The 112,141-nt window shown below is 66.5% G+C and carries 112 protein-coding genes (2 of these 112 running past the window's edge); 69 read left to right on the forward strand and 43 right to left on the reverse strand.

Translation table 11 applies throughout. The annotated features are described in order from the left end of the window. Positions 1-866, reverse strand: partial view of a cyclic di-GMP phosphodiesterase gene (gene pdeR, locus FBY20_RS00745; RefSeq protein ID WP_142049347.1) — the start only. The gene continues 1,132 nt to the left of window position 1, outside the view; only the first 866 of its 1,998 coding nucleotides appear in the window; it begins with the start codon at positions 864-866; the stop codon falls past the left edge of the window. Positions 867-1,155: 289 nt separating this feature from the next. After that, positions 1,156-2,151, reverse strand: a complete 996-nt coding sequence (locus tag FBY20_RS00750; RefSeq protein WP_142049350.1) for a tripartite tricarboxylate transporter substrate binding protein — start codon at positions 2,149-2,151, stop codon at positions 1,156-1,158. A gap of 222 nt (positions 2,152-2,373) precedes the next feature. Between FBY20_RS00750 and FBY20_RS00755 the strand changes: the two genes are divergently transcribed. Then, positions 2,374-4,149 carry an IlvD/Edd family dehydratase gene (locus FBY20_RS00755; RefSeq protein ID WP_056316248.1) on the forward strand — a complete coding sequence of 592 codons (1,776 nt, stop codon included), beginning with the start codon at positions 2,374-2,376 and terminating at the stop codon, positions 4,147-4,149. A 16-nt stretch (positions 4,150-4,165) separates the two neighbouring features. Beyond that, entirely contained in the window at positions 4,166-4,882 is a 717-nt protein-coding gene (locus tag FBY20_RS00760; RefSeq protein ID WP_056316245.1) for a GntR family transcriptional regulator, read from the forward strand. Between the two features lie 47 nt (positions 4,883-4,929). On the opposite strand, the gene FBY20_RS00765 is transcribed toward FBY20_RS00760, so the two are convergent. Continuing rightward, positions 4,930-5,859 carry a LysR substrate-binding domain-containing protein gene (locus tag FBY20_RS00765; protein ID WP_056316242.1) on the reverse strand — a complete coding sequence of 310 codons (930 nt, stop codon included), beginning with the start codon at positions 5,857-5,859 and terminating at the stop codon, positions 4,930-4,932. 116 nt (positions 5,860-5,975) lie between these two features. On the opposite strand from FBY20_RS00765, the gene FBY20_RS00770 reads away from it, so the two are divergent. The 10 genes from FBY20_RS00770 (at position 5,976) to FBY20_RS00815 (ending at position 17,057) form a co-directional block, all read left to right on the forward strand. Further along, entirely contained in the window at positions 5,976-7,256 is a 1,281-nt protein-coding gene (locus FBY20_RS00770) for an amidase (protein ID WP_255452195.1), read from the forward strand. Positions 7,257-7,294: 38 nt separating this feature from the next. Continuing rightward, the gene (locus FBY20_RS00775) at positions 7,295-8,461 is read left to right on the forward strand and encodes an ABC transporter substrate-binding protein (RefSeq protein WP_082586176.1); all 1,167 of its coding nucleotides are present in this window, start codon (positions 7,295-7,297) and stop codon (positions 8,459-8,461) included. 25 nt (positions 8,462-8,486) lie between these two features. Further along, positions 8,487-9,356, forward strand: coding sequence for a branched-chain amino acid ABC transporter permease (locus tag FBY20_RS00780; protein ID WP_160144393.1), 870 nt, complete (start codon positions 8,487-8,489; stop codon positions 9,354-9,356). Positions 9,357-9,369: 13 nt separating this feature from the next. Beyond that, entirely contained in the window at positions 9,370-10,356 is a 987-nt protein-coding gene (locus FBY20_RS00785) for a branched-chain amino acid ABC transporter permease (protein ID WP_142049356.1), read from the forward strand. After that, on the forward strand, positions 10,353-11,135 hold the full coding sequence (locus FBY20_RS00790) for an ABC transporter ATP-binding protein (protein WP_142049359.1): 783 nt from the start codon (positions 10,353-10,355) through the stop codon (positions 11,133-11,135). Before FBY20_RS00785 ends, FBY20_RS00790 begins: the two co-directional genes overlap by 4 nt. Continuing rightward, entirely contained in the window at positions 11,113-11,823 is a 711-nt protein-coding gene (locus FBY20_RS00795) for an ABC transporter ATP-binding protein (RefSeq protein ID WP_142049362.1), read from the forward strand. The genes FBY20_RS00790 and FBY20_RS00795 overlap by 23 nt, the downstream gene beginning before the upstream one ends. A gap of 15 nt (positions 11,824-11,838) precedes the next feature. After that, positions 11,839-12,735 carry a polysaccharide deacetylase family protein gene (locus FBY20_RS00800; protein WP_142049365.1) on the forward strand — a complete coding sequence of 299 codons (897 nt, stop codon included), beginning with the start codon at positions 11,839-11,841 and terminating at the stop codon, positions 12,733-12,735. A 233-nt stretch (positions 12,736-12,968) separates the two neighbouring features. Next, complete coding sequence (locus FBY20_RS00805) at positions 12,969-13,490, forward strand: sigma-70 family RNA polymerase sigma factor (protein WP_128828040.1); 522 nt, start codon at positions 12,969-12,971, stop codon at positions 13,488-13,490. A gap of 8 nt (positions 13,491-13,498) precedes the next feature. After that, positions 13,499-14,551, forward strand: a complete 1,053-nt coding sequence (locus tag FBY20_RS00810; protein WP_056316218.1) for a FecR family protein — start codon at positions 13,499-13,501, stop codon at positions 14,549-14,551. Between the two features lie 70 nt (positions 14,552-14,621). Continuing rightward, complete coding sequence (locus tag FBY20_RS00815; RefSeq protein WP_174245381.1) at positions 14,622-17,057, forward strand: TonB-dependent receptor; 2,436 nt, start codon at positions 14,622-14,624, stop codon at positions 17,055-17,057. An 87-nt stretch (positions 17,058-17,144) separates the two neighbouring features. Here FBY20_RS00815 and FBY20_RS00820 read toward each other — a convergent pair whose 3' ends face one another. Then, complete coding sequence (locus FBY20_RS00820) at positions 17,145-18,053, reverse strand: LysR family transcriptional regulator (RefSeq protein ID WP_142049368.1); 909 nt, start codon at positions 18,051-18,053, stop codon at positions 17,145-17,147. 123 nt (positions 18,054-18,176) lie between these two features. Between FBY20_RS00820 and FBY20_RS00825 the strand changes: the two genes are divergently transcribed. The 16 genes from FBY20_RS00825 to ccmI all read left to right on the forward strand — a co-directional run bounded on the left by FBY20_RS00825 (position 18,177) and on the right by ccmI (position 31,553). Then, positions 18,177-19,139 carry a 3-hydroxyacyl-CoA dehydrogenase family protein gene (locus FBY20_RS00825; RefSeq protein ID WP_142049371.1) on the forward strand — a complete coding sequence of 321 codons (963 nt, stop codon included), beginning with the start codon at positions 18,177-18,179 and terminating at the stop codon, positions 19,137-19,139. Beyond that, positions 19,136-19,996, forward strand: a complete 861-nt coding sequence (locus tag FBY20_RS00830; protein WP_142049374.1) for a 3-keto-5-aminohexanoate cleavage protein — start codon at positions 19,136-19,138, stop codon at positions 19,994-19,996. Before FBY20_RS00825 ends, FBY20_RS00830 begins: the two co-directional genes overlap by 4 nt. 236 nt (positions 19,997-20,232) lie before the next feature. Then, on the forward strand, positions 20,233-20,391 hold the full coding sequence (napE, locus tag FBY20_RS00835; RefSeq protein ID WP_056316205.1) for a periplasmic nitrate reductase, NapE protein: 159 nt from the start codon (positions 20,233-20,235) through the stop codon (positions 20,389-20,391). Beyond that, positions 20,391-20,732: a chaperone NapD gene (locus tag FBY20_RS00840; protein ID WP_142049377.1), complete on the forward strand. Its 342-nt coding sequence runs from the start codon at positions 20,391-20,393 to the stop codon at positions 20,730-20,732. The genes napE and FBY20_RS00840 overlap by 1 nt, the downstream gene beginning before the upstream one ends. Further along, positions 20,716-23,211, forward strand: a complete 2,496-nt coding sequence (gene napA, locus FBY20_RS00845; protein ID WP_056316199.1) for a periplasmic nitrate reductase subunit alpha — start codon at positions 20,716-20,718, stop codon at positions 23,209-23,211. Before FBY20_RS00840 ends, napA begins: the two co-directional genes overlap by 17 nt. 18 nt (positions 23,212-23,229) lie before the next feature. Continuing rightward, positions 23,230-23,706 (forward strand): nitrate reductase cytochrome c-type subunit, encoded by a 477-nt coding sequence (locus tag FBY20_RS00850; RefSeq protein ID WP_056316196.1) that lies wholly within the window; start codon positions 23,230-23,232, stop codon positions 23,704-23,706. Positions 23,707-23,722: 16 nt separating this feature from the next. Next, on the forward strand, positions 23,723-24,361 hold the full coding sequence (locus FBY20_RS00855; protein ID WP_056316193.1) for a cytochrome c3 family protein: 639 nt from the start codon (positions 23,723-23,725) through the stop codon (positions 24,359-24,361). Continuing rightward, positions 24,348-25,031 carry a heme ABC exporter ATP-binding protein CcmA gene (gene ccmA / locus FBY20_RS00860; protein WP_056316190.1) on the forward strand — a complete coding sequence of 228 codons (684 nt, stop codon included), beginning with the start codon at positions 24,348-24,350 and terminating at the stop codon, positions 25,029-25,031. The genes FBY20_RS00855 and ccmA overlap by 14 nt, the downstream gene beginning before the upstream one ends. After that, positions 24,997-25,662 (forward strand): heme exporter protein CcmB, encoded by a 666-nt coding sequence (gene ccmB / locus FBY20_RS00865; RefSeq protein ID WP_056316187.1) that lies wholly within the window; start codon positions 24,997-24,999, stop codon positions 25,660-25,662. The genes ccmA and ccmB overlap by 35 nt, the downstream gene beginning before the upstream one ends. Positions 25,663-25,670: 8 nt before the next feature. Then, complete coding sequence (gene ccmC / locus FBY20_RS00870; RefSeq protein WP_254595391.1) at positions 25,671-26,507, forward strand: heme ABC transporter permease CcmC; 837 nt, start codon at positions 25,671-25,673, stop codon at positions 26,505-26,507. Further along, a complete protein-coding gene (gene ccmD / locus FBY20_RS00875; protein WP_056316183.1) occupies positions 26,504-26,653 on the forward strand; it encodes a heme exporter protein CcmD in 150 nt (49 codons plus the stop codon). Before ccmC ends, ccmD begins: the two co-directional genes overlap by 4 nt. Further along, on the forward strand, positions 26,650-27,171 hold the full coding sequence (gene ccmE / locus FBY20_RS00880; RefSeq protein ID WP_255452196.1) for a cytochrome c maturation protein CcmE: 522 nt from the start codon (positions 26,650-26,652) through the stop codon (positions 27,169-27,171). Before ccmD ends, ccmE begins: the two co-directional genes overlap by 4 nt. Further along, a complete protein-coding gene (locus FBY20_RS00885) occupies positions 27,168-29,192 on the forward strand; it encodes a heme lyase CcmF/NrfE family subunit (RefSeq protein WP_142049380.1) in 2,025 nt (674 codons plus the stop codon). Before ccmE ends, FBY20_RS00885 begins: the two co-directional genes overlap by 4 nt. Next, the gene (locus tag FBY20_RS00890) at positions 29,192-29,713 is read left to right on the forward strand and encodes a DsbE family thiol:disulfide interchange protein (protein WP_142049383.1); all 522 of its coding nucleotides are present in this window, start codon (positions 29,192-29,194) and stop codon (positions 29,711-29,713) included. The genes FBY20_RS00885 and FBY20_RS00890 overlap by 1 nt, the downstream gene beginning before the upstream one ends. Positions 29,714-29,838: 125 nt before the next feature. Continuing rightward, a complete protein-coding gene (locus FBY20_RS00895; RefSeq protein WP_370458360.1) occupies positions 29,839-30,285 on the forward strand; it encodes a cytochrome c-type biogenesis protein in 447 nt (148 codons plus the stop codon). Then, positions 30,282-31,553, forward strand: coding sequence for a c-type cytochrome biogenesis protein CcmI (gene ccmI / locus FBY20_RS00900; RefSeq protein ID WP_142049386.1), 1,272 nt, complete (start codon positions 30,282-30,284; stop codon positions 31,551-31,553). The genes FBY20_RS00895 and ccmI overlap by 4 nt, the downstream gene beginning before the upstream one ends. A gap of 37 nt (positions 31,554-31,590) precedes the next feature. Here the strand turns inward: ccmI and FBY20_RS00905 are convergent, their stop codons facing one another. The 4 genes from FBY20_RS00905 to FBY20_RS00920 form a co-directional block, all read right to left on the reverse strand. Beyond that, the gene (locus FBY20_RS00905; RefSeq protein ID WP_370458361.1) at positions 31,591-34,791 is read right to left on the reverse strand and encodes a tetrathionate reductase subunit A; all 3,201 of its coding nucleotides are present in this window, start codon (positions 34,789-34,791) and stop codon (positions 31,591-31,593) included. A 37-nt stretch (positions 34,792-34,828) separates the two neighbouring features. Then, positions 34,829-35,863: an NrfD/PsrC family molybdoenzyme membrane anchor subunit gene (nrfD, locus tag FBY20_RS00910; protein WP_142049389.1), complete on the reverse strand. Its 1,035-nt coding sequence runs from the start codon at positions 35,861-35,863 to the stop codon at positions 34,829-34,831. Positions 35,864-35,882: 19 nt separating this feature from the next. After that, positions 35,883-36,656 carry a sulfate reduction electron transfer complex DsrMKJOP subunit DsrO gene (gene dsrO / locus FBY20_RS00915; RefSeq protein WP_142049391.1) on the reverse strand — a complete coding sequence of 258 codons (774 nt, stop codon included), beginning with the start codon at positions 36,654-36,656 and terminating at the stop codon, positions 35,883-35,885. A 127-nt stretch (positions 36,657-36,783) separates the two neighbouring features. Beyond that, positions 36,784-37,335: a DNA-deoxyinosine glycosylase gene (locus tag FBY20_RS00920; RefSeq protein WP_142049394.1), complete on the reverse strand. Its 552-nt coding sequence runs from the start codon at positions 37,333-37,335 to the stop codon at positions 36,784-36,786. A gap of 172 nt (positions 37,336-37,507) precedes the next feature. On the opposite strand from FBY20_RS00920, the gene FBY20_RS00925 reads away from it, so the two are divergent. Then, positions 37,508-38,371: a pirin family protein gene (locus FBY20_RS00925; protein ID WP_142049397.1), complete on the forward strand. Its 864-nt coding sequence runs from the start codon at positions 37,508-37,510 to the stop codon at positions 38,369-38,371. Positions 38,372-39,096: 725 nt separating this feature from the next. Beyond that, positions 39,097-39,522 carry a hypothetical protein gene (locus tag FBY20_RS00930; protein WP_142049400.1) on the forward strand — a complete coding sequence of 142 codons (426 nt, stop codon included), beginning with the start codon at positions 39,097-39,099 and terminating at the stop codon, positions 39,520-39,522. Between the two features lie 646 nt (positions 39,523-40,168). On the opposite strand, the gene FBY20_RS00935 is transcribed toward FBY20_RS00930, so the two are convergent. The 6 genes from FBY20_RS00935 to FBY20_RS00960 form a co-directional block, all read right to left on the reverse strand. Beyond that, positions 40,169-40,636: a hypothetical protein gene (locus FBY20_RS00935; protein WP_142049403.1), complete on the reverse strand. Its 468-nt coding sequence runs from the start codon at positions 40,634-40,636 to the stop codon at positions 40,169-40,171. After that, a complete protein-coding gene (locus FBY20_RS00940) occupies positions 40,620-41,171 on the reverse strand; it encodes a hypothetical protein (protein ID WP_142049406.1) in 552 nt (183 codons plus the stop codon). Before FBY20_RS00940 ends, FBY20_RS00935 begins: the two co-directional genes overlap by 17 nt. 114 nt (positions 41,172-41,285) lie before the next feature. After that, entirely contained in the window at positions 41,286-41,822 is a 537-nt protein-coding gene (locus tag FBY20_RS00945) for a hypothetical protein (RefSeq protein ID WP_142049409.1), read from the reverse strand. A gap of 175 nt (positions 41,823-41,997) precedes the next feature. Continuing rightward, a complete protein-coding gene (locus tag FBY20_RS00950; protein WP_142049412.1) occupies positions 41,998-42,558 on the reverse strand; it encodes a hypothetical protein in 561 nt (186 codons plus the stop codon). An 80-nt stretch (positions 42,559-42,638) separates the two neighbouring features. Then, on the reverse strand, positions 42,639-42,887 hold the full coding sequence (locus tag FBY20_RS00955; protein WP_142049415.1) for a hypothetical protein: 249 nt from the start codon (positions 42,885-42,887) through the stop codon (positions 42,639-42,641). Between the two features lie 319 nt (positions 42,888-43,206). Then, complete coding sequence (locus FBY20_RS00960; protein ID WP_142049418.1) at positions 43,207-43,749, reverse strand: hypothetical protein; 543 nt, start codon at positions 43,747-43,749, stop codon at positions 43,207-43,209. 233 nt (positions 43,750-43,982) lie between these two features. Here FBY20_RS00960 and FBY20_RS00965 point away from each other — a divergent pair. Together FBY20_RS00965 and FBY20_RS00970 are read left to right on the forward strand one after the other, a co-directional pair. After that, positions 43,983-45,100 (forward strand): IS3 family transposase gene (locus tag FBY20_RS00965; RefSeq protein WP_255452197.1). Its coding sequence is split into 2 segments (ribosomal slippage): positions 43,983-44,244 and positions 44,244-45,100, totalling 1,119 coding nucleotides; the frame shifts between segments, so codons are not numbered across the junction. 103 nt (positions 45,101-45,203) lie between these two features. Then, positions 45,204-46,484, forward strand: a complete 1,281-nt coding sequence (locus FBY20_RS00970; protein WP_142049424.1) for an IS256 family transposase — start codon at positions 45,204-45,206, stop codon at positions 46,482-46,484. 176 nt (positions 46,485-46,660) lie between these two features. On the opposite strand, the gene FBY20_RS00975 is transcribed toward FBY20_RS00970, so the two are convergent. Then, on the reverse strand, positions 46,661-47,869 hold the full coding sequence (locus tag FBY20_RS00975) for a GGDEF domain-containing protein (protein ID WP_142049427.1): 1,209 nt from the start codon (positions 47,867-47,869) through the stop codon (positions 46,661-46,663). 250 nt (positions 47,870-48,119) lie between these two features. On the opposite strand from FBY20_RS00975, the gene FBY20_RS00980 reads away from it, so the two are divergent. After that, on the forward strand, positions 48,120-48,638 hold the full coding sequence (locus FBY20_RS00980) for an O-acetyl-ADP-ribose deacetylase (protein WP_142049430.1): 519 nt from the start codon (positions 48,120-48,122) through the stop codon (positions 48,636-48,638). Between the two features lie 36 nt (positions 48,639-48,674). Here FBY20_RS00980 and FBY20_RS00985 read toward each other — a convergent pair whose 3' ends face one another. Then, entirely contained in the window at positions 48,675-49,304 is a 630-nt protein-coding gene (locus FBY20_RS00985) for a class I SAM-dependent methyltransferase (protein ID WP_142055760.1), read from the reverse strand. 50 nt (positions 49,305-49,354) lie between these two features. Then, complete coding sequence (locus tag FBY20_RS00990) at positions 49,355-50,260, reverse strand: LysR family transcriptional regulator (protein WP_142049432.1); 906 nt, start codon at positions 50,258-50,260, stop codon at positions 49,355-49,357. 107 nt (positions 50,261-50,367) lie between these two features. On the opposite strand from FBY20_RS00990, the gene FBY20_RS00995 reads away from it, so the two are divergent. Continuing rightward, positions 50,368-51,246 (forward strand): aldo/keto reductase family oxidoreductase, encoded by an 879-nt coding sequence (locus FBY20_RS00995; RefSeq protein ID WP_142049435.1) that lies wholly within the window; start codon positions 50,368-50,370, stop codon positions 51,244-51,246. Positions 51,247-51,330: 84 nt separating this feature from the next. Here FBY20_RS00995 and FBY20_RS01000 read toward each other — a convergent pair whose 3' ends face one another. Continuing rightward, on the reverse strand, positions 51,331-53,187 hold the full coding sequence (locus tag FBY20_RS01000) for a phosphoenolpyruvate carboxykinase (GTP) (RefSeq protein WP_056316142.1): 1,857 nt from the start codon (positions 53,185-53,187) through the stop codon (positions 51,331-51,333). A gap of 141 nt (positions 53,188-53,328) precedes the next feature. Further along, the gene (locus FBY20_RS01005; RefSeq protein ID WP_056316139.1) at positions 53,329-54,975 is read right to left on the reverse strand and encodes an acyl-CoA synthetase; all 1,647 of its coding nucleotides are present in this window, start codon (positions 54,973-54,975) and stop codon (positions 53,329-53,331) included. A gap of 151 nt (positions 54,976-55,126) precedes the next feature. On the opposite strand from FBY20_RS01005, the gene FBY20_RS01010 reads away from it, so the two are divergent. Then, entirely contained in the window at positions 55,127-55,852 is a 726-nt protein-coding gene (locus FBY20_RS01010; protein ID WP_142049438.1) for a TetR/AcrR family transcriptional regulator, read from the forward strand. Here the strand turns inward: FBY20_RS01010 and FBY20_RS01015 are convergent. After that, positions 55,816-56,727 carry an SDR family oxidoreductase gene (locus FBY20_RS01015; protein ID WP_056316132.1) on the reverse strand — a complete coding sequence of 304 codons (912 nt, stop codon included), beginning with the start codon at positions 56,725-56,727 and terminating at the stop codon, positions 55,816-55,818. The two genes, FBY20_RS01010 and FBY20_RS01015, sit on opposite strands and share 37 nt — an antisense overlap. A 138-nt stretch (positions 56,728-56,865) precedes the next feature. On the opposite strand from FBY20_RS01015, the gene FBY20_RS01020 reads away from it, so the two are divergent. The 5 genes from FBY20_RS01020 to FBY20_RS01040 all read left to right on the forward strand — a co-directional run bounded on the left by FBY20_RS01020 (position 56,866) and on the right by FBY20_RS01040 (position 61,830). After that, positions 56,866-57,660, forward strand: a complete 795-nt coding sequence (locus FBY20_RS01020; protein ID WP_142049441.1) for an enoyl-CoA hydratase/isomerase family protein — start codon at positions 56,866-56,868, stop codon at positions 57,658-57,660. Positions 57,661-57,735: 75 nt separating this feature from the next. Next, positions 57,736-59,013, forward strand: coding sequence for a Zn-dependent hydrolase (locus FBY20_RS01025; protein WP_142049444.1), 1,278 nt, complete (start codon positions 57,736-57,738; stop codon positions 59,011-59,013). Positions 59,014-59,025: 12 nt separating this feature from the next. Continuing rightward, positions 59,026-59,361, forward strand: a complete 336-nt coding sequence (locus FBY20_RS01030) for a co-chaperone YbbN (protein WP_056316122.1) — start codon at positions 59,026-59,028, stop codon at positions 59,359-59,361. Positions 59,362-59,417: 56 nt separating this feature from the next. Beyond that, on the forward strand, positions 59,418-60,323 hold the full coding sequence (locus FBY20_RS01035) for a DMT family transporter (RefSeq protein WP_056318617.1): 906 nt from the start codon (positions 59,418-59,420) through the stop codon (positions 60,321-60,323). 136 nt (positions 60,324-60,459) lie between these two features. Further along, positions 60,460-61,830: a carotenoid oxygenase family protein gene (locus FBY20_RS01040; RefSeq protein ID WP_142049447.1), complete on the forward strand. Its 1,371-nt coding sequence runs from the start codon at positions 60,460-60,462 to the stop codon at positions 61,828-61,830. Here the strand turns inward: FBY20_RS01040 and FBY20_RS01045 are convergent. Both FBY20_RS01045 and FBY20_RS01050 read right to left on the reverse strand, forming a co-directional pair. Further along, positions 61,815-62,699 carry a DMT family transporter gene (locus FBY20_RS01045; RefSeq protein WP_056316119.1) on the reverse strand — a complete coding sequence of 295 codons (885 nt, stop codon included), beginning with the start codon at positions 62,697-62,699 and terminating at the stop codon, positions 61,815-61,817. The genes FBY20_RS01040 and FBY20_RS01045 overlap by 16 nt on opposite strands. Beyond that, the gene (locus FBY20_RS01050; RefSeq protein WP_142049450.1) at positions 62,690-63,478 is read right to left on the reverse strand and encodes a GNAT family N-acetyltransferase; all 789 of its coding nucleotides are present in this window, start codon (positions 63,476-63,478) and stop codon (positions 62,690-62,692) included. The genes FBY20_RS01045 and FBY20_RS01050 overlap by 10 nt, the downstream gene beginning before the upstream one ends. Positions 63,479-63,605: 127 nt before the next feature. Between FBY20_RS01050 and FBY20_RS01055 the strand changes: the two genes are divergently transcribed. Continuing rightward, positions 63,606-65,111, forward strand: a complete 1,506-nt coding sequence (locus FBY20_RS01055; RefSeq protein ID WP_142049452.1) for a PLP-dependent aminotransferase family protein — start codon at positions 63,606-63,608, stop codon at positions 65,109-65,111. On the opposite strand, the gene FBY20_RS01060 is transcribed toward FBY20_RS01055, so the two are convergent. Continuing rightward, positions 65,108-65,404 (reverse strand): hypothetical protein, encoded by a 297-nt coding sequence (locus tag FBY20_RS01060; RefSeq protein ID WP_056316115.1) that lies wholly within the window; start codon positions 65,402-65,404, stop codon positions 65,108-65,110. The genes FBY20_RS01055 and FBY20_RS01060 overlap by 4 nt on opposite strands. After that, the gene (locus FBY20_RS01065) at positions 65,404-66,036 is read right to left on the reverse strand and encodes a LysE family translocator (protein WP_056316112.1); all 633 of its coding nucleotides are present in this window, start codon (positions 66,034-66,036) and stop codon (positions 65,404-65,406) included. The genes FBY20_RS01060 and FBY20_RS01065 overlap by 1 nt, the downstream gene beginning before the upstream one ends. A 152-nt stretch (positions 66,037-66,188) precedes the next feature. Here FBY20_RS01065 and FBY20_RS01070 point away from each other — a divergent pair, with 152 nt between their 5' ends. Beyond that, positions 66,189-67,022: a DUF72 domain-containing protein gene (locus tag FBY20_RS01070; protein WP_142049455.1), complete on the forward strand. Its 834-nt coding sequence runs from the start codon at positions 66,189-66,191 to the stop codon at positions 67,020-67,022. Between the two features lie 19 nt (positions 67,023-67,041). Here FBY20_RS01070 and gorA read toward each other — a convergent pair whose 3' ends face one another. Continuing rightward, positions 67,042-68,400 (reverse strand): glutathione-disulfide reductase, encoded by a 1,359-nt coding sequence (gorA, locus tag FBY20_RS01075; RefSeq protein WP_108696703.1) that lies wholly within the window; start codon positions 68,398-68,400, stop codon positions 67,042-67,044. A gap of 182 nt (positions 68,401-68,582) precedes the next feature. On the opposite strand from gorA, the gene FBY20_RS01080 reads away from it, so the two are divergent. Next, the gene (locus FBY20_RS01080) at positions 68,583-69,206 is read left to right on the forward strand and encodes a LysE family translocator (RefSeq protein ID WP_108696702.1); all 624 of its coding nucleotides are present in this window, start codon (positions 68,583-68,585) and stop codon (positions 69,204-69,206) included. A 26-nt stretch (positions 69,207-69,232) separates the two neighbouring features. Here the strand turns inward: FBY20_RS01080 and FBY20_RS01085 are convergent, their stop codons facing one another. Beyond that, a complete protein-coding gene (locus tag FBY20_RS01085; protein ID WP_142049457.1) occupies positions 69,233-69,559 on the reverse strand; it encodes a cytochrome c5 family protein in 327 nt (108 codons plus the stop codon). A 71-nt stretch (positions 69,560-69,630) separates the two neighbouring features. Continuing rightward, the gene (nirK, locus tag FBY20_RS01090) at positions 69,631-70,713 is read right to left on the reverse strand and encodes a copper-containing nitrite reductase (protein ID WP_056316100.1); all 1,083 of its coding nucleotides are present in this window, start codon (positions 70,711-70,713) and stop codon (positions 69,631-69,633) included. Positions 70,714-70,904: 191 nt separating this feature from the next. Between nirK and FBY20_RS01095 the strand changes: the two genes are divergently transcribed. Continuing rightward, positions 70,905-71,663, forward strand: a complete 759-nt coding sequence (locus FBY20_RS01095; protein ID WP_056316097.1) for a Crp/Fnr family transcriptional regulator — start codon at positions 70,905-70,907, stop codon at positions 71,661-71,663. On the opposite strand, the gene FBY20_RS01100 is transcribed toward FBY20_RS01095, so the two are convergent. Then, positions 71,660-72,505, reverse strand: a complete 846-nt coding sequence (locus FBY20_RS01100) for an SUMF1/EgtB/PvdO family nonheme iron enzyme (protein ID WP_142049460.1) — start codon at positions 72,503-72,505, stop codon at positions 71,660-71,662. The genes FBY20_RS01095 and FBY20_RS01100 overlap by 4 nt on opposite strands. Positions 72,506-72,616: 111 nt before the next feature. Beyond that, complete coding sequence (locus tag FBY20_RS01105; protein ID WP_142055762.1) at positions 72,617-74,902, reverse strand: nitric-oxide reductase large subunit; 2,286 nt, start codon at positions 74,900-74,902, stop codon at positions 72,617-72,619. Between the two features lie 212 nt (positions 74,903-75,114). Here FBY20_RS01105 and FBY20_RS01110 point away from each other — a divergent pair, with 212 nt between their 5' ends. Further along, the gene (locus tag FBY20_RS01110; protein WP_142049463.1) at positions 75,115-75,825 is read left to right on the forward strand and encodes an aspartate/glutamate racemase family protein; all 711 of its coding nucleotides are present in this window, start codon (positions 75,115-75,117) and stop codon (positions 75,823-75,825) included. Between the two features lie 6 nt (positions 75,826-75,831). Here FBY20_RS01110 and FBY20_RS01115 read toward each other — a convergent pair whose 3' ends face one another. Further along, positions 75,832-76,542, reverse strand: a complete 711-nt coding sequence (locus FBY20_RS01115; protein WP_142049467.1) for a Crp/Fnr family transcriptional regulator — start codon at positions 76,540-76,542, stop codon at positions 75,832-75,834. Between the two features lie 160 nt (positions 76,543-76,702). Between FBY20_RS01115 and FBY20_RS01120 the strand changes: the two genes are divergently transcribed. Further along, positions 76,703-78,358 carry an acyl-CoA synthetase gene (locus FBY20_RS01120; RefSeq protein ID WP_142049470.1) on the forward strand — a complete coding sequence of 552 codons (1,656 nt, stop codon included), beginning with the start codon at positions 76,703-76,705 and terminating at the stop codon, positions 78,356-78,358. 35 nt (positions 78,359-78,393) lie between these two features. Further along, on the forward strand, positions 78,394-80,163 hold the full coding sequence (locus FBY20_RS01125; RefSeq protein WP_142049472.1) for an acyl-CoA dehydrogenase: 1,770 nt from the start codon (positions 78,394-78,396) through the stop codon (positions 80,161-80,163). Positions 80,164-80,195: 32 nt separating this feature from the next. Here FBY20_RS01125 and FBY20_RS01130 read toward each other — a convergent pair whose 3' ends face one another. After that, positions 80,196-81,092, reverse strand: a complete 897-nt coding sequence (locus FBY20_RS01130) for a LysR substrate-binding domain-containing protein (protein ID WP_056316078.1) — start codon at positions 81,090-81,092, stop codon at positions 80,196-80,198. 124 nt (positions 81,093-81,216) lie between these two features. Between FBY20_RS01130 and FBY20_RS01135 the strand changes: the two genes are divergently transcribed. The 6 genes from FBY20_RS01135 (at position 81,217) to FBY20_RS01160 (ending at position 86,771) form a co-directional block, all read left to right on the forward strand. Beyond that, positions 81,217-81,966, forward strand: coding sequence for an SDR family NAD(P)-dependent oxidoreductase (locus tag FBY20_RS01135; RefSeq protein ID WP_142049475.1), 750 nt, complete (start codon positions 81,217-81,219; stop codon positions 81,964-81,966). A 37-nt stretch (positions 81,967-82,003) separates the two neighbouring features. Then, the gene (locus FBY20_RS01140) at positions 82,004-82,993 is read left to right on the forward strand and encodes a TRAP transporter substrate-binding protein (protein ID WP_142049478.1); all 990 of its coding nucleotides are present in this window, start codon (positions 82,004-82,006) and stop codon (positions 82,991-82,993) included. A gap of 74 nt (positions 82,994-83,067) precedes the next feature. Further along, positions 83,068-83,598, forward strand: coding sequence for a TRAP transporter small permease (locus FBY20_RS01145; protein WP_056316068.1), 531 nt, complete (start codon positions 83,068-83,070; stop codon positions 83,596-83,598). Between the two features lie 13 nt (positions 83,599-83,611). Beyond that, positions 83,612-84,871 (forward strand): TRAP transporter large permease, encoded by a 1,260-nt coding sequence (locus FBY20_RS01150; protein ID WP_056316065.1) that lies wholly within the window; start codon positions 83,612-83,614, stop codon positions 84,869-84,871. Positions 84,872-84,900: 29 nt separating this feature from the next. Further along, complete coding sequence (locus FBY20_RS01155) at positions 84,901-85,764, forward strand: transketolase (RefSeq protein ID WP_056316062.1); 864 nt, start codon at positions 84,901-84,903, stop codon at positions 85,762-85,764. Beyond that, positions 85,761-86,771, forward strand: a complete 1,011-nt coding sequence (locus FBY20_RS01160; protein ID WP_142049481.1) for a transketolase family protein — start codon at positions 85,761-85,763, stop codon at positions 86,769-86,771. The genes FBY20_RS01155 and FBY20_RS01160 overlap by 4 nt, the downstream gene beginning before the upstream one ends. A gap of 23 nt (positions 86,772-86,794) precedes the next feature. Here FBY20_RS01160 and FBY20_RS01165 read toward each other — a convergent pair whose 3' ends face one another. Continuing rightward, positions 86,795-88,033 carry an MFS transporter gene (locus FBY20_RS01165; RefSeq protein WP_255452198.1) on the reverse strand — a complete coding sequence of 413 codons (1,239 nt, stop codon included), beginning with the start codon at positions 88,031-88,033 and terminating at the stop codon, positions 86,795-86,797. Positions 88,034-88,125: 92 nt separating this feature from the next. Here FBY20_RS01165 and FBY20_RS01170 point away from each other — a divergent pair, with 92 nt between their 5' ends. Beyond that, a complete protein-coding gene (locus tag FBY20_RS01170; protein ID WP_056316055.1) occupies positions 88,126-88,584 on the forward strand; it encodes a helix-turn-helix domain-containing protein in 459 nt (152 codons plus the stop codon). On the opposite strand, the gene FBY20_RS01175 is transcribed toward FBY20_RS01170, so the two are convergent. The 4 genes from FBY20_RS01175 to FBY20_RS01190 all read right to left on the reverse strand — a co-directional run bounded on the left by FBY20_RS01175 (position 88,581) and on the right by FBY20_RS01190 (position 92,267). Then, positions 88,581-89,552, reverse strand: coding sequence for a pyridoxamine 5'-phosphate oxidase family protein (locus tag FBY20_RS01175; RefSeq protein ID WP_056316054.1), 972 nt, complete (start codon positions 89,550-89,552; stop codon positions 88,581-88,583). The two genes, FBY20_RS01170 and FBY20_RS01175, sit on opposite strands and share 4 nt — an antisense overlap. A 30-nt stretch (positions 89,553-89,582) precedes the next feature. Then, on the reverse strand, positions 89,583-90,245 hold the full coding sequence (locus FBY20_RS01180; protein ID WP_056316051.1) for a glutathione S-transferase family protein: 663 nt from the start codon (positions 90,243-90,245) through the stop codon (positions 89,583-89,585). A 104-nt stretch (positions 90,246-90,349) separates the two neighbouring features. Further along, on the reverse strand, positions 90,350-91,255 hold the full coding sequence (locus FBY20_RS01185) for a LysR family transcriptional regulator (RefSeq protein WP_062842078.1): 906 nt from the start codon (positions 91,253-91,255) through the stop codon (positions 90,350-90,352). A 127-nt stretch (positions 91,256-91,382) separates the two neighbouring features. Further along, positions 91,383-92,267: a LysR substrate-binding domain-containing protein gene (locus FBY20_RS01190; protein WP_142049484.1), complete on the reverse strand. Its 885-nt coding sequence runs from the start codon at positions 92,265-92,267 to the stop codon at positions 91,383-91,385. Between the two features lie 122 nt (positions 92,268-92,389). Between FBY20_RS01190 and FBY20_RS01195 the strand changes: the two genes are divergently transcribed. Continuing rightward, entirely contained in the window at positions 92,390-93,064 is a 675-nt protein-coding gene (locus tag FBY20_RS01195) for a flavodoxin family protein (RefSeq protein ID WP_142049487.1), read from the forward strand. Here the strand turns inward: FBY20_RS01195 and FBY20_RS01200 are convergent. The 7 genes from FBY20_RS01200 to FBY20_RS01230 form a co-directional block, all read right to left on the reverse strand. Continuing rightward, positions 93,036-93,890, reverse strand: a complete 855-nt coding sequence (locus tag FBY20_RS01200) for an AraC family transcriptional regulator (RefSeq protein ID WP_255452199.1) — start codon at positions 93,888-93,890, stop codon at positions 93,036-93,038. The two genes, FBY20_RS01195 and FBY20_RS01200, sit on opposite strands and share 29 nt — an antisense overlap. A 20-nt stretch (positions 93,891-93,910) precedes the next feature. Then, on the reverse strand, positions 93,911-94,870 hold the full coding sequence (locus FBY20_RS01205; RefSeq protein ID WP_142049490.1) for a proline dehydrogenase family protein: 960 nt from the start codon (positions 94,868-94,870) through the stop codon (positions 93,911-93,913). Between the two features lie 73 nt (positions 94,871-94,943). Beyond that, positions 94,944-95,852, reverse strand: coding sequence for a DMT family transporter (locus tag FBY20_RS01210; RefSeq protein ID WP_062841835.1), 909 nt, complete (start codon positions 95,850-95,852; stop codon positions 94,944-94,946). A gap of 171 nt (positions 95,853-96,023) precedes the next feature. Further along, positions 96,024-97,271, reverse strand: a complete 1,248-nt coding sequence (locus FBY20_RS01215; protein ID WP_056316037.1) for a D-amino acid dehydrogenase — start codon at positions 97,269-97,271, stop codon at positions 96,024-96,026. A 106-nt stretch (positions 97,272-97,377) separates the two neighbouring features. Continuing rightward, positions 97,378-97,815: an Rrf2 family transcriptional regulator gene (locus FBY20_RS01220; RefSeq protein WP_056316034.1), complete on the reverse strand. Its 438-nt coding sequence runs from the start codon at positions 97,813-97,815 to the stop codon at positions 97,378-97,380. Positions 97,816-97,874: 59 nt separating this feature from the next. Further along, positions 97,875-99,092, reverse strand: a complete 1,218-nt coding sequence (gene hmpA, locus FBY20_RS01225) for an NO-inducible flavohemoprotein (RefSeq protein ID WP_142049495.1) — start codon at positions 99,090-99,092, stop codon at positions 97,875-97,877. A gap of 90 nt (positions 99,093-99,182) precedes the next feature. Continuing rightward, positions 99,183-99,848, reverse strand: coding sequence for a 4'-phosphopantetheinyl transferase superfamily protein (locus tag FBY20_RS01230; RefSeq protein WP_142049500.1), 666 nt, complete (start codon positions 99,846-99,848; stop codon positions 99,183-99,185). A 110-nt stretch (positions 99,849-99,958) separates the two neighbouring features. Here FBY20_RS01230 and FBY20_RS01235 point away from each other — a divergent pair, with 110 nt between their 5' ends. The 14 genes in view from FBY20_RS01235 to FBY20_RS01300 are tightly spaced (at most 40 nt apart) and all read left to right on the forward strand, a layout consistent with a single transcriptional unit that may run on beyond the window. Next, on the forward strand, positions 99,959-100,681 hold the full coding sequence (locus FBY20_RS01235) for a beta-ketoacyl synthase chain length factor (RefSeq protein WP_142049503.1): 723 nt from the start codon (positions 99,959-99,961) through the stop codon (positions 100,679-100,681). Beyond that, the gene (locus FBY20_RS01240) at positions 100,678-101,541 is read left to right on the forward strand and encodes a 1-acyl-sn-glycerol-3-phosphate acyltransferase (protein ID WP_142049506.1); all 864 of its coding nucleotides are present in this window, start codon (positions 100,678-100,680) and stop codon (positions 101,539-101,541) included. The genes FBY20_RS01235 and FBY20_RS01240 overlap by 4 nt, the downstream gene beginning before the upstream one ends. After that, positions 101,522-101,782: a phosphopantetheine-binding protein gene (locus FBY20_RS01245; protein ID WP_056316022.1), complete on the forward strand. Its 261-nt coding sequence runs from the start codon at positions 101,522-101,524 to the stop codon at positions 101,780-101,782. The genes FBY20_RS01240 and FBY20_RS01245 overlap by 20 nt, the downstream gene beginning before the upstream one ends. A gap of 16 nt (positions 101,783-101,798) precedes the next feature. Beyond that, positions 101,799-102,053, forward strand: a complete 255-nt coding sequence (locus tag FBY20_RS01250) for an acyl carrier protein (RefSeq protein WP_056316019.1) — start codon at positions 101,799-101,801, stop codon at positions 102,051-102,053. Continuing rightward, on the forward strand, positions 102,050-102,598 hold the full coding sequence (locus tag FBY20_RS01255; protein WP_142049508.1) for a hypothetical protein: 549 nt from the start codon (positions 102,050-102,052) through the stop codon (positions 102,596-102,598). The genes FBY20_RS01250 and FBY20_RS01255 overlap by 4 nt, the downstream gene beginning before the upstream one ends. A 4-nt stretch (positions 102,599-102,602) precedes the next feature. Next, on the forward strand, positions 102,603-104,306 hold the full coding sequence (locus FBY20_RS01260) for an AMP-binding protein (RefSeq protein WP_142049511.1): 1,704 nt from the start codon (positions 102,603-102,605) through the stop codon (positions 104,304-104,306). Next, positions 104,293-105,045 carry a glycosyltransferase family 2 protein gene (locus tag FBY20_RS01265; protein ID WP_142049514.1) on the forward strand — a complete coding sequence of 251 codons (753 nt, stop codon included), beginning with the start codon at positions 104,293-104,295 and terminating at the stop codon, positions 105,043-105,045. Before FBY20_RS01260 ends, FBY20_RS01265 begins: the two co-directional genes overlap by 14 nt. After that, positions 105,042-105,965 carry a glycosyl transferase gene (locus tag FBY20_RS01270; protein WP_142049517.1) on the forward strand — a complete coding sequence of 308 codons (924 nt, stop codon included), beginning with the start codon at positions 105,042-105,044 and terminating at the stop codon, positions 105,963-105,965. Before FBY20_RS01265 ends, FBY20_RS01270 begins: the two co-directional genes overlap by 4 nt. Beyond that, complete coding sequence (locus FBY20_RS01275) at positions 105,958-106,407, forward strand: thioesterase family protein (protein ID WP_142049520.1); 450 nt, start codon at positions 105,958-105,960, stop codon at positions 106,405-106,407. The genes FBY20_RS01270 and FBY20_RS01275 overlap by 8 nt, the downstream gene beginning before the upstream one ends. Continuing rightward, positions 106,398-107,036, forward strand: coding sequence for an outer membrane lipoprotein carrier protein LolA (locus tag FBY20_RS01280; RefSeq protein WP_142049523.1), 639 nt, complete (start codon positions 106,398-106,400; stop codon positions 107,034-107,036). The genes FBY20_RS01275 and FBY20_RS01280 overlap by 10 nt, the downstream gene beginning before the upstream one ends. Further along, entirely contained in the window at positions 107,020-109,347 is a 2,328-nt protein-coding gene (locus FBY20_RS01285) for an MMPL family transporter (protein WP_142049526.1), read from the forward strand. Before FBY20_RS01280 ends, FBY20_RS01285 begins: the two co-directional genes overlap by 17 nt. Positions 109,348-109,387: 40 nt before the next feature. Beyond that, positions 109,388-110,635: an NAD(P)/FAD-dependent oxidoreductase gene (locus FBY20_RS01290; protein ID WP_142049529.1), complete on the forward strand. Its 1,248-nt coding sequence runs from the start codon at positions 109,388-109,390 to the stop codon at positions 110,633-110,635. Positions 110,636-110,642: 7 nt separating this feature from the next. Continuing rightward, a complete protein-coding gene (locus FBY20_RS01295; protein WP_142049532.1) occupies positions 110,643-111,197 on the forward strand; it encodes a DUF3261 domain-containing protein in 555 nt (184 codons plus the stop codon). Continuing rightward, a protein-coding gene (locus tag FBY20_RS01300) for a beta-ketoacyl-[acyl-carrier-protein] synthase family protein (protein WP_142049535.1) crosses the window boundary here: on the forward strand, positions 111,194-112,141 show its 5' portion. Its footprint extends 252 nt past the window's final position; the window shows 948 of its 1,200 coding nt (coding positions 1-948); the start codon lies at positions 111,194-111,196; its stop codon lies beyond the right edge, outside the window. The genes FBY20_RS01295 and FBY20_RS01300 overlap by 4 nt, the downstream gene beginning before the upstream one ends.

The raw sequence follows: 112,141 nt of genomic DNA on the forward strand, positions 1-112,141 counted from the left end.
CCGAAGCCGTGGCCGTAGTGGTCGTTGATGCGCTTGAAGTTGTCCAGGTCCAGGAACAGCACCCCGCCCCGCCCTTCCCGGCCGGCTTCCAGCGCGGCCTTCAACCGCGACGTGATCGCGTGCCGGTTGGGCAGGTTGGTCAGCATGTCGGTGTTGGCAAGCACCCGCAGGCGTTCCTGCGCCTGACGCTCTTCCGTGATGTCCGTGCCCGAACAGATCAGGTAGACGCGCTTTTCGCCGCTGCCGCTGGTGACGAACTTGTTGCGGAACAGAAAGAGGCGCGGCCCCTTGACGGTGTTGATCGTGCGCTCGACCTCATACGACTGTCCGCGCTTGTAGAACTCGGCAATATTACGGCGCGAGGCGATGGCTTCTTCGCGCGTCATGAACATCTCGAAGACGCTGCGGCCCACGATGTCCTGTTCGCGCTTGCCGGTGTATTCCTCGCACAGCTTGTTGAAGCGCTGCACGCGGCCATTCTGGTCCACGATGGCGATGACCGAATTGGCTTCCGACACCACCGTCTCGGCGAACGACAGGCCTTCGACGAGGTCCTTGGCGACGGATTCGGTATCGGTGTGAGCCGATGCGGTGCCGGCCCATTCGTTGGCGTTGATCTTGCGGCCCACCAGGTGCAGGTGCAGCAGATCGCCATACAACGTGATGTCGATGCGCAAGCTGGACGTGATGCCGGTCAGGCTGCGCACGGCCTCGGCCTGATCCGGGCGCAAGGCCATGGCAATATTGGTCGCGCCCTTGACTGCGGCGAGTTCAATCGCATCGCTATCGGCGGACAACCGCCAATATGGGCTCTGCGTACCGAAATGCGTGTGCAGGATCGACTTTTCGTCCTGGTTCTCAGTCATTGGTATCCCCCCGCCGTCCTAAGGCCCGCGAAACACATTACGGGCTACTGAATTTGGGGTCAACCACCTTTGCGGCGGCGCAAACCTGTTTATTGCGGTTTATTGCACAGCCATTCCCGCAGCTTTGCAATTGTCTGAAATACAGGTGTTTTCCCGGCGCAGCCGGCGTGCAACGGGAATCGATTATTTCGCTTCCTTTCAATACCCGCAAAAACGACAACGCCGGAAACCCTTGGCGGATTTCCGGCGCATGGCGGAGATGGCGCGCAAGGCGCCCGCGGCAATGGGCTTATTCGCCCTTCACGCCCGCCTCATCGATGACCTTGGTCCAGCGCGCCACTTCGGCCGACACGCGCTTGCCGGCGTCGGCTGGCGTGGTCCACGTGGCGATCGCGCCCTGGTTCAGCAGCGACGCCTTCACTTCGGGCTTGGCCAGGATCTTCTTGAGCTCGGCATTCAGGCGTTCGATGACCGGCGCCGGCGTGTTGGCCGGCGCCACGATGCCGAACATCGAGCTGACCTCGAAGTCCTTCAGGCCGGCTTCGGCGGCGGTGGGCACGTCGGGCAGCGCATCCACGCGCTGCGGCGAGGTCACCGCCAGCGCGCGCAGCTTGCCCGCCTTGATGTTGGCCTGCGCCGCAGGCACCGTTTCGATCATGCTCAGCACCTGTCCGCCCATCAGGTCGGTCATGGCCGGGCCGCTGCCCTTGTAAGGCACGTGCAGGATGTCGGCGCCCGCCGCGCGCTTGAACATTTCGCCGGCCAGATGCTGGGGCGAGCCATTGCCGGCCGAGGCCATGGTCAGGTAGCCGGGCTTGGACTTGGCCAGCGCGATGAATTCGGGCAGCGTCTTGGCCTGCACCGACGGATTCACCACGAACACCAGCGGCACGGTGCCGACGATGGACACTGGCGCGAAGCTCTTTTCCACGTCGTAGGTGACGCGCCCGCGGTACAGCGCGGCATTGATCGAGTGACTGGTCAGCGCGCCCATCAGCAGCGTGTAGCCGTCGGGCTGGGCCTTGGCAACCTGGTCCGCGCCGATGTTGCCGGCAGCGCCCGCGCGGTTTTCCACCACCACGGTCTGGCCCAGCGCGCCCGTCAATTCCTGCGCAAGCACGCGGCCGATCACGTCGGTGGCGCCCCCGGGCGGGTAAGGCACGATCATGCGGATGGGCTTGTCCGGATAGGCGTCGGCGGCATGCGCCGGGGCGGAAACGCCGGCGCAAAGGGCCAGCAGGGAAAACAGCACGGCGCGGCGCGGCCGCAGACGCAGGTCTGACATAGGGTCTCTCCAAGCCGGGATGGGTATAGGAATGAACGGACGCCCGGTTCGTCAACCGAGCCAGTGTAGGGGGCCGTGCTTGATTGAAGAATCGCCATTTTTCTATCGACTGATCTTTATTTCAGATCAATAGAAGGCATCTGCACAAACCGCTTGCGGGCGTTGCAAGGGGCTGGATATGATGACGCCGCAGGATTATCAATAATATTATCGGGACTGAAAATGACGGACGAGACCAAGGGCGGCAAGCCCGGCAAGGGCCCCTTTGACAGCGACAGCGCCACCGCGCAAGGCGTCGCCCGCGGGCTGACCAATTACGGCGACAAGGGTTTTTCGCTGTTCCTGCGCAAGGCCTTCATCAAGGGCGCCGGCCTGTCGGACGATGCCCTGGCGCGTCCCATCATCGGTATCGTCAACACCGGCAGCAGCTACAACCCCTGCCACGGCAACGCCCCGCAGCTCATCGAGGCCGTCAAGCGCGGCGTCATGCTGGCCGGCGGCCTGCCGATGGACTTTCCCACCATCTCGGTGCACGAAAGCTTCTCGCAGCCCACCAGCATGTACCTGCGCAACCTCATGTCCATGGACACCGAGGAGATGATCCGCGCGCAGCCGATGGACGCCGTCGTGCTGATCGGCGGCTGCGACAAGACCGTGCCTGCGCAACTGATGGGCGCCGCCTCGGCAGGCGTACCCGCCATCCAGCTCGTCACCGGGTCGATGCTGACCGGCTCGCACCGCGGCGAGCGCGTGGGCGCCTGCACCGACTGCCGCCGCTACTGGGGCCGCTACCGCGCCGAGGAAATCGACGCTGTCGAGATCGCCGACGTGAACAACCAGCTCGTCGCCAGCGTGGGCACCTGTTCCGTCATGGGCACGGCCAGCACGATGGCCTGCATTACCGAAGCGCTGGGCATGATGGTGACCGGCGGCGCCTCGGCCCCGGCCGTCACCGCCGACCGCGTGCGCGTGGCCGAGCACACCGGCGCCACCGCCGTCGCCATGGCGGCTTCGCGCCTGACCCCGGACCGCATCCTGACCGGCAAGTCCATCGAAAACGCGCTGCGCGTGCTGCTCGCCATCGGCGGGTCGACCAACGGCATCGTCCATCTGACCGCCATCGCCGGCCGCCTGGGCATCGACATCGACCTGGCCGGCCTGGACCGCATCAGCCGCGAGACGCCCGTGCTGGTCGACCTGAAGCCGTCGGGCCAGCACTACATGGAAGACTTCCACGACGCGGGCGGCATGCCCGCCCTGCTGCGCGAGCTGCGCCCCTTCCTGCATCTGGACGCGCTCACCGTGTCCGGCCGCACGCTGGGCGAAGAACTGGACGACGCCCCCCCGCCCTTCAAGCAGGACGTCATCCGCACGGCCGCCGCGCCCATCTATCCGGTGGGCGGCCTGGCCGTGCTGCGCGGCAACCTGGCGCCCGGCGGCGCCATCATCAAGCAGTCGGCGGCCAATCCCCAACTGATGGAGCATGAAGGCCGCGCGGTGGTGTTCGAAGACGCCGAGGACATGGCGCGCCGCATCGACGACGACGCGCTGGATGTGACCGCCGACGACATCCTGGTGCTCAAGCGCATCGGCCCCACTGGCGCGCCGGGCATGCCCGAAGCTGGCTACATGCCCATTCCGAAGAAGCTCGCGCGCGCCGGCGTCAAGGACATGGTCCGGATCTCGGACGGCCGCATGAGCGGCACCGCGGCCGGCACCATCGTGCTGCACGTCACGCCGGAATCCGCCATCGGCGGTCCGCTGGCTTATGTGCAGAACGGCGACCGCATCCGCCTGTCGGTGGCCCGGCGCGAAATCGCGCTGCTGGTCGACGACGCGGAGCTGGCGCGCCGCGCCGCCGCCCAACCCATCACGCGGCCGGCCGCCGACCGCGGCTACCGCAAGCTCTTCCTGCAGTCCGTGACGCAGGCCGACCAGGGCGTCGACTTCGACTTCCTGCGCGCCGGCGTCACGCACGACACGGTGCCCAAGAAGTAAACCTACCCTCATCGCCATGAACGCCATCACGCCCGCCGCCTTGCAGGAACCCGCCCCCGACGCCGTACAGGCGGCGGTGGCCGCGCTGGAGGAAGACATCGTCTTCGGCCGGCTGCATCCGCGCGAACGCCTGACCGAGGACGAGCTGATGGCGCGTTTTGGCATGAAGCGGCACGCGGTGCGCCAGGTGCTGGTCGACCTGGAGCTTCTGGGCGTGGTCGAGAAAAAGCGCAACATCGGCGCGGTGGTGCGGGCGTTCTCGGTGCGCGAGGTCATGGAGCTGTACGCCTTGCGCGAGGTGCTGGAAGTGCACGCCGCCCGCCAGATGCCGCTGCCCGTGCCCGAAGCGCGGCTGGCCGCGCTGGTGGCCGTGCAGCGCGAGCACGACGCCGCGGTGGCCGCGGGCGACGCGCGCCGCGTGTTCCGCAGCAACCAGCACTTTCACCGTGAATTCGTCGGCCTGCTGGACAACGCCGTGCTGGGCCAGGCCATCGAGGAATACGCGCGCCGCACCCACCCGATCCGCTTCGGCTCGCTGGTGACAGCCGGCCACCGCGAACGGGCGCGTCAGGAGCACTGGACGATGATCCAGGCACTGCGCGACGGCGACCGCGACGCGCTGATGGCCGTGTGCCGCGACCACCTGATCCCGTCGCGCGATGCCTATCTGGCCTCGCAACAGGCGTATGCGCAGACGCAGGGCGCGTACCTGCCGCCTTCCGCTGCGATCTGACCGCTCGCTGGTGATGGCTTACTTGTCAACGCATCCATCAATCTCGGTCACTTCGTTTTAGCCTCGGAACCGGCGGGCAAGCCCTTCTTTGATCCGCGCAGAATCCGGGCGAAGGCCTCTGCCGTGGGGTTGACGTTGTCGGGGCGGCGAGCACAGTAAAGGTCCACATCGAAGGCATTTTGCTGCCCCGTCAGCGGCCGGTATTCGACGCCGTTAATGCGCAGCGTCGCCGCCGATTCCGGCACCAGGGCCACCCCCATTCCGCCTTCGACCAGCGCCAGCAAGGTCGGCAGAACGCTCTCGTACACGATATGCGGCCGCACATTGTGATCCCGGAACAATCGCGTCTGCACGGCATTGAAGTACGACGAGGCCTCACGTTTAAAGCCGACCACATCCAGACCGTCAAGACGCGCCATCGGCACGCGTTCATAACGTGTCAGCGGATGTCCCGGCGGCAAGGCCAGGATCATCTTCTCGCGGTGCACCCGCTCAAACACCAGATCGGGCTCGACCGCGCGCGGCAAACGGCGAAAGATCGCCAGGTCGATGGTATTGGCCATCAACTGTTCCGTCAGCTCGCTAGTTAGCGCATTTTCCAGCACCAATTCAACGTCCGGATACTCCGCGCGGTACTTCGCCAGCACACGCGGCAAGACCTGATAAGCCGCGGTGCTGACAAAACCCACCGCCAGCCGCCCGGCATCGCCGCTGCCGGCACGCCGCGCCGCATGCACGGCGGCCTCATCCTCGTCGAGCAAACGCCGCGCGCGCAGCAAGAGCACTTCGCCCGCCTTGGTCAACTTGACGGACCGGGTGGACCGCACGAACAGCTCGGTGCCGACCTGGGCCTCGAATTGGCGTATCAACTGGCTAAGCGGCGGCTGGCTGAGATTGAGCCTGACGGCCGCCCGGCCAAAGTGCAGCTCTTCGGCCACCACCACAAACGCGCGCAGCGCGCGTGAAACCAAGGACATGGCTTACCCCGAACATTAGGTCAGTTTTCATCTTAATTGCTGTTTTTTATTGTATTAGACATACCAATTGGCCAACCATAAAGTTCTCAGTGACGTAGCCCACAACGGATCTCACTGTGAAGCCTTTGAATCAATGGACGGCCTGCGAAATGGCCGCTGCCATCGCCCGCGGCGACACCACCCCCGAAGCGGTGGCGCGGGCCTGCCTGGACCGTATCGCCGAGCGCAACGACGAAATACAGGCCTTTGTGGCGCATGACCCCGAGCGCGTCTTGGCAGAAGCCCGGCGTGTCACGCCTTTGGCCGGGGCGCCGTTGCGTGGCGTGCCGTTCGCCGCCAAAGACATCTTCGATTCGGCCGACTATCCAACCGAGTACGGCTCACCCATCTATCAAGGCCATCGCCCGTCCACCGACGCCAGCTGCATCGCCATGGCCCGCCATCATGGCGCGATGCTTCTGGGCAAAGTCGCCACAGGCGAATTCGCCACGCAAACGCCCAGCCGCGCCGCCAATCCGCTGCGCGTGAGCCATACGCCTGGCGGTTCCTCCAGCGGGTCGGCCGCCGCAGTCGCGGATGGCATGGTGCCGGTTGCCTTCGGCACTCAGACCACCGCCTCCATTGTCCGGCCTGCCATTTACTGCGGCGTCGTGGGCTTCAAACCCAGCTTCGGCCTGATCGCCTCGGCTGGCATGAAGGCCTTGAGCCCCTCGCAAGACACGGTCGGGGTGATCGTTCGCGATGTGGCCGACGCGGCGTTCTTCACCCTGGGCCTGCATGCCGCGCGCGACGTCATGGCCGCGACTGGCGCACGCCCGCGCGTGGGGCTCTGCCTGTCCCGCCAATGGGACTATGCGCAAGCGGCAACACTGGCCGCCATCGAGCGCGCCGCCGCCGTATTGCAGGGCCAGGGCTGCACGGTTGAACGCTTCTGGCTGCCGGACGAGTTCGAAGCGCTGGAAGCGCTTCAGTTGCGCATCTTTGCCTTCGAGGCTCGCCTGTCCCTGGCGCAGGAACGCCTGCAACACGCAGATCGCCTGAGCCCGCGCCTGGTGGCCCGGCTCAGCACCGAAATCGGCCTGGACGAGTACACCCTCATGCTGCAACAGGCCGCGCGGCTGCGGGCGCGTGCGCGCCGGCTGTTCAGCGATTACGACGTGCTGCTGTATCCCGCCGCCGAAGGCGAAGCAGAAGCCGGCCACCAGTCGGCCGGCTCGCCCCGATATGGCGCGATCTGGACCTTGCTGCATTTGCCCTGCATCTCCTTTCCGCTGGAGATCGGCCCGGGCGGCCTGCCAGTGGGCGCGCAGCTCATTGGCCCCTATGGCCAGGACACGCGCCTGCTCGCCGCCGCCCGCTTTGTGACCGAGGCGCTGCAGCCGCCGCCTGCCTCGTGAATCCAGTCAACCGCAGTACGACTACAAGGGGAATACCAATGAAAGCAAAACATATCCTGGCCACACTGGCCTTGAGTGCATTGAGCCTGGGCGCCCACGCCCAGGAGACACTGAAGATCGGCGGTATCGGGCCACTGTCGGGTGGAGGCACCGCGTGGGGCCTGGCGGTGCAGCGCGGCGTGCAGATGGCGATCGACGAAGTCAACGCGCAAGGCGGCCTCAAGGTGGGCGGCAAGACCTATAAGCCCGAATTGCTGATGTATGACGACAAGTACAGCGCCACCGGCGGGCGCACGGCCGCCGAACGGCTGGTCAATTACGACAAGGTCAAGTTCATCGTCGGGCCCATCGGCACGCCGTCGGTCATGGCGGCAGTTCCCATCGTCAATCAGGGCCGCGTCATCATGCTGTCCAATGGCTATGCGCCGGACATCCTCAAGCAGAACGGCAAGGACGGCTACAACTTCCGCACCATGAACAGCAATGTCGAGTTCGGCCCGGCCATGGTGAAGTGGCTGAAGGAGAACCGTCCAAAAGCCAGGAAAGTGGCCCTGATCGTGCCCAATGACGCCACCGGGCAAGTCGTGATGCCCACGCTGGGCCAGGCCTATAAAGACGCCGGCTACAGCGTGTGGTCGGAAGGCTATGAGCGCGGCTCCAAAGAATTCACGCCGCTCTTGATGCGCATGATGGCCCAGGATGCCGATGTGCTGGACCTGAATTTGAACGCGCCAGGCGAGGCCGGCCTGCTGGTCAAACAGGCTCGCCAGATAGGCTACAAGGGCATCATCTGGCAGGTGGGCGGCCCTGGCATCGATGAGGTCGCCGATATCGCCGGCCCGCTGGCCGAGGGCTTCATGTCCTATGACGTGTTCGACTTCAACGAACCCGCCGCCAGGAAGTTCGTCGAAAACTACAAAAAGCGCTGGAGCGGCGTCATCAATGCCCAGACGCCCGGCTGGTACAACTCGGCGCGGATTCTCTTCAAGGCCATCGAAGAAGCGGGAACGGTCAGCGACACCGATAAGGTGCGCAAGGCGATGGAGAGCATCAGCGGCTTTGACGCCGGCATTTACGGCCCGGTGGTCTGGGGCGGCGAACGCGCTTATGGCGTCAACCATCAATTGCTGAACAAGTTCTGGATCACCGAGATCAAGAACGGCAAGCCGCATGCCCTGACTTCCCTGGTTCCGGTCAAGGAATAAGCCCGTCCCGTTTCGAGGAATGCTCATGTTCTCCGCACCTGTGCTGATGCAGGTGCTGATCAATGGCTTGAGCCTGAGTGCGATCTATGTGCTGATCGCGCTTGGCTTCACGCTGTTGTTCGGCATCATGAAAGTCGTCAACTTCGCGCATGGCAGTTTCGCCATGCTGGGCGGCTACGCCCTGTTCTACTACTTCGGCGAATTGAAGCTGCCATACGTGGTCGCCATCGTGCTGGCGGCACTGACAGTCGCCTCGCTAAGCCTGATCCTGGAATGGCTGGTGTACCGCCGTTTCTATCAAAAGATGTTCCAGAGCATGATTGGCCTGCTGGGATTGGACATCGCCATTGTGTACACCAGCGTGCTGGTCTGGGACGTCTATGAGCGTTCGGTGCCCGCAGCGCTCGACACCATGGTGCAACTGGGCCCGGTCATGATTCCCGCCGACAAGCTGATGGTGATAGGCATCGCCATCGCCGTACTGCTGGCGTTCTGGGCCTTCATGAGCAGCAGCCGCTACGGCCTGGCGGTGCGCGCCTCGGCCGAAGACATCGAGATCGCCGAAGCGCAGGGGGTGAACACGCGCCGCATCTACCAGCTGGCATTCTTTCTGGCCGTCTTCATGACCGCCATCGCGGGAGCCATCTACGCCCAGACCTATGCACTCTCGCCCTTCATGGGAGAGCGGCCTTTGATGGTTGCCTTCATCGTGGTCATTCTGGGCGGCATGGGCAGCATTCCCGGCGCGGCGCTCGGCGGTGTGATTTTCGGCTTTGCCGAGAGTTTCCTCGCCACGTTTTACGGCTCGGCCACCTCGACCTTTGTTTCCTTTGCGGTCGTCATCGCCCTGCTGGTGATACGCCCCTGGGGCCTGCTGGGCAAACCCGAACACTGAAGGACGCGCACTCATGACTCAACTATCCATGCCCCTGGCGCGACCCGCACGGCCCCGGCGCTCGCGCGGCCTGGCAGCCAGTCTGGCCGGCCTGCTGGTGCTGGCGCTGCTGGCCCTGGCGCCCCAGGTGTTCGACAACGCCTTCCTGCTCGCCATCGGCGCGCTGATTCTGCTCAACATCATCGGCGCCCTGAGCCTGCACCTCATCATCAGAACCGGCCATATTTCGCTATCGCACGCAGGCTTTATCGGCATCGGCGCCTATGGCTGCGCGCTGGCCGTCACGAAACTGCAACTGCCGCCCGCCATGGGCCTGGCCGTGGGTACTGCCGCAGCCGGCCTGCTCGCCCTGCTGGTCGGCCCGGTGCTACTTCGCCTGACCGGCAAGTATTTTGTGCTGGTGACCTTTTTGCTGGGCGAGATCATCCGTCTGGTGCTGGTCGAATGGGAAAGCCTGACGGGCGGCGCCAATGGGCTGTCCAATCTCCCACCGCTCAACCCGGCCTGGAGTTCACCGCTGGCCCAGTACTACGTGTCCCTGATCGCGGCGGCGCTATGCACCCTGCTGTGCGTGCGGTTGCTGATGTCGGAAACCGGCCGCGCCATCGATGCCGTGCGTGAGGCGCCGCGTCTGACCGAATGCTCGGGCGTGCGCGTGTTGCCGCTCAAGGTCGGCATTTTCGTGCTGGGCTGCGCGCTGGCAGGCCTGCAAGGCGGGCTGCTGGCTTTCTTCATGCGGTACATCGACCCGACCACGTTCGGCATGGTCGATTCGCTCAATCTGGTCGTGATGAATGTGCTGGGGGGCATGTACAACGCCATCGGCCCCATTATTGGCGCCGTCTTTCTGGTTGCCCTGCCCGAATTGCTGCGCGGCTACGTCGAAGTGCAGCGCATTCTGTTCGGCATCGCCCTTATCGTCGTGATGGCCGCCTTCCCTTCGGGCTTGGCAGGTCTGTTCAGCTGGCTGGCCACGCGCCGCCGTGGAGGCCAGGCATGAAAACCCTGCTTGAGGTGCAAGACATCGGTCGCAGCTTCGGCGGTCTGAAAGCGGTCGATGGCGTAAGTTTCGAAGTCTATGCTGGCGAAATTCTTGGCGTCATCGGCCCCAACGGCGCGGGCAAGACCACATTGGTCAACCTGATCAGCGGCGTCATCATGCCCTCACGCGGCACGGTCGTCTTCGATGGCGAAAAAGTGACCGGCTGGGCGCCATCCAGACTCAGCGGACGCGGACTGGTGCGCACCTTTCAGTCCACAGCCGTCTACAGCGCAGCCAGCGTGCGCGAAAACCTGGTGCGCGGCAGCTATCTGCTGCGCTATCCCGGCGCGCTGCCGGCGCTGTTCGGCATGGGCAGCAGCAGCCAGCGCCGGGCCGAGTCCGACGCGCTGGTCGAACAATTGCTCGGCAGCATGAATCTGCGCGCCGTGGCCGATGCCAGCGCCGGCAGTCTGCCCTACGGCTTACAGAAGATCCTCGGCATTGCCATTGCACTGGCGGCTCGGCCTCGGCTATTGATGCTGGATGAACCCGTTGCCGGCCTTAGCGCCGAGGAAACCGACCAGGTGCGCAAGGTCATCCAGCAAGTGCGCGAATCCGGGGTCACCGTCATGGTGATCGATCACAACATGCGCTTTATCGCCGGCCTGTGCGACCGCCTGCTGGTGGTTGCCGCCGGCCAGGAATTGACCCGAGGCAAACCGGCCGACGTGCTGCGCGACAGCCGGGTTGTCGAAGCTTATCTGGGGACGAGAAATGTCACTGCTGGAATTGCGTGATCTGGAAGTACGTTATGGCCAGGTGGTCGGCACGCGCCGGTTGTCGCTGACCATCGCCGCGGGTGAAACCGTCGCGCTCATCGGCGCCAACGGCGCCGGCAAAAGCAGCACCTTGCGCGCCATCTCCGGCCTGGCGCGGCAATATCAGGGCGAAATTCTCTGGGAAGGCCGCAGCATCAAGACACTGCCTGCCTCGGAAGTGGTCAAGCTGGGCATTGGGTTCTCGCCGGAGGGACGGCGCGTGTTTCCGTCGCTGACGGTGGCCGAAAACCTGAAGATGGGCGCGTTCGGCCGGGGCCGTGAATGCGCCACGCAGCGCATGACCGAGATTTACGGCTATTTCCCGCGCCTGAAGGAACGCGCCCGCCAGGCTGCGGGTAGCCTGTCCGGTGGCGAACAGCAAATGCTGGCCATCGGCCGTGCGCTGATGAGCGGACCAAGATTGTTCCTCCTGGATGAGCCCTCTTTGGGGCTGGCGCCTATTGTCGTCGAGCGCATTGGCGACATTCTGCTCGAGATCCAGGCTCGCGAAGGCCTGAGCTTTGTGCTGGCGGAACAGAACGCCAACTGGGCGATGCGCGTCGCCAGCCGGACCGCCATTCTGCAATTGGGCGAGAAGGTCTATGACGACGCTTCTGATGCCCTGCTCGAAGACCCCAAGGTACAGACTGCCTTTCTAGGCGTTTAAACACAGGACACCATCATGCTTCTTCCGTATCACGACCGCTATCCCTATAGCGCGATTCCAGAACGCAGCAACTACAACTGGCCGCAAGGCAAACGCCTGGCGGTTTACCTGGGCCTGAACATCGAGCATTTCGCCTTCGGCGCCGGCCGGGGACACAATCTTGGCGCCGAGCTGCCGCAGCCGGATGTACGCGCGTTCGCCTGGCGAGATTATGGGAACCGGGTCGGCGTCTGGCGCCTGCTGGATCTGTTCGATGAGCTTGAGCTGCCGGCCGCCCATTTGCTCAACACCGTGGTCTTTGACTACGCGCCGCAGATCGCCGAACGCCTGCTTGCGCGTGGCGATGAGATCATCGGCCATGGCCGGACCAATGCCGAAGCCCAAGGGCATCTCTGGCCGGCCGACGAACGCCGCCTGCTGCTGGAGGTGCGCGATGCCATCAAGACGCATACCGGCCAGGATGTTCGCGGCTGGATGGGACCATGGATGTCGCAAAGCCACCAGACACCGGAACTGCTGGTGGACACCGGCTACAAATTCGTCATGGATTGGCCGGCCGACGACCAACCGGTATGGATGAGCACGCAACAAGGCCCGTTGATGTCCGTGCCCTATCCGCTGGAGATCAATGACTCGCCGCAGATGCTGGTGCGCCGCCATTCCGCCGTGGAATTTGAACAGATGATCATCGATCAGTTCGACGAAATGCTGGCGCAATCGGCCAGGCAGCCTCTGGTCTGCGGCATTGCGCTGCACACCATGATCGTCGGCCAACCTTACCGCCTGCGGGCCTTGCGCCGTGCGCTGAAGTACATCGTCGAACACCCCGAGCGCGACAAGATCTGGTTCACCCGGCCGGGCGCCATCTACGATCACTGCGCGGCGCTCGGCCCCGGCACCATGCCGCAATAGCCCAGTGCCCCACCGGTTCTGAAACCGATTCCGCCACTCGCTTTCAGAACCACCTATCCGGCCGCTTATATCTGACGCCTGCCGGCAACGCCCGGCCACCCTCGCCCGGCAACAATTTGACAAGCCCTGCCTGGAATCGGTAATAATAACAATTACTATTTCCCGTAATTCGCATGAGCAGTTGTCCCGCCTCCGACTGCGAGGCGCCGGCGGCTTGATCAAAAGGTTGGATCTTGAGTACGCCGGGATGCGCCTTCCCCTCCTCCATCGAAACGCTTTATAGCGATCACCACTCCTGGCTGAGAGGATGGTTGCGCCGCCGCCTGGGCAACGCGGATCAAGCGGAAGACCTGGCTCACGACACCTTCATCCGCCTGCTTAGCAGCGATCGGATTCCGGCCACGCTCACCGAGCCGCGCGCGTTTCTTACCACGGTCGCCCAGCACCTGGTGTCCAACCACTGGCGCCGCGAGAAACTGGAGCGCGCGTATCTGGAAGCGCTGGCCCAGGCCCCGCAGGCGGTGCACTGGTCGCCCGAGGACCGGGCCATCGTGCTGGAAACGCTGCTGGAGCTGGACCGTCTGCTGGATGGGCTGCCCGCCATCGTGCGGCAGGCATTCCTGCTGTCGCAGCTGGACGGGCACACGCACGCCCAGGTGGCCGAGGCGCTGGGCATCTCGGTCCCCACGGTCAAGCGCTATCTCGTCAAGGCCTTGCAGCGCTGCTGCTTCGCCGATCTGTCTTTTACCGGATGAGCCGCCGCATGTCCGCCTCGCCGTGGTACGGCGCCACCCGCGATGCGGCTGCCGTATCGCCCGCCGTCGCGCAACGCGCGCTGGAATGGCTGGTGCAATTGCAAGACGACCCCGTTGCCCCCGAAACAGTGCGGGCATGGACCTCCTGGCGCGCCGCGCACCCCGACCACGAGCGCGCGTGGCTGCGCATCGAATCCGTGCAAGGCCGACTGCAGCCGCTGGCTGCCCCGGGAAGCTCGGCCATCGCGCAGGCAGCGCTGGCCGCCCCCGCCTGCGCCCAGCGCCGGCGCGCATTGAAGGCCGTGAGCGTCCTGGGTATCACCAGCGGCGCGGCCTGGGGCGTCGGGCAGAGCGCCCCGTGGCGCACTTGGACGTCAGACCATCGCACCGCCATCGGCGAACACCGCAGCCTGACGCTGCCGGACGGAACCCGTGTGGTGCTGAACACCGACAGCGCCATCGACGTGCGCTACAGCGCGGGTTTGCGGCGCGTGGCGCTCATCGCGGGCGAAATCCTGATCACCACTGCCCAAGAGACAGGCGTACCCCACCGGCCCTTTCTTGTCGAGACCGCGCACGGCACCGCGCGAGCGCTGGGCACCGAATACGCCGTGCGGCTGCTGGACACCTCGACCGAGGTCAGCGTGTTCGAAGGCGCCGTCCAGATCCGCCCGCGCGACGACGCCGCGCACGGACTGACGTTGCAGGCGGGACTGCGCGCCCATTACTCGTCGCGTGGCGTCGCGCAACCGGCCGCCGCCGAGACCAACCAGATCGCCTGGAAAGACGGCTTCATCGTGGCGCGCGGCATGCGCCTGGCCGATTTCATTGCCGAACTCGGCCGCTATAGCCGCGATACGCTGAGTTGCGATCCCGCCGTGGCGGACCGGCTGCTGTCCGGTTCCTTTCCCGTCAACAACGTGGACAAGGTGCTGGCCGCGCTCAGCGCCACGCTGGACATCCGCGTGGAAACCGAGACGCGGCGCTGGCGCGGCCGCCGTCTGCACCTCATCGCCGGCCCCGACACGGCGCGTCAGTCACCGTTGTTACAAAAAAGCTGATCCGTTTTTCGATCCCAAGGGTCAAGGAGGGTGAGCACACAGCAACCTCACCTCTCTGAAAGGCCAGTTCATGAATCACGTCCGGGCGCCCAAGCGCCAGTCCTCCCGCATCCTGCGCCGCGCAGCCACGGCGCGCCTGGCGGGCCGCATCGCCACCGCCACGCTGCTTGCGACGCCCGCACTGGCCGTCCCCACTGCCGCCCACGCGCAGGCCGCCGCCACGCGCAGCTACGACATTCCCGCGGGGACGCTTGAGGACGCGCTGGGCCGCTTCGGGCGTGAAGCCGGCATCGTGCTGTCGTTCCGGCCCGACGTGACGGCTGGCCTGCAAAGCAATGGGCTGCGCGGCACCTACGGCGTGCGCGGCGGGCTGGACACCCTGCTGGCCGGCACCGGCATCCGCGTGCTGCCGCAGTCCAATGGCAGCTATGTGCTGGACCGCCCGGCCGGCGCGGGCATCGCCACGACGCAACTGCCCGCCGTCACGGTCACCGCCTCGGCCGCCGATCCCACCCTGCCCGCGCCCTTTGCGGGCGGCCAGGTGGCGCGCGGCGGCGGCCTGGGCGTGCTGGGCACGGGCGACGTCATGGACGTGCCGTTCAGCACTACCAACTACACCGCGCAGATGATCGAGAACCAGCAGGCCCGCACGCTGGCCGACATCGTCATCAGCGAGTCCTCGGTGCGCACCACCACGTCCAGCGGCGGCTTCTCCGATGAATTCCAGATCCGCGGCTTTTCCGTCGCGGCAGGCGACGTGGGCCTGAACGGCCTGTACGGCCTGGCGTCCGCGAGCCGCATGCCCGCAGCCATGATGGAGCGCGTCGAAGTCCTGAAGGGCCCCGGCACGCTGATGAACGGCATCGGCCCCAGCGGCAGCATCGGCGGCGGCATCAACATCGTCACAAAGCGCGCGGGCGACGAACCCCTGACCCGCCTGACCACCACCTACCAGAGCAAATCGCAACTGGGCGGCCAGCTCGACATGGGCCGGCGCTTTGGCGAGAACAACGAATGGGGCATCCGCGTCAACGGCGTCTACAGCAACGGCGACACCAACATCGACGACGGCAAGCAGGAGCAAGGCGTGGGCGCGCTGGCGCTCGACTACCGCGGCACGAAGCTGCGCTGGTCGCTGGACGCCTACACCCAGCATGAAGACATCGACAATTTCCGTCCCCAGATCGGCTTCCAGTCGAACGTGACCTCGCTGCCGTCGCCGCCGTCCGGCCACCGCAACTTCTATCCCGGCACCAAGCTCAAGCTGAACGACTCGACCGTGGCCACCCGCCTCGAGTACGACATCAACGATCACCTGATGGTCTACGGCGCGACCGGCTACCGCTACGGCACCGCCGAGCAGACCTTCCCGTCCGGCCCCGCCGATGCGCTGGGCAATTTCACGGTATCCAACGCCTATTACGACTCGTATTCGCGCACCTGGACGGGCGACGTCGGCCTGCGCGCCCGCTTCGACACCTGGGGCGTCGGCCACACCGTCACCCTGTCGGCCACGCGCCTGGACCAGGAGTCCGGCAACGCCTACGTCACGTCCTCGGGCCCGGGCGTGCCGTCCAGCATCTACCGCCCCGCGCCGCTGCCCCCGGTCACGGCCTACCGTGGCGCGCCGCAAAAGGCGTCCAAGACCGAGTTGACCAGCTACACGCTGACCGACACCCTGTCCTTCGCCGACGACACCCTGCTGATCACCGGCGGCCTGCGCAACCAGCGCGTCGCGCTGGACAACTATTCCACCGCCACCGGCGCGCGCCTGAACGCCTATGACGAAAGCGCGATTTCCCCGGTCGCCGGCATCGTGTTCAAGCCGATTTCCAACGTCTCGCTGTATGGCAACTTCACCTCCGGCCTGACCCGCGGCGGCATCGCCCCCGCCACGGCCGCCAACGCCGGCCAGGTGTTTGCGCCCTACAAGTCCAAGCAATACGAAGCGGGCGTCAAGGTCGACTGGGGCAAGATCATCACCAGCGCCTCGGTGTTCCAGATCACGCGCCCCAACTCGATGACCGATCCCGACACGCGGATCTACAGCTTCGACGGCGAACAGCGCAACCGCGGCCTGGAACTGTCGGCCTTCGGCGAAGCCATGCCGGGCCTGCGCATGATGGCCAGCGCCACGTTCTACGACGCCACCCTCAAGCGCACCGCGGGCGGCGTGAACGACGGCAACGAAGCCAACGGCGTGCCGAAGAACACCTTCAACCTGGGCGTGGACTGGGACACCCCCTGGGTGCGCGGCCTGAGCCTGAACGCCCGCGTGATCCACACCTCGTCGATGTACTTCAACGCGGCCAACACGCTGACCCTGCCCTCGTGGACCCGCTACGACATCGGCGCGCGCTACAACACCGAAATCCTGGGCCGCTCCGTGGTGTTCCGCGCGAATATCGAAAACCTGTTCAACAAGGACTTCTGGCTGGCCAGCGGCTCGTACGCGACGGTGGCCGCGCCGCGCACGTTCTTGTTGTCGGCGCAGATTGATTTTTGATCCGTACGCCTGCAAGGATTCGCGGCCCCCGCGCCGCGAATCAACTGCCTGCCGCAAAGCCGGCCTCCGCAACGAGGCCGGCTTTTTTCATCGCGGCTGCGACGCCACGTACTCCCGAAGCGTCTGCACCAGCGCCACGGCGGCGGGTGACAGACTGCGGTTGCGCGCCGTCACCAAGCCAATTGAGCGCTCGGCCACCGGCGCCGTCAGGCGGCGCTGCACGATGCCGGTCTGCGCCACCGCGCCGGCGGCGATCTCTGGCAGCGCGGCCACGCCGAAGCCGCATTCCACCATGGCCACGATCGTGGTCAGGTGCTCGGCCTCGAACGCGGGCGCAAAGCGGATGCGGTTCTGCAGGAAGGCCCATTCCGTGTATTGGCGCACGCTGCTCGGGTGGACCATTGACACATGCTCCGCGCCGGCCGTGTCGGCCCAGCGCAGCGGACCCTTTGCGCGCGCAAGCGGATGCCCCTCGGGGATCAGCAGGATGAAGCTGTCGGACATCAGCGGCACGTAGTGCAGGTCGGCGTGCTGCGGGTCGGCGGCGGTCAGGGCAAAATCCACTTCGCCCGCACGCACCAGATCGAAGGCCGGGCCGGACAGCGTGTCGCGCACTTTCAGCGCGACATGCGGGTGTGCCTGGCGGTAGGTCATCAGCACCCGCGGCAGCAGCCGCGCCGCCAGCGACGGCAGCGCGGCGACCGACACCTGGCCCTCTTCCGCGCTGGAAATGCCGCTCACGGCAGCGATCGCGTCGCGAAACGCCGCCTGCAGGGTCGCGGCCTGCTGCAGAAAGACCTCGCCCGCGGCCGTCAGCCGCACGGTGCGCGTCGTGCGGTCGAACAGGCGCACGCCCAGCGCCTCCTCGATCCGCTGGATCTGCGTGGACAACGCCGACTGCGACAGATGCAGCTGCCCGGCGGCCTGCCGGAAATTGAGCGTGCGGCCCAGCACCAGCGTGGTGTCGATGTCGCGCATCGAGAGATTGATCTGCATGGTTTGTCCCCGGGCGTTATTGATCTGATTGACCGATCATTCTATTCAAAAATTCTGATTCATCAATCAACTGCGCTTCTCTACACTCGCCTCCAGACGGGTTTCCAGAATCAGGAGAACAGCATGCAAAAGGACGCGAAGGCGCTGCCCAATCCGGGCGCGGCGCATGCGGTGGTGGTGGGCGGCGGCACGATGGGCGCGGATGTGGCCGTCGTGCTGACGCGCGCGGCGTGCCGCACGACGGTGATCGAATCGAATGCCGAGCGCGCGGCCGGCGTGCCGGCGCGGGTGGCGGAGAACCTGAAGGTCATCGGGCGCGAGGCGAACGCCACGTTGCTGGCCACCGCGCCGTCGCTGGACGCGGTGGATTGGTCCACCGTGGATCTGGTCATCGAGTGCATTCCCGAGCGGCTGGACATCAAGCAGGCCCTGTTTGCGGACCTGGCGCGGCGCACGCGGCCGGACGCCATCCTGGCCAGCAACAGTTCCAGCTTTCCGATCAGTGCAATCAGCCAGGGGCTGGACACGCGCGGCCGCATGCTGGGCCTGCACTTTTTCATGCCCGCGCACCTGGTGCCGCTGGTGGAAGTGGTGCTGGGTGAGGCCAGCGACGAGGCCTGCGCCGACACGCTGATTGCGTTCATGCGGCGTTGCGGCAGCGTGCCGGTCAAGGTCAAGCAGGATCTGCCCGGATTTCTGGCCAACCGCCTGCAGCACGCCTTGTCGCGCGAAGCCTTTGACCTCATCGACCGCGGCATCGCGTCGCCCGAGGACGTGGACGCCGCCGTGCGCTTCGGCTTCGGCTTCCGGTTCCTGGCGGCGGGCCCCGTCATGCAGCGCGACCACGCCGGCATCGACGTTCACGCGGCGGCCGGCGCCACGATGTATCCCACCTTCTGCAACGCCGACCACCCGGCTCGCTGCCTGACCGAACGCGCCGCCGACGGGCGCCACGGCATGAAGGCCGGCGAAGGCTTCCATGTCTGGACGCCCGAGACCATCGCCGCCGAACGCGCGCGCTACGACAGACTGCTGCGCGCGGGCCTGGACCTGATTGCCCCCGAACTGCCGGAGATCCAGCCATGAGCGCCCCGGCCCCCGTCCTGCCGCGCGCCGCGCTGGCCGACTCGCCCGTCATCATCACCGTCGCGCCCAATGGCGCCTACAAGAAGGCCGCCGACCACCCTGCCGTACCGTTGACCGCGCAGGCCCTGGCCAGCGAGGCCCGGGCCTGCCTGGACGCCGGCGCCGCCATGATGCACATGCACGTGCGCAAACCCGATGGCAGCCACCTGCTGGATGCCCAGGCCTATCGCGACGCGCTTGCCGCGGTGCACAAGGCAGTCGGCGACGAACTGCTGGTGCAGGTGACCAGCGAAGCGGCGGGTGTGTACCAGGCCGCGGAACAGATCGCGATGGTGCGCGAATTGCAGCCCGAGGCCGTCTCCATCGGCCTGCGCGAAATTGCCGTGCCGGGCATTTCCGAAGCGGAACTGGCCGCCTTCCTGGCGTGGCTGGCCGAGCGCCGCATCATGACGCAGATCATCCTGTACGACGAGGCCGACGTGCGCCGCTGGCTGTCGCTGCGCGCGCGCGGGCTGGTGCCGCCCGGCGCGTGGTCGGTGCTGTTCGTGCTGGGGCGCTACAGCTCCGGGCAGACGTCGTCGGCGTACGACCTGCTGCCCTTTCTGGCCGCCTACGACCATTCGCTGCCGTGGGCCATCTGCGCCTTCGGCCCCGAGGAAAACGCCTGCGTCACGACGGCTGCCGCGTTTGGCGGGCACATGCGGGTGGGGTTTGAGAACAACCTGAAGCTGCGCGACGGGACGATCGCCCCGGACAACGCGGCATTGGTGGCGCAAGCCGCGCAAGGCGCGCAGGCATTGGGCCGGCCGCTGGCGAAGGCGGCGGACGCCCGGCGCATTTACGGCGCGATCGGCTGACGCAGCGGCGGGCGGCGCCGCGGTCGGCCGACGTGGCCGCACGCGGCTCCGCTGACATCTGCGCTGGCGTCTGCACGGACTGTCTTTCCCGTCATCGCAGCGTAAACAGTCCGCAGTACCTTCTCGAATATTTCGCTGTGTTGCAACATTGACGCGGCGCAAACTCATCTGCTACAAACTTTCGCATCAGTACGTTTGACGCAATACCCCTACAAGTTTTTGCAGCGAGGTGGTGTGTGCAAGACGAATCCGATGGCTACACAAAAGCCCAGGAATTCCGAAGTTTCCTGTTCCTGGCGGCAGTCATGGCTCCGGTGCTGGCAGTAGTCATCGTGGCCGGGTACGGTTTTGCGGTCTGGATTTACCAGATGTTTGCAGGCCCCCCGGGAAGCTGATGACAAGCGCCCTCCCCCCTTCCCTCGACAATCGGCCCGCCCCCACGTCCTGTAGCGCGGCGCCCGAGCTGCACATCGCCAGCATGGTGGTGCATGCCGCCCCGCGCCGGCTGGCCGATGTTCGCGGCGCGATCCTTGCGATCGACGGCGGCGAGATCCACGGCGCTTCCGAGACCGGCAAGCTGGTGGTCACGCTGGAAGCCCCCTCTACCGAAGACATGCTTGCGCGCATCGCGCAGATCCAGCGGCTGGATGGCGTACTGGCCTCGGCGTTGGTGTATCAGCATTCCGACACGCTTGCCGCGATGAATGAGGAGATTGACGATGTCCATGGCTCGTAGAGAGTTCATCAAGCAATCTGCCGCCGCCGCTGCCGCCACGGTAGCCGGCATCCCCATCGTGGGCTACACGCAGAACATCGTGACCGAATCGGAAGCCGCCAAGCTGAAGTGGTCGAAGGCGCCCTGTCGATTCTGCGGGACCGGCTGCGGCGTGAACGTCGCGGTGAAGGACAACCAGGTCGTGGCAACGCACGGCGACTTCAACGCGGAAGTCAATCGCGGCCTGAACTGCGTCAAGGGCTATTTCCTGTCCAAGATCATGTACGGCAACGACCGGCTGACGTCGCCGCTGTTGCGCATGAAGGACGGCAAGTACGCCAAGGATGGCGAACTGGCCCCGGTCTCGTGGGACCAGGCGTTTGACGTCATGGCCGAACAGTTCAAGCGCGTGCTCAAGGACAAAGGCCCCGAAGCCGTCGGCATGTTCGGCTCGGGCCAATGGACCATCTGGGAAGGCTACGCCGCGCTCAAGCTGATGAAGGCGGGGTTCCGCACCAACAACCTCGACCCGAACGCGCGCCACTGCATGGCGTCGGCGGCGGTGGGCTTCATCCGCACGTTTGGCGCCGACGAGCCCATGGGCTGTTATGACGACATTGAAAGCGCCGACGCCTTCGTGCTGTGGGGCGCCAACATGGCCGAAATGCACCCCATCCTGTGGACGCGGGTGACCGACAGGCGGCTGAGCAAGCCCAATACCAAGGTGGTGGTGCTGTCCACCTTCGAGAACCGGTCGTATGAGCTGGCCGACGTGTCGCTGACGTTCACGCCGCAGACCGACCTGGCGATCCTGAACTACATCGCCAACCACATCATCAAGACCAAGCGTGTCAACCGCGAGTTCGTCGACGAGCACACCCGGTTCCTGGAGGGCAATACCGACATCGGTTATGGCCTGCGTCCGGAGCACCCGCTGCAAAAGGCCGCCAAGAACGCCAACAATGCCGGCGGGTCGCGCCCGATCACCTTCGATGAGTACGCGAAGTTCGTCTCCAAGTACGACCTGGAATACACCGCCAAGCTGACTGGTGTGCCGGCGCGGAATCTGGAAGCGCTGGCCGAGCTGTACGCCGACCCGAAGATCCGGGTCATGTCGTTCTGGACCATGGGCTTTAACCAGCACACCCGCGGCGTGTGGGCGAACAACCTGGTCTACAACATCCATTTGCTGACGGGCAAGATCTCCACCCCGGGGAACAGCCCGTTTTCGCTGACGGGCCAGCCGTCCGCCTGTGGCACGGCGCGCGAGGTGGGCACGTTCTCGCACCGCCTGCCCGCGGATCTGGTCGTGACCAACCCCAAGCACCGGGCGCGCGCCGAAGAAGTCTGGGGGCTGCCCGACGGCACCATCCCCGAAAAGGTTGGCGCCCACGCGGTCTTGCAGAACCGGATGTTGAAGGACGGCACCATCAACGCCTACTGGGTGATGGTCAACAACAACATGCAGGCCGCGGCCAACATGTTGAACGAAGGCTACCCCGGCTACCGCAACCCCGCCAATTTCATCGTGGTGTCCGACGCCTACCCGACGGTCACCACGATCTCGGCCGATCTGGTTCTGCCCACCGCGATGTGGGTCGAAAAGGAAGGCGCCTACGGCAACGCCGAGCGGCGCACGCAGTTCTGGCACCAGTTGGTCAACGCGCCCAGCGGCGCGCGGTCGGATCTGTGGCAATTGATGGAGTTCTCCAAGCGCTTCACCACCGACGAGGTCTGGCCCGCGGACCTGCTGGCCAAAAAGCCCGAACTTCGAGGCAAGACGCTCTTTCAGGTGCTGTTCGAGAACGGCAAGGTCAACAAGTTTCCGAACACGGAGCTGGACCCGGAGTACGCCAACGACGAGGCCAAGGCGTTCGGCTTCTACGTGCAGAAGGGGCTCTTCGAGGAATACGCCGAGTTCGGCCGCGGCCATGGCCACGACCTGGCGCCCTTTGACACCTATCACCAGGTGCGCGGGCTGCGCTGGCCTGTCGTGGACGGGGTCGAGACACGCTGGCGGTACCGCGAGAAGGCGGACCCGTATGTGAAGGTCGGCTCCGGCTTCAATTTCTATGGCAACCCGGACGGCAAGGCCAACATCTATGCCCTGCCCTACGAGCCGCCGCCCGAGGTGCCGGACGAGGAATATCCCTTCTGGCTGTCCACCGGCCGCGTGCTGGAGCACTGGCACTCCGGCTCGATGACGCGGCGCGTGCCGGAGTTGTATCGCGCCTTCCCCGATGCGGTCTGCTTCATGCACCCGGATGACGCGCAGGCCATGGGGCTGCGGCGCGGCGTACTGGTGGAGATCGCGTCGCGGCGCGGCAAGATGCAGACCCGCGTGGAGACGCGCGGGCGCAACAAGCCGCCGCGCGGCCTGGTGTTCGTGCCCTGGTTCGACGCCGGCCAACTGATCAACAAGGTCACGCTCGACGCCACCGATCCGATCTCGTTCCAGACCGACTTCAAGAAGTGCGCGGTCAAGATCACCAAGGCTTGACGGCCGACGGAGACGCTCATGAACATTCGCGCCACTTCGATCGCCATCGCCTTTCTGATTGGTTCCAACGCGTGGGCCGCCCCGCCCGACCCGATGGTCGATCCGATGCGGGGGCCGACGCCGCTGACCGAATCGGCCACGCCGCCCCTGATGCCCCCGGTTGAAAACCGCGACGTGCGGCGCATGCGCACGTACTCGATGCAGCCGCCGACCATTCCGCACAAGATCGACGGCTACCAGATCGACAAGAACTTCAACCGCTGCCTGGCCTGTCACGCCCGTGTCAACACGGAGCAGACGCAGGCGGTGCCGCTGAGCGTGACGCACTACATGGACCGTGACAGCAACGTGCTGGCCGAAGTGTCGCCGCGCCGCTACTTCTGTCTGCAGTGCCACGTTCCGCAAACGGAGGCCAAGCCGCTGGTCCCCAACAACTTCCAGGACATCGACGTGATCCTCAAGCGCCTCTCCGCCCCGGCGCCCGACAAGAAGTGAGGGACAGGAGCCCGTCATGGTCAAGCTCATCAAGCGTTACTGGAACATCATCCGCCGGCCCAGCGTGCACTTCAGCCTGGGCTTTCTGACCGTGGGCGGATTCATCGGCGGCATCCTGTTCTGGGGCGCGTTCAACACGGCCATGGAGCTGACGAATACCGAGAAGTTCTGCACCGGCTGCCATGAAATGCGCGACAACGTGTACGCGGAACTGAAGGGCACGATCCACTTCACCAACCGCTCGGGCGTGCGGGCGCTGTGCTCGGATTGCCACGTGCCGCACAACTGGACCGACAAGATCGCCCGCAAGATGCAGGCGTCCAAGGAAGTCTGGGGCAAGATCTTCGGCACCATCGACACGCGCGAGAAGTTCGTGGACAAGCGGCTGGAGCTGGCGCAGCACGAGTGGGCGCGCTTCAAGGCCAACGACTCGCTGGAATGCCGCAACTGCCACAACTACGAGTACATGGATTTCACCCGCCAGAGCGTGCGCGCGCAAAACATGCACTCGACCTACCTGGCCGACCGCTCCAAGACCTGCATCGACTGCCACAAGGGCATCGCCCACACGCTGCCGCACATACCGCCTGGCCAGACCTCTGAAGCGACGCCGCCGGCCAGGGCGTCCAAAGAGGTCGCCAATGCGGCCCGCTGACGCGCCGCCGCCGATGCTGAGCGCGCGCGGGCTGGTCAGCCGGCGCGGATCTCCCGAAGGGTCCGCGCCGCTGGATTTCGACGTGCATGCCGGTCAGCTGCTGCATGTACAAGGCGCCAATGGCAGCGGCAAGACCAGTCTGCTGCGGATGCTGGCGGGCCTGTTGCGGCCGCTGGACGGCGCCGTCATCGGCCAGGACGGCGATATCCGCCGCGATCCGGCGGCGCACTTTGCGCGCACGGCCTATCTGGGACACGGCAATGGCCTGTCGGGCGACCTGACCGCACTGGAAAACCTGCGCTGCGCGCTGCACGTGGCCGGCACGCCGCACGGCGACGACGCGATCGCTGCCTGCCTGCAGACGTGGCGGCTGGGCGGCTGCCTGCACACGCCGGCCGCCCGCCTGTCGCAAGGCCAGGGCCGCCGGCTGGCGCTGGCCGGCGTGGTGCTGGGCGCCAAGCCGCTGTGGCTGCTGGACGAACCCGACGCCGGCCTGGACGCGGCCAGCCTGGACCAGCTGGGCGAGGCGCTTGCCGCCCATCTGGCGGCGGGCGGCGCGGCCGTCGTCGCCTCGCATCGCGGCCCGGCAACCCCTGCCAAACACACCCAAACCCTGAACATGGATGACTACGCGGATGCTGGCAACGTTGTCTCAGTTGGCGCTGCGTGAAGTCCGGCTGGCCTGGCGTCGACCGGCCGACACGCTGGGCGCGACGCTGTTCTTCATCGTCACGGGGTCGCTGTTCCCGCTGGCGGTGGGGCCCGATCCCGTGCTGCTCCTGGCAATCGGGCCCGGCGTGCTGTGGGTCTGCGCGCTTCTGGGCATCCTGCTCAGCCTCAATCGCCCGTTTGCGCAGGACTACGACAACGGCGCGCTGGAGCAGCTGCTGGTGTCGCCGCATCCGCTGCCCATGCTGGTGGGCGTGAAGCTGGGCGCGCACTGGTTCAGCACCTGCGTGCCGCTGATTCTTGCCAGCCCGGTGCTGGCGTTGCAATTCGGCCTGCCGCCGCACGCCATCGGCATCCTGGTGCTGTCCCTGCTGCTGGGCACGCCGACGCTGGCGCTGGTGGGCGGCCTGGGCGCGGCGCTGACGCTGGGACTGCGCGGCGGCGCACTGCTGCCGCTCCTGGTGCTGCCGCTGTATGTGCCGGTGCTGATCTTTGGCGCGGGCGCCGTGACGGCCACGCACGCCGGGCTGGGCGCGGGACCGCAGCTGTCGCTGCTGGGCGCAGGCCTTTGCCTGGCGATCCTGCTCTGCCCCTGGGGCGCATCGGCGGCGCTGCGCGTGGCGCTGGACTGAGGTTATCCATGCACAATCCCTCCACCTTCGACGCTCCCCGCCCCGCCGCCGCGCGGTCAAGCTGGCTGCGCTATGCGTCGCCCGCGCTGTTCTATCCGCTGGCCGGGCGGATGATTCCGTTCTTCGCGGCGGGCGCCGCCCTGCTTGCCGCGGCCGGCTTGTACACGGGCCTCGTGGTGGCCCCCATCGACAGCCAGCAGGGCGAGGTCTACCGCATCCTCTTCATCCACGTGGCCGCAGCCTGGATGTCGATGTTCCTGTATCTGGTGATGGCGGGCTATGCGGCGCTGGGCCTCATCTTCAATACGCGCCTGTCGTTCATGATGATGCGCGCGCTGGCGCCCACGGGCGCGCTCTTTACCTTCCTGACGCTGTGGACCGGCGCGCTGTGGGGCAAGCCGACCTGGGGCACGTGGTGGGTCTGGGACGCCCGGCTCACGTCCGAGCTGATCCTGCTGTTCCTGTACCTGGGCTTCATGGCCCTGCAGGCCGCCACCGACGACACGCAGCGCGCGGACCGCGGCGGCGCCATCCTGCTGCTGGCGGGCGTGGTGAACGTGCCGATCATCTATTTCTCGGTGCAATGGTGGAGCACGCTGCACCAGGGCGCCTCGATCAACCTGACGTCGGCCCCCAGCATGGCGCGCGTCATGGTGACCGCCATGCTGCTGATGGTGGCGGCCTTCTGGCTGTACAGCGCGGCGGTCGCGCTGGCGCGCGTGCGCGGAATCATTGCGGAGCGCGAGCCGGGCGCCGTGCCATCGGGTGGCACGCCGGCGGCCGGTTCGCCGGACAGCGCGGCGGCTGGCGGCGTGCAACGCGGCACGCGGTCGGAGGCGCCATGAACTGGGATACGTTTTTTTCGCTGCAGGGCCACGGGCCCTACCTGATGGGCGCCTATGGCGTCACGATCGCGCTGATGGCGTGGGAAGTGCTGGCGCTGTGGCGGCGCGCACGCCGCGCGCGCCGCCCCGGAGGGCCGCGCCGATGACCCCGCGCAAACGCCGCGCGCTCGCCATCGTGGGCGGCCTTGGCCTGTTGGGCCTGGCCACCGCGCTGGTGCTCAACGCGCTGCAATCGAACCTGGTGTTCTTCTTCAGCCCGACGCAGGTGGTGGCGCACGAGGCGCCCGCCAGCGGCAGCTTCCGCGTGGGCGGGCTGGTCGAACAAGGCTCGCTGCGCCGCGACGCCGACGGCCTGACGTTGCGCTTTGCGGTGACGGACACCGCCCACGCCGTGCCCGTCACCTACCAGGGCCTGCTGCCCGACCTGTTCCGCGAGGGCAAGGGCGTGGTGGTGGCGGGCAAGATGGGCACGGACGGCGTATTCCTCGCGACCGAGGTGCTGGCCAAGCACGACGAAAACTACATGCCGCCCGAAGCCGCCGACGCGATCAAGAAGGCGGAGCAGCGCGCGCAGGGTGCGGCGGGCGTACCGGCGGCCGGCGTACCGGCATCGGGCGTACCGGCATCGGGCTACGGCCCAGCCCTTCAGGCGGAGGCGCGATGATCCCCGAAATCGGTCTTTTCTGCCTGATCCTCGCGCTGCTGGTCGCAGTGGCGCAAGGCACCCTGCCGCTCATCGGCGCGGCCACCGGCTGGCAGGCCGGATTGCGTGTGGCCCGGCCCGCCGCCATTGGCCAGTTCGGCCTGACGACGCTGGCCTTCGCCTGCCTGGCGTGGTCGTTCGTGCACAACGATTTTTCGGTGCTGTATGTGGCCGCGAATTCCCACGCCGACCTGCCGGCCGGCTACCGCTTCGCGGCGGTGTGGGGCGGACACGAAGGGTCGCTGCTGCTGTGGCTGTATCTGCTGACCGCGTGGACGCTGGCGGTGGCGCTATGCAGCAAGCGGCTGCCCCTGCCCTTCGTCGGCCGCGTGCTGGCGGTGATGGGCTGGATCAGCGTGGGTTTCCTGCTGTTCATGCTGTTCCTGTCCAATCCGTTCGAGCGCCTGATCCCGCCCGCCATGGCGGGCCGCGACCTGAACCCGCTGTTGCAGGACCCCGGCATGATCGTGCATCCGCCCATGCTGTACATGGGCTACGTGGGGTTCTCGGTGGCGTTCGCCTTTGCCATCGCGGCGCTTCTGTCGGGCGAGCTGGACGCGATGTGGGCGCGCTGGGTGCGGCCGTGGACGCTGGCCGCGTGGACGTTCCTGACCATCGGCATCCTGCTGGGCAGCGCGTGGGCCTACTACGTGCTCGGCTGGGGCGGCTGGTGGTTCTGGGACCCGGTCGAGAACGCGTCGTTCATGCCGTGGCTGGCGGGCACGGCGCTGATCCATTCACTGATCGTGACCGAGCGGCGCGGCGCATTCCGAAGCTGGACCGTGCTGCTGGCCATCTGCACGTTTTCGCTCAGCATCCTGGGCACGTTCCTGGTCCGTTCGGGTGTGCTGACGTCGGTTCACGCGTTTGCGGTGGACCCGGGCCGGGGGCTGTACATCCTCGCGTTCATGACGCTGATCGTGGGCGGCTCGCTTGCCCTGTACGCATGGCGCGCGCCCACCGTCGGGCTGGGCGGCGGCTTTTCGCTGCTGTCGCGTGAATCGCTGCTGCTGTCCAACAACGTGGTGCTGACAGTCGCGGCGGGCTCGGTGCTGCTGGGCACGCTGTACCCCGTCGTGCTGGACGTGATGGAGTGGGGCAAGATCTCCATCGGGCCGCCCTACTTCGAAGCCGTGTTCGTGCCGCTGATGACACCCGCGATCTTCCTGATGGGGGTGGGACCCGTCGCGCGCTGGAAACAGGCCGAGGTGCCCGAGCTGGGCAAACGCCTGCGCGTGGCCTTCGTGGTCAGCGTGCTGACGGCGGTGCTGGTGCCGCTGGCAATGCCCGGGCCGTCGCGCTTTGGTTCGCCGATGATCGTGCTGGGCCTGTGGCTTGCCGCCTGGTCTGTGGCCAGCGCCGCGGCGCACGCGCGCCAGCGCCTGATGGATGGCGACGGCGAGGTGCTGCGGCGGCTTACGCGCCAGCCGCGCGCCTGGTACGGGATGCTGCTGGCGCACGTGGGCGTGGGCATCTTCATCGCGGGCGTCACGCTTGCCAACGGCTACGAGGACAAGCGCGAACTGCGCGTGGACGTGGGCGCCACGCAGGAAGCCGGCGGCTACCAATTCACGTTTGCCGGCATCGGCCCGGCCACCGGTCCCAACTACACCGCGCAACGCGCGGTATTCCACGTCGTGCGGGACGGCAAGCCGGTGGTAACGCTGTATCCCGAAAAGCGCCATTACACCGTGCAGGACATGGCGCTCAGCCAGGCCGACATCGACAGCGGCTTTACCCGCGACCTCTTCGTGGCGCTGGGCGAACCGGTGGCCGGCAACGCCTGGACCGTGCGAATCCAGGTCAAACCCTTCATGACCTGGATCTGGACCGGCTGCATCCTGATGGCGCTGGGCGGCCTGCTGGCGGCGGGCGACGGCCGCTACCGGCGTGCGCAGCAAGCGCAGAACAAGGCAGAGGCACAGCGGGCAGCGCAGGCCGGCCTGCCCGAGACCGCCCGCGCGGCGCGGGAGGGCTATTGATGCTGCGCTATCTGCTGCCGCTTGCGATCTTTCTGACAATGGCGGTGTTCCTGGCGAAGGGGCTGTCGCGCGACCCGCGCGCGGTGCCGTCCGCAATGATCGACAAACCCGCGCCCGCCATCGGCCTGCCCGACCTGCTGGAGCCCGGCAAGACGCTGGATGTGGAGTCGCAGCGCGGCAAGGTGTGGCTGCTGAATGTGTGGGCGTCCTGGTGCGGCCCCTGCAAGGACGAACTGCCCGTGCTGCGCGAGGCCGCGCAGCGCCACGGCATTGCGCTTTATGGGCTGAATTACAAGGACAAGCCTGACGAGGCGCGCCAATGGCTGGCGCGCAACGGCAATCCTTACCTGGCCTCCGCCAGCGACGTCGACGGGCGCGTGGGCATCGACTACGGTGTCTACGGCGTGCCCGAGACCTTCGTGATCGACGGCGACGGCCGCATCCGCTACAAGCACCTGGGCCTCATCACGCCGGAGCTATGGCGCACCCGCCTGCAACCTGTCATCGAGGCGCTGCAATGACCGCCGCGCCTTATCAGCCTTGCCCGCTGCTTCGTCTTTCGCTGCGTCACCTTTCGCTGCGTCACCTTTCGCTGCGTCACCTTTCGCTGCGTCATCTTTCGCTGCATCGTCTGCTTCCGCCGCTACTGCTAAGCCTTGTGCTGCTGCCCGCCGCCCTGCTTGCCGCGCCCGCGTCCAATGCCGCGCCCCCCGCCGTGCTGTCGGCCGAACAGGAGCAGCGCGCCGACAAGCTGGCGCATGGATTGCGCTGCCTGGTCTGCCAGAACCAGACCCTGGCCGAATCCAATGCGCCGCTGGCGCAGGACATGCGCAACCTCATTCGCGGGCAGCTTGCCGATGGCAAGACCGACGCGCAGATCATGCGCTTTTTCGAAGACCGCTACGGCGACTTCGTGCGCTACGACCCGCCGTTCAAGCCGGTCACCTGGCTGCTCTGGCTGGGACCCTTCGCGCTGCTGGCGCTGGGCTTTCTGGTGCTGGTGCGCACACTCAAGCGGCGTGCCGGCGTGCGTGCGCCGCTGACCGCGGACGAACGCGCCCGCGCGGCCCGCTTCCTGGATTCCGGCTCATGACCACGCTCTGGCTCATTGTCCTGGCCCTGCTCTTGGCCACCCTGCTCTGCCTGGTGCCGCCGCTGCTGCGCCGCACGCCGGCCGCGGAGACCGCGTCGGACGCCAGCGTGCGCGCCTTCTACCTTGCGCAGCGCGAACAACTGCGCCGCGATCTCGCCAACGGCGCCCTCACCCCGCAGGCGCACGCCCGCGCCGACGAAGAACTGCAGCGCGACCTGCTGCAGGATCTGGCAATGCGCCGCGATCCGCGCGCGCGGCTGGGAGGCCAGCGCGCCGGCCTGGCCGCGGCCTGCGTGCTGACGGTGGCCGTTCCGGTGGCCGCGGTGCTGCTGTACGGCCAGCTAGGCAATCCGCGCGCGGCCGCCACCGTCGCCTTGTCACAGGCGCCCGAGCCGCATTCGCAGGCGGCGGACAACGACATGGTGCTGGCGATCAACGCGCTGGCCCAGCGCCTGCGCGCCTCGCCCGATGACGCCGACGGCTGGTACATGCTGGCGCGTTCCTACGAAACGCTGGGCCGCTACAACGACGCCGTCGCCGCTTATCAGGAAGTGCTGCGGTTAGTGCCCGGCCAACCCGCCGTGCTGGCCGATCTGGCCGACGCGCTGCTGTCGGCACGGCAGGGACAGCCCGACGAGGCCTCCATTGCCGCCGTTGCGCAAGCGCTTCAGGCCGATCCCGACCAGCCCAAGGCCCTGGCGCTGGCCGGCATGATGGCGCTGCGCCGCGGCGACGCCGCCGACGCGCTGACGCACTGGGAACGGCTGCGCGCGCTGCTGCCCCAGGACTCTGAGGCCGCGCGGCAGATCCAGACGAACATCGCCCAGGCGCGCGCCATGGCGGCAAGCGGCACGGCCGGGGGAGCCGCCGCAACGGCGCCCGACGCAGCGGCGCCCGACCCTTCCGCCGGCGCTTCGGTCACGACCGCCCGGCTCGCCGGCCAGGCGCGGATCGCCGACGCCCTGCGCGATCAGGTCCGCCCGACCGACACCGTTTTCATCCTGGCGCGCCCCATGACAGGATCGCGCATGCCCGTCGCCATCCTGAAGATGCAGGCCGCGGACCTGCCGCGGGCGTTCGTGCTGGACGACAGCACCGCCATGTCGCCGGACGCCACGCTGTCCAAGGCCGGCAAGGTGCGTGTGGAGATTCGCGTCAGCCGCTCGGGCAACGCCGCCGCCCAGCCCGGAGACCTGAACGGCGTGCTGACGGATGTGGGGCCTCGGGCGGAAGGCCTGGCGCTGGTGGCCGACACCGTCGTACCCTGACGCTTACCGCCGCGCACGCGGGCCGGCCCCCCAGCCGTCAGACCCGCTCGATCCGGGCAGGCAGGCCTTGCCGCACCGCCGCCCCCGACACCCAATCGATCCAGACGTTGGCGTGCTGGCCCCGCGTCGCGTCGCCAAAACCCAGGTCGTTCAGGTTGACGCCCGCGGCCAGCGCCGGATCATGCGGCATTGGCTTGCCATCCACGACATGAACCCGCGCGCCCAGCTCGGTGTGGCCGTAGCCGTGCTCGATGCCCACCGCGCCCGGCTGCACGCCGTCGCGCACCAACGCCGGCCCTGTCACCGACCCGCCCGGCGTGACGATGCGCACCGTATCGCCGTTGCGGATGCCCAGCCGTTCGCCGTCCTGCCGGTTGATCGACACCGGGTTGTGCGGATGCACCTGGCGCAGGCGGTTCACGCCAATCGACAACGAACTCATCAGATTGGACTTGAACGAACTCAGCAGGAACGGCCACTCCTGCCGCGGATACGCATCGCGCATGTCGCGCCCGTCCGCCAGCCTGGTCGGATACCAGGTGGGACAGCCGCTGTACCGCTCGCCCGTCATCGCATGACGAAAGCCCGCCAGCTCTTCGCTCCACACCTGCAGCGGCTTGGCGTGCGCCACGCGCGTGCGGCGCGTCTGGCCGCCTTCTTGCGTCCAGGCGTCGTCCATTTGGTCGAATCGCCCGCCGCGGCTCATCAGCATGGCCACCTGCCGCCATTCGGCAGGCTTGAGCTTGGCCTGCAACAGGTCGCGATAGCGGTCGACGCCGGTCAGCGCCATGTCGTCGTCGCTGGCCTGCGGCACCGGCCGTCCCGCGGCAAACGCGATGTTCGCCATGCCGCGCAGAAAGAAGTCCTCGGGCGTATCCAGCGCGTACTTGGCGCCCTCCTTGTCTGAAATCGCGCCCTCGCCGAATCCCGGCATGGCCAGGCGTTTGGCGCACGCGATCAGGAAGGTCTCCAGGCAAACCGGCTCGTTCGTGGCCGTGCGCGCCACGCGCGGCTGCACGGTGGGCCACCGCACCGTCGAGGCCTTGGCCACCACGTCCGCCCACGGCGCCGACACGCCCCAGCTTTCGTACGTGACCGTGTCCGGCACGATGTAATCGGCCAGCGCGTTGGTCTCGTTGATGAAAGGGTTGATCGACACCGCCAGCGGCAGGATGCGCGGGTCCTTCAGTTTTTCCAGCGCCACGTGCTTGAACCCGGCAATGCCGTAGACCGGGTTGCTCATGTGGTTGAACCAGACCTTGGCACGGTACGGATAACCCGCCAGCGCCGAGGCCAGCATCTCGGAACTGAGGCCGCCCGTCGCCGGATACCACGGCGCGGCTGCCGGATAGGCAGGCTGGCCCGCGGCCTTCTTGCGCTTGAATTCGCTGGATTTTTCGTACGGAAAGCGGTTGCGCGACAGCGACACGCCCTTGGGCGTGGCCTTGTTCGCGAAGCCGGCAATGTTGTAGCGCGGCCCCGCGCCGTAAGGCGGAAACGGCCCGGCATCCAGCACTAGTCCGCCTTCCACGTTCAGGTTGCCCACCAGCGTGTTGAGCATGGCGATGGCGTAGGCGGTGTAGAAGCCCGCGCCACTCATAGTGCCGCCGTGCGCATCGGCCACGGCGCGCTTGCCGTGACTGGTGAAAAGCTCGGCCAGGGACGCGATTTTCGCTGCCGGCACGCCGCAGAGCGCGGCGTACTCGTCCAGCGTCTTGCGGCGCGCTTCTTCGCGCAGCAGGTCCAGCGAGGTCCGCACCCGCAGCGCCCCTTGCGTACCGGCCAACCCGGGCGCGGCGACCGGCTCGTCGACAAACAGCGCGGCCGGCGAGGCCGTCGTGTGCGGCGCCAACGTGCCGTCAGCAAGACGCACGACGTACACGTCCTCCCATTTCTCGTCCGCGTCGGCCGGGCGCGCCCAGCCCATATCGGCGCCACGCAAAAAGGCGCCCAGGCGCGGATGGCCCGGTTCGGCCACCACCAGATGCGTGGCGTTGGTCCACGCCGCTTCGCCCGCCGCCTTCATGGCGGCGGGGCCCGGCTGCGCCAGCATGCGCGCGTCGAACCGTTCGTTGTCCAGAATCCAACGGATCAGCCCCATGGCCAGCGCCAGATCGCTAGCCGGATTGACGGGCACCCATTCATTGCCCGATCCCGCCGACAGGCTGGACGAGGCCGGCAGCACGGGCGACACCACCACGTAGCTGAATCCCGTTTCCTGCGGGCGCACGCGCGCCTCGGCCAGCTGACGGGCCTGGCGTTGAAAGGGATTGCCCGCCTGCGCCGGCGCCGCGCCAATGAAGAGCCCGAAGCGTGCGTTGTCCCAGTCCGGCTTGCCGTGCGGCATGCCCTTCAGGTCGCCCAGCGCCGCGCCCGCCCCCACCCGGAAACTCTGCCCGCAGTACGAGCCGTGATTGCTGAAGTTGACGGTGCCGAAGGACTGACCCGCAAAGCGCTGGATCAGCGGCGTGCGCCCTTCGTTGGAGGCGTCGGTGAACAGGAACTGGTTGACCTTCGCGCCGTACTCGGGATTGTCGGCGTCCAGCGGCGTCTCGCGGTCGTAGATCGCGCGCAGGCCGTCCACGTGGCCTTCGCCAAACAGATCGCCGCCTTCACAGACTTCCTCGACCAGTTGCTCGAAGCTGATCGTCTGCCACTTGCCCTCGCCGCGCTTGCCCACCCGCTTCAAAGGCTGCAGCACGCGATACGGGCTGTCCATCTGCTCCAGCATGGCCGAACCCCGCGCGCACGAGGTGGCGCGCCCTTCCAGGCCGCTGTCGCCGCCCAGCTGCGCGTAGACCTCGCGCACCGGCGTCTCCATGGCCGCGGGCCGCGTCGTGGCCAGCGGGTGATACGGGTTGCCAGCGACGCGCAGGATGCGGTTCCCGGCCGTGTCCACACGCAACCGCACGCCGCATTGCGTCCAGCAGCCCAGGCAGCTCGACGGGCTGACCGTCTGCCCCGGCTGGGCGCTGAGCGCACCGGTCAGCGGATCGATGCGGAACTCTGGCGGCAGCGAGTTGCCGCGCACGGCATGCGCCGTCGGCACGCCGGCCGTGCCCTGCGCCAGCCCCTTGACCGCCTTGACCACCGTGTCGCCGTAGCCCGCGGCAAACGCCGCCATGCCGCCGGCCGCCAGGCCGCCGCGCACCATCAGCTTGCGCCGGGCCTCGTCGCGAGGCAGATCCGGGCCATCGTCCGCGGCGCCGGGCTTGTCGTCTTTGTGTTGCTTGTCCATTGCGTTCTTATCCATGTGCTTTCGTCTCGGCGCGCGCTCAAGCGGCCACGGCGCGTGCGCGCGCGGGGTAGATGTCCAGGGCCCAGGTCACGACGGTGATCAGCGCCACGCACAGCCCCAGCACGCCCACCATGCCCAGCAGCCCGTCGCTGCCCCAGGGCATGTCGTACAGGTACAGCCCCGCGCCGTACTTGGGCACGCCCTGCACGCTCATGAAGACCACCCAGCGGAAGATCCACGCCGCGCCCAGCATGGTCAGCGCCAACACGGCCGACGGCAGGGGCGCGGCCAGCGTGCGCGCCGGCCGCTGCAACAGCGCGACGATGCAGAACGCCGTGATCACCGCGCCCGCCAGGCTCAGACGCCAGACCGGAAAGTCCGCGAAAAGCCGCAGCGCCGCCTCGAAAGACGCATCCAGTCCCGAGAGGCCCAGCAACGCCCACGCCCCCGCGCCCATCGCCATCATCACGACCGCGGTCACGCTCAGCCGGCGCAGCATCGCCACCGGCAGCACGCGCAGTCCGCCGGGCAGCCAGCGGCCCACCAGGAACATCGCGCCCAGCGCGCCCAGCCAGGCGGTCAGCGCAAAGTTCACCGGCAGGAACATGGTGTGCCACAGCGGCCGCGAGCGCAGCACCATCACCTCGGCGCCGGTGTAGACCAGAATGGACAGCGCCGACAGCGCCAGCGCCGCCGCCACCACCCGCAGCCACCCCATCCGGCCCCACCACCACACCGCGCAGAACAGCAGCGCCAGCGTCACGAAGACCGGCAGCAGCAATGCCCCCAGCCACATCCAGGACCACGGCGTGATGTGCGCATAGAAGTGCCAGAAGCGGCCGGGCTGGTGCAGGTCGGCCAACAGCGACACCGGCGCGGCGATGGCGCTGACCAGCAGCACCGTCACCGCCGCCGGCAGCAGGCGGCGCGCGTCGGAGTCGGCCCGGCCGAAGGCCGCAAAGGCGGCGGTCAGCGCGGTGGTGGCGCTGATGCCGATAAGAAAGAAATACTGCACGGCCCAAGGCAGCCAGGCGGCGTCGTAGACCGGCGTGAGCAATTCAGAGATTTGCATGAGTGTCCCCTTCCTTGGCTCAGTGGCCGCCCGCCAGGCGCACGCCGGCCTGGCCGTCGACCTGGTGAACAAACGCATCGGGCAGGCCGATGTAAAAGACGTGGGGATCGGTCTTCATCTCGGGCTTGAGCACCTTGATGTCGGCCTTGTGTTCGGCCAGCAAGCGCGAAATGGCGCTGTCCGGATCGTTCATGTCCCCGATCACCCGGGCGCCGCCCACGCAGCTTTCCACGCACGCGGGCAGCAACCCCGCTTCCAGCCGGTGCTCGCAGAACGTGCACTTGTCGGCCGTCTGGGTCTCGTGATTGATGAAGCGCGCATCGTAGGGACAGGCCTGCACGCAGTAACCGCACCCCACGCAGTGCGCGTTGTCGACCAGCACGATGCCGTCTTCGCGCTGGAAGGTCGCCTGCACCGGGCAGACCGGCACACAGGGCGGCTTGTCGCAGTGGTTGCACAGGCGCGGCAGCATGACCATCGAACACGGCCCGCCCGCGTCGGGCGTGACCTCGTACTGCAGGACGGTCGTGCGGAACTGCCCGATGGGCTGCACGTTCTCCAGCGAACAGCTCACCGTACAAGATTGGCAGCCGATGCATTTGCGCATGTCGACAACCATGCCGTAGCGCTTGCCCGCCATGCCGGGCCGGCGCGGCGGCTGGCCATTGAGCCCGGGCGCGGCGTCGGCGTGGATGGGAATGACGGTGGCCGCGGCGCCCAGGCCGAGCAGCCCTTTCAGAAAGCCACGCTTGCCCGGCAGCGGTGTTTCCGGGGGACTGGTGGGGGTGTGCATCGTTAAACTCCGAAACGTTTAGGTGTTACGGAAATTAACTTATCACTTGTAGTTATATAGAGCCTTGATAAGCGTCAATTGGGGGACGGAGTTAGGGTAGCGGCGGGCGTTTGGCCTGGACGCCTCGTCAGGGCGGTGGAAGCGTCAGCGCCGGTTCCCAGGCAGCCAGTTTCTGCGCGAAGCTGGCCGAAGCGTGCGCGGGGCTGGTCGAAGGCAGTTCGAAAAACTGGATCGAGGCGGCGGCAGGCAGGTTGGGCAATGCATGCCGCCGGAACATCGCCGCGGCCTTCGCGCCGTTGAAACAGATGCGCGCGATCGAAGGATAGCGGTCCAGGAAGGCGTTGAAATCGTTCGGCACCAGCGTGTCGCCCCGGATATCGGCGTCCAGGCTGCCCGGCCGTTCGCACGCCTGCAGCACATCCCACAGCGCCACGCGGTTCGCCCGCAGCGCCTGCAACCGCTCGTCGTAGCCCAGCCCGGCGTCAAACCCGAAGATCCGCGCCGCCAGCGGCCAGAATGCGTTGCGCGGATGCGCGTAATACTGCGCCTGCCGCAGCGACGCCACGCCCGGCATGGAGCCCAGCACCAGCACGCGCGGGCCGTCCCCCACCACCGGGGCAAATCCCGTAACCACCGCCTCGCGCCGCGCCGCCGCGATGTCGACCCTGATCTTGTCCATGCCCGGAAGAATACCCGCCGCGACGCTGGCCCGCCCGCCTCGCCCGCATTGATCGTTCGCCACATGGAACGGTGCTTATCAATCACGAGCACTACCGGGAATGCCGCCGCGCCCTTATCTTCTTCCCTATGACGAACGGCCCCGAAGGGGCCGCGCAACAGGAAACCTCACCATGAAGAAGATCCTCGGCGTGCACGCCAGCCCCCGTCCCCACTGGGTGGGCGACGGATTTCCGGTGCGCTCCATGTTCTCGTACAACGACAAGGGCCGCGACACCAGCCCGTTCCTGCTGCTGGACTACGCCGGCCCCGCCGAATTCGGTCCGGCCAGCAAGCCCCGCGGCGTCGGCCAGCACCCGCACCGCGGCTTCGAGACCGTGACCATCGTCTACAGCGGCGAAGTCGAGCACCGCGACTCCACCGGCAACGGCGGCGTCATCGGCCCCGGCGACGTCCAGTGGATGACGGCGGCGTCCGGCATCCTGCACGAGGAATTCCATTCCCACGCCTTCACCCGCACGGGCGGCAAACTGGAAATGGTGCAGCTCTGGGTCAACCTGCCCGCCAAGGACAAGAAGGCGCCGGCCGGCTACCAGGGCATTCTGAACGCAGACATCCCTGTCGTGGACCTGCCCGACGACGCCGGCACGCTACGCGTGATCGCAGGCAATTACGCTGGCCAAACAGGCCCCGCGCGGACCTTTACGCCGATGGACGTGTGGGACGTGAAGCTGGCGGCGGGCAAGACGGCAACCTTCCCCGTTGCCGCAGGCCGCAACAGCATGCTCGTCATGCTGCGCGGCACGGTGCTGGTCAACGGCGAATCCGTGGCGCGGGATGCGCAATTGGCACTGTTCTCCAAAGAGGGAGAGGACATCACGGTCGAAGCGAATAACGACGCGGTGTTTTTGATCTTGAGCGGGGAGCCGATCGATGAACCCGTGGTCGGGTATGGGCCGTTTGTGATGAACTCGCAAGCGGAAATCGTCGAGGCGATCCAGGACTTCAATGCCGGAAAGTATGGGCAGATGGGGTAAGGGTTGATAGCGGTCTTTCGCATCTTCTCCATGGCGATTCCTACGTTGATCAGCGTAGGAATCGCTGGGTCACAGCCATTGCAGGGCGGCGCCATGTGGGTCTGTCCAGGCCACCGCATGGCCATCAATGCATAACAGGAACATACCGGACGGCTGCTGCACGTCTGCAGGAAAGAACTGGGGAAATACCAGCGGGCTTTTGTTGCTAATCCAGGTGGCTCGCGTTTGCAGATCCGCAGCGCAGACTGAAGGCGCGCAAGCCGTGGAGCATCTTCGGGCCACACCAAATCAGCTCGGCCCCCTTCGGCAACGAAGGTGTCGGTCCGCGAAAGTCGTGCATTAGCAGGGGGCCGTTGCCAACCACTGTATTGCGAAGCGCAGGGCATTGAGGGGGACTTCTCACAGCCCTAGGTCTGGCACTGGGAAGATACAGATCACGTCCAATGCGTTGCTGACAAAGGTGTAGCCAAGACGCACATCTGCTGCTCGCCACCCGACAAACTGCCAGCGAATTGACGGTGCTCTTTAGCTGCTCGTCCAATCTGCGCGATTGCGCGTTGTTCTGAAACCAGGCGCAATGGCACAAATAGCCATGAAGGTGGGCGCTATTTTGCGCATCAATTCGGTTCAGGGATTCGTAGAATCGACTGATGGATCGGACTGTCTTAACAGTCGGACTGCTTTTTTCAGTGATTGGAAACTTTTAACAGAGGGAGATTCGTTTTATGGACATTTCCAAAGGCATACCGTTAACGGTGAAGTACCGCAGCATTGCGGACCTGAATCTTCCGCTGGTCAAACCGACCGCTAACTTTGCTCATAATTTGCAGGCTTCGGCTGAAGCGCTGCGCAAAGCGGAGGAAGTAGAACGAGGCATGTCTCGCCTTCCAGCCGACAACTCGCCCCAAAATGCAGTTAAGGCTGTGATGAAGGGCGATCAGCGTGTTGCGACCATTTATAAGTCTGGCGTCATAGAGATCACCGATCAATACGCCGAACAACTGAAAGGCCTGGATCTTCCGAGTGATTCCTCCAGCAACTTGGGCTCGATTCGCGCCGCAATCATAGCGAAGGCGGTGGGCGGGGAGATTTTGGATTTGAAAGCAACTTCCGCTGCCACTTCGCAATCTCGGTTTTCGATAACGGCGTAGATTAGGACCCGTTGATTGATTTTTGTTGTGCAACCCGTCTCACATGGGTTGACACCTCCGGGACGGCATCAGTAGCCAGCTACGACCTCGACACCCAATGAACTTCATTGGGTGTTTTGCATTGTGACGACTGCTGCGGTCGCAGCCAGCAGTAAATATTCCCTCGCCTGCGTCTCTTTAGCTGCGTTCTGTGTGGGATCCATGCGCGTCGTTCCTGGAGCCTGAGTCCGGAGGCGCTTCATTTCCCGCAGGATCTCGGCGGGGTCTTCGGCGCGGTTTAAAACGCGATGGGAGTCTTCTTGAGACGGCCAGCATGGCCCAAGAGATTTGAGGTCCGCCAGTTTAACCACTGCTCGTGGCCGATTGCAGACCCTCGTGGCCGTCCGCTTCCGACCCATTAGAATCATTCCGCCTAGCGGGATAGCAATGGCCCTCTCATGGTACTAATTGAACGTCAACTAATTTAAATTATGCCGTGGAAATCATTCCCATAACTTACTTTGCCGTGTCCCGCTCGACCGCGACGACCATCCTCCTGCGCACCCTCAGATTTAAATCTGCGCTCAACGCATTAAGAGGGTTGCCCTAGTATCCAATAGGCGCCGCTGCGAACTCTATGTTGACCTGACCCGGCCTTCTGGAAGCACTACAGTCGCTGCAGCATGTAGCGGGCAGCGTGGTGATTATGATAGCCAGCGGCATCTGTACCAAGCACGCCGAGGGGCCCATCAAGCTGTACCGCCACGAGCACTTCAGTGTAACCACGGTCAACCAGCATCTCTTTTACCTTAGCCACCTCTTCAATCGGCTGATTTACTATTTGCTCGTTGAATCCCTTCTCTTTAAAGAAGTGCTTGATTAGCGCAGCCTCTGTAATCACGCTTACCGCATCTCGGTCGAGTTCGTTATCCTCTACCGCACCGACCACTCTCAATACCTGACAAGGTGCAATCTTCGCCATCGGACCGTGCGCGATGTTCATAAAATATACGAGCACCATCTCGTCTTCTTTTACCGCGCTTGTAATGGCCCCCCATTTATTGTGATTCAGGGTCCGATTGAGAACATTACCCTTGCTCTTGCCGATATACAGAACCTCAATGTCGTCGAACACTCCAATCAAACATATGAGCAAGCTGAATAGGGTTCACGACAGTGCGAGCCTCCAGATCGCCGCCCTTAAGGCCTTGCAGGAGCTTGCAATCAATGTACAAGTAGGCCTCGCTTGAAAGTTCAAGGTCGATTGCGCTGAACGTTCGATACAACTGGCTCGCCGACAGATTTTGAGCGTCCTTTACATCCCATCCCGACATCACCTCCGTTGCCCAAAGCTCCCAAGAAGCAAAGTGCGTCTTGTCCCCGGCCGCCTCAAAGAGCATCTTTGCAACATTAAAACGCACTTCCTCGACTCGACTTCCTATTTTTATTTTCCCACTCAAACAAAAATCAGACTCAATAGCGAATGTTTTTGGAAAAAAAGTCACCCGACGTGTTTTGGCAAGAAAATAAACACTCGCTCTTTTTGTATGAAACTCTGTAAACGTACCTTTGGATAATGCATCGAACATCGTGTCCTTGTCAACGACGTGGAATTCGTCAATGTACGCGTTAAACAGCAATTCTGTGCGATTCGAGTCTAGGTTGAACATAGGTGGATATCGTGAAATGGCGTGACGCTGACTCCCCTCCAGGAGACTACGCGTTCTGCCAGATATTGCCCCAAAGAAGAAAGCCAGACCATTAACATCCACGCGATGGAAAGGTTAGGTATCTACTTGCGAAGCCTCTTTTGACCCGAGTGGGCGGCCGAATACCTCACCGAAGGCGTGCTCCGCTTGCTCTCGCATCATCTTTGAACTTCCCTCCATCTTGTAAACTACAACGCACCAACGGTAGTTGCTGTACGGCGGATCAGAAATATTGATACCATCCTTATCATCAAGCTTCATGCAAACGTCGTAGGGAACACCCCTAGCGGGAAGATTGCTGCGATAGTGGTCATTGAACAGATGGCTCTCTATGCGCCCCTTTACTGTGTAGCAGTGGCCTCGGTAGATTGCCTTTAGACCGCCAACGATCAGGCGGCACTTATTTTCTTCAAACTGATAATCAGACATGATCACGTACAAGCCAGTGCCGTAGTGTAAAGCCCCCGTGTCGGACAGAGAGCTGACAGACCTCGAGATTACGGACTTGCTGTCTTTGGTGTAGTCGTGGGCTGCAAAGAAATCTACAAACTTGGCGCGACTAGTTTGGCGCAATTCGTTCTCGAGTGCTGCCAACTGCTTGATTTCGCACATGAGCTTCGAGAGGCTTAAATAGATTTAAACTATGTTTTTTTCGTTCTTAAACAGTAGTGGGATGACCGACTGTGGCCGATTGCAGCTCTTCGCGATCGGCTGCTCCCGACCCATAGCAGACCGCCAAATTACTGATGCTGGACATAACCGGTTAACGGACCTGTTATGCATCGTTCTATGGCTCAACTTTCCATGTCATTCGATTACGTGATCCTCCTTCCACATCAAAGTTTTGAATTCGACACCGCTTGTCTGCAGGGTGCTCCACGATAGCCACATGATCCAGCGAGAGATCTTTGGCAATGATGTAGCAAAATCGCCCCATGTATGGTTTGCCCACCAAGTGATCACAGTCACCGTATTCAGAGCCGCAGATTGAGCATTCTTGCTTTCCCACAATCATTCCAGAACTAATGAACACTTGAGGCGGAAAAACAAGATGCTCTATCGCTTCTAGCTTCTGGTTGTGTTCCGCAAGGTGGGCAAATCCAGGGAGTGCACAAACTGCATCAACCGAAGCCATCTGAGCCGTAACCAATTCGTCCCGTGCGGCATCTGGTTTTCCCTCTTTCAGCAACAACCACATCCTTAGTTCCGCAACCAGAGCCGATGTGACACAAGCGCACCCAAGTGATAGGTTCGCATAATCTTCATTTTCACTCTCGATGGCAGTCGCTATTTCGGAGGTAATTGACTCACCAAATGCCATGAGCTTTTCAATGGCTTCCTGTTGCAAGGTACTGTCTCGGGCAATAGAGAGAAATACTTCGGCTTCTTACCTTGATGTTGAACGTGGAAACAAGCGGGGAAAGATTATTATTCATCCGAAGCCGCTCTAATGGCTTCCGGCAAATCCTTCAACCCCTCTGGCGGGCCTTTGTAAGTTATCTTCTTGCAGATTTTGCTTTTTGATCGCTCTATCACGATATCCATTTGCACCTGATTTTCACCAATCATGCCATTAAAGAAATCGGTGGCGTAGTTTGCAATGACACTAAGCGCAACGGATAAATAGGAGGCATTTTGCGAGAGCATGCCATTAGAAACAAACAGCGTTGGAGCCACCCATTCGAAGGCGTTGTTTTGGATATAAGGAGGGCGTTGCTCATTGGAAAAAATTCGTCTAATGGAACACTAGATGTTCTCAATAGCGCCCTGACAGTCGCGCTCGTAGAGACCTGACGAAAGGTGGAAATATCGAACGCCGTTTCAAAGTTGGACGGTAGCAAAGCCAACCCAGCCGGACTGAGGCAACCTAAGTCGCTAATCCGCTGACGAACGTCGAAGTATTCAGAGATGGTTGTAGTCAAAGCGTGGCTCAACCTGAGATGCATAACGCCTGAACTAAGCCGCGCCGCAAAGCGGCGTCGGCTTGAACGAACTGTTAGGTTTCATGAGTTTCGATGCGTCCTATGATCATGTCTACAAGCTCATGTATAGATTGGGCTGACTCAATGAAAAGATCTTTGTGATTTATCCATGCTGCGTGATACCCGTCGCGCTGCAATTTCGTGTTTTGGCCGAGGTTGTCATTTACTCTAAACAGAGAGACAGAAATCCTTGCGAGGTGCTCATCAATGTCTCCGGCATCGGGCGCCACACGCAGAATATCTATGAACTTTGGTACAAGTGCGAAGAAGTCGCTGTCAAATTCTGACGTGTCACGCTCCACCCCTAGGAACGAGGGCTCTCCAGATTGCTCATCCAGGAAATCTGCTGTTTTTGAGCGGAGCTCGTAAAGAGTTGGAAGAAGCGAAATTTGAGTGTGTCGTTGCCTTCGGCGCTCAGCTTCTTGCGAACGCACTCTAGCCTTCCGGTCCATATCATAGGGAACCCAGATTGCTACGCCAATGGCCGCAATTGAACCAATAGCTTGAACCCAAGCAGCCGTAGCGGACCAATCAATTTCGCAAAGAGAAGGGGGCATGCTTTTGTGGAGCCTAATTAAATTTAGACGACATGTGATGCACATGTCTCGTTCGCCTAATACTGTATGGCGAGTGTAGCTGAACAGGAAAATTCGCTGCTGTCATGTCGAGAAAAACTAAAAATTCGGATCTCAGTTTTTATCGGTGCTTGACGTGCCCCCGGAATATCCGTACAGGTCAAAACTAGAGGTATGGTTGCTTCTCAGCGCCCCGAACGGGGCGAGGAGGAGCCATGAAACGGTCGAGATTTACCGAAGAGCAGATCACGTATGCGCTGCGACTGGCAGATAGCGGTACGCCGGTGGTCGACGTCTGTCGGCAGCTTGGTGTGTCCGAGGCGACCTTCTATACCTGGAAGAAGAAGTACGCCGACTTCGGTGTAAGCGAACTGCGTAAGCTCAAGCAGCTCGAGGATGAGAACGCACGGCTGCGGCGCATCGTCGCTGATCTGACACTGGACAAGCAGATCCTGCAGGAGGTGGTGCGAAAAAAAGTCTGAAGGCCGCCAAGCGGCGCGAGCTGGCGGCTTGGATGCACGAGCGCTTCCGGATCAGCGTGCAGCGCGCCTGCGCACTGGCGTTGCTGCAACGGTCGACCTGGTACGCCAAGAGCCATGCGCGGGACCAAAGCGCGCTGCGTCAGCGCATTCGCGACATTGCCCTGAGTCGTCCGAGGTTCGGCTACCGGCGCGTGTTAGTGATGCTGCAACGCGAAGGCTGGAACGTAGGCAAGAAGCGCGTGGATCGCCTTTACAGCCTGGAAGGCTTGCAACTGCGAATGAAGGTCAAACGTCGCAAGCGCATTGCGCTACTTCGGGGCAAGCCACCGGTGCCAACCGGGCCGAACCAGCACTGGAGCATGGATTTCGTTCATGATCAGATGCTCGATGGGCGCAGCGTTCGCATCTTGACCGTCATCGATCAATGGAGTCGCGAGAGTGTGTGTCTAGAGGCCAACTTTCGGCAAACGGGCCGGGGCGTCGGTCAGGCACTGGACCGGTCTGCGGTTCTGCGCGGCTGGCCCAAGGCGATCACCGTCGATAACGGAACGGAATTTACGTCTCGGGTGTTAGACGACTGGGCATACCGACACGGCATCAAACTCGATTACACACGCCCAGGCAAGCCGACGGATAATGGGCTCATCGAGTCGTTCAACGGTCGATTGCGTGATGAATTCCTGAATGTGCATGAATTCATCACGTTGCACGACCTGCAGCAAAAACTGCGAGCTTGGCAGGACGATTACAACCATCACCGTCCTCACGGTTCACTCGGCCATCTGACCCCGAGTGAGTACGTTCAAAAGTGGTCAGCGCAACCCAAAGAGGCAGCCACTTTCCAGTTTTGAACTGTCCAATTTGTGGGGGAAGGTCAGTGCTGAAATTCAAGGTCCGAAGGGAGTGTCCGGATTTTTGTGTGCAGGCCTATGATGGTTTTCAAGGAGACCGACCATGGCACGCACCCCGAAGTCCGCGAAGCAGTCCAGCAAGCCGGCGCTGCCGGCCAGTGCTGAGCAGTTACTCGATGAGCTTGTAACCGGACCGATGACGGCTGAGGCGGTCCAGGACACGTTCATGCTGCTGAAGAAGGCGTTGATTGAACGGGCGCTGGGCGCCGAGCTGGGTCAGCACCTGGGATATCCGGCAGGACAGGCCCGTCCCGAGGCGTCCAGCAACCAGCGCAACGGCAAGAGCCGCAAGACGGTATTGACCGATGACGGGCCCCTGAAGCTCGATATCCCGCGTGATCGGGACGGCAGCTTCGCCCCGATCCTGATCCCCAAGCACGCCCGGCGTTTTACGGGGTTCGATGACAAGATCATCGCGATGTACGCCCGAGGCATGAGCGTGCGCGAGATCCGGGCATTTCTGGACGAGCAATACGGCACTGATGTGTCGCCGGAATTCATCAGCTCGGTGACCGATGAAGTCATGGAAGAGGTGCAGGCCTGGCAGAACCGGCCGCTGGATCCGATGCTGCCGGTGGTGTTCTTCGACGCACTACGGGTCAAGATCCGGGATGAAGGCCTGGTTCAGAACAAGGCGGTATATCTGGCGCTGGGCGTGCTGCCGGATGGCTCACGCGAGATTCTAGGCCTGTGGATCGAGACCACTGAAGGCGCCAAGTTCTGGATGCGGGTGTTCAACGACCTTAAAACGCGAGGCGTGCAGGACATCCTGATCGCGGTCACCGACGGTTTAAAAGGGATGCCGCAGGCGCTAGAGGTCGTGTTCCCGGCCAGGACGCTGCAGACCTGCATCGTGCACCTGATCCGCAACAGTCTGAGCTACGCGGGCTGGAAGGAGCGGCGCACCATCGCCGCGGCACTGCGCCCGATCTACGCCGCCGTGAACGCTCAGGCCGCGCAAGAGGCGCTCGATGAGTTCGCTGCGAGCCCATGGGGACTGAAATACCCCATGATCGTCAAGGCCTGGAAGGACGCGTGGGAGCAGGTCATCCCATTCTTCGTGTTCCCGCCCGCGATCCGCCGCGTGATCTACACGACCAATGCGATAGAGAGCGTAAACGCGCAGCTTCGCAAGATCATCAAAACGCGCGGCCACTTCCCCACCGACGATGCAGCCATTAAGCTGCTCTGGCTGGCGCTCAGAAACATCGCCGTCAAATGGGGATCGGCCACACACCATTGGACCGAGGCCATGCAGCAGTTCGCCGTCCTCTATGAGGAACGATTTACCCGGCCCCGTATCGACTCACAGCCGGCGGGCTAGCTAATGATGCAACGTCAGAGCAAATGCCTAGAACACAAAAATTCTGACACTCCCTCCCGGTCCGAAAGACTGCTTCTGGCCGGAAGCAGACAGCTACCCAAGCATCCCTCCCGCCAAAAAACACGGCGACTTCAAAACGCAGCCAGTAACGCGCCCTGCTAACAAACTCAAAGCGCTCACAACCCAGCCCCCGCCAACACCCCTCCTGCAATCCCCTCTTCGCTATCACCGCCGCCCACTTCCACGCGATTCCGCCCCCCCGCCTTCCCTCGATACAGCGCCCCATCCGCCTCCCGAAGCGCCTCCTCCAGCCCATCCGCCCCATCAAACCGCGCCGATACGCCTATCGTCACCGTGCAGCGTAGCGCCTCGTGGCGCCCAGTGACATGGATCGGATGCCCCTCGATATTCGCGCGCAGCCGCTCCGCCAGAACCATGACATCGGCCACTTCCGATTCAAGAAGCACAGCGACAAACTCCTCTCCCCCGATCCGCCCCGTCAAATCCCCCCGACGCACACCCGCACGCAGCAACGCCGCCACGTGGCAGATCACCTCGTCCCCGGCCTGGTGGCCATAGGTGTCGTTGATGCGTTTGAAGTGATCGACGTCCAAAACCAGTAAATAAGCCGGCTTTGCATTCCGCCCATTGAAATACTGGTTCAACGCGTCCGACAGTCCTCGCCGATTGAGCAAGTCGGTCATCGGGTCCCGCGCCGCCATATTCCGCAGGCTGTCCGTCAAGCGGCGCAGCACGAGCCAGACAATCGACGGCGGCACGATGGTGGCGAGGGTTGACATGTAGATGTAGAAAATCATCTGGAAGCGGCTGTCCATGTGCAGCGCGTCCAGGCCGCCTTCCATGATTTTCAGGAATTTCAACGCGTTCAATACGCAGATTCCGCCGATGAGGCACGCGAAGAAGATCATTTCTGCGCGCAGGTCCTTGGCGAACGTGCGCGTGCCGCATAGCACCGTGACGGACATGGCGAAGAAAAGCAGCGTGGCGGAAGCGGCGAGCATGGCGTAGCGGGCTTCTGGGCCGATTTGCCATTGCACCCAGCATTGGGCCATGCCGTAGGCGAGGCAGAACAACAGCAGCGGCTGCCACAATCGGACCTGATGTCCGAAGACCCGCATGGCGCCTAGCAGGTAGGCGATTGGGGCGGCCAGCGTGAGGCAGTGGTTGACGACGCTCATGAGGCTCCACGCGGGGCCGCCTTCGATCAGTTGCAGGATATAGGCGGCCGCCAGCAGCAGATTGCCGACGGCAAAGAAGTCCATCCCCATCCTGTTGCCAGGCAGACGACGGCTGATAAGCAGAAACATGCCGGAAAAGCACAGGAGATGTGCGCACAGCATGCCAACGAGCGTGGAGGCAACCATGGGAGGGACGTCGAGAGGGGAAGCAGATTTCCGGCACCGGCGCTACCCGGCCGAGGTCCGCGATGGCCGCCCAGCGACCTGCATGGGCGGTGGCCATTGTAGTCGGGCAGCTATTGCGCGGAATCACCCTGCAACTACGTCGAGATAAAGTAAAAATAAAGCCCCGGGACGGGCGGATAGGCCGGCCCGTTATTCAAGGGAATGGCGCGAGGATCATGCCGGCGCAGTTCCATCGAGAGGAAAATTCAGAATGCCCACTACCCTAAGCGCTATCCGATCGGACATTACCAAGCTTCACGTGGACGCCGTCGTCAACGCCGCCAATTCGTCGTTGCTCGGCGGCGGTGGCGTGGATGGCGCGATTCATCGCGCCGCGGGTCCCGATCTGGTGCATGAATGCCGGCTGCTGGGCGGTTGCAAGACGGGTGATGCGAAAGTGACGGGCGGCTATCGGCTGCCGGCGCGCTTCATCATTCACACGGTGGGGCCTGTGTGGCGAGGCGGAGATAACGGAGAGCCGGCGCTGCTAGCCAGCTGCTATCGCCGTTGCATTGCGCTGGCGGAAGAAAGAGGCGTGGGTTCGATTGCGTTTCCCAGCATCAGCACGGGCATCTATGGCTACCCCATTGAATTGGCGGCGCGGGTCGCGGTCGACACCGTCCGCGAAAGCCTGTCGCAGGATTCGCCGGTTCAAGAGGTGACCTTCTGCTGCTTCTCAGACGCAGACTTGGCGCATTACAAGCGCGTCCTGAACCAGGCGGCTGAATGAGGCAACTTCAGGGGACCGTCGTTGGGCCGCGCCGCCCTACTCCCGGCGCCGCCACACACTAGCCAGCCACGGCTGCTGCTCGCGCGGCAGCCCATCGGGCCGGTAGTAATGCTCCAGCTCCTCGAAGCCGGCGGCCTGCATCAGCGCCCGCCAGCCTTCAAGATCGTGATACGCGCCATAGCGCCCGCGATTCCAGCCTTCCTGGTTGCCGCCCCGCGGATTGGAGCTGAACAACACGCCGCGCGGGCGCAGCGTGGCATGGAGCTCGCGCAGCACCCGAGGCAGTTCCTGCCCCGGCACATGGAACAGCACGGCGTTGGCGAAAATGCCGTCAAAGCGCGCTGCGGGCAGTTGGAGCTGCAGGAAATCCTGCTCCCAGACCTCGCAACCGCTTGCCGCGCGGGCCATTTGCACAAACCGCGGCGTGCCGTCCAGGCCGACGGGCCGGTGCCCCATCGCCAGGAACGTCTTCAGGTCACGGCCCGGTCCGCACCCGAGATCCAGGATGTCGAAGGGCGGCTCGCCGTCGATATGGCGCAGCAAGGCGGCGATGTTCTGGCTGACGTCGTGGTCCTGCGTGCCGGCCTGGAACGAATCGGCGTTCTCTTCGTAATGGGCGAGCGTCAGGGACGTGATCTTGGCGAGGTCTTCGGGATCCAGGTGCATGGGGCGATTGTGCATCAAACGGCGCAGGCCGGCGAGACCGAGCGCACCTTTCAGGAAATCGGCCGCGCCTTGATGAAGTCGATCAGCGCCTTGAGCGGCGAAGGCACCAGCCGGCGGCCGGAGTAATACAGAAACGGTCCCGAGAACTGCGGCCACCAGGGCTCCAGCACGGGTTCCAGCGCGCCGCTTTCGAAGTGTGGGCGCAGCCAGTCTTCGAACAGATACATGACACCGGCACCCGCGATGGCCGCATCCACGGCCAGGTCGACCGCGCCGCCGATCTGCACGACCAGCGGACCCGATGCGTCGATGCGCACCGATTCTCCGTCCCGCTCGAACTCCCACGGCGGCATCGACCCGCTGGGAAACCGGCCGCGCAGGCAGGCGTGCTGCATCAGGGCTTCGGGATGGGCGGGCCGCCCGTGCCGGTCCAGGTAGGCGGGCGAGGCGCCTGCCGCAAAGCGCTGCACGCGCGGGCCGATGGGCACGGCGATCATGTCCTGTTCCAGCCGGTCGTCGTAGCGGATGCCGGCGTCGCACCCGGCGGCCAGCACGTCGACGAAGCTTTCCTCGGCCACGACTTCCAGGCGGATGTCGGGATAGGCGGCCAGGAAGGCCGGCACGATGGACGGCAGCACGAGCCGCGCGGCGCTGAGCGGCACATTGAGCCTGAGCGTGCCGGCGGGCTTGTCGCGAAACACGTTGACGGCGTCCAGCGCCGCCTCCACTTCTGTCAGCGCGGGCGCCAGCCGGGCCAGCAGTTCCTGGCCGGCCTGCGTCAGCGCGACCGAGCGCGTGGTGCGGTTAAAGAGCCGCACCCCTAGTTGCGCCTCAAGGCGGCGCACGGTGTCGCTTAACCGCGAGGCGCTGGTGCCGGCCGTGCGGGCCGCTTCGCGAAAGCCTTGCGCGCGCGCCACCGCGACGAAGGCATTGAGGTCATCGAGATCGGTCGCCATTGTTCGTTTTTCCGTACAAGCCGTGCGGATTGTATTGGCTTATCAGGCCGCGCTGGAAGTTCTATCGTTTGGCCCATGCCTCCCTTTCACCGAAAACAGGATCAGACATGACTCAACTTGCAGACAGCGGCACCTACGCGCTCGGCTCGCGCCAGGTTTACCGGCTTGGCTACGGCGCCATGCAGCTTGCAGGCCCCGGCGTCTTCGGGCCGCCCAAGGATCGCGACGCCGCGCTGGCCGTCCTGCGCGAGGCCGTGGCCGCGGGCGTCAACCACATCGACACCAGCGATTTCTACGGCCCGCACATCACCAACCAGCTGATTCGCGAGGCACTGGCCCCCTATTCCGATGACCTGGTGATCGTGACCAAGGTGGGCGCGGTGCGCGGCGACGATGCGTCCTGGAATCCCGCGTTCTCGGCCGAACAGCTGACCCGCGCGGTGCACGACAACCTGCGCAACCTGGGACGGGACGTGCTGGACGTGGTCAACCTGCGCGCCATGTTCGACGTGCATGGTCCGGCGGAAGGCTCCATCGAGGAACCGCTGTCCGTGCTGGCCGGCCTGCAGCAGCAAGGGCTGATCCGGCACATCGGGCTGAGCAACGTGACGCCCAAGCAGGTGGCGCAGGGCCGCGGCATCTGCGAGATCGTGTGCGTGCAGAACCAGTACAACGTCGCGCACCGCGCCGACGATGCGCTGATCGACGACCTGGCGCGCGAAGGCATTCCCTATGTGCCGTTCTTTCCGCTGGGCGGCTTCAGCCCGTTGCAGTCGTCCATCCTGAACGACGCCGCGGCGCGGATCGGCGCGACGCCGATGCAGACGGCGCTGGCCTGGCTGCTGCGCCGCTCGCCCAACATCCTGCTGATTCCGGGGACGTCTTCCCCGAAACACCTGCGCGAAAACCTGGCAGCCGCGTCGCTGCAATTGCCGGACGACGTGGCCAAGGCGCTGGACGGGATCGCGGCCAGCAAGACGGCTTAAACCCCCGGGCTGAACCCGCTGCACGCAAAAAAACCCGCCTGCGCAAAGCAGGCGGGTCTGTTCAGACCACCGGATCCAGCAGCCTCAGGCCGCCAGACGGCCTTCGATCTCGGTCTTGGTGGTGCGCAGTTCGTCGGGCAGGCCTTGCGACAGCTGGCCGAAGAGCTCGTGGTGCAGCGCCAGTTCTTCGCGCCAGGCGTTCTCGTCCACCGACATGACCTGCTCGAACTTGTCCGGGCTGAATTCCAGGCCGGTCCAGTCGATGTCCTGGTAGCTGGGCGACACGCCGAACACCTGGTCCACGCCCTTGGATTGGCCGTCGATGCGGCCCAGCATCCAGCGCAGCACACGCATGTTGTCGCCAAAGCCCGGCCAGACGAACTTGCCGTCCGGCCCCTTGCGGAACCAGTTCACGCAATAGATGCGCGGCAGGGTCGCGCCAGCGGCTTCGAGCTGCTTGCCCAGATTGAGCCAGTGGCCGAAGTAGTCGCTCATGTTGTAGCCGCAGAACGGCAGCATGGCGAACGGGTCGCGGCGCACCACGCCTTGCTGGCCGGCGGCCGCGGCGGTGGTCTCGGAGCCCATCGTGGCGGCCATGTAGACGCCTTCGACCCAGTTGCGGGCTTCGGTGACGAGCGGCACGGTGGTGGAGCGGCGACCGCCGAAGATGAACGCGTCGATGACCACGCCCTTGGGGTTTTCCCATTCGGGGTCGATGGACGGGCACTGCGAGGCGGGCGCGGTGAAGCGCGCGTTCGGGTGCGCGGCCTTGCGGCCGGTTTCGCGCGCGATCTCGGGCGTCCAGTCCTTGCCCTGCCAGTCGACCAGGTGCGCCGGCGGCGTGTCGGTCATGCCTTCCCACCAGACGTCGCCGTCGTCGGTTAGCGCGACGTTGGTGAAGATGACGTTGGCCTTGAGCGTGGCCATGGCGTTGAAGTTGGTCTGCTCGCTGGTGCCGGGGGCCACGCCGAAGTAGCCGGCCTCGGGGTTGATGGCGTGCAGGCGGCCGTCCGGGCCGGGCTTGATCCAGGCGATGTCGTCGCCAATGGTGGTGACCTTCCAGCCGTCCATGCCTTGCGGCGGGATCAGCATGGCGAAGTTGGTCTTGCCGCAGGCCGACGGGAAGGCGGCAGCGACGTGGTACTTGCGGCCCTTGGGCGAAGTCACGCCCAGGATCAGCATGTGTTCGGCCAGCCAGCCCTGGTCGCGGCCCATCGTGGATGCGATGCGCAGCGCAAAGCACTTCTTGCCCAGGAGCGCGTTGCCGCCGTAGCCAGAGCCGTAGCTCCAGATTTCGCGGGTCTTGGGGAAGTGCACGATGTACTTGGTGGGGTTGCACGGCCACGCCACGTCGGCCTCGCCCTCGGCCAGCGGCTTGCCGACCGAATGCAGGCAGGGCACGAAGTCGCCATCGGTGCCCAGCACGTCATACACCTGCTTGCCCATGCGCGTCATGATGCGCATGTTCACGGCCACGTACGGGCTGTCGGACAGTTCGACACCAATGTGGGCGATGTCCGAACCCAGCGGGCCCATCGAGAACGGCACCACGTACAGCGTGCGGCCGCGCATGGCGCCGTCGAACAGGCCGTTCAGCGTGTCGCGCATTTCGGCCGGGTCGGCCCAGTTGTTGGTGGGGCCGGCGTCTTCGGCGCGGTCCGAGCAGATGAAGGTGCGGTCTTCAACCCGCGCCACGTCGGACGGGTCGGACCACGCCAGGTAGGAATTGGGGCGCTTGGCGGGGTTGAGCCGGCGCATGGTGCCGGACTGGACCATCTGCTCGCACAGGCGGTCGTACTCTTCCTGCGAGCCATCGCACCACACGACGCGATCGGGCTTGGCCAGCGCGACGAAACTGGCAACCCAGTCGATCAGTCCGCGGTGCTTGACGTACGCGGGCACGTTCAAGGCTGCCAGTCCCCCGTCCAAAGGCTTATTCATTGGGGTTATCTCCATACTTTGGCTAAAGGTGATACGGCCCCAATTGAGTGGGGCCGTATCCAGTTTGCGCCATCATACTTGCAGCGCCGGGCAACCCGTCAACCCATCCACATGGAGGAGATTGTCACTGGGTGAGACGGCTCAGGCCGGGTAACCGGCGCGCAACTCCCGGCGGATAATCTTGCCCGTCGCGGTCGTCGGCAAACTGGTTACAAACCGGATCGCGCGCGGATATTCATGGGCGGCCAGCCGGGTGCGGACATGCGCCTGCAGCGCCTTGACCAGCGCCTCGTCGCCTTCGATCCCCTCTTTCAGCACCACATACGCCACCACGATTTCCGTGCGCTCGGCATCCGGCATGCCCACCACCGCCGCCATGCGCACGGCGGGATGCCCGAGCAGGCAGTCTTCGATGGGGCCCGGACCAATCCGGTAGCCGGCGCTGGTGATGACGTCATCGTTGCGGCCCACAAAGCGGATGAAACCTTGCGCGTCACGCACGCCGATATCGCCGGTCAGAAGGTAATCGCCGGCAAATTTTTCCGCCGTTGCCACCGGGTTGTTCCAGTACCCCAGGAACATGACCGGATCCGGGCGCATTACGCCGATGTTGCCTTCCTGTCCATCGGCCAACTCGGCCCCGGCGTCATCCACAATAGCGACCCGGTGACCGGGCGCGGCGCGGCCGATGGAGCCCAGGCAAGGGTCGAACAGCGACGAGCACGAGGACACGATCATGTTGCATTCGGTCTGGCCGTAGAACTCGTTGATGGTCACGCCCAGCACGCGGCGGCCCCAGTCGATGAGTTCCGCGCCCAGCGATTCGCCGCCACTGGCCACCGAGCGCAGCGCGCGCGGCCCGGCGTCCTCGGGCCACTCGCAGCCGCGCATCATCTTGAGCGCGGTGGGCGGCAGGAAAGTGTGCGTGACGCCGTGGCGCGCCATGAGCTCCAGCGCCGAGGCGCCGTCGAATTTCTCGAACCGCCGCGCCAGCACCGGCACGCCGTGGTGCCACGACGGCAACAGCACATCCAGCAGCCCGCCGATCCATGCCCAGTCGGCCGGCGTCCACATCAGGACGGCGTTTTCCGGAAAGAATTCGTGCGACATCTCGACGCCGGGCAGATGGCCCAACAGCACGCGGTGCGCATGCAGCGCGCCCTTGGGCTTGCCGGTGGTGCCCGAGGTGTAGATGATGACGGCCGGATCGTCGGCCGCCGTCGCCACGGGGTCGAACGCGTCAGCCTCCAGCGCCAGGCTTTGCTGAAACGGCAGCGCATTGACCGCGGCCGCCGGGTCTTCCATACCCCCGGCCTCGCCGTCGATGCAATAGATCACTTTCAGATCCGGCAGGGTGTCGCGGATCTCGAGCAGCTTGCGGCAGCCTTCGGCATCCGTAATGAGCGCCGACGCCCCGCTGTTGGCCAACCGGTACTGGATGGCGTCCACGCCAAACAGCGTGAAAAGCGGCACCGCCACCGCGCCCATCTTGTAGGCAGCGACATGGGCGATGGCGGTTTCGGGCACCTGCGGCAGGTAGATGGCCACACGGTCGCCACGCCGGATGCCATAGCGCGCCAGGCTGTTGGCCAGCTGGTTCGACTGCGCCTTGATCTGGTCGAACGTGTAGCGCGTCTGCGCCCCATCGCTCTTTTCATAGATCAGCGCCAGCCGGCCGCTGCCGTCCGCCCACTTGTCGCACACGTCGACGCCGATGTTGTAGGCCGCGGGCACCTGCCACTGGAACGTGGACAGGACTTGCGCGTAGGAATCTGCTCGATGCAGCATGGTTGTCTCTTGATGATTATGGTTGTTGCCATGAAGGGGCCGCGGCGGCGGGTTGCATCCCGTCTTGCCACGGCGTTGACCCTCGCTCAATAATAGGCGCTCGCGCGGACGGCCAGGCAGGCCGCCCGCCCCTTTTTCGCCTTTTGCCTGCATGGAAAATAGCCCAGCCGTCCCGATGCGCCGCCCGCCGGCCAGCGCCAAATCCGAGCAACGCATCCGCGACATCCTGCGGGTCGCGCGCCAGGTGTTCTCCGAAGCGGGCTTCCAGGCGGCCACCACTACCGAGATCGCGCAGCGCCTGGGGGTTTCGGAAGCCACCGTCTTTACCTACTTCGGCGGCAAGCGCGAACTCTGCGTGCGGGTGATCAGCGACTGGTACGACGAAATCATCGCGCGGGTGGAAGACCATCTTCCGCATATCCACGGCACGCGGGCCCAACTGCATTACCTGGTCCATACGCACCTGCGCCATCTGCTGGCCGAGGGTCCCGGCCTGTGCGCGTTCATCCTGTCCGAAGGGCGCGCGCGCAACGACGACTTTGGCGAGATCTACGCCGGCCTGCAACGCCGCTACACCGCGCCCCTGATGTGCATCCTGGCCCAAGGCCAGGCCGATGGCGACATCCGCCAGGACATGCCGCTGCGGCTGCTGCGCTCGGCGGTCTACGGGCCGATGGAACACGTGCTGTGGGACGCGATGCTGCGCGGCACGGGCGTGGATGTGGCGGCCACCGCCGACCACCTGGTGGGCTTTTTGTGGCAGGCCTTGCAGCCGCCGCGCCAGGATGCGCTGGCGCTGGCGCAGTTCCGGGGCGAAGTCCAGAATGCCCTGCATCGCCTTCAATCTTCGGAAAACAGCGACGGCGGCACGTACTGAGGAAAGCCGTTGTAGGCCTGGCCGCGCTCGGCCGGCTGCAGGTTCCAGGAATGGCGCGCGTTGGGCACGCCCCCATCGACGCGGATGACGCTGCCATTGATGAACGCCGCCGCGGGCGACAACAGGAAAACGACCGCCGCGGCAAGCTCGGCCTCGGTGCCGAAGCGCTGTAGCGGGACCTTGGTCTTCAGTTCGCGCAGCACGCCGCGGTAATGTTCGTCGTAGCTATCCATGCCGCTGGAAGCGATCCAGCCCGGCGCCACCGCGTTCACGCGCACGCCGGCATGCGCCCACTCGCAGGCGGCGGTTTCGGTCAGATTCCACACGCCTGCGCGCGCCGCGCCGGAATGCCCCATCCCCGGCATGCCGCCCCAGATGTCGGCCAGCATGTTGACGATGGCGCCGCCGTGCTGGCGCATGTGCTGGGTATAGACCTCGCGCGACACCAGAAACGTCCCGTGCAGGTTGTTCTGCACCACGGCATTCCAGCCGTTCAGGCTGATCCGGTCCAGCGGCGCGGGAAACTGCCCGCCCGCGCAATTGAATACTCCGTCCAGCCCGCCGTGCGCGGCCAGCGCATCGGCCACGGCGCCTCGAACGCCGGCCTCGTCGCGGATGTCGCACGCATGCTGGCTGATGCGGCTGGCGGCTTCGGGGTAGATGCCGGCGATTTCCTCGGCCACGGCGCGCAGCTTGTCGGGGTTGCGCCCCACCAGCGCCAGACCGGCGCCCAGCGCCGCCAGCTCATGCGCGGTGCATCGGCCCAGGCCGCTGCCGCCGCCGGTCACCATGACGGTCTTGCCGTCGAACAACCCCGGCCGGAATACCGATGCGTAACGCTGACCGGCGGACGCGCCGTCCTGATGCTGGCTCATGTCTGTCTCCGAATTTTTTGTTGAGGATAACTCAATATATCCAAACGAAGTATCGCGAAATCGCGCTTTTACCCATAGAATCAGCCAGACAAATGGCCACGCCGATTGAGCCATCATCAATAACACCGGAGACCGCGCATGACGCCGAACGCACCGCTGGACCTGGCCCTTGACGGCCCAATCGCCCGCCTGACGCTGAACCGCCCGGACATGCGCAACGCGTTCGACGAGACGCTGATCGCCGCGCTGACGGCGGCGGTCAAGACGGCCGTGGACGACGCCCAGGTCCGGGTCCTGCTGTTGACGGGTGCGGGCAAGGCGTTCTGCGCCGGCGGCGACCTGAACTGGATGCGCAAAATGGGCACGCTGACCGACGCGGACAACCGCCAGGACGCCACGCGGCTGGCGGACATGCTGCACGCGGTCTGGACCTGCCCCAAGCCCATCGTTGCCTGCGTCAACGGCGACGCCTACGCGGGCGGCATGGGGCTGGTGGCCGCCTGCGACATGGCGGTGGCGGCGGACAGCGCGCACTTCTGCCTGTCCGAAACCCGGCTGGGCCTGCTGCCCGCCACCATCAGCCCCTACGTGATCCGCGCCCTGGGCGAACGCGCAGCCAACCGGTATTTCCTGACCGCGGAACGTTTTGACGCCGCCACCGCGTTGCGGCTGGGGCTGGTGCACGAGGTGGTCCCTGCAGCGCTAGCGCTCGCGGCTGCCGAAGCGCTGTGCCGCACCTTGTGCGCCAATGGCCCGGGCGCCGTGCAGGCCAGCAAACGGCTGGTGCGGGACTTCGCGGGCCAGCCGCTGGATGGGGCCCTGATTGCCGACTCGGTCGAACGCATCGCGGCTATCCGCAGCACCGAGGAAGCGCGCGAAGGCGTGACCGCCTTCCTGGAAAAGCGCGAACCATCCTGGCGCAGAACGACGTAGGCGGCGGCCCGGCGCGCGGCGGCATGGACGCCATGGCATTGATGCCATAATCCAGGGCGATCTTCTGGAAGTCTCATGCCGCAAGCCACACCGCCCGCCTTTCCTCCCCTGAACGCCGAACGCCTCTGGGCGCGCGTCGACACCCTGTCCAAATTCACCCTGCCCGACGTGCCCTGGACGCGCCGCGCCTTTTCGCCGCTGTTCGATGACGCGCGCGCCTGGCTGCGCAGCGAGTTCGAAGCCGCGGGGCTGGCCACGCGCCTGGACGCGGGCGGCAACCTGGTCGGCACGCGCGCCGGGCGCGACGCCGCGCGCAAGCCGATCGCCACCGGCTCGCACTGCGACACCGTCATGAGCGGCGGCCGCTTCGACGGCATCATCGGCGTGCTGGCAGGCATCGAGGTCGCGCACACGATGCAGGAACACGGCATCACCCTCGACCATCCTTTCGAGGTCATCGACTTCCTGTCCGAGGAACCCAGCGACTACGGCATTTCCTGCGTGGGCAGCCGCGCGCTGTGCGGCCAGCTCAGCGCCGACATGCTGGCCGCGCGCAATCCGCAAGGCGAGACGCTAGCGCAGGGCATCGCCCGCATCGGCGGCACTCCGGCGGCGCTGAATGCGCCGCTGCGCCGCGCGGGCGAGACCGCCGCCTTCGTCGAACTGCACATCGAACAGGGCCCCGTGCTCGAAAGCCGCAACCTGCCGATCGGCGTGGTCACCAACATCGTCGGCATCCGCCGCGTGCAGATCGTGGTCGAGGGCCAACCCGATCACGCGGGCACCACGCCCATGGATATCCGGCGCGACGCGCTGGTGGGCGCGGCCCGAATCATCGACGCCGCGCACCGCCAGGCCAGCGCCGCCAGCGGCAATCCGCATTACGTCGTCGCCACGGTGGGCCGGCTGGCCATGACGCCCAATGCGGCCAATGCGGTGCCCGGCCGGGTCGAGATGACGCTGGAAATGCGCAGCGACAGCAACGCCGTGCTCGATGCCTTCCCGGAAACCCTGATGGCGGGCGTGGCGGACGACCTGAAGGCGCTGCGCCTGACCGCCGGTTTCACGCAGCTCAGCCGCGCGCAGCCCACGGACTGTTCGCCCCTGGTGATGGACGCCGTCAAGGCTGCCGCCGACCAGTTGGGCTATGCGTCGATGCGCCTGCCCAGCGGCGCCGGCCACGACGCCGTCTACATGGCGCCCACCGGCCCCATCGGCATGATCTTCATCCCCTGCCTGAACGGCCGCAGCCACTGCCCCGAAGAATGGATCGAACCGGCGCAACTCCTGGACGGCACCCGCGTGCTGTATCAGTCGGTGCTGGAACTCGATCGCGCGCTGCGCGGCGCTTGAGAGCCCTACACCATGGAACAGATAACCCTCAACGACAGCACCGCCGATCGCTATCTGCTGGACGCGCCCGGCCTGTCGCTCATCGTCTTTCACAGCCGCACCTGCGGCACCTGCCGCTTGGCGCGCGAGCAGCTTCCGGCCGTTGAACTGCCGGTCGAGCGCATCTGCTGGATCGACGCCGGCGACAACCGTGGCCTGGTCGAGCGCTACGAGGTTTTTCACCTGCCGGCCATGTTCGTCGCCCGCGACGGCGCCTTCTACGGACCGGTGCAATCCACGCTGGCCGAATGGGACCTGCGCCAGCAGATCGGGCTGGCGCTGGACAGCTACCCCGCCGAACTGCCGTGAGCGTCGCCGCCGCAAGGCCGCAACGCCTTCCCCTGGACACGCTGGCCACCAGCGCCATGCTGGCGCTGTGCGTGTGCTGGGGCTTTCAGCAGATTGCCATCAAGCTGGTGGCCGATGACATCGCCCCCATCATGCAGATCGGGCTGCGCTCGACGTTCGCGGCCCTGGTACTGGCGGTGGTGGTGTGGCGTTCAGAGCGCGGGCGCGCGTTCACCGACGGCACCATCCTGCCCGGACTGACCGTGGGGTTGCTGTTCGCGGGCGAATTCCTGTTCGTCGCGCAGGGTCTGGTCTACACCACGGCCTCGCACATGGCGGTATTCCTGTACACCGCGCCCATCTTTGCGGCGCTCGGCCTGCATTGGCTGCTGCCCGAAGAACGCCTCAAACCGCTGCAATGGGCAGGCGTGGCGCTGGCCTTCTGCGGCATCGCGGTCGCGTTCCTGGTCAAGGGCGGCGAACCCGCCGTCCACGAGGGCGCCCGCAACATGCTGCTGGGCGATGCGATGGGACTGGCGGCCGGGTTGCTGTGGGGCGCCACCACGGTCGCGATCCGCAAGACGGCGCTGTCCGAGGCCGCCCCCGCCAAGACGCTGTTCTATCAGATGGCCGTGGCCGCGGTAGGGCTGCTGGCCTTCGCCGTGGCCACCGGCCATCACGGCATCCGCTTTACCCAGGCCGCCGTGCTGAGCGTCGCCTTTCAGTCGGTGGTGGTGGCGCTGTCCAGCTACCTGGTCTGGTTCTGGCTGCTGCGCCGGTATCTTGCCTCGCGCCTGTCCATCCTGTCCTTCATGACGCCGCTCTTTGGCGTGAGCTTTGGCGTGCTGATCCTGGATGAGCCGCTGGATGCGGGATTCGTGATCGGCGCGGTGATGGTGCTGGCCGGGATCACGCTGGTCAGCGGCGCGGAAATGGTGCGGGAACGGCTGCGCAGGCGGCGCGGCGGCGCGTCTCGTGGTTGACTCAGGCCTCATGGTTGAACCGGCCATCATGGTTAACTCGGCTTTCACCCTGCGGTCCGGGCGGATATAACGGACGTTTGCCGCCCCGGACGCTTGCCGCCCCCCTCCCGGCGCGCGGCCACGGCCTGGAGTCCCCATGCAACCCTGGCACAGCGACAACCCCGCCCTGACCCGTGCGTTCGCACCGGTCTTTGACGAACGCGACGACGCGAACCTGCCCATTGAAGGCGACCTGCCCGCCGGCCTGTCCGGCGTCTTCATGCGCAACGGCCCCAACCCGCAATTCGAACCGGGACCGGGCTACGCCTATCCCTACGACGGCACGGGCATGATCCACGCGCTCTACCTGGACAGCGGCCGCGCGCGTTACCGCAACCGCTGGGTGCTGACCGCCGAGCTTCAGGAAGAACGGGACGCGGGCCACCGCATTTACAACCCGACGTTCGGTCCGCCCCCGCAAGCCAACCTGGCCAACACCAACGTGCTGCGTCACGCCGGGCGGATCCACGCGCTGTACGAAGGCGGATGCGCCTACGAAGTGAACGACGCGCTGGGCACGCTGGGTCCCAATACGTTCCACGGCAAGCTCGCGGGCGCGTTCTCGGCGCATCCCAAGGTCGATCCGCTGACCGGGGAAATGCTGGCGATCAACTACGACCTCATGGCCGGCACGCTGCAATACATGCGGCTGGACGCCACCGGCCGGGTGGACCGCCAGGTGTCCTTCTCGTCCCCCTGGCCGGCGCTGGTCCACGACATCGGCCTGACCGCCACCCACGTGGTCGCATTCGTCTGCCCGCTGGTGTTCGACTTCAGCCGCGGACCCGCGGCGCCGGCCTGGGAGCCGCAACGCGGCACGCACGTGCTGCTCGTGCCGCGCGACTGCAACGACGCGGCGCAGATCCGGTGGATCGAAGCCGCCCCCTTCTTCAACTGGCACGTCGCCAATGCCTGGGTGGGCGGCAACGTGATCGAGGCCGTGCTGCCCTGGCACGACGGCTACGGACCCAGCTCGCGCAAGCGGCTCGAAATGCACCGGCTGCGCATCGATCTGGACAGCGGACGCGTGGACGATCAGATGCTGGACGATCAGCCCTGTGAGTTCGGCCGGGTCAACGATGCGTGGCTCGGGCGGCGCGCCCGCTTCTGCTATGCCGGCCTGCGCGACCCGCGTCCGGGTGAAACGCCGCAGCCCGGCGCCTTCGAAGCCTTTGCCCGCTACGACCTGCAGACGGGTGAAAAGTCCGTGTTCCGGCTGCCCGCCGGGCAGACCGCCTGCGAACCGGTGTTCGCGGCCGACCCGTCCGGCGCGGGCGAAGCGGACGGCTACATCCTGAGCTTCGTGCATGCGGAAAACGACACCGGGGGCCGGTTCATCGTGCTGGACGCCCGCGACCTGGCCGCGGGTCCTGTTGCGCAGGTTCGCCTGCCCCGCCGCGTGCCCGCCGGGCTGCACGGCACGTGGATGCCGTCGCCGCCCGAGGGCGCCGGTCAGGCGCGCCGCTGACCCAGGTTCAGGACGATCAGCCCCGCCCCGGCCATGACGAAGGCAAAACCCCACCAGTCCGCCGGGGCCGGCCGGTCGCCCACCAGCGCCATCGCACCCAGCACGCCCACGACCGGCACCATCAGCGTGGTCAGCGCGGCGACGGTGGCGCTGACGCGTTCGCTCAGCACGAACCACAGCCAGTACGCGACCGCGGTGCCCAGGATGATGTGAAACGAGAGCGCGCCCGCGACGCTGGCGGTCCAGCCGCGCGTGGGGAAGGACTCGCCGGCGATCAGCGCGCCGGCCAATGCGCAACTGGCGCCGACGACGAGCTGCCACGCGGTGATGACGATGCGGTCACCCGCGACCGGCCAGCGCTTGAGATACACGGTGCCGGCCGCCCACCCGAACGCCGCCACCAGCGGAAACACCAGCCCCTTGGCAGCGGCCACATCGTTGCCGGCGAACACCGCTTGCAGCACCGGCCAGGCCAGCACCGCCACCCCGCAAGCGCCCAGCAGCAGCGCCAGCCCCCGGCGGCGATCCAGGCGTTCCCCCAGCACCAGCCACGCCAGCAGCGCCGACATCATCGGCATCGTGAACGTCAGCACCGCCGCGCGCGACGTACTGGTGCTGAGCTGCGCCCACGCCACGGCCAGGTTGAAGACGGCCACGGCCAGGACGCCGCCCACCACGATCCCGGGCCACGCGCTGCGCGGCGGCAACAGCGGCAAGCGTTTGGCGCCCGCCAGCAGCAATAGCAGCAGCGCGCCGCTGCCCAGGCCGAGCACGCGCAAGGTGAACGGCGGGAAGATGGACAGGATGATCTTCACCGCCGGCCAGTTCAGCCCCCAGAAAAGGGCCAGTGCCACCGGAATCAGGCGCACGCGGCCGGGTCTCCTGCGCCGTTGCCCCGCCGCTTGCTGGCCACATCGTTGCCCGCGCCGGCGGCCGCTTCGGCCGCGATCAACGCCGCCAGGCCCTGGCGTTGCTTGCCCTCGGCGTCGAAGTTGTCCGGGCTGAGCCAGCGCTCGTAGGCCGCGCGCCGCGCGGGCCATTCGCTGTCGATGATCGAGAACCACGCCGTGTCGCGGCTACGGCCCTTGTAGACGGTGGCCTGCCGGAAGATGCCTTCAAAGGTGAAGCCCAGCCGCAGCGCGGCGGCGCGCGACGGCGCGTTCAGGCTGTCGCACTTCCATTCATAGCGGCGGTAGCCCAGCTCGTCGAAGGCGCGGCGCATCAGCAGGAACTGCGCTTCGGTGGCAATACGGGTGCGTTTGAGCTGGCGCGAATAGGACACGAAGCCGACCTCGACGACGCCATTGGGCGCGTCGATGCGCATCAGCGCCAGCGTGCCGACGGCGCGGCCCGTGGCCAGGTCGATGATGGCGTGATGCATGGGGTCCGGGCTGGACTGCGCGGCTTCGGCGAACGTCCGGTAGGCGGCCTCGTCCGCGAAGGGGCCGACGCCCATGTAGGTCCAGTCGCTGTCGTCGGGCGCCTGGCTGAAGGCCTGGTACAAGTCTGCCGCGTGGCGCTCGGCCGACAGCGGCTCCAGGCGGCAATAGCGGCCGACGGCGGGCGCGAGCGGCGGACGCGGACGCGTCGTCCAGCCGGGCAGCGCCGGGCCGATGGGTTGCTGGAAATCGTTGGTGCGCGGTTGCATGCGAGCGGGGCCTCGGCGATCGGTTCAGGGCGCGCCGCCGACGGTGGCGGGCGCAACACCCAGGGCCTCACGATATCGGAACCGTGGCATCATAAAAAGCGCCACGAACCGGGAATTTAATAGGGCCATGACCGACTCTACCTTGGGCGACGCCGCCAATGCTTCACTGCTGTCCAGTCCGCTTGCGCGCGGTCCGGGTTCGCTGCCGCGCCAGCGCCAGCTCATCCAGCGGCTCAAGCAGGCCATCCTGGCGGGCCAGCTTCCGGCAGGCGGCAAGCTGCCGTCGTCCCGCGCACTGTCCGAGGACCTGGCCATCTCGCGCAACACGGTGCTGATCGCGTACGAGCAACTGACGGCCGAGGGCTACGTGATCGCCGATCGCCAGGGCACGCGCGTGGCGCCGCTGTCGGCCGCGGCCCGCCACGCCGCCCGCCAGGCCGTGCCCAGCCCCACGCAGGCCCCGGCGACCGCCCGGCGCCTGGCCCGCATCGTCTCCACACGCCATGTCGCGGACGCCACGCTGCCGATGACGCCCGGCACGCCCGCGCTGACCCAATTCCCGCTGAATGCCTGGCGCCGCGCGCAGGACCGCGCGCTGCAGGCCGCCCCGGCCGCCGCGCTGGGCTATGGCGATCCGGCCGGCGAGCCCGCGCTGCGCGAGGCCATCGCCCAATACCTGCGCGTATCGCGCGGCGTGCATTGCGACGCTTCGCGCATCGTCATCACGGAAGGCGCGCAGGGCGGGCTGGCGCTATGCGTGCAACTGCTGACCAATCCCGGCGACACGGCCTGGCTGGAAGACCCGGGGTATCGCGGCGCCAAGGCCGCCTTTCATGCGGGCGATCTGAATGTCGTGGCCATGCGCGTGGATGCCGACGGCATCGTCATCCCGGAAAGCGCCTGGGCGCGCCAGCCGCCCCGCCTGATCCAGACGACGCCTTCGCACCAGTACCCCACCGGCGCGGTGCTGTCGCTGACGCGCCGGCTCGACCTGCTGGAACGCGCGCGGCGCGCGCACGCGTGGATCATCGAAGACGACTACGACAGCGAATTCCGCCATCAGGGCGAACCGATCGCCGCCATGCAGGGCCTGCTGCCGGACGCCCCGGTGCTGTACGTGGGCACATTCAGCAAAACCATGTTCCCTGCCCTGCGCCTGGGCTTTCTGGTGCTGCCCGAGGCCATCGCGCGCGAGGCCATGCCGTCCATCATCGAGATGCAGCGCGGCGGCCACCGGCTGGAGCAGCTCACCATGGCGGCCTTCATCGAAAACGGCCAGTTCTCGCGCCACCTGGGCCGCATGCGGCGGCTGTACCGCGAACGCCAGTCGGCGCTGCGCGAAGCGCTGGCGCAGCATCTGGGGATCGAACACGAGGTGCTGGGCGGACACTGCGGATTGCATCTGACCGTGCGGCTGCCGTCCGAATATGCGGATACGGCCATCGTGGCCGAAGCACGCAAGCTGGGCATGAATCCCGGCGCGCTGTCTTCGTTCGCGCTTACGCCGCGCCCCGAGGACAATGGTCTGGTGATCGGCTATGGCAACACCGGCGCGGAACGCTTTCCGGCGATGGTGCGGCGGTTGCGGGAGGTGGCCCAAGCGGTGGCAAAGGCGGTGCCGCGGGCCCGCTAGTCCACCAGCCCGCCCAGCACCAGCAGCGTCATGAACAGCCAGAAAAGGAACCCCAGAATCGAGCGCCGCAGCAGCGCCTTGACCGCGCCCCACAGGAACATGAGGCCCAGCGCCAGCAGCACCAGATTGAAGATCGACGGGCTCATGCCCATCGCGCCGGCCAGGCCGGCGTAGAAGTCCGCCAGCGCGCCGCCCAGGCCGCCCAAGAGCCATTTGATTCCTGCAACGATGGCGCGCAGGCCCTCGCCGAGCATGCCGCCCAGCGTCGCGAAAAATCCGTCCTGGGCCGGCATCAGCGTCGTGTATCCGCAAGCATCCGCACCGCCAGGCCGGCCAGCACCGTGCCCATCAGCCAGCGCTGCACCACCATCCACAGCGGGCGGCCCGCCAGGAAACCGGCAATGGAACCCGCCATGATCGCGATCAGCGCGTTCACGGACAGGCTGATCACGACCTGCGTCATGCCCAGCGCCAGCGATTGGGTGAAGACGCTGCCGTGATCGGGCTGGATGAATTGCGGCAGCAGCGACACGTACATGACCGCGATCTTGGGATTGAGCAGATTGGTCAGGAGGCCCATCGTGAACAATTGCCGCGGGCTGCTTTTGGGCAGGTCATGCACCTGAAACGGTGACCGGCCGCCCGGGCGGATCGCCTGCCACGCCATGTAGAGCAGGTAGAGCGCCCCGCCGATGCGCAGCGCGTCGTAGGCGTAGGGCACGGCCATCAGCAAGGCGGTGATGCCGAACGCCGCACAGGCCACGTAGAAGATGAACCCGACCGCCACGCCGCCCAGGGAAATCAGGCCGGCCTGCGGCCCTTGCGAAATGGAGCGGGACACCAGGTAGATCATGTTTGGGCCGGGTGTGAGCACCATGCCCAGCGCTACCAGGGCGAAAGTCAGCAGATGTGTCAGGTCGGGCATGGGAAGCCGGCGTGCGCCGGGCAAAAGTCGGATCGTGAATGCACACCTTAGCCGAAAACTGTACCGGAACAGCGGAATTTTCCGATGGGGTTGGCGGCTAGTCGCGCCGGCGATACAGTGGACCGCTCGACCCCTTTTGTGGAGCGCAGTCCATGCCGAAACGTCATCCGTCCCCGGCAGGCCGGGCCGCCGCGATCCGCGTTGGCATCGGCGGCTGGACCTTTGAGCCGTGGCGCGGCGGCGTCTTCTATCCCGACGACCTGCCGCACGCGCGCGAACTGGAATACGCCAGCCGGCAGGTCACGGCCATCGAGATCAACGGCACCTACTACGGCACGCAAAAGCCCGCCACGTTCGCCAAGTGGCGCGACGAGACACCCGAGGATTTTGTGTTTTCGCTCAAGGCCTCGCGCTATTGCACCAACCGGCGCGAGCTGGCGGGCGCGGGGGACTCGATCGATCGGTTCATTAAAAGCGGCATCGCCGAATTGGGCGCGAAGCTCGGCCCCATCGTGTGGCAGTTTGCCCCGACCAAGCAGTTCGATCCAAAGGACTTCGGGGCCTTCCTGGAATTGCTGCCGGACAAGGTGGACGGACTGCCCTTGCGGCATGCGCTGGACGTGCGTCATGCCAGCTTTGCCTGCGAGGAATATCTGGACCTGGCGCGCCGCCATCGCGCAGCGACCGTCTACACCGACAGCGATGAGTTTCCCGCCATTGCCGACCGGACGGGCGACTTTGTGTACGCGCGGCTGATGCGCGCCAGCACCCGGTACAAGGCCGGGTATGCGCCCAAGGCGCTGGACGCCTGGGCAGAGCGCCTGCAGGCCTGGTCGCGCGGCGCCCATCCGGACGACCTGCCGCGCATCGGCGCACCGGCCAAACCTGCCAAGTCTGCCAAGGTTCAGGACGTCTTTGCGTACTTCATCAATGGGGCAAAAGAACGCGCGCCGGCAGCGGCGCGCGTCATGATCGAACGCCTGTAGCGTCAGGCGTTCGCGCGTCTTACTGCGCGACTGGCGTGCGCATCGTGACGAACTCTTCAGCCGCCGTGGGATGGATGCCGATGGTGTCGTCGAAGACGGCCTTGGTTGCGCCCGCCTTCAGCGCCACGGCAAGCCCCTGCACGATTTCGCCGGCCTCCGGGCCCACCATGTGCACGCCCAGCACGCGATCGGTCTGCGCGTCGACGATCACCTTCATCAGCGTGCGTTCCTGCGACTCGGTCAGCGTCAGTTTCATGGGCCGGAAGCGGCTTTCGAAAAGCCGCAGCTCGTACCCGGCGTCACGCGCCTCTTCGGTGGTCAGGCCCACGGTGCCGATGTTCGGCAGGCTGAACACGGCGGTGGGAATCAGCTTGTAGTCGACCTTGCGATACTCCTGCGGGCGGAACAGCCGGCGCGCAACGGCCATGCCTTCGGCCAGCGCCACCGGGGTAAGCGGCACGCGGCCGATCACGTCGCCGATGGCCAGGATGGAAGGTTCCGCGGTGCGGTATTCGTCATCCACGTCAATGAAGCCGTCCTCGCGCAGCTTCACGCCGGTGTTCTCCAGCCCCAGGTTGTCCAGCATCGGACGGCGGCCCGTCGCGTAGAACACGCAATCGGTCTCGATGACGGAGCCGTCCTTGCAGGTGGCGGCCAGCGAGCCGTCCGCGCGCTTGTCGATGCGGGCGACCTCGGTGTTCATGCGCAGGTCGATGCCCTTCTTGACCAGTTCGTCGCGCAGGTGTTCGCGCACGCCCAGGTCAAAGCCGCGCAGGAACAGCGGACCGCGGTAGGACTGAATGGTCTGCGCGCCCAGGCCGTTGAAAATGGACGCAAATTCCACGGCGATGTAGCCGCCGCCCACGACCAGCACGCGGCGCGGCAGGTCTTTCAGGAAGAAGGCCTCGTTGGACGTGATGGCGTGTTCCTTGCCCGGAATGTCGGGCACCTGCGGCCAGCCGCCGGTCGCGACCAGGATGTGCGCGGCGCTGTAGGTCTTGCCGTTGATGTCGACCGTGTTCGGATCGACGATGCGCGCGTGGCCTTCGAGCAGCGTCACGCCGCTGTTGACCAGCAGATTGCGGTAGATGCCGTTCAGGCGTTCGATCTCGCGGTTCTTGTTGGCGATCAGCGTGGGCCAGTCGAACTTTGGCGCATCCGCGGTCCAGCCAAAGCCATGCGCCTGTTCGAAGTCTTCGCTGTAGTGTGCGCCGTAGACCAGCAGCTTCTTGGGCACGCAACCCACGTTGACACACGTGCCGCCCAGGTAGCGGCTTTCGGCCACGGCCACGCGCGCGCCGAAGCTGGCCGAAAAACGGGCTGCGCGCACGCCGCCCGAGCCCGCGCCAATCACAAACAGGTCAAAGTCAAATGCCATGGGGTTTCCTTCGCGCGGCCTGGCGGCCGGCGTTCACTGTCCGGGAAAGCTGTATTTAACACCACGGCGTCGCGGACTGCCGGGTCTCGGATGCCGGCAGCCCTGATTCTCAGGCCGCCCCGGTTGGGATACATTGGCCGCAGCCGGCCCCACGCGCCGGTCCCTCTTGCGGAGTTCCTTCCATGTCTCTCGAAACCTGGCTGGCCTTCCTGGGCGCCTCGGCCCTGCTTGTCATGCTGCCCGGCCCCACCATCCTGACCGTGATCAGCTATTCGCTTACCCACGGCAAGCGCGCCCGCCTGCCGCTGGTGCTGGCCGTGGCGCTGGGCGATTCGACCGCCCTGGTGCTGTCGCTGCTGGGCCTGGGCGCGCTGCTGGCCGCGTCCGCCTTCTGGTTCACGGTGGTCAAGACCGTCGGCGGCCTGTATCTGCTGTATCTGGGTTACCGGCTGCTGCGCGCCGGCGTGTCGCCGGCCACGCTTCCCGCCGCCAAGCCGGTGGGTTCACGCTGGAAGCTCTTTGCCAACACGTATCTGGTGACCGCGCTGAACCCCAAGGGCATGATCTTCTTCGTGGCCTTCCTGCCGCAGTTCATCGATCCGGCGGGCGATGTGACGCGGCAGTTGTGGATGCTGTCGGCCACCTTTGTGGCCTGCGCGGGCATCAATGCCGCGGCCTACGCCATCTTTGCGGGCTCGGCCCGGCGGATGCTGGTGTCGCCGCGCGCACAGCGCGGCTTCAACCTGGGCGGCGGCGCGCTGATGTCGGCCGCCGGCGTGTGGGCCTTGCTGGCCCGCCGCGTGTAGGGGCGCGCGCCGCCAGCCGTCGAGCGCTACTTCGCTGCCGCCATCATGTATTCCACGGCGGCGCGCAGCGTGGCCTCGTCTGCCGCCGAACCGCCGCGCGGCGGCATGGCGCCCTTGCCTTTCAGCACGGTGACCATCAGCGCATCCGTGCCTTGCGCCAGAAAAGGCGTCCAGGCTTGTTTGTCGCCCAGCTTGGGGGCATTGGCCACGCCGCTGGCATGACACACCACACAGGCGGATTTATAGAGCTTTTCTCCGGCGGGATTGACGGCGGCAAGCGTGTCGGCCGCGGCATGCTGCACGGGCAGTCCCGTCAGCGCAAGGGCAAAGGCGATTCGAGCAATAAGAGGCATGGCAGCAATTCCAGGCGTGGGGTTGATAGCAAACCGGCAGGCCGCGCGGCGCGCGCCCTGCCGTCTGGGCATTACTGCGGGATGGGGCCCGGCGCCTTGATCTGCTTCATCAGGTCGTCGTTCCACTTGCCCTCGACCTTGATGTGCCCGGCCGCGCCCAGCTCGAAGGCTTCGATCAGGTTGTGGTTCAGGTAGGCATACACGCCCGGCTGCTTGAACGTGTACAGCGCCGCGCCCGCCGAACCGCCGCGGATGAACCAGGTTTCCAGGTCCTTTTCGGGCGGATTGTTGAACTTGCCGGTTTCCCAGACCCAGTCGCCGTGGCCGCCGATCAGGTGGGGCCGCGTGTCGCGATTGGCTTGCGAATGGATCAGCAGCACGGTTTCGCCGACCTTGGCGGTAAGCGCGTTGTCGCCGGTCAGGGCGCCAACCTTGCCGTTGAAGACGATGTGCGACGGGGTCAGCTTGCGCATGACTTCCACGGTGTCGCCATAACTTTCAGCGAGGGTCGCGTAGTCTTTGTACTTGCCGTTGGCGTCTTTGGGGATGTACAGGTCGAACTCGCCGATGGTGTAGACGCGGTCGTACTTGAGCGGCTTGCCTTGCGGGTCCTTCAGGCCTTCGCGCGGCAACACCATGATCGTGCCGCTCATGCCGGACACCACATGCCACGGCACCATGCCTTCCGGCGCGCAGTGATAGACGAAGGTGCCGGCGCGGTCGGCCTTGAAGCGCATGGTGGCTTGTTCGCCGGGGTTCACGTTGGTCAGCTTGGCGCCGCCCAAGGCGCCCGTGGCGGCGTGGAAGTCGACGTTGTGCGGCATCGCATTGGACTTGGGATTGACCAGGGTCAATTCCACGTAATCGCCCTCGTGCACGACCATCGTGGGGCCGGGCATGGATCCGTTGAATGTCATGGCCTGCAGCGTGGTGCCCTTGCTGTCGATGACCATCTTCTTTTCTTCGATGGTCATGGTGAATTCGACAACCTTGGGTCCCGACTTGGCCACCTGCTCATGCGGGTGAACCAACGGCGGGGCGACCAGCGTGACCTTGGCGCGCGGCAGCGTGTCTGCGTTCTGGGCGGAAGCCAGGCCACCCGCCATCGTGAACATCAAGGCGGCGGCAAGCAAGGTGGGGCGCAACGCGTTCATGTGCTACTCCTCTTTCGGTTTCTTCAAAGCCGAGTCTGTCGGCACCTCCATTGAAGAACCGCGAGCGATCGCGTTCTTTGCTGTAGCGCAAATTCGGGATAACCCTGCGGCCGCCCGCAAGTTGTCATGGTGCCCCTCAGGTGTCACCATCGTTCCGTGGAAAATCCCTCCACGTCCACACGCGGACCGCCATGCCATCGCCTTTATGCCATGCCCTGCTGCGCAACCTGGATCTGTTCAGGCCCTTGTCCGATGCGCAGCTAGACACCGCGCTCAACGACGCCGTTCCCTGCCGCCTTGAAGCCGGCGAAGCCGCTTACCGGCAAGGCGCCGAAGGCGCCCATTTCTTCGTGTTGCTGCACGGCTGCCTCAAGGTCACCCAAATTACATCGGAAGGCGATCAAGTTGTCGTGAGATATGTCAATCCGGGCGATATGTTTGGCCTGGCTTGCGCAATGCGGCAGTCCTGTTACCCCGCCAGCGTATTGGCCGTGCAGGAAAGCGTGTGCCTGGCGTGGCCGGCGTCGGCCTGGGAGGGCTTCATGGGCAGCCATCCGCAACTGGGCGCGATTGCGCTGCAGACCATGGGACAACGGCTGCAGGATGCGCACCTGCGCATCCAGGAATTGTCCACCGACGAAGTCGAACAGCGCGTGGCGCGGGCCATCCTGCGGCTGGTGCAGCAATCGGGGCAGCCCATGCACGACGGCATCGGCATCAGCTTTCCGATCACGCGGCAAGACGTCGCCGAAATGACCGGCACCACGCTGCACACCGTCAGCCGGCTGCTCAGCGACTGGAAGCAGCGCGGCATCGTCAGCAGCGGCCGCAAGCGCATCGTGCTTCGCTCGCCCGCCGCCCTGGCCAGCCTGTCGCAGAACGCGCAGCCGGCCATGGACTGCGCGTCGTGCCTGTCTTGCCGCAACGGGTCACCGGCAACAGGCCACTAGCCCTCTTCCAATACCAGCCGCATCCCCAGGTTCGCGGGCGGCACGCCGACCGAACACGCGCCGTTCTTGGGATCGCGGATGAAATCAGGCAGGTACGCAATATGCCGTCCGGCCGCGACGCGTATGCCGCAGTTGCGGCTCAGGTCCGCGTCTTCGGCAGCGTCCGGCGCCGCGTCCAGCACGCGGCGCGAGTGGCAATCGGACGTCCAGTCCCACACGCTGCCCGCCATGTCCTTCAGGCCGGCCGCGTTGGCGCCATACTGGCCAAACGGCCGCACGTCGATGTCGGCACCCTGCTTGCTGCGGCGGATTTCCTGTTCGTATTCCGCCAGCCAGCGCTGCGCGGGGTCGTTGGGCGCCTGGCCGTTGTCTTGCAAGGCGGCAGGCGGCGATTCTTCGCGATAGGCCTCGCCGGCCGCGTAGATCCATTCGGCGTAGCGCGGCAAGCGATAGCGCTGGCCGGTCGAGCCCGATAGCCACGCGGCGTAGGCTGTCGCGTCGGACCAGCTGATGCCGGTGGCGGGCAGATCGGCAGATGCGTCCTTGCGGTGCGCCGCGTCCAGCGGTTTGCAGGCGCCGGCGGCCACGCACGCCGCGTATTCGGCCTGGCTGACCTGCCGCGTCATGATGGCGACGCCGCGCGGGTGGCGGGTGGTGACCGGTGCGGGGGTGACGGGATAGCCGTTGCGCAGCGCCTCGCCGGGGGGCTGATGCGTGACCTCTCCGGGCGGTAGCCGCGTAAGGTCAGGCAACGCAAAGCGGGCCCGGTCTGCGGGCCCGCAAGCGATCAACAACAATGTCATGGCGCCGGCAAAGGTTGCGGCAATGGGCAGGAAGCGCATGCGGAGTTTCTCCGAAGCGCCTGCGCCAGGCCGGCGCAGGCTTTGCTTCCATTGGACCGGGAGGTCCCCTTCGCAACGTTGCGCTGGCGCAAAGTCGCGAAGGTACGCAGGTCAGCCGCGTGCCGCCTTGGGCGTCAGGCGCGGTTCGACCAGTGCGGGCTTGCTGCTGAGAAGGCCCAGGATCACTTGCATGACCATGGCCAGCGCGCCCAGCAGGAACACGACGTCGCCGAACGTGCGGCCCCAGCGCAGGGTCTTGAGCAGGTCCTGCTGCATGAAGGCTTCGCTGCGGGCGTACCACATGCCTTCGCTGACGCTGGCATGGAACTGGATCAGGCCCACGGGCAACAGGCTGGTGAAGATCATCAGGGCCAGACCGATGTTCATGCCCCAGAACGCCAGCTTCATCAGGCCCGGATTCAACGCGTACTGCGGACGGATGTAGCGCAGGACCAGCAGCGTGAAGCCAAGCGCCAGGAAGCCGTACACCCCGAACAGCGCGGCGTGCGCGTGCACCGGCGTGGTGTTCAGACCCTGGATGTAGTACAGCGAGATGGGCGGGTTGATCATGAAGCCGAAGACGCCGGCGCCCAGCATGTTCCAGAAGGCCACGGCCACGAAGCACATCAGCGGCCACTTCAGGTTGTCCATCCAGGCGGCGCGGGTCTTCAGGCGCCAGTTTTCCCAGGCTTCATAGCCCAGCACGATCAGCGGCACCACTTCCAGCGCCGAGAAGCTGGCGCCCACCGCCATCACAGGCGTGGTGGTGCCCGCGAAATACAGGTGGTGGAACGTGCCGGGAATGCCACCCAGCATGAACAGCGAGGCCGAAGCCAGGCTGGCTGTGGTTGCCATGCGGCGCGACACGAGACCCAGCGTGGAGAAGATGAACGCGAGCGCCGTGGTGGCGAACACTTCGAAGAAGCCTTCGACCCACAGGTGGACGATCCACCAGCGCCAGTACTCCATGACGGTCAGGTGCGTGCGTTCGCCGTAGAAAAAGCCCGCGCCGTAGAAAAGACCAATGGCGCCGACCGATGCCGTCAAGAGCGCCAGCAGGTTCTTGTCGCCGCCCGGCGTGCGCAGCGCGGGCACGATGCCGCGCAGCATCAGCACCAGCCAGAAGCAGATGCCCGCAAACTTGCCGATCTGCCACAGGCGGCCCAGGTCGACGTATTCATAGCCTTGATGGCCCAGCCAGAAGTTCAGCTCGGGCGGCATGATCTGTGCAATGGCCAGGTAGTTGCCGGTAAACGAGCCGACCACGACCAGCACCAGCGCCCAGAACAGGATGTCCACGCCCACCTTCTGGTACTTGGGATCGCGACCGCCGTTGATCAGCGGCGCCAGGAACAGGCCGGCGGCCAGGAACCCGGTTGCGATCCAGAACAGGGCGCTCTGGATGTGCCAGGTGCGCACCAGCGAATACGGGAACCACTGAGAGACGTCGATGCCATAGAACTTCTGTCCTTCAACGGTGTAGTGCGCGGTGAACCCGCCCAGCAGCACCTGGAATCCGAACAGCGCCACGACCAGGAACAGGTACTTGCCCAGCGCGCGCTGCGAGGGCGTCAGGGCGAAGGTGGTCAGCGGATCGCGGGCGGGCGCCTGCGGTTCGTCTTCTTCCTGGCCGCGCAGGAACGCCCACGCCCAGACCAGGAAGCCGATGCCTGCCAGCAGCACGACGACGCTGATGATGGACCACATGACGTTTTCAGCGCTGGGCTGGTTGCCGATCAGCGGTTCATGCGGCCAGTTGTTGGTGTACGTGACCGGCTTGCCTTCGCGTTCGGTTGCCGCGGCCCAGGCCGTCCAGAAGAAAAAGTGCGTGAGCTGCTGGCGGCGCGTGGCGTCCGGCAGCGTGTTTTCCTTCATGGCGAAGCTCTCGCGGCTGCCTTGCAGGGCCGGCGCATCGGAGAACAACTGGTCGTAATAGGCCGCCGTCTGCTCGATGGCCTTGGCGCGGCGCGGCGTGATGGTCAGCGTGTCGGTCGCGGCGTCGCTGCGATTGGCGCGGTACTCGGCCTTGAGCGTTTCGCGCAGCGCGGCCTGCTGCGGTTTGGACAGGTCGGCGTAGGCCTGGCCGTGCTCGTCGCGCGCGGCCAGGTCCAGCCAGGCCATCAGCTCGCGGTGCAGCCAGTCGGCCGTCCAGTCGGGCGCCTGGTAGGCGCCGTGGCCCCAGATCGAACCGAGCTGCATGCCGCCCACGGACTGCCAGGCGGTCTGCCCATCCAGGATGTCTTCGCGCCCGAACAGCGCACGGCCGTCGGACGTCACCACATGACCGGGGATCGGCGGCGCCTGGCGGTAGACTTCGCCGCCGTAAAACCCGAGCAGTGCAAATGTGATCGCCACCACGGCGATCAACGTGAACCATAATTTCCGATACGGACCCATGATGGGAACGCCCTCCTGTGTTGCGGTTGGTTGGGTACGTGTCCTCATGCGAAATCCGTGCCAGAAAAAAACCACGCAGGATCAACAGGTTGGATTCTTTGTGGTGTTTTTTACTATCGCGATTGCGGGTATAAACAACCCCTGCATGGTGAATTTGACCCTGATCCGCCCGCCATCTGGTCCATTGGACCCTTACAGAAGGAATCGCCTGGATGAACGCCACGCCGCTGCACATTGGCATCGTCGCCTGCTCCGCCGAAGGCGCCGCGCTTTGCTACCGCACCCTGTGCGCCGAAGGCGCGCAGCGCATGGGCCCGCATGCGCATCCCGAGATCTCGCTGCACACGCATTCGCTGGCGGACTATGTCGCCTGCCTGGATGCCCGCGACCTGGACGGCGTGGCCGCCCTGATGCTTTCGTCGGCCAACAAGCTGGCGCGCGCGGGCGCCGACTTTCTGATCTGCCCGGACAACACCATCCATCAGGCGTTCGGCGGCGTCGTGGCGGACTCGCCGCGTCCGTGGCTGCACATCGCCCAGGAAGTGGCCGGGGAAGCGGCGGCGCGCGGCTACCGGCGCGTGGGCATCCTGGGCACGCACTGGCTGGTGGACAGCGACGTCTACCCCGCAGCCTTCAGTGCCCGCGGCCTGGCATATGCGCGGCCGGGGCAGGACGACCGCCGGCTGCTGGGCCGCATCATCATGGACGAGCTGGTCTATGGCGTCTTCGAGCCGGCCTCGGTGTCCCGGCTGCAAGGCATCGTCCAACGAATGAAGGACGACGGATGCGACGCGGTCGTGCTGGGCTGCACCGAACTGCCGCTGGTGCTGAACGATGGCAACTGCGTCCTGCCGACGCTGGACTCGACCCGCGTGCTGGCGCGCGCCGCGCTGGACCGTGCGCTGGGCGGCCCGGCCGCCTGACGGCGGTCAGATCTGATCCAGCCCGTACTGGCGCAAGCGCGACAGGTCCCGCACCTTGATCTGGTTGTAGGCGAGCGCCAGGATGCCCTGGTCGGCCAGCGTCTGCAGCGCCTGGTTGACCCGCTGGCGCGACAGCCCCGTCAGGTAACCCAGTTCTTCCTGCGAAATCGCCAGCGTCAGGTCGGTGGACGGATACAGCTGCGGATTGAACAACTGCGCCAGCGATTGCGCCACGCGCGCGTCGGCATCCAGCAAACGGTGGTTCTGGATGGACGCGATGAACTCGCCCATGCGGTCATTCAACTGGCCGATGACAAAGTGCGAAAACGGCAGGCTGGCCGACAGCAGCGCGTGGAAGGTCGCGGTGGGCACCATCATCACCAGCGACGGCTGGATGGCCACGACATCGTATTTGCGCAGCTCGCGCTTGATGACGCTGCCCTCGCCGAACCAGCCGCCCGGCGGCACGCCCGAGAACGTGCAACTGCGGCCGGATTCGTTATAGATGGCCAGCTTGAGCAGTCCTTGGCTGACACCCAGCCAGTAGTCCGACGGCGCGTTGCGCCGCGCAATCCATGCGCCGCTGGCCACGTGTTCCGCGCGCGAGGTCGCCAGCACCAGCGCCTGGTGCCGCGCATCCAGCGCCCCGAACCACGTACAGGCGCGAAACAGCGCAGGCAGTTCGTCGGCGGAAACTGTGTTTGAAACATCGGACATGGGAAGAACCGTGTAAAACTTGAGGAATGCGCAACCGGCCGGGGGTCTGTCATGCAGGCGACAGACGCCATTTTCCAGCCGGCCATAAGCTAGGGCAAGCGACGGGGATCAACACCCCGCGGACTTGATAAGGGGTCAACCCGCCCCATTGGAGACAAGCATGACCGGCATGTTCGATCACGGCCTTGAACGCCGCGAGGCCAACTACGAAGCCCTGACCCCCGTGGATTTCATCGCCCGGGCGGCGCAAGTCTATGGCCAGCGGCTGGCCATCGTCCACGGCAAGGTCCGCCGGACCTGGGCGCAGACCTATGAACGCGCCCAGCGCCTGGCCGGCGCCCTGGCCCAGGCCGGCATCCAGCGCGGCGAAACGGTCGCTGTCATGCTGCCCAACATTCCCGCCATGATCGAGGCGCACTTTGGCGTGCCCATGCTGGGCGCCGTGCTGAACACCCTGAACACCCGCCTGGACGCGCCCAGCGTGCTGTTCATGCTGGGCCACGGCGAAGCCCGGGCGCTGATCGTCGACACCGAATACGCCGACGTCGCCCAGCGCGCCCGCGCCGAATTCCCGCACCTGAAGATCATTTCGGTGCACGACCTGGAAAGCGCTCCCGCCACGCTGCCGGGCGCCACCGACTACGAGGACTTCCTGGCGGCCGCGCCCGCCACCTACGACTGGAAGCCGCCCGCCGACGAATGGGACGCCATCGCGCTGAACTACACGTCCGGCACCACGGGCGATCCGAAGGGCGTGGTCTACCACTACCGCGGCGCCTACCTGAACGCGGTCAGCAACATCCTCGAATGGGACATGCCCAAGCATCCCGTCTACCTGTGGACGCTGCCGCTCTTTCATTGCAATGGATGGTGCTTCGCCTGGACCATCGCGGCGCGCGCGGGCGTCAACGTCTGCCTGCGCAAGTTCGACCCGAAGACGGTGTTCGACCTGATCCGCGACGAAGGCGTCACCCACTACTGCGGCGCGCCCATCGTGCAAAGCGCGCTGGCCAACGCCCCGGCCGAGCTGCGCGCCGGCATCACCCACACCGTGCGCACCATGGTGGCGGGCGCCGCGCCCGCGCCGGCCGTGATCGACAAGATGCGCGAGATCGGCTTTGAACTCACCCACGTGTACGGCCTGACCGAAGTCTACGGACCCGCCGCAGTCTGCGCCCACCAGGACGCGTGGGACGCGCTGGACCCCGAGCGCCGCGCGTTGCTGACCGCCCGCCAGGGCGTGCGCTATCACCTGCAGGCCGGCGTCTCGGTGCGCGACCCCGACACCATGCAGGAGGTGCCGCCCGACGAACAGACCATCGGCGAAGTCATGTTCCGCGGCAACATCTGCATGAAGGGCTACCTGAAGAACGCCCGCGCGACCGAGGACGCCTTTGCCGGCGGCTGGTTCCACACCGGCGACCTGGGCGTCATGACGGCCGACGGCTATGTCCGCATCAAGGACCGCAGCAAGGACATCATCATCTCGGGCGGCGAGAACATCTCCAGCATCGAGGTCGAGGACGCGCTCTACCGGCATCCCGCCGTGGCGGCCGTGGCCGTCGTGGCGATGCCGGATCCCAAATGGGGCGAGACGCCCTGCGCCTTCGTCGAGCTCAAGCCCGGCTGCACCGCCACCGCCGAGGAAATCATCGCGCACTGCAAGCTGCTGTTGTCGGGCTTCAAGGTGCCGCGCGCGGTGCGCTTCGGTGAACTGCCCAAGACCTCCACCGGCAAGATCCAGAAATTCGAGCTGCGCGCCGCCGTCGGCGCCACGTCCGCCATCGACGTGGCCGACCCCGGCAAGCCGGCCTGATCCGCTAATTCCATAAAACCAGGAGCGCCTACGCCATGACGTACCAAGCCCCCGTGAAAGACATGCTGTTCGTGTTGAACCATCTGGCCGGCCTGCCGCAGGTGGCAGCCCTGCCCGGTTTCGAGGAGGCCACGCCCGACACCGCCCAGGCCGTGCTGGAAGAATCCGCCCACTTCGCCGCGCAAGTGCTGGCGCCGCTGAACCATCCGGCCGACCGCGAACCCAGCGCCTGGCACGACGGCGCGGTGACCACCGCCCCGGGGTTCAAAGAGGCCTTTCGCAAATACGCCGACGCCGGCTGGCAAGGCCTGGCCCACCCCGCCGAATACGGCGGCCAGGGGCTGCCCGGCCTGATCGGCTCGCCGTGCTCTGAAATGCTGAACGCCGCGAATCTGTCGTTCGCGCTGTGCCCGCTCTTGACCAACGGCGCCATCGAGGCCCTGATGACGGCCGGCTCGCCCGAATTGCGCGAGCGCTTCATCGGCCCCATGATTTCCGGCCAATGGACCGGCACCATGAACCTGACCGAGCCCCAGGCCGGTTCGGACCTGGCCATGATCCGCACGCGCGCCCAGCCGATGGGCGACGGCACGTACCGCCTGTCCGGCACCAAGATCTTCATCACCTACGGCGAGCACGACCTGGCCGAGAACATCCTGCATCTGGTCCTGGCCCGCCTGCCGGACGCGCCCGACGGCGTGAAGGGCATTTCGCTCTTCCTGGTGCCCAAGTTCCTGGTCAACGAAGACGGCTCGCTGGGTGCGCGCAACGACGTTGCCTGCGTGTCCATCGAGCACAAGCTGGGCATCAAGGCCAGCCCCACCTGCACGCTTCAGTTCGGCGACGGCGGCGGCGCGCTGGGCTACCTGGTCGGCCAGGAGAACCGCGGCCTGGACGCCATGTTCATCATGATGAACGCCGCGCGTTACGCCGTCGGCGTGCAAGGCATCGCCATCGCCGACCGCGCCTACCAGCATGCGGTGGCGTACGCCGCCGACCGCGTGCAGAGCCGCCCCGTGGACGGCTCGTCGCGCGAGGCGGTGCCCATCATCCAGCATCCGGACGTGCGCCGCATGCTGGGCACCATGCGCGCCCTGACCGAAGCCGGCCGCGCGCTGGCCTACGTCACGGCGGGCCATGCAGACCTGGCGCATGCCAGCCCGGATGCGGACGAGCGCAAGCGCCACTTGGCGATCCAGGAATTCCTGGTGCCGATCGTCAAGGGCTGGTGCACCGAAATGTCGATCGACGTGGCCAGCCTGGGCGTGCAGGTGCACGGCGGCATGGGCTTCATCGAAGAGACCGGCGCGGCGCAGTACTACCGCGACGCGCGCATCCTGACCATCTATGAAGGCACGACCGCCATCCAGGCCAACGACCTGGTCGGCCGCAAGACGCTGCGCGACGGCGGCGCCGTGGCGCGCGCCCTGCTGGACGCGGTCCGCCAGACCGAGGCCGACCTGCAAGCCCGCAGCGAGCCCGCCGCCGCCCGCATGCTCAAGCCGCTGCGCGAGGCCCGCGAAGCGCTAGCCAGCGCGGTCGAGTTCATTCTTGCCAACGCGGCCGGCAATCCCAACGCGGTCTTTGGCGCGGCGGTGCCCTACCTGCTGCTGGCGGGCACGACCTTCGCCGGCTGGCAGATGGCCCGCGCGCTGCTGGCCAGCCTGGACCTGCAGGCCGAAGACCCGGCCTTCCACAACGCCAAGATCGCCACCGCGCAATGCTTTGCGCTGCACAAGCTGACGCAGGCGCCGGGCCTGGCGGCGGTGGTGCTGGGCACGGCGGAGTACGAGGTTCAGCCGTAACACGCCCCCCGGGGCCGGCCCGCGGGCCGGTCCTATCGTTTCATCACGGTGGCGGCAGCTTCGGCGTGGAGCCACGCAAGAAAGGCCTCCACTGACGGCCGCTTGGCGTGCCGCGCCGGGTAGACGACGAAGTGCGCCTTCACCGCGATGGCCTTGGCCATCCCGAAGATCGGCTGCAGGCTTCCCTGGGCCAGATGCATGCCCGCGATGGTGGCGCTTTCCAGCGCCACGCCCAACCCTTGCGCCGCGGCATCCAGCGACATCTGCGCGCGGTCAAAGCGGATGGTGAAGTGATCCGGCGCGCGCTTCTCCGAATAGCGTCCAAACCAGTCGGACCACTGGATGACGCTGACGTTGCTCTGGATCAGCGGCACGTCCAGCAATTGGTCGATGCGCTTGATCCCGTGTTCCCGAATGAACGCCGCGCTGGCCAGCGGCAGTATCCGTTCTTCGAACAACGGTTCCACCACCACATCGTCCCAATGCGGCACGCCATAGCGGATGTCGATGTCGGACTGGCCCAGCGCGAAATCGCTGTGCGAATGCGCCGCCGACAGGTTCAGCGCCACGTGCGGATGCGCCTCGGCAAAGCGCCTGAGCCGCGGCATCAGCCACAGGCTCGCAATGCTGGGGGCCGAGTGCACATACAGGCTGTTGCTGACGCCCTGGCGCAGGTCTTCCGTGGCTGACGTGATCGCCGCCAGCGCCCCGCCGATACGCACCAGATATTGCTCGCCCGCGCTGCTCAGGCGTACCCCATGCGCGCTGCGCTCGAACAGGCGCACGCCCAGGTCCGATTCCAGCCTTGAAATCTGGTGGCTGACCGCCGACGCGGTCAGATGCAGTTCGGTCGCGGCGATGGCAAAGCTGCGCCGGCGCGCGACGGCTTCGAAGGCCAGCAGATTGACGATGGGCGGCAGCGCAGGCATGGGGGTTGACCCTGACTTCAGATGACGATTCGTCATCTTAGACTGATGACACATCGTTTGTCTTAATGCTAGGCGGCGTCCAGAATGGTCCGCACATATTCCAACAAGGACAGGAGGACGACAGATGCTGCTCAAGGACAAGGTCGCCGTGATTTCCGGCGGCGCAGGGATCAACGGACTGGGATTCGCCACTGCGCGGCAGATGGCCGCGCAAGGCGCGCGCGTGGTGATCCTGGATCTGGCGCGCGCCGAACCCGCCAGCGCGGCCGCCCGGCTGGGCGACGGTCATCTGGGACTGGTCGCGGACGTGACCGACAAGGCTGCCTGCGTGGCGGCCATCGAACAGGCGCTCAAGGCGTTCGGCAGGATCGACATCCTGGTGAACAACGCCGGCATCACGCAGCCGGTCAAGACGCTGGAGATCACCGGCGCGGACTACGACCGCATCCTGGACGTCAGCCTGCGCGGCACGCTTTACCTGTCGCAAGCGGTGCTGCCCGCCATGCAGGCGCAGCGCAACGGGTCCATCGTGTGCATCTCGTCGGTGTCGGCGCAGCGCGGCGGCGGCATCTTCGGCGGCCCCCACTACTCCGCCGCGAAGGCGGGCGTGCTGGGCCTGGCGCGCGCCATGGCGCGCGAATTCGGCGGCGACGGCATCCGGGTCAACTGCATCACGCCCGGCCTCATCGAGACCGACATCACGCAAGGCAAGCTGTCCGCCGAGCGCAAGGCCGACATCGAAGGCACCATCCCGCTGGCGCGCCTGGGCCGCGCGGACGACGTGGCGGGCGCGTGCGTGTTCCTGGCAAGCGACCTGTCCGCTTACTGCACGGGCATCACGCTGGACGTCAACGGAGGGATGTTGATTCACTGATCCGCAGGACCCCATAAAAAACTGGAGGAGACACATCATGAAAAACAGAACCTGGCGGCACGTGGGCCTGGCCCTGGCCGCCGCCACCTTGCTGCCGATCACGGCGCATGCGCAGAATCTGAAGCTGACCCTTGGCCATGGCGCGGCCGTGGGCAATCCCCGGCACGAGGCGTCGGTGAAGTTTGCCGAAGTGCTCAAGGCAAAGACGGGCGGACGCATCGAGGTCCAGGTCGCGCCGTCCGCGCAACTGGGCGACGACGCCGCAATGGTCACCGCGCTGCGCACGGGCGCACTGGATATGAGCGCCAATTCGCAAGGCGCCGTTGCCGCCGCCGTGCCGGAGTACGCGGCGTTCGGCATGCCGTTCCTGTTCCCGGACGCCAAGGCGGCCTTCAAGCTGCTGGATGGGCCGCTGGGCAAGGAGCTGGCCGAGAAGTCGGCCGCCAAGAATCTGATCCTGCTCGGCACGTGGGACAACGGCATCCGCCAGATGACCAACAGCAAGCACCCCATCAACAAGGTCGAGGACATGAAGGGCCTGAAGATGCGGGTGCCGCCGGACGCAACCCTGGTCGACATCATGAACGCCCTGGGCGCGCAGGCGCAGCAGATCAAGTTTGCCGAACTGTACGTGGCGCTGCAGCAGGGTGTGGTGGACGGCCAGGAGAACCCGCTGGTGAACTTCGAGGCCAGCAAGCTGTATGAAGTGCAGAAGCACCTGGCCATGACCAACCACCAGTTCCAGATGACGCCCTTCCTGATGAGCAAGCGCACCTGGGATCGCCTGAGCGAAGCTGACCGCAAGGCGGTGCGCGAGGCGGCGGACGAAGCGTCTGCCCTGCAGCGCAAGCTGAGCCAGGACGCCGATACCCGGCTGCTGGCCGAGTTGAAGGCCAAGGGCGTGCAGGTCACCACGCCCGACACCGCCCCCTTCGCCAAGGCCACTTCGTCCGTCGACGATAAATGGCTGGCCGGTCCCATCGGCCCCTATGTGAAGAAGGTCCTGGCCGCCGCGCGCGGCAACTGATACGTCCTTCGGCCGCCGCCGCGCCCGCCTTCGCGCCGGGCACGGCGGCGGACCGGCACAAGGCAGGAGACAACATGAATACCGATCGACACGGATGGGTCGGCAGGGTCATCGACGGCATATGCCGCGTGGTCCTGTGGCTGTCCACCACGGTGATCTTCGTGATCCTCGTCGTCAACACCGCGCTGCGCTACGCAACCGGTTCAAGCCTGGAATGGGCCAATGAGATCCCCGAGCTGCTCTTTCCCTGGCTCGTCATGTCTGGGGTCGTGCTGGCTGCGCTGCACAACGCGCATATCGCCACCACATTCCTGATGGACGCCTTGCCCGCGCACGCCCGCCGCCTGGTCGCGACCGTGGCCTGGAGCGTGGTCGCCGTGCTGTACGCGACGCTGTCCTGGGCGACGTTCAACATGATCGAGATCGTCCACGACGAAAAATCCCCCATTCTGCAGATGCCCGGCTCGCTTACCTACGGGTGCGTGATGGGCGGCATGCTGCTGCTCGCCGTGCTGGCGGCGCAGTCGGCGTGGCAGAGCTGGCGTAGCCGCGACGCCGCGGCGCAGCCCGACGGCGAGCCGCAGGCGCCCGCCGTGCACTGGTGACGGGAGAACAGCCATGAGTGCATTGATATTGGTCGTCTTCATGGGCGCCGCCGTCGCGGCCATGCCCATTGCCCACGCCCTGCTCGTCGCCGCGATGGCCGCGGTCGCCAGCACGGACCGCGTGCCCCTGGATGTGGTGGTGCAGCAGATGGTCGCGCAGGTGCAGAGCTTTCCTCTCATCGCCATTCCGTTCTTCATGCTGACCGGCTCCCTGATGATGGGCGGCAAGCTTGGCGAGGCGCTGGTCGGCGTCCTGTCGGCACTGATCGGCCGCTATCACGGCGGCCCCGCGCAGGTGGGCGTTCTGTCGTCCACGCTGTTCGGCGGCGTGTCGGGTTCGGCGGTGGCGGACGCGTCTGCCATCGGCTCGCTGATGATTCCCTGGCACAAGCGGCTGGGCTATCCGGCCGCGTTCTCGGCCGCCACGCTGGCAGCCGCCGCCACGATCGACATCCTGATTCCGCCGTCGATCCCCTTGATCCTGTTCGCCCTGACGGCCAACGCCTCCATCGCGTCGCTGTTCGTCGCGGGCGTGCTGCCCGGCCTCTTGTTGTGCGGCGGCTTCATGTTTGCGTGCTGGTGGGTGGGACGCCGCCGCAACTTCCCGCGGGACAGGTCGCCCTTCAACGGCGCCGCCTTCCGCCGGCACCTGCTGTATGCGCTGCCCGCCGTGGTGCTGCCGCTGCTCATCATCGTGTTCCTGCGGTTCGGCATCGCCACGCCGACCGAGGTCGCGGTCCTGTCCACGCTCTACGCGGGCCTGGTGTCCGCCGTGATGTACCGGGATCTGTCGTGGTCGCGGCTGAACGCCGCCATCGTCCACGCGGGACTGGCGACCGGCGTGGTGCTGCTGGTGATCATGGCCTCGTCCGCCATCGGCTGGCTGCTGACGTTCGACCAGACGCCTCAGGGCATCGCGCATTGGGTGCAGGAGAATGTCCATGCCAAATGGCTGGTCATCCTGCTGATGAACCTGATGATGCTGTTTCTTGGCATGTTCATCGACCTGCCCGCCGCCGTGCTGCTGCTGGCGCCGGTCTTCGTTCCGCTGGCGCAGAGCATCGGCATGGACATGACGCAGCTGGGCGTGATGATGGTGGTGAACCTGGCGATCGGGCTGTACACGCCGCCCGTGGGCACCACGCTTTTCATCACCAGCGCACTGGCCAAGGTAAAGGTGGGCCAGACCGTGCGCGAGCTGGCGCCCTTCTATCTGGTCGCGTTTGCGGTGCTGGGACTCGTGTCCTACGTGCCCGCCAGCATCCTGCAATGAACCCCCACACCATGAATAGGGAGCTTCGAATGGAGCAATCCAAGTCTTTGAGCGATCTGGCGGCCGCCGCGTGGCGCATCCGCCGCTACGCGGTCCGCATGGGCGAAGTCCAGGGCCAGGGCTACATCGGCCAGGCGCTCGGCTGGGCCGACGTGCTGGCCGTGGCCTACCGCCATGCGATGAACGTGCAGCCTGGCGACCCGCAATGGGAGGGCCGTGACCGCTTTCTGCTGTCGCACGGCCACTATGCCATCGCGCACTATGCAGCCCTGATCGAAGCCAGCGTGATTCCGGAGAGCGAACTGGAGACCTATGGCAGCGACGACAGCCGCCTGCCCATGTCGGGCATGGCGACCTACACGCCGGGCATGGAGATATCGGGCGGTTCGCTGGGCCAGGGCCTGTCCATCGGGGTCGGCATCGCGCTGGGACTCAAGCACAAGCGCAATCCGGCGTTCGTCTACAACTCGATGTCGGACGGCGAACTGGACGAGGGCTCGACCTGGGAAGCCGCGATGGGCGCCGCGCACCATGAACTGGACAACCTCATCTGCCTGGTCGACATCAACAACCAGCAGGCGGACGGGCCGTCGGGCAAGGTGCTGGGCTTCGAGCCGCTGGCCGACAAGTGGGCCGCCTTTGGCTGGCATGTGCAGCGCGTGGACGGCAACGACCTGGCCGCCGTCATCCAGGCGTTCGACACCGCGCGCGCCCTGCCCGACGCCAAGCCGCGGGTCATCCTGTTCGATACCCGGATGGGCAAGGGCATTCCCTTCCTTGAGCAGCGCGAAAAGAACCACTTCATCCGCGTCGATCCGCCGGAATGGCAACAGGCGCTGGACATCCTGGACCAGAACCGCCCCACCCCCACGACCGAAGGAGCCTGGTCATGAGCAGCGCCAGCACCCAGCAAAAACCCCGCCTCACCACGTCGGCCATGATCGCGTCGATTGCCTCGGAGGGGCAGCGCGTCCGGGCTGCGCCCTTCGGCAAGGCGCTGGTCGAATACGCCGCGTCCAATCCGCAGGTCGTCGGCCTGACGGCAGACCTGGCCAAGTACACCGACCTGCACCTGTTTGCGCAGGCCTACCCCGAACGCTTCCACCAGATGGGCATGGCCGAGCAGCTGCTGATGGGCGCCGCCGGCGGCATGGCCAAGGAAGGCCTCGTGCCGTTCGCCACGACCTATGCAGTATTCGGCACGCGGCGCGCCTACGACTTCATCCATCAGGTGATCGCCGAGGAGAACCTCAACGTCAAGATCTGCTGCGCGCTGCCGGGCCTGACGACGGGTTACGGCCCCAGTCACCAGGCCACCGAAGACCTGGCGATGATGCGCGGCATTCCGGGATTGACCATCGTCGACCCCTGCGACGCGCTGGATATCGAACAGGCCGTGCCGCAGATCGCCGAACACCAGGGTCCGGTGTACATGCGCCTGCTGCGCGGCCAGGTGCCCGCGGTACTGGATGACATCGAGGGCTACCGATTCGAGCTGGGCAAGGCCAAAATGCTGCGCGAAGGCGCCGACGTGCTCATCATTTCGAGCGGCATCATGACGATGCGCGCGCTGGAGGCCGCCGAGGATCTGGCGCGCGACAACATCGGCGTGGCGGTGATGCACAGCCCGACCATCAAGCCGCTGGACGAGGCCAGCCTGGTCGAGGCGGTGCGCTACAAGCACCGCCTGGTCGTCGTGGCCGAGAATCATTCGGTGATCGGCGGACTGGGCGAGGCCGTCGCCAGCGCCCTGCTGCGGCATCGTGTGCAACCGGCCGGATTCCAGCTGGCCGGGTTGCCGGACGCGTTTCTGGATGCCGGCGCCCTGCCCACCCTGCATGACCGCTACGGCATCAGCCGTGAAGCGCTGGCCGGCCGCATCAAGCGCTGGCTGGATTGAACGGCAAGCGGGCGCGCACGCCGTCAGGCGCGCGCCCGCCCCTGCCTTGCACGGTTGGCGCGCGGCGCCGTCGCCGCCCAGAACACCAACGCCACCAAGCTGATGCCCGCGCCCAGCGCGCAAACGCCCAGCCACCCGGCGCGCGCATACACGGCCGTCGCGGCAATCGAGCCCAGGCCGCTGCCCACGGCGTAGAACATCATGTAGCCCGCGACCAGGCGGCTGTGCGCCTGCGCGCTGATGCTGAAGATCATGGCCTGGTTGGTCACGTGCAGCGCCTGCGCCGCCAGGTCCAGCACCAACACGCCCAGCGCAAGCAGCCACAGGCTGTGGTCCAGCAAGGCAATGGGGACCCAGGCCACGCACAGCAGGGCCAAGCCCAGCGCGGTGGTGCGCTGGCCGTGCCCGGCGTCGGCCAGTCGGCCGGCGCGCGCCGCCATCAGCACGCCCGCGACGCCCACCAATCCGAATGCCCCCACCGCCGTGTGCGACAGCGAATGCGGCGGCGCGCTCAACGGCAGCACCAGCGCCGTCCAGAACGCGCCGAACGCGGCGAACATCAAGAGCGCGATCATGCCGCGCACCCGCAGCACGCGTTCGGTCGCGAGAAGCGTGAAGACCGAACGCAGCAACGCGCCATAACCCAGCCCGGCCACGGGCAGGCGCCGCCGCGGCAGCCAGCGGGCCAGCACCAGCGCCAGCACCGCCGAAAGGCAGGCCGACACCACGTAGACCGCGCGCCAGCCCCACAGATCCGCCACGGCGCCAGCCAGCGTGCGGGCCAGCAACAGGCCGATCACCACCCCGCCCTGCGCCGCGCCCACCACGCGTCCGCGCTCTGCCGGTGCGGCCAGGGCCGCGGACAGCGCAAGCAGGCCCTGCGTCATCGCCGTGCCCAGCAAGCCCAACGCCACCATGCCGGCCAGCAGCCAGGGCGAACTTGCCGACGCCGCCACCGCCGCCAGGGCCAGCACCAGCAGTGCCAGCTGCGCCAGCATCAGTCGCCGCCGGTCCAGCAGGTCGCCTAGCGGCACGACGAAGAACAGCGCGAGCGCGCAGCCCAGTTGCGTGGCGGTGACGACGATGCCCACCGCGCCCTCGTCCATGCGGAATTCGCGGCCGATCGCATCGAGCAGCGGCTGTGCGTAATAGACATTGGCAACGCTCAGCGCGCAGGCCGCAGCCAGCAGCAGCACCAGTGCGGGCGGCATCGAGGGTGTCTCGTCGTATCCCGGCGCGCGGGATCGGGCGGTTGGCGTCATGATCCATCTGGTTTTATAACGAAACCAGAATGCTAGTTCATGAGGTTTTATAATGCAACCAACTTCACCCTCAGCCAGCGCAAGGAGTCCGCATGGTCAAACGCACCAGCCTTGAAGGCGCAGCCTGTCCGGTTGCCCGCTCGCTCGACGCCATTGGCGACTGGTGGTCGCTGCTTATCGTGCGGGACGCCTTCGACGGCCTGCGCCGGTTTGGCGAATTCCAGAAGAACCTGGGCATGGCCAAGAACATCCTGAGCGACCGGCTGCGCACGCTGGTCGCGCACGGCATCCTGGCCGTCGCCCCGGCGTCGGACGGCAGCGCGTATCAGGAATATGTGCTGACGGAAAAAGGCGAGGCGCTGTTTCCGGTGATCGTCGGGTTGCGCCAATGGGGCGAGGACCACTACTTCGGGCCGGACGAGCCGCACTCGACGTTGATCGATCGCCAGCGCGGCCAGCCGGTGCAACGCATGGAGATCCGCGCGCATGACGGCCGGCCGCTGCGACCCGGCGACACGGTCGTGCGCAAGGTGACGCAAGACAGCCGCTAGGCCGCGGCAGGCCACCGCCCCGTCGCCAATGCCGTGGGCGACCAGGCATCGAAGCGCCAGCGCAAGGCCAGCGCGCCAGGCCGCCTGACCACCCGGCGCACATGCACGCGCCACAGGCGTTCGGCGCCTTGGAAGGCCGAGATTTCCGGGCTGTCCAGAATCACCTCCGCCCTTCCCGTCAGTTGCAGCACGTCGCCGCGTTCGAAGTCGATGAACAGCAGCCCCGCGACGGGATTGGCGGCCAGATTGCCCAGCGTATTGAAGAACCGGTTGCCCGAGAAGTCCGGAATGGTCAGCACATCGCCATCCACCCGCACGAAGCCGGGCTTGCCGCCCCGGTGCGAGACATCGACGGCGCGTCCGCCCACGCTTTCATCGCGGTCCGCATAGCTGGCCACAAAGAAGGTGTCGGACACCGAGATCAGGGCGCGCGCCGCGTCGTCCAGCCCCGCGCGCTCCTGCGGCGCGGCGGCAAAGCGCAGCGACGGCGAACGCGCAAAGAAAAAATCGCGAGACTGGATGTACTGCGGACAGTTGCCAAACGACTGCGCCACCGCCACGTCAAAGCGCTTGCCGTCCCACGCCGCAATGCGGCCGTTCATGCGGTTGCGCCGGCGGGTGTGCAGCTCGATGCCCAGCAATCCCACCGGCTTGCCCAGTCCCAGTCCCGCGCGCAACGGGTCGTCCGCGTCCGGCATGGCGGCGATGCGCAACGTGTGCGGGTCCGGCGACACGGCAAAGCCCGGCTGCCCTTCCAGGATGCCGGCCCACGGATCGCCTTGGTCGTCGACCGCGCCGGCCACCACGAACGGCAACTGCGCGAAGAATTCGCGGTGTTGATCGGGCATGTAGTCGCGGATGACCTTGCGGCCGACCATGTCCATGCGCGCGGCAACGCCCGCGTGCGCTTGCAGTTGCAATTCACCAGCGTGCCAGGGCGACGGCGTGGTGTTTTCGGGAAGGTTCATGGCAATGTCCTCGCGGTCGATTGGCGGGAATCAGGCGGCCAGCAGGCCCACCGGCGACGATTCCATGGGAACGAAGCGCGGCAGGTTCTCGATGCGGCTCAGCCACGCGCGGATCCGCGGATAGTCCGCCAGCGACACGTTGCCTTCAGGCGCATGCGCCACGTAGGCATAGCAGGCCACATCGGCGATGGTGGGCTCGCTGCCGGCCAGGAAGTCACGCTGCGCAAGTTCGCTTTCCATCACGGCAAGCAGCGCATGCGCGCGCGCCAGCGTGGCGTCGACATCCAGCGGCGCGCCAAACAGCGTCACCAGCCGCGCCGACGCCGGACCGCCCGCCAGCGGCCCGGACGCCACCGACAACCAGCGCTGCACGGCCGCAGCGCCCGCCGCATCCTCGGGCAGCCAGGCCCCGCCGCCGTAACGCTTGGCCAGGTACACCAGGATGGCGGTCGAGTCGGCCACCACCACGCCGTTGTCGTCGATAACGGGCACCTGGCCGAAGGCGTTGAGCGCCAGGAATTCGGGACGCTTCTGCTCACGCTGACGCAGATCCACGTCGATGCGTTGGTGCGGCACGTCCAGCAGCGACAGCATCAGCGCGACACGATGCGCGTGACCGGAAAGCGCGAAGCTGTAGAACTTGAGCGGAGCGGCGGCTTGCGCCAGGGTGGCTTGCGAGGAGGTGGATGGCATCGGAGGCTCTCAGGTGGATTCGAGCCACCATCTTGAGCCTGCCCGCGCCAATGGAGAACGGCCGGCGCCGGCAAGACACTCTTGCCGGAAATGAAATAAACCGGTCAGGCCGGCAGCGCCGCCAGGTCGCGGCGCAGCGCCTCGACACAGAAATCGACAAAGCTGCGCACCTTGGCCGAGCTTTTGCGCCCTTCCGGATACACCAGATGGACGGGCACGGGCGGCATCTCGAAGTCGCGCAGCACCACCTGCAAGGCGCCGCTGGCCAGGTGCGGGGCCACCTGATAGGACATCACCTGGGTCAGGCCCCAGCCTTCCCGCGCAGCCGCCACGGCCGCCTGGAACGAGGTGACGGTCAATTGCGACTGCATGTTCAAGCGAAGGCTCTGGCCGTCCTGCAGGAAGCGCCATTGCGGCCCGCGGCCTTCCATGGCCGCGGTGATGGTGCAGAAGCGATGCAGCGATTCGGGGTCGGCCGGCTCGCCATGGGCGCTCAGGAATCCCGGCGCGGCGCACACCACCCGGCGCACATGACCCACCGGCACCGCTGTCAGCGACGAGTCCGGCAGCGCGCCGATGCGCACGGCCACGTCGATGTCCTCGTCCACCAGGTTCACCACGCGGTCCACCAGCAGCGCGCGCAGCGACACCTGGCGATGCCCGCGCAGATAGCCCAGCACCGCCGGCATCACGTGCAGCTCGCCGAACAGCGCGGGCGCGGTGATGGACAGCGCGCCGCGCGGCACCGCCATCGCGCCCGCCGCGGCGTCATCGGCCTGCTCGACCTCGTCGAGAATGCGGCGGCAATCGGCGGCGTAGCGCTGGCCGGCCTCGGTCAGGCGCAGGCTGCGCGTCGTGCGCACCAGCAGCAAGGCGCCCAGGCGGCGTTCGAGCGCGGCGACGCTGCGCGTGACGCTGGGCGCGGACATCTCCAGCCGGCGCGCTGCCGCGGCAAAGCCGCCCGCGTCGGCAACCGCAAGAAATACCGTCATTTCATGGAATCGGTTCACGGCGGGGCGCACTCCGTAGTCTGAAAACGCGAACGCCGCACACGGGCGGCGACGTCAATGTACCCGCTCGTGCGCATCCTGTCCCGCCGCGCGTGCGCGCACCATGGATGCCGCGCGCGGCCGGCCACTAGCCTTGGAAGGCCTTGCGCAACCATGCGAGGAATGCCTTGACGGGCGGATGACGCTCGCGCCCCGGCGCGCACAGCGCAGTGTAGGCCGCGCCCGGCACCCTGACCTCGGGCCGATAAGGCGCCAGCGTGCCCGCGGCGACGCTGTCGGACACCATCACCGAACTGGCCAGCACCAGGCCCTGCCCGGCAATGGCGGCCTGCAGCGCGTAGTGTTCCTCGGTGTAGGCGTGCTCCGCCACCGGCCGCTTCCATGCCGGCAGGCCGGCGGCTTCGCACCACGCCTGCCAACCCTGTTCGTATAAGGGCGAGTCGCGCCAGCGCACCGTCACCAGGGCCGGCGCCCGCCGGCCCGCACTGGCAACCTGCGCCGGCGCGCCGTATACCCCGAACCATTCGGGCAGCGCGCAGGCCGCGTGCAATGCGGGATAGCGCGCCCGGCTGTAGCGGATGGCGACGTCCACGCTGGCGTCCTTGAGCAGGTCCACGGGGTCGGGCGACGTATCCAGACGCACTTGATACTGCGGGTAGGCCTCGTGAAAGCGCCCCAGCCGGGGCACGAGCCACAACGCCGCAAAGGAATGCGTCGTGGACACGGTGAGCGCGCCGGATTCCGGCGCGGGCCGCAGGGCGTCCAGCGTCTGCGCCACGTCCAGCAACGCGCCATGCACGCCGGAAAAGAGGCGCGCCCCCTGGTCGGTCAGCCGCACGCCGCGCGGAACGCGATCGAACAGCGCGCACCCCACATGGCGTTCCAGTGCCTTGACCTGATGCGACACCGCCGTCGGGGTGACGGAGAGTTCGGCCGCGGCCAGCTTGAAACTGCGCAGCCGCGCGGCGGCCTCGAACGTGCGCAGCGCAGTGACGGGAAGCGTGGCGAACATGGGCGATTCCTGAGATGAACAGGATTCATCTTAGTGAAGGAATCGTCAGTTGTCGCGGTCCTGCCTGGAGATCAGCATTACCTATCCGAATGTAGTCCCAGCATTTCACCAAGGAGCCAAGAATGAATTCAAATCACCCAAAACAGCGACTGCTGATCCTGGTGGGCAGCCCGCGCCGCAATGGCAACAGCGCGGCGTTGGCCCACGCCGCGCGCCGGGGCGCGCAGGCGGCTGGCATTTCGGCCTCCCTCTTTTTCCTGGATGACTACATCCAGGGCCTGCTGCCCGATCTGCGCCATGCCAAACCGCCCGCCGACCGGTACGCCGAACTTTTCCTGGACCATTTCCTGCCGGCCGATGGCGTGCTGTTCTGCACGCCGATCTACTGGTATGGAATGTCGGCGCAGACCAAGGCGTTCTTTGACCGATCGTTCAGCCACTACGCGGGTTCCGGCCCCGAACCCGAACGTGTCAAGGCACGCATGGCCGGCAAGCGGCTCGGACTGACGGTGGCGTCCGAAGAGACCTATCCCGGCGCGGCGCTGGGCATCGTGCATCAGGTGCAGGAGTTTGCGCGCTACACGCATTCCGATTTCGTGGGATATGTGCACGGCGCGGGCAACCGGCGCGGCGAGGTGGCGCTGGATCCGCGGCGCCCGCTGGCCGCCGCGCAGGCGCTGGGCGCGGAATTCTTCACACGCAAATATTCGGATTACCGGCTCGAAACGCCCCGCCGTCACAACGTCTGGGAGCCGCCGGCGCCGGCTCTCACCAGCACGCCGGGCGGACTGCCGTAAACCTGCTTGAACACCCGCCCAGGTGCGCCTGATCGGCAAAACCCACCGCCTGCGCCGCGTCCGCCAACGGCAAGCCGCCGCGCAGCAGCACCCGCGCGCGCGCCACGCGCCAGTTGCGCAGCCACGCCTGCGGCGGCAGTCCGTAACGCCGCGCAAACTGCTTGACCAGCGTGGTCCGATGACGATCCTGCGCCTGCGCCAGCGCTTGCAGGTCGGGCGCGCAGCACGGATCCGCCGCCATGCGCGCATGCAGCATGGCGCAGACGTCGGTGATGGCGGACAGGTCATCGGAGGGAGGTGCTGCGGGCGTCCCGGCTGCAGGCGTACCGGCTTCGGGCATACCGGCTCCGGGCGTCCCGCTTTCGTCCAGCGCCTCGCCATGCGCGGCCAGCGTGCCGAACAGGGCCGCGGACAGGCGTGCGCTGCGTTCGGCGGGCGCGATCTCGTCAGGCGTCAACGCCTCCAGCCATTGTGCGCACAGGGCGGCATCCGCGATCACCGGTCCCGCCAGCCGCGCGCCCTGCGCATGCAGCGCGCGAGCGTGGTCCTGGAACCAGGCCGGATCGATGTACGCCATGCGATACGCGAGCGGTCCGGCGGCCGTGCCGCCCGTGTGCACCTGTCCCGGCGCGATCACCACCAGTTCGCCCGCGCAGGCGGCGTGGGCCTCGCCCTGCACAGTGAAGTCGCACCGGCCATGCTCGATGGCGCCGATGGACCACGCGTCGTGAAAATGCGGCGCGTACCGGTAGGCGCGCAGGTCCGCGATCAGCACGTCGCCGGGCAGCCCCGCGCCGCAATGCCAGATGTGTTGAGAAACCGCCATGTTGCGCCAGCCAGTCGCGGCTATCCGAAGTAATGCCCGTCCGATGTCAGCGAACGGGCCAGGAGCCACGCATTGCGAGGATTTTCGCCGACGCGGCGGATGGCATACGGCCACCAGTCCGCGCCGAACGGAAGATAAACCCTGACGTTATAGCCCAATCCGCGCAGCGCAATCTGCCAGTCCGGACGCACGCCGTAGAGCATTTCGAATTCAAATCCCTCGGCGGGCCAGCCGCGCTCGCGCGCCAGATCGACGATGGCCCCGGCCAGCCGGTCGTCGTGCGTGCCGAACACCGGGTAAAAGCCCGATTCGCGGGCCTCGCGCGACAACATGATGGACGCCGCGTCCAGATAGGCCTGGTCGATGCGCGCGCGCCCGGTGTGGTCCAGCGCGCGCTCGGGGAAAGCGCCTTTCACCAGCCGCAGCGATGTGCGCTGCCGGATCGCCCAGGCCAGATCCTCGGGCGTGCGCCGGCGCCGCGCCTGCAGCGTAAGGCCCGCCGGCAGGCCCTCGGCCAGCAGCGTCCGGTGCAGCGCGCACGTGCGGTCGCGGATGCCGGAATCTTCCATGTCCAGCACCAGCCAGTCCCGCCCCGTGCCCGAGGCGGCGTGCACCGCCCTGCCGATACGTCGCGCGTTTTCCTCGCCCAGGGCATCGGCCTGCATGTAGCCGATGGCCGTGGGGTCGACGGAGACATGCACGTCCAGGCCCGCGCCCGCCAACGCCCGGCAGGCGTCGATGGCTTGCCCGACGTTGTGGTCGATGGCGGCGCGATCCGCCACGTACTCGCCCAGATAGAAGAGCGACGCGCGGATGCCGTGCGCCTCGCGCAGTCTCACGGCGGTGCGCACGGCTTCGTCCACGCCAGCGCCGCCGACGAACCGGCGCGCCAGCGATGTCCGGGCGGCCATCGCCCGCATCGCCTGGCCGACCGCCGGGCTCCGGGCCAGCGCAATTGTGGTCTTTTGAAAAATGCTCATCGCCTCACCGCGCAAAGCGGCCACTATGCGTCGGCGGCGGGCGCCTGTCTTGAACGCCCGTGAACAGCGGGGGCTACGCCTTGCCGGCCGCCAGCGCGCGCCCGGCGCCAAACAGCGGCCGCTGGACAGTCTGCGCCAGCAGCACGCCCGCCAGCGTGACCGCGCCGCCCAGGACGTGATAGCGCTGCAGATGCTCGCGCAGCATCACGAAAGCAGCCAGCGCGGTAAAGAGCGGCAGCAGGTTGATGAAGATGCTGCAGCGGTTCGGGCCCAAGCGGTGCACGCCTTCGATCCACAGGTACGACAGCAGCACCGACGAGAAAATGCCGGCGTACAGGATCAGCGGAATGGTATTGGTGTCCAGCGCGGCCTGGGCGGCCGGCACCCTCAGGTAGAGCGGAAGCATATAGATCAGCGCAAAAATCGACTGCACGAAGGTGGACTGCCAGGCGGGCACCGGCACCTTCCAGTGGCGCAGCAGCACGCCGTACAGCGCGTACGACAACGCGGCCAGCAGCATCAGGCCGTCGCCCACATGCACGCCATGCTGGAACACGCTCAGCATGTCGCCCTGCCCGACCAGATACAACAGTCCCAGGAACGACAACGCCCCGCCCGCGGCCATGCCGAGCGTCAGCGGATCGCGCAGGATCACGACGCTGCCCAGCATGCTGAGCAGCGGGATCAGCGCCGTCAGGATGGCCATGTTGGTGGCGGTGGTGGTTTCGGCCGCCCGGTACGACAGCGCCTGGAAAACCGCCGACGACAGCGCGCCATACAGCGCCAGCTTCGGCCAGTGCCGCAGGATGACCCTGCGATTGCGCCAGGCGGGACGGGCCGTGAACAGCCCCATGAGGAACAGCGCCAGCAGCAGGCGGTAGAAGGTGATGGCGGTGGGCGAGATGGCGCTGGCGGCCATCTTGGAGACGATGACGTTGCCCGCCCAGAACAGGATGGCGAACAACGGAAACAGATAGGACATGGTGGAAGGCTCGAAGGAGGGATCGGCTCCTTCGCGCCCGCAAGAATGCGGTCTGGCGAAGGAGTGATCGTCATCCTATTCAGCCCGCGTCAGCCCGTCTGCCGACGAAATGGCACGTGCTATCGCAAAATGGACATTGCCCTTGCCGGCGCCGCGTTCACGCTTCGAGGTTCAGGGCTTGAACGGCGCCGGATCCAGCGGCAGCTCCAGGCCGCCCATTTGCGCCGTCAGCAACGCCGCGCTGCCGCAGGCCAAGGTAAACCCCAGCGCGCCCTGCCCCACGTTCAGCCACAGATTGTCGGCTGCCGGGCTGCGGCCGATCAGCGGCTTTCCGGTGGGCGTGGCCGGGCGCAGGCCCGCCCACGGAATGGCCTGGCGCAGGTCCAGCTGCGGAAAGGCTTCGAGCACCTGCTTTTTCAGCAGGCCGACGCGAGCGGGGTCGATGTCGGCGTTGTTGCTGCCGATGTCCACCATGGCCGCGATCCGCAGCACGCCGCCGACACGGGCGTAGACGATGCGCCGTTCGTAGTCGGTCACGCTGATGCGCGGCGCCACGGTGTCGTCGTCTGCCAGCGGCACGGTCAGGCTGTAGCCCTTCAGGGGGTACAGCGGCACGTCGTGACCGAGGGGCCCAAGCAAGGCGCGGGTACCGATGCCCGTGGCCAGCACGACGGCGTCGGCGCCGATGTCGCCGTCGCGCGTGTTGACCGCGACGATGCGGCGGCCTTCGCGCTGCAGGCCGGACACCGGGTTGGACATGGCGCACTGCACGTTGCCCAGGCCTTGCAGGCGGTCGAACAGCGCTTCGGTGAATTGTCGGCAGTCGCCGGCTTCCTCGCTGGGGGTATAGATGGCGCCCGCCAGGCTGGCGCCCATGCCGGCCAGCGCCGGTTCGCGCGCCACGGTCTGGGCGGCATCGAGCACCTGCTGGTCCGCGCCGTGCGCCGCCTGGTACGCCACCAGCGCGCGCGCCTTTTCCAGCAGGTCGGGGCTGCGGTAGGCGATGAGCTTGCCGTTCTTCAGGTGGCCGAACGCCAGGTCTTCCTGTTCCAGCAGCGAGTGCATGACATCGCGGCTGAGGTAGGACAGCGTCAGCATCTGGGCGGTGGACGCCTTGGCGACCGAGGCGCGGCAGGCCAGCGCAAATTGCAGGCACCAGCGCCACTGATGCGGATCCAGGCGGGGCCGGAACCGCAGCGGCGAATCATGGCGCAGTAGCCAGCCCGGCACGCTGGGCAGCACGCCGGGCCCGGCCAGCGGCGCCACATAGCTGTAGCTGAGCTGACCGCCATTGGCATAGCTGGAGACTTCCGCCGGGCGGGGCTGGCTGTCGACCAGCACCACGTCATGACCCTGGCGCGCCAGGAAATAGGCCGACGTCACACCGACGACGCCGGCGCCAATTACGCAAACGCGCATACCGTTATCCAAGTAGACCGCGAACACGGCCATTCTGTAACGGCCGCCCCCGCGCCGGCAAATGCCAAACGCCGCAGGGGCCATAACCAAACATCATGTCCCCGATTCAGGCGACGCGGTGCAGCTTGATGATCGCGGCGGCGGTCGGTTCCCGGACCAGATCGGCCAGCGTGTAGCCATTGAGGGTGTCGTAGAAGGCCTGCAGCGTCTGCGCCAGCACGCCCGACAGCCGGCACACGCCGTCCAGCGCGCACGGGGGTTCGCGGCAGTCGATGAGGGGACCCTGCTGTTCGAGTTCGCGCACCAGATCGCCGACGCGGTATTCCGTGGCGGGGCGGGCAAGGCTCAGCCCGCCCCCCTTGCCGCGCGTGGTGCTGACCCAGCCGCGCTGCGACATGAAATGCACGACCTTGACCAGGTGATTGCGCGACAGGCCAAAGCGGTCCGCGATCTCGGGGATCGTGACGGCTGCGGACCGGTCGCGGCATTGCGTCAGATACATCAGGACGCGCAGGCCGAAGTCGGTGAATCGGTTCAGTTGCATGGTGGACAGGACATGTGGACCGGGCGGCCCGGAAACGTCGGGCCGCCAGGATACACCGGTCAGCCGGCGACGCCGCCGGTGCCGAAGGCCTCGGCGTGGATGCGGTCTTCGGTCACGCCCAGCCCCAGCAACGCCTCGCGCTGCGCACGCATGAAGGCCGCCGGGCCACACAAGTAGTAGTCCGCGCCCGGCACGATGGCCTCGTCGCGAATGGCGTGCAGATCGACGCGCCCCTGGTGATCGTAGTCGCGGCCGGCCTGGTCGCCGTGGCCCACCTCTTCGTAGAACACCGCCTTGCGCACGTTGGCGCGCTTTGCCGCGATGTCGTTCACGTGGTCGCGCATGGCGTGCACCGAACGATTGCGGCAGCCGTGCACGAAGCGGATCTGGCGCGCGTCATTGGCATGCACCAGATGGTTCAGGATCGACACCATGGGCGTCAGACCCACGCCGCCGCTCAGCAGCACGACGGGCGCATCGCCGTCCTCGCGCAGGTGGAAATCGCCCTGCGGCGGCGCGACGTCCAGCACGCCGCCTTCTTCCAGGCGGTCATGCAACGCGTTGGACACGCGGCCCGCCGGCGTCTGGTCGCCCGCCGGTTCGCGCTTGACGGAGATGCGCAGGCGATCCTGGCCGGGCGCGTCCGACAGGCTGTATTGGCGCGGCTGCATCAGGCCCAGTTCCGGCACGAACACGCGCACGGACACATACTGGCCGGGCTGGTAAGCCGGGACCGTGCCGCCGTCGGCCGGGGCGAGGTAGAACGAGGTGATTTCGGCGCTTTCGGGCTGCTTGCCCACGACGCGGAACGCGCGCCAGCCGGTCCAGCCGCCGGGCTTGTTGGCCGATTCCGCATACAGGCGGGCCTCTTCGGCGATCAGCAGGTCGGCCAGTTGGCCGTACGCCGCCGCCCACGCGTCCACCAGTTCGTCGGTGGCGGCTTCGCCCAGCACCTCACGAATGGAAGCCAGCAGATGCTTGCCCACGATGGCGTAGTGCTCGGGCCGGATGCCCAGGCTGACGTGCTTGTGCACGATCCGCGTCACCACGGGCATCAGCACCGAGGGATCGTCGATGTGCTCGGCATAGGCGGTGACCGCGCCGGCCAGCGCGTGCTGCTGCGCGCCGCCCGCCTGGTGGGCCTGGTTGAACACGTGCTTGAGTTCCGGGTTGTGCTGGAACATGCGCGCGTAAAAGTGCTTGGTCAAGTCGACGCCATGGACCTTCAGGACGGGGGCCGTGGCTTTGACCAGCTCGCGGATTTGGGGGCTCAACATCAACTGCTCCTTGAATGGCGAACAGGATCGCCTTTAAACATATATTCATAATACATCTTTAAATGCGAGCGGCGAAACGTCAGGGCGGTTTCAAGTCGTATCGGGCAGCCAACAACCTTGTATCAGGACATCCGGCAGCTGACAGCCGGCCGCGCCGGTCCACACGGGTTGCGCGAAGTCCCCTGCTGATCCTTCTGGGGCCAGCCAAACCACCGAGGCCATCCAGCCGGCGCCCACCCGATAGGAGCAGGCCCGCCAGCGTCCCGGCGGCGGGCGCAGCGCCAAACCGGACGGCGCCGGACACAAGCCCACCGATGCCATGTCAGCCGGAAAATCCAGGCCGGCGGCCTTGATGAAGGCCTCTTTCAATGTCCATAGCTGGTAGAAGCGGAGCAGGCGCGCCTCGTCGGGCAGCCCTGCCAACAGGTCGCGTTCGGCGGACGAACACACCCACTGGGCGAGCCCCTGCACGTCGCGCGGGGAGATTGCCTCGAGGTCGGCGCCGACTTTCCAGCCGGCCGGGGCGGTGGCCACGATGGCGTGCCCGTTGCTGTGGCTGAGCGAGGCCGGGCGGGAATCGGGCTGGCGGCTTCGCACGTCATGCAACAGCGCGCGGCTGGCCTTCCAGTCGCGCAGCGCCTTGCCGCTGCGGATCGCAGCCGCTCGGGCAGCGTCTTCGGCGGAGAGCTGCGCGGGGCTATATAGAGAGGCGGCGCTTTGATCCGCCCACCAGATTAAAAGTTCCTGAACATCCAACGGAGAAAGTAACTATTTAGAAAATAATGCGAGGAATCTAAGCCAATTTGTGTGATGTGTAACTATTCAAAACAGTTTGAGCCGAGTTTGCCATAGTAGAATCGCGCGCTATGTTGACGTTCTCCATCGCGCATTGGCAAGGTTGGACACCAGGATTTCAAGACCCGAGCAGTTGGCAGCACTGGGCGGAACACCCGTATTGCCCCCTCGGAGATCAGGCCGCCGCCCGCCTCGACTTCTTGCCCCCCATGCAGCGCCGCCGCCTCAGCCCTCTGGCTCGCGGGGTGTTTGCATGCGCGTGGCCGCTTGCCGACGGATACCCGGACATGCCGTTCGTATTCGCCTCGCGGCACGGAGAAACCACGCGCAACTTCGGACTGCTTGAGTCGCTGGCGGCCGACGAGCCGCTGTCGCCCACGGCATTTGGCCTGTCGGTTCACAACGCGATAGCCGCGCAATGGTCGATCATACGCCGCGAAACGGCCGAGTCCGTGGCGCTGTCCGTCGAGGACGACGGCCTGGAGCACGCCTTCCTCGAAGCCGCGCTGCTGTTCGGCCAGGGGCATGGCAACGTGCTGGTGGTGCTGGCCGAGGAAGTGCCGCCGCCGCCGTACGCGCCCTGGGTGGGCGACGCGCCGTTTTCCTACGCCGCCGCGTTCCGCCTGTGCCCGGGCACGGACTGGGCGCTCTCGATGGGTCCGGCTGGCGACGGCGATGCGCCGCCGCAAGTCTGGCCCAATCCGCTGAATCTGGTTCGCCACCTGACGCTGCAGACCCGAAGCTGGCGGCACGCCAACCGCAGCCGCCAATGGACCTGGACACGTAACGCATGACCTCCCCGGCTCAAGTTCGTCAAGATTTCTGGCTTTGGCGCCTGGTCGCCACCGGCATGGCCTTCACCATGTTCGGGGTGGGCGGCGTGCTGCTGCGCCTGATGGTGTTTCCGCCCCAGCGCCTGCTGCCGGGCGACCGCCAGGACCGCCAACGCCGGGCCCGCTGGGCATTGAATGGCACCTTCAGGCTGTTCATCCGGTTCATGGTGCGCGTGGGCATCCTGACCGTGGAATTCAAGGGCGCCGACCGCCTGGGCCGGCCGGGCCAGATGATTCTTGCCAACCACCCGTCGCTGCTGGATGTGGTGTTCCTGGTCGGGCACGTCAAGAACGCCAACTGCATCGTCAAGCATGGCCTGGCCACGAATCCCTTCACCCGCGGCCCCGTGGCCAATGCCGGATACATCACCAATGACGAAAGCTTCGACATGTTCGACCGCGCGGCTGATGTGCTGCGCAATGGCGAAACGCTGATCGTCTTCCCGGAAGGCACGCGCACGCCGCCGGACGCCATGCCGCAGTTTCATCGCGGCGCATGCGCCATTGCGCTGCGCGGCGCGCAGGTCGTGACGCCGGTCGTGATCCGGATGAATCCGCGCAGCCTCACCAAGGGCGAGCCCTGGTACCGGATTCCGCCCTCGCGCATGCGCTATGTCATCGAGGTCGGTGAAGACATCGACCCGGCGACCTGGAGCCAGGCGCATCCGCTGCCCATCGCCGGCCGCAAGATGAATGCCTACCTGCACGCCTATTTCGAAGCCAAGCTGGCGCCGCAGGCGCCGCAGGGCGCCCCAATGAACGCGCCGCCGCCCACGGCGGCGCAAGTGGAGTCAACGCTGGATGAATCAACTGGAACTTGAGCTCAAGACGCTCGTCATCGAGTCCCTCGGGCTCGAAGACATCACGCCCGACGACATCGACCGCGAAGCCGCGCTGTTCGGAGACGGACTGGGCCTGGATTCGGTCGACGCGCTGGAGCTGGGCCTGGCGCTGCAAAAGCGTTACGCCATCACCATCGATCCCGAAACGCGCAACATGCGCGAGCATTTCGCCAGCATTGCCAGCCTGGCGGCATTTGTCACTGCGCAACGCCGCGACTGACGCATACGGAGTCACCATGCACACCCGCGACGAAATCTTCAACACGCTGCGCGGCGCCCTCGTCGAACTGTTCGAAATCGAACCGGAACGGATCACGCCCGACGCGCATTTGTACACCGATCTGGAAATCGACAGCATCGACGCGATCGACCTCATCGACCACGTGCGCCGCCAGACCGGCCGCAAGCTGGACGCCAACGACTTCCGCACGGTCCGCACCGTCGAAGACGTCGTGCAGGCCATGTGGCAAAAGCAGGACCCGGCCGCATGAACCGTGGCGTTGCGGCCGCCTTGGCCGCCGCCGCAGTGGCTTACCCCTTCGTCGTGTACGCGATGCTGGGACGCGTGAACGCCGCCTGGCTGGCCTTGCCGCTGGCGCTGTTGTGGCTGGCCCGCGGCCTGACCGCGCGCGCCGCGCAGCCCGGCGACAAGCTGCTGCCCGCCGCCGCACTGGTCTTCTGCCTGATCCTGGCGGTAACCAATTCCGAGAGCTGGCTGCGCTGGTATCCCGTGCTGGTCAACGCCATGATGCTGGCCATTTTCGGCATGAGCCTGCGCGCCGGACAGCCCGTGGTGGAACGTCTGGCGCGCCTGCGCCACCCCGATCTGCCGCCCGAGGGCGTGCGCTACACCCGCAACGTGACCCGCGCCTGGTGCGTGTTTTTCGCCTTGAACGGCACGATCGCCGCCGCGCTGGCGGCCTGGGCGCCGTGGAGCTGGTGGGTGGCCTACAACGGCTGCGCCAGCTACGTGCTGATGGGCATGATGGCCGCCGGCGAATGGCTGGTGCGCCCCGCCGCCGCGAAGGCCGCCTGAAGCCATGGCCTGGACGCCCCTGCCCCACCTGCTGATGCCCGCCCCTGGCGGCATGGACGCTGCCATCGCGGATGGCCCGGCGATCACCCGCGAGGTCTTTGCGCGGAACGCCCTGTCCGTGGCGGGCGCGTTGCGCGCGCGCCCGGTGCGCCGCGCCGCGCTGTGGTTCGACGACGCGGTGGAACTGGCCTGCGCGCTGTTCGCGTGCTGGCGCGCGGGCGTCGTGGCCGTCCTGCCCGGAGACAACCAGGGCCAGACCTGCAACGGCCTGGACGGCACGGTCGATGCGTGGCTGACCGACACCGATCTGCCCGTGCCTGCCGCGCGGCAATGGCGGCTGGCGGACCTCTTGGACCAGCCGCCGCTCGCGCCCGCCGAACTGGATGCATCGGTGACGCTGGTGCTGTGCACCTCGGGCTCCAGCGGCGCGCCCAAGCACATCGTCAAGCAATGGCGCCAGCTTGCGGCGGAGATCGACGCCTTGCAGCGGCAATGGCCCGACACGCAGACACCGGTGCTGGGCAGCGTGTCCGCCCAGCATATGTATGGCCTGCCCTTTCGCGTGCTGTGGCCGCTTTGCGCGGGCCGCCAGATCGACCGACGCCAGCGGCTGTACCCCGAAGACCTGCAACAGGCCAGCCTGCGTTTTCCCACATTCGCCTGGATCGCCAGCCCCGCGCTGTTGCGCCGGCTGGGCCAGCGCCTGGACGCGGCGCAACTGCGCGGGCGGCTGACGCGCATCCATTCGTCGGGCGGCGCGCTGCCGCTTGACGTATCCGACGACATCGAACGTTCGCTCGGACTGCGCCCCACCGAGATCTACGGCAGTTCTGAAACGGGCGCGGTCGCCTGGCGCACCGGCGACACCGACTGGCAGCCGCTGCCGGGCGTCAGCGTCGACCTGAACGACGCAGGCGCACTGCGCGTGTCGTCGCCCTGGGTGCAGTCCAGCGAGGCGCAGACCGCCGATGGCGCCGAGCTCACAGCGACGGGTTTCCGGCTGCTCGGCAGGCTGGACCGCATCATGAAGATCGAAGACAAGCGCGTGTCGCTCCCCATGATCGAACACGCGCTGATGGAACATGCCTTCGCGACCGACGTCCGGCTCGGCAAGGCCGCCGGCGCCACGCGCCTGGCCGCGCTCGTTGCGCTGTCGGCCCACGGTCTGCATGCACTGCGCAACCAGGGCCGCAAAGCCGTGGTGGACGCGCTGCGGGGCCATCTGGCCGCGCGCTTCGAATCGCTGGCGATTCCGCGCACCTGGCGGCTGCTGCCCCACCTGCCTGCCAACGCCCAAGGCAAATTGCCGCAAGCCGACTTCGAGGCCGCGGCCGGCCCGCGCCCCGTGGCGCCCGCCGCCATCCCGGCTGGCCTGCCCGGACAACCGGACAACGAACGCCGCTATACGCTGGACATTCCCTACGACCTGGCCTACTTCAGCGGACACTTTCCCGCGGCGCCGGTCGTGCCGGGCGTGGCGCAGATCAGCTGGGCCATGTCGCTTGCCCAGCGCGACCTGCACCCCGGCCTGAACTTCGCGGGCATGGAAGCGCTGAAGTTCCAGCGTCTGCTGCGTCCGGGCGACGCCGCCGTCCTGACGCTGAAATGGGATACCGCCAAACAGAAGCTCTACTTCACATTCACGGTGAATGACGCGCCGTGCTCGTCCGGGCGCATTCTCCACGGGGCAAGCCATGACGCCGCATAAGCTGTGCGCGGTCGTGCCCGTGTACAACCACGGCGGCACCGTCGCCGCGGTCGTCGCGCAGCTTGCCGCGCAAGGCCTGCCTTGCGTTCTGGTGGACGACGGCTCCGCGCCCGCGTGCGCCGCCGTGCTGGACGCCTTGGCAGAACGGCCCGACACCCACCTGGTACGCCGCGCCGTCAACGGCGGCAAGGGCGCCGCAGTGCAGGATGGATTGCGGGCCGCGCTGGCATTGGGATACACGCATGCCCTGCAGGTGGACGCCGACGGCCAGCATGCGCTGCAAGACATCCCGCTATTCGCGCAAGCCTCGCGCGAGCAGCCGGACGCCGTGATCTGCGGCGCGCCCGTGTACGGCGACGACGTGCCGCGCAGCCGTCTCTACGGCCGCTGGTTGACCCGCGTGTGGGTCTGGATCAACACCCTGTCGCTCGACATCCCCGACGCCATGTGCGGGTTTCGCGTCTACCCGCTGGCAGCCGTGCTGCCGGTGATCGACGGCGCCCACGTCGGCCAGCGCATGGACTTCGACATTGCCGTGCTGGTGCGGCTGCACTGGCGCGGCTTGCGCATGGCCTGGCTGCCGACGCGCGTGGTCTACCCCGAGGGCGGCATTTCGCATTTCAAGGGCCTGCAAGACAACGTGCTGATCAGCTGCATGCACGCGCGCCTGTTCTTCGGCATGCTGGCCCGGTCGCCGGCGCTGTTGTGGCGCCGCCTGTCCCGGAGCGCCCAGCCATGAGCGTGGCCGATCCGCATTGGGCCGGGCAGCGCGAACGCGGCAGCCCCGTGCTGATGCGCCTGACGGCCTGGGCCGCGCGCAGGCTGGGACGGCGCGCGGTCGCCCCCGTGGTCTGGGTGGTGGTGCTGTACTTCTACGCGTTTGGCGCCCGCGCGCGGCGCGCGATCGCGGTGTACCAGTCTCGCGTGGCGGCCTCCGGCGAACTGGCCGCGCCGCTGCCGCGCGCCCTGCCCGTGTACCGCCAGTACCTCGCCTTCGCCACCGCCATTCTGGACAAGCTGGACGTATGGCAGGGCAAGATCACGATGGCGCGTCTGGATATCGCGGACCCGGACGGCCTGCATGGCCAGATGGGCCACGGCCGCGGACAGATCCTGGTGGGCTCGCACCTGGGCAACCTCGAAATCTGCCGCGCGCTTGCGGAGCAGACCGGCGCGCTGCGGCTCAATGTGCTGGTGCACAGCAAGCACGCCGTGAACTTCAACCGCCTGCTCGACGAGGCCGGCGGCGGACTGCGCATGATCCAGGTCAGCGAGCTGGATGCCGCCGTCATGCTGGATCTGGCCAAGCGCCTGGACCGCGGTGAATGGCTTGCCATCGCCGGCGACCGTGTGCCGCTGCGCGGCGACCGCACGGTGCCCGTGCAATTCCTGGGCGCCACCGCCCTGTTCCCCCAGGGCCCGTGGCTTCTGGCGGGCCTCTTGGGCTGCCCCGTGAACCTGCTGCGCTGCACCCGCCACGGCGGCCGCTATCGCGTCTCGATGGAGCGCCTGACCGAGCGCGTCGAATGGACGCGCGCGACCCGGCAGGCGCAGATCGCCGTCTGGACCCAGCGCTATGCCGACCGCCTGGCCGCGCATTGCCGCGACGCGCCGCTGCAGTGGTTCAACTTCTACCCCTTCTGGAAAGACGATGCGTAAACGTGGCGCGATCGGCGCGCAAGTCGAAATCCGTGTGCCCTTCTTCGATGTCGATTCGATCAACGTCGTGTGGCACGGCCATTACGTCAAATATCTGGAACAGGCGCGCTGCGAACTGCTGGACCGGATCGGCCACAACTACGACGCGATGCGGGCAAGCGGCTACGCCTGGCCGGTGATCGACCTGCATCTGCGCTACGCCCAGCCCGCGCAGTTCGGCCAACGCCTGGTCGTGCGCGCCGAGCTGGTCGAATGGGAGCACCGCCTCAAGATCAACTACCTCATCCAGGACGCAGCCACGGGCCAGCGGCTCACCCGGGCCACCTCAGAACAGGTCGCCGTGTGCCTGGCCAGCCGCGAAATGCAGCTGACCTCGCCCAAGGTCTTCGTTGATGCGGTCGAACGCGCCCTTCAATCCCAGGAGACCGCGACATGCGCCTGACCCTGCCCCAGCACCTGACCCTGTCGCGGCGCTGGAACCGATTTCTCTTTTTGCTGGCGATGGCGCTGCTGCCCTTGAGCGCCCAGGCGTTCGACCTGAACGCCCTGCAACAGCAACTGCGCGCCACGCCGATCGTGCGCGGGCAGTTCGTCCAGCAGAAATTCCTGCGGTCGCTGCCCCAACCCCTGACCAGCCGGGGCGACTTCACGCTGGCGGCGGGCAAGGGCCTGCTGTGGCTCTTGCGTACGCCTATCGCCCAGGACCTGCGCATCAACGCCGACGGCATCGCGCGCCGCGACGAATCGGGTGCCTGGCAGGCGCTGCCCCAGCACACCGGCGCGGGACGCGAGAACCAGCTATTTCTGTCGGTCCTGGCTGGCGACACGCGCGGGCTCGAAGAGAACTTCGATCTGGCGCTGACGGGCGAGGCGACCGCCTGGAAACTGACGCTGACGCCGCGGTCGGCGCTGCTCAAGCAGATCTTCAGCACGATCCAGATCGACGGCGGCGCGCTGGTCGATCGCATCGAATTGCGCGAGACGCAAGGCGACCGCAGCGTCCTGCAGATGACGGGCGCGGTTGCGGCCGATGCGCTCACGCCCGAGGAACAGCGTGCATTCTCGGACTGAACGCTGGCTGCCCCGCCTCTTCAAGCTGGGGCTGCTGCTGGTGCTGCTTGCCGGCGCCTGGCAATGCCGCAATGGCTGGCCGGTGTCGGCCAACCTGATGGAGCTGGTGCCGCAGAGCGCCAGTGACGCCACGCGCCAGTTGGCCGAGGCCCGCATCCAGGAACCGCTGTCGCGCCAGCTCATCGCGCTGGTGTCTGCCCCGGACGGCGCCGACCCCGCGCAGCCGGCGCGCCTGCTTGCCAAACGCTGGTCGGACAGCGGCCTCTTTTCGGTCGTGCAGGTGGACGTGAATGTGGACCTGGCCGCCCTGCGCGAACAACTGCTGGCCGGCCGCCTGGCGATGCTGCCGCTGGCGGACCGCCAACTGCTTGAGACCGATCCCGCCGCATTCGCACAGCGTCGCGCGCGCGAGCTGTCCGATCCGTTCTCCTCGTCGGGGCTCGTGCCCGCCGATCAAGACTGGCTGGGGCTCACGCGCCGCGCCGAGCAATCGCTCAGGCCTGGCGGACCCGTGCATTACGACATGGGATCGGGCACGCTGCAGGCGCAGCAGAACGGCAAACGCTGGGTGCTCGTGCGTGCCGAGACGCGCGGCGACGCATTCGACGCCGATGCGCCGCAACGCATCGCCACGCAGATCGCCAAGGACCGCGAGGCCCTGCAGGCCGGCGGCGCCCAGATGCTGGTGGCGGGCGGCGCGCTGTACGCGGCCGCCGGCAAGGCGCAGGCGGTCGCCGAAAGCAGCTGGATCGGGTCCGGCGCCACGATCGGCATCGTGCTCGTCCTGTTGCTGGCGCTGCGCCGCTGGCGCGTGCTGCTGGCCTTCGTGCCGGTGGCCGTGGGCCTCGTGACCGGCGCGGTCGCGTGCGTCGCGGTATTCGGCTCGATCCACGTGCTGACGCTGGTCATCGGCGCCAGCCTGATCGGGGTGGCGGTCGACTTTCCCATGCACTGGCTGGGCAAGCGCTTCGGGATGCCGGACTGGCAAGCGTGGCCCGCGCTGCGCCGCGTGCTGCCCGGCCTGACGATCAGCCTGGCCGCCAGCCTGGTGGGCTATGTCGCGCTGGCGTTCACGCCGTTTCCGGCGCTGACCCAGACCGCCGTGTTCTCGGCGGCCGGCCTGCTTGGCGCGTATGCCTGCACGGTGTGCCAGCTTCCGGCGTGGATGCGGGGCTGGCAGCCGCGCCCCTGGCTGCCGCTGCTTCACTTTGCCCAGGCCGCGCTCGCCACGCGCGAACGGCTGGGCGCCCGGCGCGGCGTCCTGTGGGCCGGGGCGGCCGTCCTGGTGGCGGTGACGGCGGGCGGCATCGCGCGGTTGGGCATCCAGGACGATCTGCGTCAATGGCTGAGCCTGCCGGCGCCGCTGATGCAGCAGGCCAGGCAGATCGGCGAGATCACCGGTTTTGTGCCCACAAGCCAGTTCTTTCTGGTGCGCGCGCCCGATCCCGACGAATTGCTGCGCCGCCAGGCGCGGGTCGCGCAAGCGCTCGACACGCTGGTCCAGCGGGGCGGCCTGGCCACCTACAACGCGCTCAGCCAGCTTGTGTCGCCCGCCGCCGACCAGCAGGCCCTGGGCCGCCGCCTGGCCGAGCTGGCCGGACAACCGCAAGTGTGGAAGCCCATGACGGACCTCGGCATTCCGCTCGAGGCCGTGACGCAGGAGCTGCAGTCGCTGGCGGCGCTGCCGGTCGTCACCATCGACGGCGCGCTGCAAGGCCCGCAGGCCGAACGCTGGCGCGCGCTGTGGCTTGGCCAGCACGACGGCGAGTACGCGGGCATGATCTCGCTGCTGGGCCTGACCGATCCCGCCGCGCTGCAAGGCATTGCGCAGGCCGCGCCCGGCGTCACGCTGGTCGATCGCAGCGGCGAGCTGAACCGCATGTTCGCCGCCACGCGGGTCGAAGCCGCCGAACTCAAGTTGCTGTCCTACGTGGCCGCGGCCGTGCTGCTGCTTCTGACGCTGGGACGCGCCGCCACCTGGCGCATCCTCGCCGTGCCGCTGGCGGCCACCGCCTGCAGCCTGGCCGCGCTGGGCTACCTGGGCCAGCCCTTGACGCTCTTCAGCCTCTTCGGCCTGCTGCTGGTGTCGGCCATCGGCGTGGACTACGCCATCTTCATGTACGAGCGCGTCGCCGGCGCCGCCGCCAGCCTCGTCGGCATTTTGCTGGGCGCCGTCACGACGTTGCTGTCTTTCGGACTGCTTGCCCTCAGCCACACGCCCGCCATCGCCAACTTCGGGCTGGCGGTGGCCCTGGGCGTCGCCTTTTCGCTCCTGTGGGCACCCTGGGTCCGGCCGCCCCAGCGGGCCTGACATCTGCCTCTTTCACCAAGGAATCATGGAAACCTCCAGCATGGAACATCGGGAAGTTGTGGTTATCGGGGCGGGCCCCGCCGGCGCGGTCGCTGCGGCGCTGCTGAAACGGCAGGGACATGACGTGCTCATGCTGGAACGCCAGCAGTTCCCCCGGTTCTCCATCGGCGAAAGCCTGCTGGCGCACTGCCTGGAATTCGTGGAAGAGGCCGGCATGCTGCCCGCCGTCCAGGCCGCGGGCTTCCAGGTCAAGAATGGCGCCGCGTTCGCCTGCGGCGACGCCTACACGTACTTCGACTTCCGCGACAAGTTCACCGCCGGGCCGGGCACGACCTTCCAGGTACAGCGCGCGCATTTCGACAAGGTGCTGGCGGACGACGCCGCGCGCCAGGGCGTCGAGGTGCGCTATCAGCAGGAAGTCACCGCCGCGGACTTCGGCAGCGCCGGGCCCTTGCTGGACGTGCGCCGCGCGGACGGCAGCGCCTACCAGGTCAAGAGCCAGTTCGTGCTGGACGCCAGCGGTTACGGCCGCGTGCTGGCCCGTCTGCTGGACCTGGAACGCCCGTCCGGCCTGCCGCCCCGCAAGGCCATCTTCACGCACATCGAAGACCGCATCGACGATCCGGGCTTTGACCGCGAGAAGATCCTGATCACGGTTCACCCTGAACAACGCGGCATCTGGTATTGGCTGATTCCCTTCTCCAACGGCCGCTGCTCGTTCGGCGTGGTGGGCGGCGATGACCTTTTTGGCGGCCCCGGCGAGGACCTGATGACCACGTTGCGCGCCATGGCCGATGCCGCGCCCAACCTGAAGCGCGTCTTGAAGAACGCCGTCTGGGACACTCCGGCCAACACCATCGGCGGATACTCCGCCAGCGTCACCCGCCTGCACGGCCCCGGCTTCGCCCTCTTGGGCAACGCCGCGGAGTTCCTGGATCCGGTGTTCTCGTCCGGCGTCACCATCGCGCTGCGCTCGTCCAAGCTGGCCGCGGACGCCTTGCACCGGCAACTGGGCGGCGCGCAGGTGGACTGGCAAGCCGAGTTCGCCGACCCGCTGATGATCGGCGTGGAAACCTTCCGAGCCTACGTGCAGGGCTGGTACACCGGCGAATTCCAGGACGTCGTCTTCTACCAGCAGGCGCAACCGGAAATCCGCCGCATGATCAGCTCCATCCTGGCCGGCTACGCCTGGGACACGGCCAACCCCTTCGTCGCCAACCCGCATCGCCGCCTGCGCATGCTGAGCGAGCTGTGCCGCAGCGGCGACCGGCTCGCCCAGCCCGCCTGACCCCGCCATGACCGCCCATCCCGCCTCCTTCCTGTCCGCCTGCCGCGCCCTGGCGATGACGCTGGCCTTGCTGGCGCTGGCCGGCTGCGCGGGCGCGCCGCCCCTGCCCGCGCGCGACGCCGGTTTTTCGCTGCCGCGCCAGTTGCACGTGGTGCAGGCCGCGCCGGGCCAGCCCGCTCAGGATCTGCTGCTGGTGGTCCAGCGCGAAGATGCCGCCCTGCGGTGGTCGCTGTTCGACCCCATGGGCGTGCCGCAGGCGCGCCAGATGCTGGAGCGCGGGCAATGGCGCAACGATGGTTTCATGCGGCCCAACGCGCAGGCGCGCGATCTGTTCGCGGCGCTGATTTTTGCCTGGACCCCGCAGGCCGAGCTTGACGCAGCCTACGGCGCGGCGTCGTGGCGCGCGGCCTCGCAAGGCGGCGCCACGCAACGCCTGCTGCTCGATGGCGGCAAGGTGCGCTGGACGGTCACCTATCCCGCGGACTTGCAGAGCCAGGCGTTGTCGATCGGCAGCGCCAGCGGCGTGACGTGGCGCATCACCCCCCTGAAGGAGCAGCCATGACGACCTGGCTTGGCACTCCCGGCATTGTCTGCGCGCTGGGCGCTGGCGTTGACGCCGTCGGCCGCGCCGCGTTCGCGGGCGACACCAGCGGCATGCGCGCCCAGGACGGCTGGGTGAACGGCCGCACACTGACGCTGGGCGCCGTCACCGGCGCGCTGCCGCCGGTGCCCCCGCAAATGCCCGCGCATCACCACAGCCGCAATAACCAGATGCTGCTTGCGGCGGCCCTCCAGATCGAGGACCGGCTGCGCAGCGCCATCGCCCGGTACGGCGCCGCGCGCGTCGCGGTGGTGCTGGGCACCAGCACGTCCGGCGTGAACGACAATGCGCCCGCGTTCCGCCATCTGCGCGCCCATGGCGCCTGGCCGGACGACTACGACTACCGCCGGCAGGCCCTGTCTTCGCCCGCCGCCTTCCTTGCGGACTGGCTGGGCGTGACGGGGCCGGCCTACACCCTGTCCACCGCATGCACCTCCAGCGCCCGCGCCCTGCTGTCGGCGCGCAGGCTGCTGCAGCTGGGCCTGTGCGACGCAGTGATCTGCGGCGGCGCCGACACGCTCTGCCGCCTGACCATCAATGGCTTCGCGACGCTCGAAGCGGTGGACGAAGCGCTGTGCGCGCCCTTCTCGGCCCATCGCCGCGGCATCAACATCGGCGAAGCCGGCGTGCTGTTCCTGATGGAACGCGATCCGGCCGATGCCAACGCCGTGGCGCTATTGGGCGGCGGCGCCAGTTCCGATGCCTGGCACATGTCCGCGCCCGACCCGACCGGCGAAGGCGCGCGCCGGGCCATGCAGGCCGTGCTGCAATCGGCCAGCGTGGACGCCGCCAGCATCGGCTGGCTTAACCTGCACGGCACCGGCACGCCGCACAACGACGCCATGGAAAGCCACGCCACGCACGCGGTGTTTCCGAACGGCGTGCCCTGCGCGTCGACCAAGGCG

Source organism: Achromobacter sp. SLBN-14, from assembly GCF_006715415.1.
Taxonomy (GTDB): domain Bacteria; phylum Pseudomonadota; class Gammaproteobacteria; order Burkholderiales; family Burkholderiaceae_B; genus Achromobacter; species Achromobacter mucicolens.

Bases quoted from the DNA above. Each gene is read 5' to 3' on its own strand.
- FBY20_RS01020 (WP_142049441.1), top strand. From the start codon at position 56,866: ATGACGCCGAACGCACCGCTGGACCTGGCCCTTGACGGCCCAATCGCC.
- FBY20_RS00855 (WP_056316193.1), top strand. From the start codon at position 23,723: ATGGTCAAGCTCATCAAGCGTTACTGGAACATCATCCGCCGGCCCAGC.
- FBY20_RS01010 (WP_142049438.1), top strand. From the start codon at position 55,127: ATGGAAAATAGCCCAGCCGTCCCGATGCGCCGCCCGCCGGCCAGCGCC.
- FBY20_RS00975 (WP_142049427.1), bottom strand. From the start codon at position 47,869: ATGGTTGCCTCCACGCTCGTTGGCATGCTGTGCGCACATCTCCTGTGC.
- napA (WP_056316199.1), top strand. From the start codon at position 20,716: ATGTCCATGGCTCGTAGAGAGTTCATCAAGCAATCTGCCGCCGCCGCT.
- FBY20_RS01135 (WP_142049475.1), top strand. From the start codon at position 81,217: ATGCTGCTCAAGGACAAGGTCGCCGTGATTTCCGGCGGCGCAGGGATC.
- FBY20_RS01015 (WP_056316132.1), bottom strand. From the start codon at position 56,727: ATGAGCCAGCATCAGGACGGCGCGTCCGCCGGTCAGCGTTACGCATCG.
- FBY20_RS01265 (WP_142049514.1), top strand. From the start codon at position 104,293: ATGACGCCGCATAAGCTGTGCGCGGTCGTGCCCGTGTACAACCACGGC.
- FBY20_RS01085 (WP_142049457.1), bottom strand. From the start codon at position 69,559: ATGCCTCTTATTGCTCGAATCGCCTTTGCCCTTGCGCTGACGGGACTG.
- FBY20_RS01195 (WP_142049487.1), top strand. From the start codon at position 92,390: ATGAATTCAAATCACCCAAAACAGCGACTGCTGATCCTGGTGGGCAGC.
- FBY20_RS00850 (WP_056316196.1), top strand. From the start codon at position 23,230: ATGAACATTCGCGCCACTTCGATCGCCATCGCCTTTCTGATTGGTTCC.
- FBY20_RS01120 (WP_142049470.1), top strand. From the start codon at position 76,703: ATGACCGGCATGTTCGATCACGGCCTTGAACGCCGCGAGGCCAACTAC.
- FBY20_RS01245 (WP_056316022.1), top strand. From the start codon at position 101,522: ATGAATCAACTGGAACTTGAGCTCAAGACGCTCGTCATCGAGTCCCTC.
- FBY20_RS00980 (WP_142049430.1), top strand. From the start codon at position 48,120: ATGCCCACTACCCTAAGCGCTATCCGATCGGACATTACCAAGCTTCAC.
- FBY20_RS01140 (WP_142049478.1), top strand. From the start codon at position 82,004: ATGAAAAACAGAACCTGGCGGCACGTGGGCCTGGCCCTGGCCGCCGCC.
- FBY20_RS00750 (WP_142049350.1), bottom strand. From the start codon at position 2,151: ATGTCAGACCTGCGTCTGCGGCCGCGCCGCGCCGTGCTGTTTTCCCTG.
- FBY20_RS00920 (WP_142049394.1), bottom strand. From the start codon at position 37,335: ATGGACAAGATCAGGGTCGACATCGCGGCGGCGCGGCGCGAGGCGGTG.
- FBY20_RS01070 (WP_142049455.1), top strand. From the start codon at position 66,189: ATGCCGAAACGTCATCCGTCCCCGGCAGGCCGGGCCGCCGCGATCCGC.
- FBY20_RS01280 (WP_142049523.1), top strand. From the start codon at position 106,398: ATGCGCCTGACCCTGCCCCAGCACCTGACCCTGTCGCGGCGCTGGAAC.
- FBY20_RS00795 (WP_142049362.1), top strand. From the start codon at position 11,113: ATGTCACTGCTGGAATTGCGTGATCTGGAAGTACGTTATGGCCAGGTG.
- FBY20_RS01275 (WP_142049520.1), top strand. From the start codon at position 105,958: ATGCGTAAACGTGGCGCGATCGGCGCGCAAGTCGAAATCCGTGTGCCC.
- FBY20_RS01155 (WP_056316062.1), top strand. From the start codon at position 84,901: ATGGAGCAATCCAAGTCTTTGAGCGATCTGGCGGCCGCCGCGTGGCGC.
- FBY20_RS01160 (WP_142049481.1), top strand. From the start codon at position 85,761: ATGAGCAGCGCCAGCACCCAGCAAAAACCCCGCCTCACCACGTCGGCC.
- FBY20_RS01040 (WP_142049447.1), top strand. From the start codon at position 60,460: ATGCAACCCTGGCACAGCGACAACCCCGCCCTGACCCGTGCGTTCGCA.
- FBY20_RS00945 (WP_142049409.1), bottom strand. From the start codon at position 41,822: ATGTGCGAAATCAAGCAGTTGGCAGCACTCGAGAACGAATTGCGCCAA.
- hmpA (WP_142049495.1), bottom strand. From the start codon at position 99,092: ATGTTGAGCCCCCAAATCCGCGAGCTGGTCAAAGCCACGGCCCCCGTC.
- FBY20_RS01050 (WP_142049450.1), bottom strand. From the start codon at position 63,478: ATGCAACCGCGCACCAACGATTTCCAGCAACCCATCGGCCCGGCGCTG.
- FBY20_RS01215 (WP_056316037.1), bottom strand. From the start codon at position 97,271: ATGCGCGTTTGCGTAATTGGCGCCGGCGTCGTCGGTGTGACGTCGGCC.
- ccmI (WP_142049386.1), top strand. From the start codon at position 30,282: ATGACCACGCTCTGGCTCATTGTCCTGGCCCTGCTCTTGGCCACCCTG.
- FBY20_RS00765 (WP_056316242.1), bottom strand. From the start codon at position 5,859: ATGTCCTTGGTTTCACGCGCGCTGCGCGCGTTTGTGGTGGTGGCCGAA.
- FBY20_RS01125 (WP_142049472.1), top strand. From the start codon at position 78,394: ATGACGTACCAAGCCCCCGTGAAAGACATGCTGTTCGTGTTGAACCAT.
- FBY20_RS00840 (WP_142049377.1), top strand. From the start codon at position 20,391: ATGACAAGCGCCCTCCCCCCTTCCCTCGACAATCGGCCCGCCCCCACG.
- FBY20_RS00985 (WP_142055760.1), bottom strand. From the start codon at position 49,304: ATGCACCTGGATCCCGAAGACCTCGCCAAGATCACGTCCCTGACGCTC.
- ccmE (WP_255452196.1), top strand. From the start codon at position 26,650: ATGACCCCGCGCAAACGCCGCGCGCTCGCCATCGTGGGCGGCCTTGGC.
- FBY20_RS01150 (WP_056316065.1), top strand. From the start codon at position 83,612: ATGAGTGCATTGATATTGGTCGTCTTCATGGGCGCCGCCGTCGCGGCC.
- FBY20_RS00885 (WP_142049380.1), top strand. From the start codon at position 27,168: ATGATCCCCGAAATCGGTCTTTTCTGCCTGATCCTCGCGCTGCTGGTC.
- FBY20_RS01065 (WP_056316112.1), bottom strand. From the start codon at position 66,036: ATGCCCGACCTGACACATCTGCTGACTTTCGCCCTGGTAGCGCTGGGC.
- ccmB (WP_056316187.1), top strand. From the start codon at position 24,997: ATGCTGGCAACGTTGTCTCAGTTGGCGCTGCGTGAAGTCCGGCTGGCC.
- FBY20_RS01175 (WP_056316054.1), bottom strand. From the start codon at position 89,552: ATGAACCTTCCCGAAAACACCACGCCGTCGCCCTGGCACGCTGGTGAA.
- FBY20_RS00760 (WP_056316245.1), top strand. From the start codon at position 4,166: ATGAACGCCATCACGCCCGCCGCCTTGCAGGAACCCGCCCCCGACGCC.
- FBY20_RS01030 (WP_056316122.1), top strand. From the start codon at position 59,026: ATGGAACAGATAACCCTCAACGACAGCACCGCCGATCGCTATCTGCTG.
- FBY20_RS01180 (WP_056316051.1), bottom strand. From the start codon at position 90,245: ATGCCATCCACCTCCTCGCAAGCCACCCTGGCGCAAGCCGCCGCTCCG.
- FBY20_RS00830 (WP_142049374.1), top strand. From the start codon at position 19,136: ATGAGCGCCCCGGCCCCCGTCCTGCCGCGCGCCGCGCTGGCCGACTCG.
- FBY20_RS01055 (WP_142049452.1), top strand. From the start codon at position 63,606: ATGACCGACTCTACCTTGGGCGACGCCGCCAATGCTTCACTGCTGTCC.
- FBY20_RS01165 (WP_255452198.1), bottom strand. From the start codon at position 88,033: ATGACGCCAACCGCCCGATCCCGCGCGCCGGGATACGACGAGACACCC.
- FBY20_RS01295 (WP_142049532.1), top strand. From the start codon at position 110,643: ATGACCGCCCATCCCGCCTCCTTCCTGTCCGCCTGCCGCGCCCTGGCG.
- FBY20_RS00925 (WP_142049397.1), top strand. From the start codon at position 37,508: ATGAAGAAGATCCTCGGCGTGCACGCCAGCCCCCGTCCCCACTGGGTG.
- FBY20_RS00820 (WP_142049368.1), bottom strand. From the start codon at position 18,053: ATGCAGATCAATCTCTCGATGCGCGACATCGACACCACGCTGGTGCTG.
- FBY20_RS01005 (WP_056316139.1), bottom strand. From the start codon at position 54,975: ATGCTGCATCGAGCAGATTCCTACGCGCAAGTCCTGTCCACGTTCCAG.
- dsrO (WP_142049391.1), bottom strand. From the start codon at position 36,656: ATGCACACCCCCACCAGTCCCCCGGAAACACCGCTGCCGGGCAAGCGT.
- FBY20_RS00995 (WP_142049435.1), top strand. From the start codon at position 50,368: ATGACTCAACTTGCAGACAGCGGCACCTACGCGCTCGGCTCGCGCCAG.
- FBY20_RS01205 (WP_142049490.1), bottom strand. From the start codon at position 94,870: ATGAGCATTTTTCAAAAGACCACAATTGCGCTGGCCCGGAGCCCGGCG.
- FBY20_RS00790 (WP_142049359.1), top strand. From the start codon at position 10,353: ATGAAAACCCTGCTTGAGGTGCAAGACATCGGTCGCAGCTTCGGCGGT.
- FBY20_RS00930 (WP_142049400.1), top strand. From the start codon at position 39,097: ATGGACATTTCCAAAGGCATACCGTTAACGGTGAAGTACCGCAGCATT.
- FBY20_RS00775 (WP_082586176.1), top strand. From the start codon at position 7,295: ATGAAAGCAAAACATATCCTGGCCACACTGGCCTTGAGTGCATTGAGC.
- FBY20_RS00990 (WP_142049432.1), bottom strand. From the start codon at position 50,260: ATGGCGACCGATCTCGATGACCTCAATGCCTTCGTCGCGGTGGCGCGC.
- nirK (WP_056316100.1), bottom strand. From the start codon at position 70,713: ATGAACGCGTTGCGCCCCACCTTGCTTGCCGCCGCCTTGATGTTCACG.
- FBY20_RS01130 (WP_056316078.1), bottom strand. From the start codon at position 81,092: ATGCCTGCGCTGCCGCCCATCGTCAATCTGCTGGCCTTCGAAGCCGTC.
- gorA (WP_108696703.1), bottom strand. From the start codon at position 68,400: ATGGCATTTGACTTTGACCTGTTTGTGATTGGCGCGGGCTCGGGCGGC.
- FBY20_RS01105 (WP_142055762.1), bottom strand. From the start codon at position 74,902: ATGGGTCCGTATCGGAAATTATGGTTCACGTTGATCGCCGTGGTGGCG.
- FBY20_RS00940 (WP_142049406.1), bottom strand. From the start codon at position 41,171: ATGTTCAACCTAGACTCGAATCGCACAGAATTGCTGTTTAACGCGTAC.
- FBY20_RS01095 (WP_056316097.1), top strand. From the start codon at position 70,905: ATGCCATCGCCTTTATGCCATGCCCTGCTGCGCAACCTGGATCTGTTC.
- FBY20_RS00810 (WP_056316218.1), top strand. From the start codon at position 13,499: ATGTCCGCCTCGCCGTGGTACGGCGCCACCCGCGATGCGGCTGCCGTA.
- FBY20_RS00960 (WP_142049418.1), bottom strand. From the start codon at position 43,749: ATGCCCCCTTCTCTTTGCGAAATTGATTGGTCCGCTACGGCTGCTTGG.
- FBY20_RS01210 (WP_062841835.1), bottom strand. From the start codon at position 95,852: ATGTCCTATCTGTTTCCGTTGTTCGCCATCCTGTTCTGGGCGGGCAAC.
- FBY20_RS00815 (WP_174245381.1), top strand. From the start codon at position 14,622: ATGAATCACGTCCGGGCGCCCAAGCGCCAGTCCTCCCGCATCCTGCGC.
- FBY20_RS00755 (WP_056316248.1), top strand. From the start codon at position 2,374: ATGACGGACGAGACCAAGGGCGGCAAGCCCGGCAAGGGCCCCTTTGAC.
- FBY20_RS01110 (WP_142049463.1), top strand. From the start codon at position 75,115: ATGAACGCCACGCCGCTGCACATTGGCATCGTCGCCTGCTCCGCCGAA.
- FBY20_RS01220 (WP_056316034.1), bottom strand. From the start codon at position 97,815: ATGCAACTGAACCGATTCACCGACTTCGGCCTGCGCGTCCTGATGTAT.
- FBY20_RS01100 (WP_142049460.1), bottom strand. From the start codon at position 72,505: ATGCGCTTCCTGCCCATTGCCGCAACCTTTGCCGGCGCCATGACATTG.
- FBY20_RS00780 (WP_160144393.1), top strand. From the start codon at position 8,487: ATGTTCTCCGCACCTGTGCTGATGCAGGTGCTGATCAATGGCTTGAGC.
- FBY20_RS00905 (WP_370458361.1), bottom strand. From the start codon at position 34,791: ATGGACAAGCAACACAAAGACGACAAGCCCGGCGCCGCGGACGATGGC.
- FBY20_RS01115 (WP_142049467.1), bottom strand. From the start codon at position 76,542: ATGTCCGATGTTTCAAACACAGTTTCCGCCGACGAACTGCCTGCGCTG.
- ccmC (WP_254595391.1), top strand. From the start codon at position 25,671: ATGCACAATCCCTCCACCTTCGACGCTCCCCGCCCCGCCGCCGCGCGG.
- FBY20_RS00825 (WP_142049371.1), top strand. From the start codon at position 18,177: ATGCAAAAGGACGCGAAGGCGCTGCCCAATCCGGGCGCGGCGCATGCG.
- FBY20_RS01000 (WP_056316142.1), bottom strand. From the start codon at position 53,187: ATGAATAAGCCTTTGGACGGGGGACTGGCAGCCTTGAACGTGCCCGCG.
- FBY20_RS01025 (WP_142049444.1), top strand. From the start codon at position 57,736: ATGCCGCAAGCCACACCGCCCGCCTTTCCTCCCCTGAACGCCGAACGC.
- FBY20_RS01060 (WP_056316115.1), bottom strand. From the start codon at position 65,404: ATGCCGGCCCAGGACGGATTTTTCGCGACGCTGGGCGGCATGCTCGGC.
- FBY20_RS01080 (WP_108696702.1), top strand. From the start codon at position 68,583: ATGTCTCTCGAAACCTGGCTGGCCTTCCTGGGCGCCTCGGCCCTGCTT.
- FBY20_RS00785 (WP_142049356.1), top strand. From the start codon at position 9,370: ATGACTCAACTATCCATGCCCCTGGCGCGACCCGCACGGCCCCGGCGC.
- FBY20_RS00800 (WP_142049365.1), top strand. From the start codon at position 11,839: ATGCTTCTTCCGTATCACGACCGCTATCCCTATAGCGCGATTCCAGAA.
- FBY20_RS01035 (WP_056318617.1), top strand. From the start codon at position 59,418: ATGCTGGCGCTGTGCGTGTGCTGGGGCTTTCAGCAGATTGCCATCAAG.
- FBY20_RS01190 (WP_142049484.1), bottom strand. From the start codon at position 92,267: ATGTTCGCCACGCTTCCCGTCACTGCGCTGCGCACGTTCGAGGCCGCC.
- ccmD (WP_056316183.1), top strand. From the start codon at position 26,504: ATGAACTGGGATACGTTTTTTTCGCTGCAGGGCCACGGGCCCTACCTG.
- FBY20_RS01200 (WP_255452199.1), bottom strand. From the start codon at position 93,890: ATGGCGGTTTCTCAACACATCTGGCATTGCGGCGCGGGGCTGCCCGGC.
- FBY20_RS01240 (WP_142049506.1), top strand. From the start codon at position 100,678: ATGACCTCCCCGGCTCAAGTTCGTCAAGATTTCTGGCTTTGGCGCCTG.
- FBY20_RS01260 (WP_142049511.1), top strand. From the start codon at position 102,603: ATGGCCTGGACGCCCCTGCCCCACCTGCTGATGCCCGCCCCTGGCGGC.
- FBY20_RS01290 (WP_142049529.1), top strand. From the start codon at position 109,388: ATGGAACATCGGGAAGTTGTGGTTATCGGGGCGGGCCCCGCCGGCGCG.
- FBY20_RS01270 (WP_142049517.1), top strand. From the start codon at position 105,042: ATGAGCGTGGCCGATCCGCATTGGGCCGGGCAGCGCGAACGCGGCAGC.
- FBY20_RS01235 (WP_142049503.1), top strand. From the start codon at position 99,959: ATGTTGACGTTCTCCATCGCGCATTGGCAAGGTTGGACACCAGGATTT.
- ccmA (WP_056316190.1), top strand. From the start codon at position 24,348: ATGCGGCCCGCTGACGCGCCGCCGCCGATGCTGAGCGCGCGCGGGCTG.
- FBY20_RS01255 (WP_142049508.1), top strand. From the start codon at position 102,050: ATGAACCGTGGCGTTGCGGCCGCCTTGGCCGCCGCCGCAGTGGCTTAC.
- FBY20_RS01170 (WP_056316055.1), top strand. From the start codon at position 88,126: ATGGTCAAACGCACCAGCCTTGAAGGCGCAGCCTGTCCGGTTGCCCGC.
- FBY20_RS01145 (WP_056316068.1), top strand. From the start codon at position 83,068: ATGAATACCGATCGACACGGATGGGTCGGCAGGGTCATCGACGGCATA.
- FBY20_RS00970 (WP_142049424.1), top strand. From the start codon at position 45,204: ATGGCACGCACCCCGAAGTCCGCGAAGCAGTCCAGCAAGCCGGCGCTG.
- nrfD (WP_142049389.1), bottom strand. From the start codon at position 35,863: ATGCAAATCTCTGAATTGCTCACGCCGGTCTACGACGCCGCCTGGCTG.
- FBY20_RS00890 (WP_142049383.1), top strand. From the start codon at position 29,192: ATGCTGCGCTATCTGCTGCCGCTTGCGATCTTTCTGACAATGGCGGTG.
- FBY20_RS01250 (WP_056316019.1), top strand. From the start codon at position 101,799: ATGCACACCCGCGACGAAATCTTCAACACGCTGCGCGGCGCCCTCGTC.